The organism is Dysgonomonas sp. UBA7710 (assembly GCF_002482385.1).
GTDB lineage: Bacteria > Bacteroidota > Bacteroidia > Bacteroidales > Dysgonomonadaceae > Dysgonomonas.
This window is the reverse complement of sequence record NZ_DLFW01000002.1, coordinates 1-115343: the sequence shown is the minus strand read 5'-3', so window position 1 is coordinate 115343 and position 115343 is coordinate 1. Positions and strand designations below refer to the sequence as shown.

General features: G+C 40.7%; 85 protein-coding genes and 1 tRNA gene. 60 read left to right on the top strand and 26 right to left on the bottom strand.

The window, feature by feature from the left end:
- Positions 1-179 precede the first annotated feature (179 nt).
- The 20 genes from B3317_RS00785 (at position 180) to asnS (ending at position 25335) form a co-directional block, all read left to right on the top strand.
- On the top strand, positions 180-2432 hold the full coding sequence (locus B3317_RS00785) for a RelA/SpoT family protein (RefSeq protein WP_291107444.1): 2253 nt from the start codon (positions 180-182) through the stop codon (positions 2430-2432).
- 142 nt (positions 2433-2574) lie between these two features.
- Positions 2575-3042, top strand: coding sequence for a ribosome assembly cofactor RimP (rimP, locus tag B3317_RS00780; RefSeq protein ID WP_291107442.1), 468 nt, complete (start codon positions 2575-2577; stop codon positions 3040-3042).
- 5 nt (positions 3043-3047) lie between these two features.
- Positions 3048-4310, top strand: coding sequence for a transcription termination factor NusA (nusA, locus tag B3317_RS00775; protein ID WP_291107439.1), 1263 nt, complete (start codon positions 3048-3050; stop codon positions 4308-4310).
- 123 nt (positions 4311-4433) lie between these two features.
- On the top strand, positions 4434-7334 hold the full coding sequence (gene infB, locus B3317_RS00770) for a translation initiation factor IF-2 (protein WP_291107436.1): 2901 nt from the start codon (positions 4434-4436) through the stop codon (positions 7332-7334).
- A 203-nt stretch (positions 7335-7537) separates the two neighbouring features.
- The gene (locus B3317_RS00765) at positions 7538-8056 is read left to right on the top strand and encodes an OmpH family outer membrane protein (protein WP_291107433.1); all 519 of its coding nucleotides are present in this window, start codon (positions 7538-7540) and stop codon (positions 8054-8056) included.
- Between the two features lie 657 nt (positions 8057-8713).
- A complete protein-coding gene (gene murI / locus B3317_RS00760; RefSeq protein ID WP_291107430.1) occupies positions 8714-9541 on the top strand; it encodes a glutamate racemase in 828 nt (275 codons plus the stop codon).
- A 21-nt stretch (positions 9542-9562) separates the two neighbouring features.
- The gene (dinB, locus tag B3317_RS00755) at positions 9563-10633 is read left to right on the top strand and encodes a DNA polymerase IV (protein WP_291107427.1); all 1071 of its coding nucleotides are present in this window, start codon (positions 9563-9565) and stop codon (positions 10631-10633) included.
- 79 nt (positions 10634-10712) lie between these two features.
- Entirely contained in the window at positions 10713-10928 is a 216-nt protein-coding gene (locus B3317_RS00750) for a hypothetical protein (RefSeq protein ID WP_291107424.1), read from the top strand.
- Complete coding sequence (locus B3317_RS00745; protein ID WP_291107421.1) at positions 10925-11368, top strand: nucleoside deaminase; 444 nt, start codon at positions 10925-10927, stop codon at positions 11366-11368. The genes B3317_RS00750 and B3317_RS00745 overlap by 4 nt, the downstream gene beginning before the upstream one ends.
- A 150-nt stretch (positions 11369-11518) precedes the next feature.
- Positions 11519-12223: a NigD-like protein gene (locus B3317_RS00740; protein WP_291107419.1), complete on the top strand. Its 705-nt coding sequence runs from the start codon at positions 11519-11521 to the stop codon at positions 12221-12223.
- Positions 12224-12490: 267 nt separating this feature from the next.
- Positions 12491-13000: a Fur family transcriptional regulator gene (locus tag B3317_RS00735; protein WP_291107416.1), complete on the top strand. Its 510-nt coding sequence runs from the start codon at positions 12491-12493 to the stop codon at positions 12998-13000.
- Positions 12997-14259 carry an adenylosuccinate synthase gene (locus tag B3317_RS00730; protein ID WP_291107413.1) on the top strand — a complete coding sequence of 421 codons (1263 nt, stop codon included), beginning with the start codon at positions 12997-12999 and terminating at the stop codon, positions 14257-14259. Before B3317_RS00735 ends, B3317_RS00730 begins: the two co-directional genes overlap by 4 nt.
- A gap of 288 nt (positions 14260-14547) precedes the next feature.
- Positions 14548-15231 (top strand): zinc metallopeptidase, encoded by a 684-nt coding sequence (locus B3317_RS00725; RefSeq protein ID WP_414647404.1) that lies wholly within the window; start codon positions 14548-14550, stop codon positions 15229-15231.
- Positions 15232-15371: 140 nt separating this feature from the next.
- Positions 15372-16502 (top strand): metallophosphoesterase, encoded by a 1131-nt coding sequence (locus B3317_RS00720; RefSeq protein ID WP_291107410.1) that lies wholly within the window; start codon positions 15372-15374, stop codon positions 16500-16502.
- Entirely contained in the window at positions 16499-17692 is a 1194-nt protein-coding gene (locus tag B3317_RS00715; RefSeq protein WP_291107407.1) for a metallophosphoesterase, read from the top strand. The genes B3317_RS00720 and B3317_RS00715 overlap by 4 nt, the downstream gene beginning before the upstream one ends.
- Positions 17693-17797: 105 nt before the next feature.
- Positions 17798-19456, top strand: coding sequence for a DNA repair protein RecN (gene recN, locus B3317_RS00710; protein WP_291107404.1), 1659 nt, complete (start codon positions 17798-17800; stop codon positions 19454-19456).
- Between the two features lie 260 nt (positions 19457-19716).
- Complete coding sequence (locus tag B3317_RS00705) at positions 19717-20817, top strand: DegT/DnrJ/EryC1/StrS family aminotransferase (RefSeq protein ID WP_291107401.1); 1101 nt, start codon at positions 19717-19719, stop codon at positions 20815-20817.
- A 282-nt stretch (positions 20818-21099) separates the two neighbouring features.
- Positions 21100-22443 carry an adenylosuccinate lyase gene (gene purB, locus B3317_RS00700; RefSeq protein WP_291107398.1) on the top strand — a complete coding sequence of 448 codons (1344 nt, stop codon included), beginning with the start codon at positions 21100-21102 and terminating at the stop codon, positions 22441-22443.
- Positions 22444-22506: 63 nt separating this feature from the next.
- Positions 22507-23844, top strand: coding sequence for a pseudouridine synthase (locus B3317_RS00695; protein WP_291107395.1), 1338 nt, complete (start codon positions 22507-22509; stop codon positions 23842-23844).
- Positions 23845-23937: 93 nt separating this feature from the next.
- On the top strand, positions 23938-25335 hold the full coding sequence (gene asnS / locus B3317_RS00690; RefSeq protein ID WP_291107392.1) for an asparagine--tRNA ligase: 1398 nt from the start codon (positions 23938-23940) through the stop codon (positions 25333-25335).
- Positions 25336-25441: 106 nt separating this feature from the next.
- On the opposite strand, the gene B3317_RS00685 is transcribed toward asnS, so the two are convergent.
- From B3317_RS00685 to B3317_RS00670, 4 genes are all read right to left on the bottom strand, one after another.
- On the bottom strand, positions 25442-27262 hold the full coding sequence (locus B3317_RS00685) for a hypothetical protein (RefSeq protein ID WP_291107389.1): 1821 nt from the start codon (positions 27260-27262) through the stop codon (positions 25442-25444).
- 34 nt (positions 27263-27296) lie between these two features.
- Positions 27297-30293, bottom strand: coding sequence for a tetratricopeptide repeat protein (locus tag B3317_RS00680; protein ID WP_291107387.1), 2997 nt, complete (start codon positions 30291-30293; stop codon positions 27297-27299).
- On the bottom strand, positions 30290-30811 hold the full coding sequence (locus tag B3317_RS00675; RefSeq protein ID WP_291107384.1) for an NUDIX domain-containing protein: 522 nt from the start codon (positions 30809-30811) through the stop codon (positions 30290-30292). Before B3317_RS00675 ends, B3317_RS00680 begins: the two co-directional genes overlap by 4 nt.
- Positions 30812-30873: 62 nt before the next feature.
- The gene (locus tag B3317_RS00670) at positions 30874-31461 is read right to left on the bottom strand and encodes a DUF3109 family protein (protein WP_291107381.1); all 588 of its coding nucleotides are present in this window, start codon (positions 31459-31461) and stop codon (positions 30874-30876) included.
- Between the two features lie 331 nt (positions 31462-31792).
- Here B3317_RS00670 and B3317_RS00665 point away from each other — a divergent pair.
- Positions 31793-31864, top strand: a tRNA-Arg gene (locus B3317_RS00665).
- Between the two features lie 476 nt (positions 31865-32340).
- Here B3317_RS00665 and B3317_RS00660 read toward each other — a convergent pair.
- Positions 32341-32523 (bottom strand): hypothetical protein, encoded by a 183-nt coding sequence (locus B3317_RS00660; RefSeq protein WP_291107378.1) that lies wholly within the window; start codon positions 32521-32523, stop codon positions 32341-32343.
- 269 nt (positions 32524-32792) lie between these two features.
- Between B3317_RS00660 and B3317_RS00655 the strand changes: the two genes are divergently transcribed.
- From B3317_RS00655 to B3317_RS00640, 4 genes are all read left to right on the top strand, one after another.
- Positions 32793-33401 carry a porin family protein gene (locus B3317_RS00655; protein ID WP_291107375.1) on the top strand — a complete coding sequence of 203 codons (609 nt, stop codon included), beginning with the start codon at positions 32793-32795 and terminating at the stop codon, positions 33399-33401.
- Between the two features lie 3 nt (positions 33402-33404).
- Positions 33405-35846, top strand: a complete 2442-nt coding sequence (gene priA / locus B3317_RS00650; protein WP_291107373.1) for a replication restart helicase PriA — start codon at positions 33405-33407, stop codon at positions 35844-35846.
- A 589-nt stretch (positions 35847-36435) separates the two neighbouring features.
- Positions 36436-38811, top strand: a complete 2376-nt coding sequence (locus tag B3317_RS00645) for a transglycosylase domain-containing protein (protein WP_291107371.1) — start codon at positions 36436-36438, stop codon at positions 38809-38811.
- A gap of 41 nt (positions 38812-38852) precedes the next feature.
- Positions 38853-39257: a DUF2752 domain-containing protein gene (locus tag B3317_RS00640; RefSeq protein ID WP_291107368.1), complete on the top strand. Its 405-nt coding sequence runs from the start codon at positions 38853-38855 to the stop codon at positions 39255-39257.
- A 2-nt stretch (positions 39258-39259) separates the two neighbouring features.
- Here B3317_RS00640 and B3317_RS00635 read toward each other — a convergent pair whose 3' ends face one another.
- The 3 genes from B3317_RS00635 to B3317_RS00625 all read right to left on the bottom strand — a co-directional run bounded on the left by B3317_RS00635 (position 39260) and on the right by B3317_RS00625 (position 41456).
- Complete coding sequence (locus B3317_RS00635; protein WP_291107365.1) at positions 39260-40180, bottom strand: TraB/GumN family protein; 921 nt, start codon at positions 40178-40180, stop codon at positions 39260-39262.
- A 206-nt stretch (positions 40181-40386) separates the two neighbouring features.
- Complete coding sequence (locus tag B3317_RS00630) at positions 40387-40962, bottom strand: hypothetical protein (RefSeq protein WP_291107363.1); 576 nt, start codon at positions 40960-40962, stop codon at positions 40387-40389.
- An 11-nt stretch (positions 40963-40973) separates the two neighbouring features.
- Entirely contained in the window at positions 40974-41456 is a 483-nt protein-coding gene (locus tag B3317_RS00625) for an RNA polymerase sigma factor (protein ID WP_291107360.1), read from the bottom strand.
- Between the two features lie 527 nt (positions 41457-41983).
- On the opposite strand from B3317_RS00625, the gene def (B3317_RS00620) reads away from it, so the two are divergent.
- The 16 genes from def (B3317_RS00620) to B3317_RS00545 all read left to right on the top strand — a co-directional run bounded on the left by def (B3317_RS00620) (position 41984) and on the right by B3317_RS00545 (position 58540).
- Complete coding sequence (gene def / locus B3317_RS00620) at positions 41984-42553, top strand: peptide deformylase (RefSeq protein WP_291107357.1); 570 nt, start codon at positions 41984-41986, stop codon at positions 42551-42553.
- Positions 42554-42953: 400 nt separating this feature from the next.
- A complete protein-coding gene (locus tag B3317_RS00615; RefSeq protein ID WP_291107353.1) occupies positions 42954-43973 on the top strand; it encodes a branched-chain amino acid aminotransferase in 1020 nt (339 codons plus the stop codon).
- A gap of 18 nt (positions 43974-43991) precedes the next feature.
- Positions 43992-44789: an LPS export ABC transporter ATP-binding protein gene (gene lptB, locus B3317_RS00610; protein WP_380000238.1), complete on the top strand. Its 798-nt coding sequence runs from the start codon at positions 43992-43994 to the stop codon at positions 44787-44789.
- A gap of 197 nt (positions 44790-44986) precedes the next feature.
- Complete coding sequence (gene ruvX, locus B3317_RS00605) at positions 44987-45412, top strand: Holliday junction resolvase RuvX (RefSeq protein WP_291107351.1); 426 nt, start codon at positions 44987-44989, stop codon at positions 45410-45412.
- 14 nt (positions 45413-45426) lie between these two features.
- The gene (gene def / locus B3317_RS00600; protein WP_291107349.1) at positions 45427-45990 is read left to right on the top strand and encodes a peptide deformylase; all 564 of its coding nucleotides are present in this window, start codon (positions 45427-45429) and stop codon (positions 45988-45990) included.
- Between the two features lie 18 nt (positions 45991-46008).
- Entirely contained in the window at positions 46009-46821 is an 813-nt protein-coding gene (locus B3317_RS00595) for a polysaccharide biosynthesis/export family protein (RefSeq protein WP_291107346.1), read from the top strand.
- Between the two features lies 1 nt (position 46822).
- Complete coding sequence (locus B3317_RS00590) at positions 46823-47569, top strand: polysaccharide biosynthesis/export family protein (RefSeq protein WP_291107344.1); 747 nt, start codon at positions 46823-46825, stop codon at positions 47567-47569.
- A 116-nt stretch (positions 47570-47685) separates the two neighbouring features.
- Positions 47686-50091 (top strand): exopolysaccharide transport family protein, encoded by a 2406-nt coding sequence (locus B3317_RS00585; RefSeq protein ID WP_291107342.1) that lies wholly within the window; start codon positions 47686-47688, stop codon positions 50089-50091.
- 95 nt (positions 50092-50186) lie between these two features.
- The gene (locus B3317_RS00580; RefSeq protein ID WP_291107340.1) at positions 50187-52241 is read left to right on the top strand and encodes a tetratricopeptide repeat protein; all 2055 of its coding nucleotides are present in this window, start codon (positions 50187-50189) and stop codon (positions 52239-52241) included.
- 716 nt (positions 52242-52957) lie between these two features.
- Complete coding sequence (gene thrS / locus B3317_RS00575) at positions 52958-54910, top strand: threonine--tRNA ligase (RefSeq protein WP_291107338.1); 1953 nt, start codon at positions 52958-52960, stop codon at positions 54908-54910.
- A 72-nt stretch (positions 54911-54982) separates the two neighbouring features.
- On the top strand, positions 54983-55615 hold the full coding sequence (infC, locus tag B3317_RS00570; protein ID WP_291107336.1) for a translation initiation factor IF-3: 633 nt from the start codon (positions 54983-54985) through the stop codon (positions 55613-55615).
- A 55-nt stretch (positions 55616-55670) separates the two neighbouring features.
- A complete protein-coding gene (gene rpmI, locus B3317_RS00565) occupies positions 55671-55868 on the top strand; it encodes a 50S ribosomal protein L35 (RefSeq protein ID WP_006798842.1) in 198 nt (65 codons plus the stop codon).
- A gap of 106 nt (positions 55869-55974) precedes the next feature.
- Complete coding sequence (rplT, locus tag B3317_RS00560) at positions 55975-56319, top strand: 50S ribosomal protein L20 (protein WP_291107332.1); 345 nt, start codon at positions 55975-55977, stop codon at positions 56317-56319.
- A gap of 158 nt (positions 56320-56477) precedes the next feature.
- On the top strand, positions 56478-57143 hold the full coding sequence (locus B3317_RS00555; RefSeq protein ID WP_291107329.1) for a 3-keto-disaccharide hydrolase: 666 nt from the start codon (positions 56478-56480) through the stop codon (positions 57141-57143).
- A gap of 148 nt (positions 57144-57291) precedes the next feature.
- On the top strand, positions 57292-58086 hold the full coding sequence (locus B3317_RS00550) for an AraC family transcriptional regulator (RefSeq protein WP_291107327.1): 795 nt from the start codon (positions 57292-57294) through the stop codon (positions 58084-58086).
- Between the two features lie 85 nt (positions 58087-58171).
- Entirely contained in the window at positions 58172-58540 is a 369-nt protein-coding gene (locus B3317_RS00545; protein WP_291107325.1) for a VOC family protein, read from the top strand.
- A 61-nt stretch (positions 58541-58601) separates the two neighbouring features.
- On the opposite strand, the gene B3317_RS00540 is transcribed toward B3317_RS00545, so the two are convergent.
- Positions 58602-60242 (bottom strand): fumarate hydratase, encoded by a 1641-nt coding sequence (locus B3317_RS00540; protein ID WP_291107323.1) that lies wholly within the window; start codon positions 60240-60242, stop codon positions 58602-58604.
- Positions 60243-60459: 217 nt separating this feature from the next.
- Between B3317_RS00540 and B3317_RS00535 the strand changes: the two genes are divergently transcribed.
- Positions 60460-61626 carry a hypothetical protein gene (locus tag B3317_RS00535; protein ID WP_291107320.1) on the top strand — a complete coding sequence of 389 codons (1167 nt, stop codon included), beginning with the start codon at positions 60460-60462 and terminating at the stop codon, positions 61624-61626.
- 78 nt (positions 61627-61704) lie between these two features.
- On the opposite strand, the gene purN is transcribed toward B3317_RS00535, so the two are convergent.
- The gene (gene purN, locus B3317_RS00530) at positions 61705-62280 is read right to left on the bottom strand and encodes a phosphoribosylglycinamide formyltransferase (RefSeq protein WP_291107317.1); all 576 of its coding nucleotides are present in this window, start codon (positions 62278-62280) and stop codon (positions 61705-61707) included.
- 154 nt (positions 62281-62434) lie between these two features.
- On the opposite strand from purN, the gene B3317_RS00525 reads away from it, so the two are divergent.
- The 3 genes from B3317_RS00525 to rnc are packed head-to-tail and all read left to right on the top strand — an operon-like array spanning position 62435 to position 64792.
- On the top strand, positions 62435-62671 hold the full coding sequence (locus tag B3317_RS00525; RefSeq protein ID WP_006798850.1) for an acyl carrier protein: 237 nt from the start codon (positions 62435-62437) through the stop codon (positions 62669-62671).
- A 21-nt stretch (positions 62672-62692) separates the two neighbouring features.
- Positions 62693-63955, top strand: a complete 1263-nt coding sequence (gene fabF / locus B3317_RS00520) for a beta-ketoacyl-ACP synthase II (RefSeq protein WP_291107314.1) — start codon at positions 62693-62695, stop codon at positions 63953-63955.
- Positions 63956-63964: 9 nt separating this feature from the next.
- Positions 63965-64792, top strand: a complete 828-nt coding sequence (gene rnc / locus B3317_RS00515; RefSeq protein WP_291107311.1) for a ribonuclease III — start codon at positions 63965-63967, stop codon at positions 64790-64792.
- Positions 64793-65520: 728 nt separating this feature from the next.
- Here the strand turns inward: rnc and B3317_RS00510 are convergent.
- The 3 genes from B3317_RS00510 to asnA form a co-directional block, all read right to left on the bottom strand.
- The gene (locus B3317_RS00510; RefSeq protein WP_291107308.1) at positions 65521-66492 is read right to left on the bottom strand and encodes a hypothetical protein; all 972 of its coding nucleotides are present in this window, start codon (positions 66490-66492) and stop codon (positions 65521-65523) included.
- A 413-nt stretch (positions 66493-66905) separates the two neighbouring features.
- Positions 66906-68576: a nucleoside kinase gene (locus B3317_RS00505; RefSeq protein ID WP_291107305.1), complete on the bottom strand. Its 1671-nt coding sequence runs from the start codon at positions 68574-68576 to the stop codon at positions 66906-66908.
- Positions 68577-68731: 155 nt separating this feature from the next.
- The gene (gene asnA, locus B3317_RS00500; protein ID WP_291107302.1) at positions 68732-69769 is read right to left on the bottom strand and encodes an aspartate--ammonia ligase; all 1038 of its coding nucleotides are present in this window, start codon (positions 69767-69769) and stop codon (positions 68732-68734) included.
- Between the two features lie 1257 nt (positions 69770-71026).
- Between asnA and B3317_RS00495 the strand changes: the two genes are divergently transcribed.
- Both B3317_RS00495 and B3317_RS00490 read left to right on the top strand, forming a co-directional pair.
- On the top strand, positions 71027-73264 hold the full coding sequence (locus B3317_RS00495) for a hypothetical protein (protein ID WP_291107299.1): 2238 nt from the start codon (positions 71027-71029) through the stop codon (positions 73262-73264).
- Positions 73248-74042 (top strand): hypothetical protein, encoded by a 795-nt coding sequence (locus B3317_RS00490; RefSeq protein ID WP_291107297.1) that lies wholly within the window; start codon positions 73248-73250, stop codon positions 74040-74042. The genes B3317_RS00495 and B3317_RS00490 overlap by 17 nt, the downstream gene beginning before the upstream one ends.
- 36 nt (positions 74043-74078) lie before the next feature.
- On the opposite strand, the gene B3317_RS00485 is transcribed toward B3317_RS00490, so the two are convergent.
- From B3317_RS00485 to B3317_RS00445, 9 genes are all read right to left on the bottom strand, one after another.
- Positions 74079-74531, bottom strand: a complete 453-nt coding sequence (locus B3317_RS00485; protein ID WP_291107294.1) for a copper resistance protein NlpE — start codon at positions 74529-74531, stop codon at positions 74079-74081.
- 7 nt (positions 74532-74538) lie between these two features.
- Positions 74539-74838 (bottom strand): heavy-metal-associated domain-containing protein, encoded by a 300-nt coding sequence (locus B3317_RS00480; protein WP_291107291.1) that lies wholly within the window; start codon positions 74836-74838, stop codon positions 74539-74541.
- A gap of 135 nt (positions 74839-74973) precedes the next feature.
- The gene (gene gcvP, locus B3317_RS00475) at positions 74974-77826 is read right to left on the bottom strand and encodes an aminomethyl-transferring glycine dehydrogenase (RefSeq protein ID WP_291107288.1); all 2853 of its coding nucleotides are present in this window, start codon (positions 77824-77826) and stop codon (positions 74974-74976) included.
- A 17-nt stretch (positions 77827-77843) separates the two neighbouring features.
- A complete protein-coding gene (locus B3317_RS00470) occupies positions 77844-78485 on the bottom strand; it encodes an MBL fold metallo-hydrolase (RefSeq protein ID WP_291107285.1) in 642 nt (213 codons plus the stop codon).
- A gap of 159 nt (positions 78486-78644) precedes the next feature.
- A complete protein-coding gene (locus tag B3317_RS00465) occupies positions 78645-79295 on the bottom strand; it encodes an NAD(P)-dependent oxidoreductase (protein WP_291107283.1) in 651 nt (216 codons plus the stop codon).
- A 66-nt stretch (positions 79296-79361) separates the two neighbouring features.
- On the bottom strand, positions 79362-79772 hold the full coding sequence (locus B3317_RS00460) for an Rrf2 family transcriptional regulator (RefSeq protein ID WP_291107280.1): 411 nt from the start codon (positions 79770-79772) through the stop codon (positions 79362-79364).
- 70 nt (positions 79773-79842) lie between these two features.
- Positions 79843-80463 carry a 16S rRNA (guanine(527)-N(7))-methyltransferase RsmG gene (rsmG, locus tag B3317_RS00455; protein ID WP_291107276.1) on the bottom strand — a complete coding sequence of 207 codons (621 nt, stop codon included), beginning with the start codon at positions 80461-80463 and terminating at the stop codon, positions 79843-79845.
- A 4-nt stretch (positions 80464-80467) separates the two neighbouring features.
- Positions 80468-81313: a DUF3298 and DUF4163 domain-containing protein gene (locus tag B3317_RS00450; RefSeq protein WP_291107273.1), complete on the bottom strand. Its 846-nt coding sequence runs from the start codon at positions 81311-81313 to the stop codon at positions 80468-80470.
- 244 nt (positions 81314-81557) lie between these two features.
- Complete coding sequence (locus B3317_RS00445; protein ID WP_291107270.1) at positions 81558-82739, bottom strand: vWA domain-containing protein; 1182 nt, start codon at positions 82737-82739, stop codon at positions 81558-81560.
- Between the two features lie 157 nt (positions 82740-82896).
- On the opposite strand from B3317_RS00445, the gene B3317_RS00440 reads away from it, so the two are divergent.
- Both B3317_RS00440 and B3317_RS00435 read left to right on the top strand, forming a co-directional pair.
- Positions 82897-84702 carry a tetratricopeptide repeat-containing sensor histidine kinase gene (locus B3317_RS00440; RefSeq protein WP_291107267.1) on the top strand — a complete coding sequence of 602 codons (1806 nt, stop codon included), beginning with the start codon at positions 82897-82899 and terminating at the stop codon, positions 84700-84702.
- Complete coding sequence (locus B3317_RS00435; protein ID WP_291107264.1) at positions 84699-85457, top strand: LytR/AlgR family response regulator transcription factor; 759 nt, start codon at positions 84699-84701, stop codon at positions 85455-85457. Before B3317_RS00440 ends, B3317_RS00435 begins: the two co-directional genes overlap by 4 nt.
- 26 nt (positions 85458-85483) lie before the next feature.
- On the opposite strand, the gene B3317_RS00430 is transcribed toward B3317_RS00435, so the two are convergent.
- The 3 genes from B3317_RS00430 to B3317_RS00420 all read right to left on the bottom strand — a co-directional run bounded on the left by B3317_RS00430 (position 85484) and on the right by B3317_RS00420 (position 92177).
- Positions 85484-86713, bottom strand: a complete 1230-nt coding sequence (locus B3317_RS00430; RefSeq protein ID WP_291107261.1) for a glycoside hydrolase family 71/99-like protein — start codon at positions 86711-86713, stop codon at positions 85484-85486.
- Between the two features lie 101 nt (positions 86714-86814).
- Positions 86815-89256, bottom strand: a complete 2442-nt coding sequence (locus B3317_RS00425; RefSeq protein ID WP_291107258.1) for a glycoside hydrolase family 95 protein — start codon at positions 89254-89256, stop codon at positions 86815-86817.
- Between the two features lie 344 nt (positions 89257-89600).
- Entirely contained in the window at positions 89601-92177 is a 2577-nt protein-coding gene (locus B3317_RS00420; protein ID WP_291107255.1) for a hypothetical protein, read from the bottom strand.
- Positions 92178-92431: 254 nt separating this feature from the next.
- On the opposite strand from B3317_RS00420, the gene B3317_RS00415 reads away from it, so the two are divergent.
- The 11 genes from B3317_RS00415 (at position 92432) to B3317_RS00365 (ending at position 114586) form a co-directional block, all read left to right on the top strand.
- Complete coding sequence (locus B3317_RS00415; RefSeq protein WP_291107252.1) at positions 92432-94648, top strand: glycoside hydrolase family 3 C-terminal domain-containing protein; 2217 nt, start codon at positions 92432-92434, stop codon at positions 94646-94648.
- 785 nt (positions 94649-95433) lie between these two features.
- On the top strand, positions 95434-98655 hold the full coding sequence (locus B3317_RS00410; RefSeq protein WP_291107249.1) for a SusC/RagA family TonB-linked outer membrane protein: 3222 nt from the start codon (positions 95434-95436) through the stop codon (positions 98653-98655).
- 13 nt (positions 98656-98668) lie between these two features.
- Positions 98669-100627: a RagB/SusD family nutrient uptake outer membrane protein gene (locus B3317_RS00405; protein WP_291107246.1), complete on the top strand. Its 1959-nt coding sequence runs from the start codon at positions 98669-98671 to the stop codon at positions 100625-100627.
- A 27-nt stretch (positions 100628-100654) separates the two neighbouring features.
- Positions 100655-101497 (top strand): DUF3823 domain-containing protein, encoded by an 843-nt coding sequence (locus B3317_RS00400; protein WP_291107243.1) that lies wholly within the window; start codon positions 100655-100657, stop codon positions 101495-101497.
- Between the two features lie 190 nt (positions 101498-101687).
- On the top strand, positions 101688-103949 hold the full coding sequence (locus tag B3317_RS00395; protein WP_291107240.1) for a GH92 family glycosyl hydrolase: 2262 nt from the start codon (positions 101688-101690) through the stop codon (positions 103947-103949).
- A gap of 15 nt (positions 103950-103964) precedes the next feature.
- Positions 103965-105707 (top strand): family 43 glycosylhydrolase, encoded by a 1743-nt coding sequence (locus tag B3317_RS00390; RefSeq protein WP_291107237.1) that lies wholly within the window; start codon positions 103965-103967, stop codon positions 105705-105707.
- Between the two features lie 12 nt (positions 105708-105719).
- The gene (locus B3317_RS00385; RefSeq protein ID WP_291107234.1) at positions 105720-107042 is read left to right on the top strand and encodes a glycosyl hydrolase family 28-related protein; all 1323 of its coding nucleotides are present in this window, start codon (positions 105720-105722) and stop codon (positions 107040-107042) included.
- 9 nt (positions 107043-107051) lie between these two features.
- Positions 107052-109421 (top strand): TIM-barrel domain-containing protein, encoded by a 2370-nt coding sequence (locus tag B3317_RS00380; RefSeq protein ID WP_291107232.1) that lies wholly within the window; start codon positions 107052-107054, stop codon positions 109419-109421.
- Between the two features lie 114 nt (positions 109422-109535).
- Entirely contained in the window at positions 109536-112205 is a 2670-nt protein-coding gene (locus B3317_RS00375) for a glycoside hydrolase family 3 protein (protein ID WP_291107229.1), read from the top strand.
- Positions 112202-113599, top strand: coding sequence for a GDSL-type esterase/lipase family protein (locus B3317_RS00370; protein ID WP_291107226.1), 1398 nt, complete (start codon positions 112202-112204; stop codon positions 113597-113599). The genes B3317_RS00375 and B3317_RS00370 overlap by 4 nt, the downstream gene beginning before the upstream one ends.
- Before the next feature lie 21 nt (positions 113600-113620).
- Positions 113621-114586: a family 43 glycosylhydrolase gene (locus B3317_RS00365; protein ID WP_291107224.1), complete on the top strand. Its 966-nt coding sequence runs from the start codon at positions 113621-113623 to the stop codon at positions 114584-114586.
- Between the two features lie 168 nt (positions 114587-114754).
- Here B3317_RS00365 and B3317_RS00360 read toward each other — a convergent pair whose 3' ends face one another.
- Positions 114755-115207: an RpiB/LacA/LacB family sugar-phosphate isomerase gene (locus B3317_RS00360; protein WP_291107221.1), complete on the bottom strand. Its 453-nt coding sequence runs from the start codon at positions 115205-115207 to the stop codon at positions 114755-114757.
- Positions 115208-115343: the final 136 nt, after the last annotated feature.

Below are 115343 nucleotides of genomic sequence, written 5' to 3'. Positions count from 1 at the left end.
AAAATAATAGTGCCCAAACCAATAACGGGACCCAAGCCAATACAGACAATAAATCACTTACAGCAACGAATATGTAAGTAATTATAGAATAATCTAATGGTTAAATCAATTTTTATTATGATGCGAATAGCTCTTAATTAAAATTGATTTTACTATTTTTGTTTCCTTACTCAAAACTTATGGCAAAAGAGGATACGCATACTCAGGATGATATTTTAATCGAGCAGGAATTCAATGCTCTTATCGACGATTACCTAAAGACCAACCATAGGCGCAAAGTCGAAATTATAACAAAAGCTTTCCTTTTCGCAAAGGAGGCGCATAAAGGCGCGCGCCGTCGTTCCGGGGAACCATATATATTACATCCTATTTCAGTAGCCCGTATCGTCTGCGGCGAAATCGGACTAGGATCAACATCCATCTGCGCGGCATTGCTGCACGATGTAGTAGAGGATACAGAATACACGGTCGAAGACATGAAAGTGCTGTTTGGAGATAAAATAGCACAGATTGTAGATGGACTTACTAAAATATCGAGCGGTATGTTCGGAGAGAATGTTTCAGCTCAGGCTGAGAATTTTCGCAAGCTATTGCTCACTATGTCGGATGATATACGTGTGATACTGGTCAAAATAGCCGACCGTCTCCACAATATGCGTACATTAGGTTCTATGGCTCCTGCCAAACAGTATAAGATTGCGGGAGAGACAATGTATATATACGCTCCGCTGGCCCATCGTTTGGGCCTGTTCGCTATAAAGACAGAACTGGAAGAACTTAGCTTCAAATGGGAAAACCCCGAGGTATATAAAGATATCCAATATAAATTACAGGCAACTTATAAGATCAGGTCAGATGTTTATCAGCATTTTGCCAAACCTGTAGTTGACAAGCTTAACGAGCTCGGCTTTAAATACGAGATAAGGGCCCGCGAAAAGTCGGTTTATTCCATCTGGAACAAAATGCAGGCAAAAGGCGTTCCATTTGAAGAGATATATGATATTTTTGCAGTCCGCATCATCTTCGAAAATGAACCGGGTATAGACGAGAAGAAGCGATGTTGGGATATATATTCAGTCATAACGGACATCTACAAACTCCGCCCCGACAGAATCAGGGATTGGGTAAGCCGCCCAAAAGCAAACGGGTATCAGGCACTCCACCTCACCGTTATGGGTCCTGACGGGCAATGGATAGAAATACAGATACGCAGCCGGCGCATGGACGATATTGCTGAAAAAGGATTCGCCGCGCACTGGAAATATAAAGAAGGAAAAATAGAAGAAGATACGGAGCTGGACAAATGGCTGAAAACCATTAAAGAAATATTGGAAAGCCCGAGTCCCAATGCAATGGACTTCCTTGACACGATAAAATTAAACCTGTACTCACAGGAGATCTTTGTTTTCACTCCAAAAGGAGAAATAAGAACTTTAGCACAGGGGGCAACAGCTCTTGATTTCGCCTACGACCTGCATTCAGATATCGGAGATCATTGTATAGGCGCCAAAGTCAATCATAAACTGGTTCCTCTCAGCGAAAAACTAAATAGCGGGGACCAGGTTGAAATCCTGACGTCGAGATCGCAAGTCCCAAAATACGAATGGCTTGGCCTGGTAACAACAGCCAAAGCCCGTACAAAGATAGAATATGCCCTCAGGAAATATAAAAGAGAAATAGCCAAACAGGGAGAAGAACTTTTACTGAAAACCCTGGAAGGTACAACAGTTGAACTGACACCTGCGATTATAGACCAAATGCTGGACTATTATCAGAAACAGACTAAAGAAGACTTATACTACGCTATCGGCAACAATGACATTTCCCTTCCCCAGAAAATAGAGAAATTATTGACATTGAAGAAGCAAAACTCCGACAATGTTTTGCTCAAATATATGAAACAGGCTTTTCACGCTGTAAAGAAAGCTGATAAGGATAAAGCCGAAAAGCCGCAAGAATACGAGCAAATAAACCCTAAAAAAACATATATCCTCGAAGAAGACTCTTTTAATAAAAATTTCAGGATGCCTACCTGCTGCAACCCTATACCAGGAGACAAAGTATTCGGTTATCTGAATGACGACAATGAGGTAGATGTTCACAGCATACATTGTCCGGTAGGACTGAAACTGAAAGCCAGCCACGGAGACAGGATTGTAAATCTGGAATGGGGCAGTTATACGCAATTTCCTTTTCTTACCTCTATTATTGTTACAGGTATAGACAGGATGGGAATGCTAAATGATATAACCAAGGTTATCACTGCCGGATCATTGAATATCAAAGGAATGAACATTGAGTCTAATGATGGAGTATTCGAAGGACGGATTATTGTTTATGTACATGATGTGAACGATTTACAAACATTATGTTCCCGTATAGCTAAGATAAAAGGTGTAAAAGCAGTAAACAGAAAACAAAGTGGCGCTTAAATATTGCATCCCAGATAAGAAAAGTAAAGATGCTAACTTATTTATTATCAAAATTTGGTATAAAAAATTATTTTCACTACTTTTGTAATCGAAATAGAGGGAGAGGAGGCCGTGGCTTCCTCTTTGTTGTTCTTAAAAGCAAATGATAGATAAAGATTTTATAAAAGATGTAACGGACAAATTTTTACAGGGGACACCGATGTTTCTTGTTGATGTTACCGTCAGGCCCGGCAATATTATTGTTGTAGAAATAGACAGCGATGATAGTATCGGTATTGATGATTGTATTGCGCTCAGTCGTGACATAGAATCCAGATTAGACAGAGATGCCGAAGATTTCGAATTGGAAGTAGGTTCTGCCGGTGTTACATCTCCATTCAAAATCCCCCGTCAATATAAAAAAAATGAAGGTAACGAAGTAGAAGTACTTACAAAAGCAGGACAGAAACTTTCCGGCGTACTTAAAACTTCCGACAACAACGGATTTGTTATCACCATTACAAAAATGGTAAAGCCGGAAGGTGCAAAAAAGAAAGTGGCATTGGAAGAAGATCTTTCATTCACTTATGACGAAGTAAAATATACAAAATATTTAATACGATTTAAATAACTGTTATGGCTAAAAAAGAAGTTATTAGTATGATCGATACTTTTTCAGAATTTAAAGAACTGAAAAATATTGACAGGATGACAATGATAAGCGTTCTTGAAGATTCGTTCCGCAATGTAATAGCAAAACTCTTCGGGTCGAATGACAACTATGATGTTATCATCAATCCCGATAAAGGAGACCTTGAAATATGGCGCAACCGTACAATTGTGGAAGATGATGAGCTTGAAGATGAGAATACTCAGATTTCACTTACGGCTGCAAGAAAAATAGATGAAGATTTTGAAGTGGGCGAGGATGTAACCGACGAAGTTTTCTTCGAAGACTTTGGCCGCCGTGCTATCCTGAACCTGCGCCAGACCCTGACTTCGAAGATACTGGAACTTCAGAAAGAGGGGCTTTATAACCGTTATAAAGAAAAAATCGGGGAAATTGTATCCGGTGAAGTATATCAGATATGGAAAAAAGAGATATTACTTCTCGATGATGAAAAAGAAGAACTCCTTTTACCCAAGACAGAGCAGATACCAAGCGATTTCTTCCGCAAAGGCGAACATGTACGCGCGGTGGTAGAAAGAGTAGATAATAAAAATAATAACCCTAAGATTATTTTATCACGTACATCTCCTGTATTCCTTGAAAGACTGCTTGAGATTGAAGTACCTGAAATAAACGACGGATTGATAACAATAAAGAACATTGCCCGTATACCCGGTGAAAGAGCAAAAGTTGCAGTGGAATCATATGACGACCGCATTGATCCTGTTGGAGCCTGCGTAGGGATGAAGGGTTCGCGTATACATGGTATCGTTCGTGAGTTGCGTAACGAAAATATAGATATTATCAACTATACGCCTAACATGAGTTTATACATCCAGCGTGCCCTTAGCCCGGCTAAGATAACTTCTGTAAAACTGAATGAGGAAGAGAAACGTGCAGAAGTGCTGCTTCGCCCCGAAGAAGTTTCCCTGGCTATCGGAAAAGGAGGGTTCAACATCAAGCTGGCAAGCATGCTCACAGGTTACACCATCGACGTATACCGTGATATTGACGACTTCGACGAAGAAGATATCTATCTGGATGAGTTCCGTGATGAAATTGACGGATGGGTTATCGACCAATTGAAGAAAATCGGCTGTGTTACTGCCAAGAATGTCCTGGCAGCTGACAGGGATAAGCTTATACAAGAAGCAGACCTTGAAGAAGATACAGTGGACGAAATATTAGATATTCTGCGTGCAGAATTTGACGATGAAAGTAAATCCTGATTTGGTTATTCGCTGATTTCTTAATACTTTTGTATTCGGAGCATCCCGGCAAGATTTACCATTCATGCAAATAAGAAGAATATTTACGGGTTCACTGTCCATTTTTTGATTTAAAAAGAGAATATGTCTATAAGATTAATAAAAATATCCAAAGATTTGAATGTAGGAATCAACAGCCTGGTTGAATTCCTGCATAAAAAAGGATTTGATGTAGAATCGAATCCCAATGCAAAAGTTGACGGTGAACAACATGAATTACTTGTGAAAGAATTCGGTAATAATGCTGACCTTGAAGCTCTTCTCCGAAACCGTAAAGAAAGGGAAAAAGAGAGAGAAAGAGAGGTTCAGCCTCCTAAAGAAGTAGAGGATGTTGCTCCTAAAAGACAAGAACCTGAAGAAATTGTAACAGAAGTTCCCGAATCTTTCAAACCACATGTACAAGTTGTGGATAAAATAGATTTGGACGCACTAAACAGACCTAAAAAGACAGAGGTAAAAGAAGAAGTAGTCTCTGAACCGGAAGTAGCCGCCGTTGAGCCTGTTGCTGAAACAAAGGTAGAAACGCCTCTCCCCGAACCTACACCTGAGCCGGAACCGGAACCTGTCGTTAAAAAAGAAGAAGTAAAAGAAGAACCTGTGTTGATAGTAGAAGAAAAAGAAGAAGAGCCGAAAGTTTCCACACCGGTTGTAACACCGCCGGTAGTTGAAGAAGAAAAAGAAGAGGACGATATTTTCAGACTCAACAAAACCACAATCAAATCGAATATTGTGGTTAAAGGTTCCATTGACCTTAGCTCAATCAATGACAAGACGCGCCCTGCCAAGAAAACGAAGGCAGAGAAGAAAAAAGAGCGCCTTGAAAAAGAACAGCAAGATCAGAAAAAGGTAAAAGAAAATACCGTTCGTCTGTTGAAAAAAGAAACCGACGAAGAAGCAAAAAAACGGAAAGCAAGTAGCGATGAAGCAGAAGATGCCGCTAAGAAAAAACGCAACCGTATAAAACGAGGTAAAGTAGATATTGAAAAAGGTGTTCCTCCTCAGGCAGGAGGTGGTGGCCAGCATCATGGTGGCGGCGACCGTACCAAGCATAATCTGCGTAAACCTATCGTTAAGCAGGCTGTGAACGAAGAAGACGTTCAAAAGCAAATAAAAGAAACATTAGCCCGTCTGACCGGAAAAGGTGGAAAAAATAAAGGTGCTAAATACAGAAAAGAAAAGCGTGATGCTTTCTCCCAAAAATACCAGGAAGAACTGGAAATGCAGGAGCAGGAAAGCAAAACTCTTAAAATCACAGAATTCGTAACAGCGAATGATTTGGCAAACATGATGAATGTGCCGGTGGTAAAAGTTATTTCTACCTGTATGAGTATCGGCATCATGGTGTCCATCAATCAGCGTCTGGATGCTGAAACCATCAATATCGTAGCAGAGGAATTCGGATTTAAAACAGAATATGTAAGTGCAGAAGTGGTTGAAGCCATCAACGAAGAGGAAGATAATGCTGAAGATTTGGAACCTCGCGCACCAATCGTCACAGTAATGGGACACGTAGACCACGGTAAGACTTCATTACTCGACACCATCCGTCAGACCAACGTTATCGCCGGCGAAGCAGGTGGAATCACCCAGCATATCGGAGCATACAACGTTAAACTGAAATCGGGACGCCGGATCACATTCCTGGATACTCCCGGACACGAAGCCTTTACGGCGATGCGTGCCCGTGGTGCGAAAGTTACGGATATCGCGATTATCATTGTAGCTGCCGACGATAATGTCATGCCACAGACGGTAGAGGCAATCAATCATGCTTCTGCAGCAGGTGTACCTATTGTTTTTGCGATAAACAAAATAGATAAACCGGGTGCAAACCCTGAAAAGATAAAAGAAACCCTTGCCGGAATGAATTATCTGGTAGAGGACTGGGGTGGAAAATACCAGTCTCAGGATATTTCAGCAAAACAAGGCTTAGGTGTGGACGAATTATTGGAAAAAGTGCTTCTCGAGGCAGAATTACTTGACCTGAAAGCAAATCCTAACAGAAGAGCGACAGGTTCGGTTATAGAATCTTCCCTCGATAAAGGTAGGGGATACCTGTCCACTGTACTTGTCGAAAACGGTACTCTCAAAAAAGGAGATATAGTTCTTGCAGGAACATACTTCGGCCGTGTAAAAGCAATGTTCAATGAACGTAATGCCAGCATAGATACAGCAGCTCCCGCAGCTCCGGCTCTGGTATTAGGATTGAACGGCGCTCCACAAGCCGGGGATATATTCCATGTATTGGAAACAGAACAGGAAGCACGTGAAATTGCAACAAAACGTGAGCAGTTGCAGCGCGAACAAGGTCTCCGTACACAGAAGATACTTACACTCGACGATATAGGACGCCGGATCGCTATCGGAAACTTCCAGCAGTTGAATGTAATCGTTAAAGGTGATGTGGACGGTTCGGTAGAAGCCCTATCAGATTCCCTTATCAGATTATCGACTGAAGAAATACAGGTAAATGTGATCCATAAAGCCGTTGGTCAGATATCCGAATCGGATATTGTACTGGCTGCGGCCTCCGATGCCATTATTATCGGATTCCAGGTGCGTCCGTCACAGGCAGCCCGCAGGGCAGCGGAAAAAGACGGCGTTGAAATTCGCTTGTATTCTATTATATACGATGCTATCGAAGAGGTCAAATCCGCTATGGAAGGTATGCTTTCTCCTGAAATAAAAGAAGTTTTGACCGGATATGTGGAAGTACGCGAAGTGTTCAAGATTACAAAAGTCGGAACAGTTGCAGGATGTATGGTTAAAGAAGGTAAACTTAAAAGAGCCAACAAAATACGACTTATACGCGATGGTATTGTAATCTACTCCGGAGAACTGGGTTCTCTGAAACGTTTCAAAGACGATGTGAAGGAAGTTGCCGCCGGATACGAGTGCGGACTGAACATCCATAATTATAATGATATAAAAATAGGTGACGTAATTGAACCTTTTGAAGAAATAGAGGTAAAGAAAACATTGTAATTAAAAAATATTACATATCTTTGTACTCATTATGAAATAACCTAAGAAAAACCAATTGATAGTTGTTGACAAGCAATCTTGCCTTGAAAGTCGGTGGTACTAACCATGCCACCGAAACACACAACTATCAACAGGTTTAAAGGTTAATCAGTTTCTTCGTCAGATTATATAAGTTGTGTTACTACAAAACAGCAATTATCGTGATGAAAAAAATCATTTTAATATCAATTATTGCCCTTTCACTCCTCTTTGTGGGGAATGCTGTTGCCCAGACTGCGCAACAAATAGCCTTTGTAAATTCAAATGAACTTCTGGAAGCAATACCTGACAAGGTAGCTGCAACAAATACAATCAATGATTTGAATAAAAAGTACAAAGACGAACTGCAAGTAATGCAGAATGATTATAACAAAAAGTATTCCGATTTTATTTCATATCAGAACTCGATGGCAGACAATGTACGTCTTCGCCGTATGCAGGAGTTGTATGAACTGGAACGTCAGATAAACAACTTTATGAAAGTGGCGCAGGATGACATACTGAATCAGGAACAAATGCTAATCGCGCCTCTGCGGAAAAAAGTCAAAGATGCCATCCATCAGGTAGGAATAGAACAGGGTTTTGTCTGCATCTATGATCTTGCAAATCCGGCGATAGCATTCGTTACCCCCGATGCAACGAATGCAACGGATCTGGTAAAGCAAAAACTGGGCGTGAGGTAAAAACATATATACAAAATAATAATAATAAAATGCTTCTGTAAAAAGGAGTATTTTTTTTGTACCTACTGGTTGGATGAGTGATAATATAAATGTATTGAGAAATAGGGCAAATGCACAGAATTAATATTTTCGAAGAAGTTTATCTATGTATATAGCCAATAGCCTTTAGCTGTTAGCTTATAGCTCTTTGAAGTATTGAAATGGCCCCCTAAATCCCCCAAGGGGGATTTACAATGAGGGTAAAAAGTAATAAGTAAAAAAAGTGTTACCTTTGTTACTTTTTAACAGTTATAAGTTACTGCGCCCTGCGGGCAGTTACAAAGTACGGGTTGGCTGGCGCCCTATTTTGTTTCACGCAAAGACGCAAAGTTTTTACATCTTACCATGTTGACTGATGACTGCTAACTGTTGACTGTAAATAATGTTACCTTTGTTACCTTTTCAAAGTAGTAAGTATTGAGTAATAAGAATAAAGGGCTCCTAATTGTTAACTGATGACTGTTTACTGTTAACTGATATGTATATAACTTTCTTAGCTATTGGAGGACAGTCTCTTCCTGATAGCCAAATGGTCATAAGTGACGGGCAAAAGGATTCTTAATTATTCATCATTCATTCTTAATTATTTTTTATCTTTGAATTACTAAATCATTATATATGCTTAAAGCTGGACCTATCGGCGTGTTTGATTCAGGCTACGGAGGATTGACCATCCTTTCTGAAATACAATCGTTAATGCCTGAATACGATTATTGTTATCTCGGGGATAATTCGCGTGCCCCATACGGCTCACGTTCTTTCGATGTTGTATATGAGTTCACGAAACAGGCCGTACTGAGCCTGTTCGATATGGGTTGCAATCTGGTAATACTGGCATGCAATACGGCATCAGCAAAGGCTCTGCGTACAATACAGCAGAAAGACCTGCCTCATATAGATCCGGACAGAAGAGTATTGGGTGTTATACGCCCTACAGCCGAAATTATAGGACCCATAACCAAAAGCAGGCATGTTGGCATTTTAGGTACGACCGGAACCATACAATCCGAATCGTATCCTATTGAAATCAATAAACTTTTCCCGGATATTAAAGTATCAGGTGAAGCGTGCCCCATGTGGGTACCATTGGTTGAAAACAGAGAATATCAAAATGAAGGCGCGGATTATTTCATCAAAAAGAATCTCTCCAATATTCTTTCCAAAGACCCGCAAATAGATACACTTATACTTGGGTGCACTCACTATCCCTTGCTTTTGGATAAAATAAAGTCGTTCCTGCCGGATGGTGTAACAGCCATACCCCAAGGCGAATATATTGCCCGTAGTCTGCAAGATTATCTGTATCGCCATCCCGAAATGGACAAAGTATGCACAAAAGGCGGTGTAACAAAGTATTTCACAACAGAATCCCCTCAAAAATTTTCAGAGGCGGCGACAATATTCTTAAATAAAGATATTGAGGTAAACCGGATCACCCTCGAATAGAAAAACTTTCTACCTTTAAGCATGCGTAAGATAATCCATATCGACATGGATGCCTTCTATGCTTCAATCGAACAACGCGATAATAAAGAGTATAGAGGAAAACCTTTGGCTGTAGGATATTCGGGACCGAGGGGAGTTGTTGCTGCGGCAAGTTACGAAGCCCGGAGGTATGGCGTGCGTTCGGCGATGGCCTCTAAAACCGCATTGAGAAAATGTCCTCAATTGATATTTGTCCCCGCCCGTTTCGATGTCTATAAGTCTGTATCCCGGCAGATAATGGAAATATTCCATGAATACACCGATCTGGTTGAACCCTTGTCTCTCGATGAAGCCTTTTTGGATGTGACAGAGAATCATAAAAATATTCCATCTGCAACACAGATAGCACAGGAAATCAAACAGAAGATATTAGAAACCACCCGGCTAACAGCTTCTGCCGGAGTATCATTCAATAAATTCCTTGCAAAAATAGCTTCAGACCAGAATAAGCCGAATGGATTATTTGTAGTCAAGCCCAAAAACGCCGAACAGTTTGTTGATACATTAGCTATCGAACAATTCTTCGGAGTAGGTAAAGTCACTGCCAAACGAATGCACCAATTAGGTATAAAAAACGGATGGGATCTGAAACAACGTTCTGAAAATGAATTAGTAGCCGTCTTCGGTAAAGCAGGACATATTTATTTCCAAAATGCGAGGGCTGTAGACGACCGCCCGGTAGAATCGCAACGTATAAGAAAATCTATAAGTTCAGAAACTACTTTTGAACACGATATTGATAATCTGGAAGAGTTGTCTACAATCCTGGATGAAGTTGCCCGTGATGCATTTCACGATATTGAAAAAAAAAGATTTAAAGCACGGACAGTAACTTTAAAAATAAAGTATGCTGACTTTAAAATAATTACAAGAAGTAAAACTTTTGCTACAACTATATCGGACTATGATACCTTCTATAAAGCCGGCTTTGAACTCCTGCAAAATGTGGATTTATCACCTAAAGTAAGATTGATAGGACTTGGCCTGAAAAACAATGAAGACGAAATTGGATGGGGCGAGGCTATCCAGTTACGCATCAATTTTGAAGAGTAAAGTTAAACTACATATCCAAATGAGAATATTCTCCCGAAAATCCTTTCACATATTGGGATAAGTCCTTATTTTTGCGGTAATGAAACTAAAAAAGAAAGGGGCACATAGCAACAGAACAAAACATCTTCTTTTTTCACTCAACGAAGAAGAATATGCACTTATCTCCTCTTATATAAAAAAGTATAAGATTGCCAACCGTTCCCGCTGGTGCAGGGAAACTCTTATCGCCCATGTCCTGAAAAATCTGGATCAGGATTACCCTACGCTTTTTGGAGAAAATGAAATGCGCCGATGACTTCTATCCTCAACGACGAACACTATATGGGGCAAGCTCTGAATGAGGCGCAGATTGCTTTCGAAAAGAACGAGGTACCTATCGGTGCTGTTGTCGTTTGTCAGGGACGAATTATTGCCCGGGCACACAACCTGACAGAAACTCTCAATGATGTCACCGCGCATGCTGAAATGCAGGCTATTACAGCTGCAGCAAATTTTCTAGGGGGTAAATATCTTACAAATTGTACATTGTATGTCACGTTAGAACCTTGTCCTATGTGTGCCGGCGGACTTCTCTGGTCACAAATACCTAAAATAGTCTTTGGTGCCAAAGATGAAAAAAAAGGATACTCCCTTTTCTCCCCCAATATACTACACAACAAAACATCTGTAATATCCGGTATTCTGGAGGAAGAATGCGCCTCTCTACTAAAAGAATTCTTCAGGCAAAAAAGATAATCCGGCTTTTTCTTATAACAAAAGGAAATTCTTAACATTTATTTTGACACCTCCATGCAACATGGCACACAAATTGCGCATCTAATATATGTGAGCAATTTTATTAGAATTAATCAACCAATTTTATTAAATAAAAAAATGAGAAAGTATATGAAACTATTTTCAGCACTGATTCTATCTTCTGTCTTAACATTAGGATTCTCTTCATGTCTTGATGACGATGGGTATTCTCTTGGTAATTACTGGGAGGATATAGTGACAGTAAAAAAGATAGATGACAATACTTATTCCTTCGTACGGGATAACGGTGACAAATTGTGGGTTGCTGCTCCCGTAGGTCTTAACCTGAAGCCTAAGTACGACAGGGCAATAATAAACTATACTATTTTATCTGACGCAAAGGATGGTTACGACCATTACATCAGGCTGAACGATTATTACGACGTACTGACCAAAGGCGTTATTTATATAGCACCCGACGATCAGGTAAAACAAGACAGTATAGGGTATGATCCGATCAAAGTATATTCTGTTTGGGAAGGTGGCGGATACCTGAATATCAATTTCGGATACAACACCGGGGAAAAAGAACCCCATATGATTAATATGGTATCGGCAGAACCGGATTTATCGGTAGACAAAGATGTTGTGAAACTAGAGTTCAGGCATAATATAAACGGGGATGAACCATCACGATATCCGGTAAAAGGCTATGCAAGCTTCGATCTTACACCTTACAAAATCGCAGGACGTGACAAAGTTACATTTGAGATAACATCCAAAGATTTTGGTGAAGAAACAAAAACATTCAAAATAGAATACAAATACACAGTGGACGAACCACTGGATGAATAAGCAAATACATACTAACCTGAATATTTATTATAATATTCTTTTTGATTTCCTTTCTAAAAAGAGAGCTCGTGAGAGTTCTCTTTTTAATTTTATACAAGGCTCCCGTTTATTTGGAATGAATCCAAATATCCGGGTCCATACAACGGGCAAAAGATTTTCTTTCCTTACAAAATACAAATTCTGAATAGTTAATAACTTTTTCTTACTCATACTACCTGATATTCTATTAAAAAGATGTATTTTTGTTCATATCAGATTTTTCTATAAATGGATAATTCAAAAGTAAAGGAACAAGTCAAAAGCGAGTTCACGGACTATCTCGGTCTGCACAAACATCGTAAAACCCCGGAAAGATATGCCATCCTTGAGCATATCTATTCTACGAAAGGACATTTTGACATGGATTCTTTGTATAATGCCATGAAGCAATCCAGCTTCAGGGTCAGCCGTGCTACATTATATAACACCATCGAATTGCTGCTGGACTGCGGTCTGGTTGTAAAACATCAGTTTGGAGCTAATGTATCTCAGTACGAGCGGGCATATGGAAATGAAAATCATGACCATCTGATTTGCCTGAGTTGCGGCGAAGTGAAAGAACATAAAAACGGGAATCTCTTTACTCCCACTCAACAAAAAAAGCTGCAACGATTCAAGATCAGCTACTACAGCATGTATATATATGGCATATGCAATAAATGTATGCGGGCAAAAAAAGCAGAAGAGAAAAAGAATAAACTAACAGAAAATAAAAATACACGTATTAAAAAGAAATGAAAGTAGATGTATTGCTAGGTTTGCAATGGGGCGACGAAGGAAAAGGTAAGATCGTGGATGTGCTCACACCCGACTATGAGATTGTAGCCCGTTTTCAGGGTGGGCCAAATGCAGGGCACACACTGGAATTCGAAGGAAAGAAATATGTCCTTCGCTCTGTGCCTTCAGGTATTTTCCAGGGAAACAAAATCAATATCATAGGAAACGGTGTTGTACTTGACCCCGCGTTGTTCAAAGGAGAAATCGAGTCGTTGGAATCATCCGGCCATGACTTAACAAAGCGCCTTCTTATCTCAAAGAAAGCGCACCTCATATTACCAACCCACCGCCTGCTGGACGCTTGCTATGAAGCAGCCAAGGGAGATTCCAAAATAGGCACTACCGGTAAAGGCATCGGACCTACATATACGGATAAAATCAGCCGCAACGGTCTGCGTGTCGGCGATATACTTCACAATTTCGAAGAGAAATACAATACTGCTAAATCTAAGCATCTGAGAATATTACAGCAATATGGACACGATATCAGTGCGCTGGCTGAAATAGAAAAAGAATGGTTTGCAGGTGTGGCGAAACTGAAAGAGTTTACATTTATAGATAGTGAACACTATATCAACAACGCTGTAAAACAAGGAAAGAAAATACTGGCCGAAGGTGCGCAGGGAACAATGCTCGATATAGATTTCGGGTCATATCCATTTGTGACATCGTCCAATACCATATCGGCAGGAGCATGTACAGGACTGGGGATAGCACCACAGTCGGTAGGCGAAGTGTACGGTATATTCAAGGCATACTGTACCCGTGTGGGCAGTGGCCCGTTCCCGACCGAATTATTCGACGCAACAGGAGATAAGCTCCGCGAATTAGGATTTGAGTTCGGTTCTGTAACTGGGCGTCCGCGCCGTTGCGGATGGATAGACCTGGTAGCTTTGCGCTATGCCATTATGATAGATGGTGTTACCCAACTGATAATGATGAAAAGCGATGTACTGGACACATTCGAAACCATCAGAGCGTGTATCGGCTACGAAATAAACGGAGAGAAAGTAACGGATTTCCCTTTCGAAGTAGACGAAAGAATCAAGCCTATCTATGTGGATATGAAAGGATGGCAAACTGATATGACAAAAATGCAAAAGGAGGATGAATTTCCTGCCGGGTTCGAGCATTATATTTCCTTTCTGGAAAAAGAGTTGCAAGTACCTATCAAGATAGTATCGTTAGGACCTGACAGGGAACAGACTATAATAAGGTAATTAAACCCTTTTTAAGAATATAGAATGTGCCAACAAACATTATTGGCACATTTTTTGTTTCATATATCATAATAAGAGTCTGTTTAAATTTTAGCGAAAATTTTCCATACGGCTCTTTAAAATAGATCTTAGCTGAATTTTTTTATAATTATTTTGAGATGTTTTTTTTGATTTTTACTTGCGGATTTAGCGGGCTAAATCAAGAGTAAAAAAGGTGCTCAAAAAGAATATAAAAAGCAGCTATAAAATTTAAACAGACTCTAAGAATATTCACAAAAAGATATAAATATGTATATAGGTTGGATTATATTGATACTGGTTGGGATAGCCAGTTTTGCTGTTTCGCAAATGCTGAAAAGCAAATTTAATAAATACTCTAAAATCCCTTTGACCAACGGGATGACCGGACGTGATGTAGCTGAAAAGATGCTTCACGATAATGGCATATATGACGTCAAAGTAGTTTCCACTCAAGGAATGCTTACCGACCACTATAACCCTGCCAATAAGACTGTAAACCTGAGCGAAGGTGTTTATGCCAGCAACAGTGTAGCCGCCGCCGCGGTAGCCGCCCACGAATGCGGGCATGCTGTACAGCATGCACATGCCTATGGCCCGTTGAAAATGCGCTCGGCTCTGGTACCTGTTGTCAGTTTCGCTTCATCATGGGTGACATGGATAATTCTTGCGGGAATTATTTTCATACAGACATTCCCCACCCTTATCTGGATAGGTATCGGTCTTTTTGCCCTGACTACCATATTCAGTTTTATCACATTGCCTGTGGAGATCAATGCCAGCCAGAGAGCTTTGGCATGGCTCAATACAGCCGGCGTAACCAATATAAACAATCATGACATGGCTAAAGATGCTTTGAAATGGGCTGCTTATACATATGTTATTGCAGCAATAGGATCTTTGGCTACGTTACTTTATTACATTATGATAGCCTTAGGTGGCAGACGTAATTAACTGAAGGAAACAGTATATAAATTAAAAAAGAGTGGTCTTTTCCGGCTACTCTTTTTTTATCATAAATATTTCGCAATAAACAGGATTATATATCTTTGTACATTTCAAAACTATTCTATAAAGTCTGAATGAAACCGATCATGCTCATAATAATCTTCATCATATATCTCTTAGCAAATTTCTACGTCTTCCACCATATATGGATGGCAATGCCCCCGAATACTATCGGACGCATTACCCTCATTTCATTTGGGGTGATAGCAGTTTCCTCCTTTTTTATATCTTTCCTTGCCGGAGACGCGTTGCCTGTATGGATGACATCTTTTTTATACAAGATAGGTACCGCCTGGTTTTTCATCCTCTTGTATTTCCTCATTGTAATGGTCGTAAAGGATTTATTCGGTCTTACCAACCGATTATTTCATTTTATGCCGAGCGACGCGATTACCCGTTATACAAAAGAAAACTGGGTAGGACTGGGCTTTATGGTAGGCTTCATCACCTTACTGATGATTTGCGGATACCTGAAATATCAATGGAAAGTCCGTGTTGAACTGCCTGTACAGATATATAAAACTCCAGGAGATTCTACATCTGTTAAACCCTTGCGAATAGTAGCCATTAGCGACCTGCATCTGGGCTACGGTATAGGCAAAAAGGAATTCGAGGGATGGGTAAATACGATAAATGCTGAGAACCCTGACATTGTACTCATTGCCGGAGATATTATAGATAATAGCGTGCGTCCATTGAATGAAGGCAACTTTGCAGAAAGTTTTCATAAAATAAAAGCTCCTCTGGGAATTTATGCATGCCTGGGAAATCATGAATTTATCAGCGGACTCAAAAACAGTCTCGACTTTTATGAGAAAGCTGGTATCCATCTGCTACGCGATACAGCAGAATTGGTTAATAACAGCTTTTACGTCATCGGGCGCGACGACAGGTCAAACAAATGGCGCAAACCATTGAATGCATTAGTGGACAGCCTCGACAAGTCAAAGCCGCTTATCCTGCTCGACCATCAGCCTTATAATCTCGAAGAAACTGAAGCATATGGCATCGATTTGCAAATATCAGGGCATACCCATCAGGGACAAGTATGGCCTATTTCGGCAATCACCAATGCGATATACGAAAAAGACCATGGCTTTGTAAAAAAAGGGAATGCCAATATATATGTCAGCTCGGGTATCGGTATCTGGGGAGGTAAATTCCGCATCGGCACACAATCCGAATATGTAGTTATAGATTTAAAGACAATGGAATGAGAGTATTTTTTAATGCAATAATTGTACAGATCTTTCTCAGCGCCTATATATATTGGCGTGGCTGGCAGGGATTGCCCGATAAGAAATATATAAAAATTCCTTACGCATCCATCTATATTGCCGAACTGGCAATTTATTTCATGGGATTCTTTACCTCCGGGACAGGTTTGTTACCTTTCGATGCCTTGCACAGTTTTGCATGGATAGGGACTACATGGATGCTTTTCACCATATATATGACTATTTTGCTGTTATTATACGATTTGGTAAAATATATCAATGGCAGGAAAAAAATATTCGCGATAGACCTGAAAGCGAAAAGGCCCCGGTTGATTTACTTCTGTGCCTCTCTCCTATTGGTTTGCAGTGTGATGGGTTATGGCAGTTATCGCTTCCACAATCCGGTCGTAACAGAGATGAATCTGACTGTTGACAAACATTCGCCGAATGTAAAAGACCTTCGTATTGTAGTTGCCACAGATATACATGCCGGATATCTCATTGATAAAAATATCGTATCCATGTATGTGGATAAGATTATGGAGCAGAAACCGGACATTATCCTGCTGGTAGGCGATATCATCGACTATGACGTAAAATCACTGTACGAACAACGGATGGAAACCGAGTTTCTGCGTCTGAAAGCCCCATATGGCGTTTATGCCTCAACGGGGAACCATGAATATATCGACTTGGGTGAGGAAAAAGATGAAAAAATACTTTGGCTGAGTAAATACGCAGGACTTACAGTCTTACGGGATACAACAATATTGATCGCCGATTCGTTCTATCTGGTCGGCCGTGAAGACGACAAGTGCACAACCAGAAAAGAATTACCCGAACTCATGCAGGGTGTAAACAAAGATCTGCCAATCATTGTAATGAACCATGAACCGCACCGCCTGTATGAAGAATCCGATGCCGGAGCAGACATAGCTGTATTCGGGCATACGCACAACGGGCAGTTCTTTCCTGTAAATACGATTATGTCCATATCCTCAGCGATATATAACACCGGCATTATACCCGAACACCTGAAATACAGGTCGATGTACGAGATACCATACGGATACAAGAAAAAAGACAATACGCATATCTATGTATCGTCCGGGCTCGGCCTTGCAGGACCTCAGTTCCGTATAGGCACTATATCCGAGATTGTGGTTTTAAATGTGAGGTTTGAAAAGTGAGAACTAAGGTCTCAAACCTATTTATCACTTTCTTAAGATTTAATACAATAAGCAGTTAGATTGAAATAATATATCCTAAATACTATCTTTTACTTATCTTTAGCTATGCTAAAATCGCTTTATATTAAAAATTATGCACTGATTGACAGTCTCGAGATAGATTTCGAGCCAGGCTTCTCTGTCATTACGGGAGAGACGGGTGCAGGAAAATCAATCATACTGGGAGCCTTATCGCTTATACTCGGGCAAAGAGCCGACATAAAAGCCATTAAACAAGGCGAAAGTAAATGTATTATCGAAGGAGCTTTCGATGTATCAGCCTATGATCTTAAAGACTTTTGTGAAGAGAAAGGCGTTGAATACGACCCGCACAGTTATATACTGCGCCGGGAAATACTTTCCACAGGAAAATCACGCGCTTTTATAAATGATTCACCCGTAGGGCTGAACGACCTGAAAGAACTGGGCAGCCAGCTGATAGACATACATTCGCAGCATCAGAACCTGTTATTATCAGACAGCCGCTTCCAGATGCAGGTAGTAGACGCATTAGCCGGTAACAAGACCTTATTGAAAGAATACCAGCAGGCTTTTCATCAATATAAACAGACAGAAAAGGCTTTGGCAGAACTACGTGATGCTGTAAGAAAGAGCAAAGAAGAAGAAGATTATCTCCGCTTCCAGTATCAGTCGCTACAAGAAGCCGCCCTCACCGAAGGAGAGCAGGAAGAACTGGAAGCCGAACAGGAAACACTAAACCATGCCGAGGATATAAAATCGGGCCTGTATAAGATACATACATTGTTATCAGAGGATGAAAGAGGCATTGTTGCAACTTTGAAAGAAAGCCTGAACACATCTCATTCGCTGACTAAGGTATATCCGAAATCGGAAGAAATTTCCCAACGCTTGGAAACCGCTTATTTAGACCTCAAAGACCTGTCTTCCGAACTGGAACGGTCTGCCAATGATGTAGAATTCAATCCGGAACGACTGGCTTACATCGAATCTCGGCTCGATTTGATTTATTCATTGCAAAAAAAGCATCATGTGTCTCTGGTATTGGGCTTACTGGAATTGTATGATGAACTGGCGCAGAAACTGGAGAAAATAGAATCCTCTGACCAACAGATTGAAATTTTGGAAAAGGAAGTTTCTGAAAAATATGAAAAGATGCTCACTCTGGCAAAAAAACTGAGTGACCAACGTAATGCAATTACAGCTGAACTGGAAAAAGGACTGGTAGAAAAGGTTTCAAATCTGGGGATGCCGAATATCCGTTTCAAATGTGAGATCACAGCCGAAGAACATCCTAACATATACGGAACCGACAAAATACTGTTTCTGTTCTCTGCGAACAAAAATGCACCATTGCAACCTGTTGCCGATGTGGCTTCGGGTGGTGAAATTTCCCGCCTTATGCTTTGTCTCAAGTCTATGATTGCAGGAGCAACAGCCCTGCCGACTATCATATTCGACGAAATAGACACAGGCGTGTCAGGCGAAATAGCCGACAAAATGGGACAGATTATGCTCGACTTCGGAAAAAACATGCAGGTAATCGCTATCAGCCACCTGCCACAGATAGCTGCGAAAGGTAAAACACATTATAAAGTATATAAATCGGACAACGAACTATATACCTCTACTCATATCGCCAGGCTGGATAATACGGAAAGGCTGGAAGAAATAGCGCGGATGTTGAGCGGTTCTACCATAACGGATGCGGCAATACAAAATGCTAAGGTAATGTTGGGGTTTTAGCCCCCAAAATCCCCCAAGGGGGACTTACAGAGAGAGTAAAAGATAAGTAGAATAGACAAAAAGTAACAACGTAGAAGAGTGAAAAAAGTGTTACTTTTGTTACCTTTTTTAAAGTAGTAAGTAATAAGAGAAACGAAGCATATCATTGTTAACTGATTACTGTTAACTGTTCACTGATATGTGTTACCTTTGTTACCTTTTAAAGCCCCTGATTGAGGTAACTTAATTCCCCCTAGGGGGTTAGGGGACTATTAATAAATATGGAAATTCCTTTTCTCAACCTAAAACGGGAAAACGAGCGCTACGCATCCGAAATAAAAGAAGCAGTGTCGCGCGTCACAGACTCAGGCTGGTATATTCTGGGTGAGGAAAAGGCTTGTTTTGAGCAAGAATATGCCACTTATTGCGGAGTGAAGCACTGTATAGGTGTAGGCAATGGACTTGATGCTATCCGCCTGATACTAATGGCTTTTCTGGAACAAGGTGTGATGCGGGAAGGGGATGAAGTAATCCTCCCTGCCAATACGTTCATTGCAACGGCTCTGGCTGTATCTCAGTGCGGGCTTATACCGGTTTTTGCCGATTGTGACATTACAACTTATAATATTTCTCCTGAATCTGTAATAGAAAAGATTACATCCAGGACAAAAGCAATTATAGCCGTCCACTTATACGGGCAAATTGCAGCAATGGATGAACTGAAACAAATAGCAATACAGCACAACCTGAAACTGATAGAAGACGCAGCACAGGCTCACGGAGCGGTATACAATGGTAAAAAGGCCGGAAACCTTTCCGACGCAGCAGCATTCAGTTTTTATCCGGTGAAGAATCTTGGTGCTTTGGGTGATGCAGGAGCTGTGACAACTGACGACGAAGAATTAGCCAGAATTGTCCGTAGCCTATCCAATTATGGATCCGACAGGAAATATATACATGAATGCAAGGGGCTAAATTCCCGCCTCGATGAGATACAGGCTGCAGTATTGTCAGTCAAGCTAAAACATCTGGACAGAGATAATCAAAGGCGGAAAGAAATTGCAGCCTATTATTATGCAAATATTAAGAATGTAAATATTCTATTGCCAGACAATAAAGATAGCCTAAGCCACGTTTTTCATTTATATATAATCCGGACAAACAATCGGGAACGGCTTCAGCTATATTTAAGCGAGAAAGGTATCCAGACACAGATACATTATCCCATAGCAATACATAAACAGCCTGCATACTACGGATGGGAAGAATTAAATTTGCCTGCAGCAGAACAGCTGCAAGATGAAGTATTGAGCCTCCCTCTATATGCATCGTTGACTGATGACGAGTTGTACCGGATAGTGGAAACTCTGAACAACTATTAAAGGGTATAAACCGGGAATCCGGTTTTCTGAGAAAAGCCGATGTGGAATACTTTTATACCTCTGATTTAGCGGAAGAAATGAATAAATATACTGATTTTTAACAACGGTTTTTCATGATGAATCAGAAACTAATTAAAAAAGATGAAAAAATGAATATTTTCCTTTTGTAAAAACACTCACACATATATATTTGTTATATATTTGTATAACAATTATAAGTAAATAGTGATATCGAAAATAAATTTCTAAGTTGATTAAAAACACAAAATTTCTAGCAACGTAATGACATTAACACCCCTAACTTCCATTTCGCCGATAGATGGACGTTATCGTAATAAAACAGAAGAACTAGCTAATTATTTTTCAGAATATGCATTGATTAAATATCGTGTATTAGTAGAGATAGAGTATTTTATCGCACTATGTGAATTACCTCTCCCTCAATTGAAAAATATAGATAAGGCTGTTTTTGGAAAACTGAAAGATATCGTAACCGGTTTTTCAGAAAGTGATGCGACACGTATCAAGGATACTGAGAAAATAACCAATCATGATGTAAAAGCTGTCGAATATTTCATCAAAGAAGAATTTGATAAATTAGGCTTACAGGAATACAAAGAATTTATACATTTTGGCCTCACATCTCAGGATATAAACAATACCTCTATTCCTCTTTCGATAAAGGATGCATTGAATGATGTTTACTATCCGATGCTTGAGGAACTTATCGCTAAACTAAAAAATCAAGCGAACGAATGGGCCAACATAGCCATGCTGGCAAAAACGCATGGACAACCTGCCTCTCCTACCCGTCTGGGCAAAGAAATAATGGTATTTGTGAGCAGGCTTGAAGGCCAGCTGCAACTACTAAAAAGCATTCCTTTATCTGCTAAATTCGGTGGAGCAACAGGGAATTACAATGCACATAATGTAGCTTACCCGTCATATGACTGGAAAGCGTTCGGAAATAAATTCGTATCAGAAAAACTGGGGCTTGTCAGAGAGGAATGGACAACACAAATATCCAACTATGACAATCTGGCTGCAATCTTCGATGCTCTGAAACGAATTGATACTATAATGATCGACTTAAACAGAGATTTCTGGCAGTATATCTCGATGGAATATTTCAAACAAAAAATCAAAGAAGGAGAAATAGGCTCATCGGCTATGCCGCATAAGGTAAACCCGATAGATTTTGAAAATGCAGAAGGAAATCTGGGAATTGCAAATGCCATATTAGAGCATTTGTCTTCTAAGTTACCCGTATCCCGCCTGCAACGCGACCTGACTGATTCTACAGTCTTGCGAAATGTAGGTGTGCCTATGGGACATATTATAATAGCTATACAGAGTACACAGAAAGGTTTGGATAAATTGTTACTAAATAAAGATGCTTTATATAACGATTTGGAAAACTGCTGGGCTGTTGTAGCTGAAGGAATTCAAACAATATTACGTCGTGAGGGATATCCAAAACCTTACGAAGCACTGAAGGCTCTTACCAGAACCAACAGTACAATTACGGCCGAATCAATCGCCGAATTTATTGACGGGCTGAATGTAAGTGAAACCGTGAAAAATGAACTGAGAAAAATTACACCGCATTCTTACACTGGTGTATAAAATGAACTTAACCGTGAGGTTATAAAAGAAGTATTTGTATATTATTTAAACAAAAAGGAAAAAATGGTGACAGACAATGGAAATGATAGAGAAAGCCGGGAGGGCTACTCATCATCAGAAAACAAAGCAAACGGGTCAGAACCTGTGAAAAAGAAACGTGCGCGTGTAGGTGATCTTCGCAAACAAGCCTATGATGTGAATACAGACCGCGACTCCAGGGATCGGAATCCTTATAAAACCGGTGGCGACAGACAAGATCGCCAGGGTAGCTCTTATAACTCAGAAAGACCATCCAGGCCTTCTTATGATAGGAATGAAGGTGGAGAACGCCGTTCATATGGAAATAGTTCGTATGGAAATCAAAACCGCCAGTCCGGAGACAGAGGCGGATATTCCGATAATAGGGGTGGTGGAAACTATTCTGGAAACAGAGGTGGAGGAAACTATTCCGGAAACAGAAGCGGAGGCGGAGGCTATTCCAATAACAGAAGTGGATATTCGGGCGGAGGAGACAACCGTTCATCATACGGCAACCGTGACAACAGAGCTGGAGGTGGCTATGACCGTCGTCCGGCTGGAAATCGCGACAACAGAGGTGGAGCTGGCGGAGGTTACGGTTCTTCTTTCGACGGCGTAAAGAAACTGGTAAAACCGGTTAAGTACAAAGAAAATATCGATCCGAATACACCACTACGATTAAATAAATATCTGGCTAACGCTGGGGTTTGCTCCCGTCGCGAAGCCGACGCTTATATTACATCAGGTGTAGTCAAGGTAAACGGTGAAGTTGTGGACCAACTGGGAGCCAAAGTTACCCGCGGAGACTTGGTAACGTTCCAGGATAAACCCGTACGTCTCGAAAGTAAGGTATATGTTCTTCTGAACAAACCGAAAAATTGTGTAACAACATCAGATGATCCTCAAAACCGTTTGACAGTTATGGATTTGGTAAAAAATGCCTGTCCTGAACGAATCTATCCGGTTGGCCGTCTGGATAGAAATACAACAGGTGTGCTTTTGCTTACTAATGACGGAGACTTGGCATCTAAGTTGATGCATCCGAAATTTAAGAAGAAAAAAATATATCAGGTGACACTTGACCGCGATGTAGCTATCGAAGATATGCAAGCCATTGCCGATGGCGTAGAACTTGATGATGGTGAAATACATGCCGACTCAATCGCATATCAAGCAGAAGATGTACTGAACGTCGTAGGTATCGAAATACACTCGGGACGCAACCGCATTGTACGTCGTATATTTGAAAAGCTTGGCTATCAGGTAATGAAACTGGACCGTGTATATTTTGCCGGTCTGACTAAAAAGAACGTACTTCGTGGCAAATGGCGTTACCTGTCAGAAAAAGAAGTGAACATGCTTCGTATGGGAGCATTTGAATAAATTATAAATTATGAGTCATAAATTATGAATGGAATACATTATCAAGGATTCCGTATCATAATTTATGACTCGTAGCTAGTAACTTGTATAAAAATGGAGAGTATTCGCAGAACAAAGATTGTAGATTTGTTTAAAGACCCTCAATTTGGGTCTGTAGTTGATGTAAAAGGTTGGGTACGTACCATCCGTGGTAATAAATATGTAAACTTTATCCACCTTAACGATGGATCGACAATCCATAATCTGCAGATTGTAGCCGATGTACAGAAGTTTGGTGATGACTTTTTCAAACCTATCACAACCGGCGCCTGTATCCATGTCACAGGTACATTGGTAGAATCGCAAGGAAAGGGACAAAGCGCAGAAATACAAGCCGACACAATTGAAGTGTACGGGACAGCTGACCCTGAAACATATCCTTTGCAAAAAAAAGGACATTCTCTTGAGTTTTTACGTGAGATAGCATATCTGCGCCCACGCACTAATACATTCGGTGCAATATTCCGTATTCGTCACCATATGTCTTATGCTATACACAAGTATTTCAACGACAAGGGATTCTTCTATTTCCACACACCGATAGTAACAGCCTCTGATGCTGAAGGCGCAGGATCAATGTTTCAGGTGACGACCCTGGACTTCAATAATATTCCCCGTACAGAAGGCGGACAGGTAGACTATTCGGAAGATTTCTTCGGTGGCCAGACAAACCTGACTGTATCCGGACAACTTGAAGGTGAACTTGGAGCGATGGCTCTGGGCGCTATTTATACATTTGGTCCTACCTTTCGTGCCGAGAATTCCAATACACCCCGCCATTTGGCTGAGTTTTGGATGATAGAGCCGGAAGTTGCATTCTACGACATCCATGACAACATGGATTTAGCCGAAGACTTCCTGAAATATCTGATTCGCTATGCACTTGAGCATTGTAAGGATGATATCGCATTCCTCAACGAAATGTTCGACAAAGAACTTATCGAACGCCTAAACTTTGTTATAGCTAATGATTTCGTCCGCCTTACTTATACAGAAGGTGTGGAAATATTGGAAAAGAGCGGACATAAATTTGAGTTCCCGGTATATTGGGGTGCAGACCTCCAGTCGGAACACGAACGTTATCTGGTAGAGAAGCATTTCAAGCGTCCTGTTATCCTGACCGATTACCCGAAGGAAATTAAATCGTTCTATATGAAGCAGAATGAGGATGGAAAGACTGTACGTGGTATGGATGTCCTGTTTCCTAAGATCGGGGAAATCATCGGAGGATCAGAACGTGAGGCTGATTATGACAAGCTAGTAAACCGTACTAAGGAATTGAATATGCACACAGATCCAATCTGGTGGTATATGGAAACCCGCAAATTCGGAACAGCACCTCATGCCGGATTCGGGCTGGGATTTGAACGCCTAATCCTATTTATTACAGGTATGGCTAATATCCGTGATGTGATTCCTTTCCCGCGGACACCGAATAACGCTGAATTTTGATATTCAAGATAATAAAATAGAAGAGCAGTAAGATTAATCTTACTGCTCTTCTATTTTATTATTCATACTTATCAATGCTTGTCCAACGGGATGACAGTATATCTAATTAAAATTTAAAGCTTAAACCACCCAATACATTAAATCCTTGCAATGCATAACCATACTGCAACTCATATTTCTGAAACAAAATATTGTTTACTCGAGCATTTACAGATAACCAATCTGTCACCTGATATTCACCTCTGAAATTAAGTTCATTAATATCCTTCATTTTTATAACTTCCTGTACCGGTATCATGTAGCTGCTATATACTGTTTTACGACCACCGGCATATAGATAGTTCAAAGAGAATGTCAGTTTATCAATCGGTTTGATATCAGCGCATAGTTCGGCTGTAAATGTAGGACGTCCCCATGCTTTCTTTTCCGAATACAGGTCTTTATCTATCAATGTCACATTTCCGTTTACATATTTCACATCGTAAAAATAAGCTGTAATCTTAGCGGATAAATCGGTATAAGGAATGAGTTTTGTCTTCAGCAATCCTCCCACATGCCCTGTACCTATATTGGCATATAAAGGCGTTCCTACATTGCCCCACGTGAGTGCATCCGGAATATAAGTACTGGATGATGGATCATATAATGATTGGGCCAAATACAGATGGTCTTTATCCGTCTTTTTATATCCCGCAAATATATCGAATTCGAAACCACTGACAACTCCCGATCTAAAGCCCAGACGCGCGTCGAATAAAGTCTTCGAATATTCTACCCGTGCAATGGGATTTACATACCTGTTCTCCTGCAAAATATCAAGGTAAGTATTGTTATTCACTCCCCCGGTGACCTCTCCGTAGAATGTATTCACATCATTAATATGGATAGCCGCCTTTACATTCGGACTTGCCATAAATTTTGTCTTCGTATCTAGCATTCCACTCACATTTACCCCCAGATCAGCATCCCAGTTACCTCCTTGGAATTTAATGTAAGGAGTGGCCGTGATATTGGTAAAGCCGTGAAAAGCATTCTCTAAAGTTTCACTCTTACCGCTGAACGATTGATTCATAATAAACCCTTTTACTCCGATACTCCGGTCAGAGCCGAATTCTGTATAAAAGTCCGCATCTAAATCCAGCTGACCACCCTTAGGTCCGTCTTCATTCGTATAGATACCATACTTACTTTTAAAATTCTGATAACGCACTCCTCCTTTATACTTCAATATCCCCTGGTTCCTATCACTGGATTTAAGTCCGGCTCCTATACTAAATACATCTACATTCTGGCGTGAATCCAGATCGAACGGATATGCTGCAGGAGATAAAGCTACGGATTCACTTATAAACGGGTTACCATAATAATTATATGAAGTATTATAAAACGATGCATCGAACCACAATACCGAAGGATCGAACATATGCTGATACTTCAGGTTTACTTTACTTGCCGAATATTTTGCTTTCGCTTCATCCATCGTATACAGGTCGGCATTTATATAGTCTACATTTGCGCTGGTTGAACTATGGGTAGCGAATACGTCTAAACGATCCCTGTTCCCATTGACAAGCCTGTATCCGAATGCTCCTTCCAGATTCGAATTATTCCCGGCTCCCAATACCAGATAACCACGTTTCTTACTAAAATCCACTCCTGTGTTTATATCGCTGGGTGCCGCACTGCCCAATTTATTATTAGTCAGAGTTATCTGCGGCACTGTGCTCACAAACTTCAGTTCTTTTGCTTTTATTACAGGTGAATATATAGAAGGCTGTGTATTTACCTTCGATGCATCCTGTAATGTAGGATTATAATCTCGCTCAAGTAACACCTGACGGATCAGAGTCGAATCTTTTTGGGCTGTTGCGGTCAGGCTTACAATACCTAATGCTATGACAAAAACAGATTTATATAATGTTTTCATTGTTCTTCGTTTTTCAATTTTGTACATATTCTTATTATTTCAAAGCTGCCAGACGTGATGAAATCATTTCTGTCAAATCAGTCTCCTGACCCTTATAGTTTGCCTGCAAACTTTCGAGATACTGACGAGCCTGAAATTTATCGCCTTTAGCCACATATACATCCGATAATACTACAATAGCACGGGCCATCCAGTATTCGTGCGGAGTACCTTCTTTCATAAAAGACTGTATCTGCTTTTCGGCTTTGTCGTACGATTTGGCCTGATAGTATATATCAGCCAACAAATATTGGGATTCTGCGCCAAATGCGCTACGTGTATCTTTTGCCACTTCCTGTAAATCCGCAATAGCCTTTTCGGACTGCCCCAGATTCTTCAACGACTGACCTCTGTAGAAGCGGGCTTCGTTAGCTACATTTCCGGACGCTTTATTCTGTAACAACTTATCGGCAGCAGCAACAACATCTTTATCTTTCTTCATGAGGTAGGCACAGCGCAACATACCCAGTTGGGCAACATCTTTATTTTCACTCTTCGAGGCCACCATGTTCAGGTGTTCGTATGCGCCATATGCCGCTTCGTAATTTTTTCTGTCAAACTCGATCCCCGAAGCATATATCAACGCATCATCGATATATTTCGGATTATTACTGTTTATCACTTCTTTAAAATGGCCTAATGCCGAAGTAAAGTCTTTAGCTTCGAATGCCATACTTCCCAGATAGAAATGCGCATCACTCGAAAACACTCCATTAGGATATGTCTGGAGATATTTGTTCAATGCAGTCTTAGACTCGTCTTTACGTCCTTTCATATATACGTTTTCCGCGGCAAGATAGGTTAGTGAATCCTGACGGCTGGCCGATAGGATAGTGCCTTTACCCAGAGAGTTTACATAAGAAGCGTAAGAACTTATATCGTTTATATCTTTATATACGCCTTCCATACTTTCTATAGCTGTGCGGGCCTCTTCCGAATTAGGATAATTATTTACCACTTCTTTATAGGCGGCAATTGACTTCTGCGGATTATTTGTATTGAAATACAACTGTCCTAATTGCACACCTGCCTTCTGTGCCAGATTTGATTTAGGATATTCTTTCAGTAGCTTTTCAAGCACGGAGATTGCTTCCGGTTCTTTATTCAGCATAACCAATGCACGGCTTTTCTCAAATAAAGCATTATCGTAATATTGAGAGTCAGGATATTTTGCCATCATACTATTCAGTGCTGATACCTTTCCGTTATAATTTCGCTGCAAACCAAGCACGAATGCCTTCTGGAATTCGGAATAATCCGCATTTGCCGGATTTACATTGACAGCCTGCGAATAATAGCTTTCGGCATCCGGGAAGTTACGGTTATACAAGTAACAGTCTCCTATACGATTCAAAGCATCCGCATAGTTCGGCGACTGGCGGTTGGTTTCCGCGGATATATATTTCTTGAAATTAGTCAATGCCTTACTGTAATTCTTTTGCTGAAAATCAGTATATGCCAGATTATACAAGGCAAGAGGATAGTTCTGTTGGTTTGTGGATGCCTGAGCGATATAAGAAGAATAATCGCGGGCAGCAGCCGGATAATTACCTTTACGGTAAGCCAGATCACCACGCCAGAAGTAAGCTTCGTTTCGTGCCTCTGCATTATAATTACCCATATTGATCGCAGCGTTCAGGTCGCGCTCGGCGGCATCATATTGTCCGTCAATAGATTCCTGCACACCCAATTGGAAAAGAATCAATTGTTTTGCATCCAGAATCTGCCTGCCCGGAGTCTGTATACTATTGATTGCAGAAAGCGCCGTATTGTAATTCTTTGTAGACAGCAACGTGCTTGCCAATGCTTCGTTCACCTCATCTGTATATTTCGATGACGGATATTCCGTAAGAAAGCGTTGAGAAGCTGTTATAGCCTGTCCGAAAGCCGAGCCTCCTCCACGATTCATCAACATTACATAATTATATAAGGCTTCTTCACTTATTGTTTTATCAAACCGGGTACGTGCAGCAGCATCGAACGCCATAATAGCATTCGGCGTATCATTTACTTTCAGGTATGATTGTCCCAAGAGCATATAACCTGCTTGTCCGAGTAAGTCATCCGTCGAAGCCACATCCCGTTTCAACGCATTTATGGCATTACCATGAGCGCTTGTCTGATAATAGGCTTCTGCCAGTTGATACATATCATCCCGGAAGGTAGAAATCGCACTTTCCAGATATTTCTCATAACTTGCTATCGAGTTCCGGGCATCTCCCTGACGGTAATAACTGTTTCCCAACAGACGATATACTTCCGCAGTATTCGTACTACCCGGATAAGTCGCGATATAATCACGTCCTTCGGCAATGGTTTCGCTCAGATTGCCTTGCAAATATGAAGTCTGAACCAAAAAGAAAGTAGCGCTTTCTTTATATTCTCCCTTGTTTTTCAATTTACGGAAAATCGGGATAGCCTGCTCGTATTCTCCATCCTGAAAATTAGCATATGCCAGATAATAGGATGCAGGCTCAACATACTTACTACTGTTACGGGTAAGCAATCCGAAAAGACGTTTTGCCTCATTCCTGTTCCCGGCCTGTAAGTTGGCATAAGCTGTCCTGTAACTATAGTATTCCTGTTCTTTTACATCCAGGTAATCCATGTCTGCCTGCGAAAGCCAGTACAAGGCTTTTTGCCAGTCTTTTTCCGCAAAGTGAGTAGACCCGATAAAGAAGCATATCTGATTACGATGATATGTCTCCGGATATTTTTCAAGATAATCTTTCAATAGTGTTGCGTCTCCGGCTTTTCCCTGATAATACATGGAGCTGACAATCATATACTCGGCCTCAGGCAGAAGTTTGGCATCTTTCGATTGCTTCATGAACTCCTCCAATGAATTAATACAACCTACATAATTATTATCCAGAAACATCTCTTTACCCTGAGTAAAGAGCCTGCCGGGCAACTCCGTATATACGGATTTCTGCGCATAAGCAAATTGCATACTTAATGCAAGACCTAAAGCTACTAGTAGTTTTTTCATATATTCATTTTTTGTATTTCCTTTATTACTTCCTTTACTGATAACAACCCAAACAATTCGGGGTTCAATTCCGATATCTTTATAAATTCGAGTTTAGCTACATCGTCCTCGGCTTTCAGATTTTCCGTATTCTTCACAAAGCATCTATATACCAGGTCTAAAGTCTGCACCTCGAAACCCGAATATACATATTTATTGGGTATGGAAAACAGGTAACTTACAGTGTCCACATCGAGCCCCGTCTCTTCCTTTACTTCACGCGCCACAGCCTCTTCCCCTGTTTCCTCCATGTCCACAAAACCGCCCGGCAAATCCAACGTACCTTTTACCGGCTCATGCGCCCTTGTAGCCACGAGTAATTCTTTATCTTCATTTATTATAATGGCAATAGTAGACGAACAAGAGTTAAAATAATAGATAAAGCCACAATCTTCGCATCGCTTCGACTTGAAGTTATTTTCTACGAAATGCTTCGAACCGCACTTCGGACAATATTTAAATTGAGATAGAGGATGCATTGTGATTAATTAAGAATTAAGAATTAAGAATGAATAATTAAGAGTTATACACTGTTTACTGCTTACTGTTTACTGCTTACTGACTTCTTATATTCTTCCGCAACCAGAGTAAGTTCATTATACCAGTCTTCACCAAACCGCCGGATAAGAGGCTCTTTCAGAAACTGATAGATCTTCAGACCTTCTTTATTGCCAAGCAGAACGGCTGCCTTACATACCCGCCAACGATGATAATTCACCGCCGTAAAATCTCTGTATTTATCTAAACGGATAGGATATAAATGACAGGAGATCGGTTTGTAGAAGTCTACCCGTCCTTCACGATGAGCCTTTTCTATGGCGCATTTGCAAATTCCTTTCTCGTCATAATAGGTAAATACGCAGTCCTTCCCGTTGACGATGGAAGTTACCATATCGCCATCAGTGTCTTTATATGCCACACCTTGTTGTTTTATTACTTCCTGAGCGGCAGGCGATAAGTCATTCCAAACCTGGGGCAACAGGTTTTCGATAATCTTTACTTCTTCATCTTCAAGAGGCGCGCCGGAATCTCCTTCTACACAACATTCTCCCTTACATACCGATAAATCACACAAAAAATTCTCTTCTATTATATCCGATGCGACTATCGTATCATTAATTTGAAACATTTATCTTTATTTTAAGGTCGCAGACCTATTTACTATTTCGTTAAGTTCAAAAAACAGTCAGTTATATTAATGTAATGTATTGATTAACACTTTTTCGACTTAAGCCTTTCGTTATTGATATTTTTTGATATTTGGCTATAAAGATACGTTTTTGTATCCAATTGCCATATATTCACACCTGTTAATAAAGCTTTATCGTTAAATCCATCTCCAATTATTACGGCTTCACATGATACGTTTTCATTTTAAGAACGTGAAATTATAGAATCTATTTGCCATATGTCGGAAAATCTCTTATTTTTGCATCTGATTTGCAAATAGCAAATGTGTCGGCGCAGTAGTTCAATGGATAGAATAGAAGTTTCCTAAACTTTAGATTCGGGTTCGATTCCCGGCTGTGCTACAAGGAAAGCCAAAAAACCGGCTGATTATCATACAGATAGTCAGCCGGTTTTATTTTAGAGGTAATGATAATAATGAGAGGCGTAAATATTGTAATTTATACTACTTTTATTTAGTTTTCAGGCTCTTCGCCCGGATAAGATCGGACTTATATAATACAACAAAACCGTCCTACCCCCAAGGTAAAGGCGGCTCTATGGAATGAGAACTGCTTTCGCCATGCGATACAACCAGACTGAGTGATATTATTGAGCCGAAGTGAACCTATTTTGATTCATTTTTGCCCGTCAATTTTCCGATATAGAAAATAATGAATCCGATCGCCGATATTACTGCTATTGCGCCAACAATATATAAAAGTATGGCGGAAACAACCTTTACGCCTATAATCAATAAAGTAAGAAACAACAATATCGATATAACACCAACTGATATAAAGAAATATTTTAATACATCCATAATATTTAGTTCGTTAATTTACTCTTCGTCCTTATTTTTCCGGCTATTTTTGTCTTTATCTACATCTTCTCTAAAAGCATGAAGATGTTCCGACTCAGCCCTCTTCTTATCACTGCTCAGTCCGTCAATTTTCTTCATCGGTGCTCCTAACCTTTTATCCAAATAGGAGTTGTCGTTTGAGTTTTCATCATGGTTGGACATAATAAAGTTTTTTAGGGTTAGCAATATACTATTCTGCATAAAGTTAGAACAATACAAAAAATAAAATTGTTTTCACAAATGCTCAAGAGTAATCTACCGCTTAACTTCCAATATAACATATCACTAGATATAAATTAATTCAATATCCATATTATTCGCAAATAAGGAGGAAATCAAAATCCCTTTCTTTTTCCTATATTTGTGCCACAATAAAACTATATATATTCCGGTTTGTTATAGTATATAGATAATTAAAAATGAAATTCATTATGAAAACTAAGTATTTTTTGCCTTTAGGCCTGTTATTACTATTATTTATAACTAGCATCAATCCATCTTCTGCCCAGATAATCAGATATGGACTAAAAGGGGGAATCGATGTTGCAGATCATAAAGTAAACTCTAGTATACTGAACGTAAAAAACCGTGTCGGATTCCAAATCGGAGGAACACTTGAACTAAACGTACCACTAACAGGTTTTGGCGTAGAAACAGGATTAGCCTATGGCAACAAAGGTTATAATGTAGACAGCAACGAAAAACAAGGTGATATATCAAACCTTAGTTATCTGACTGTACCTATCAGCCTGAAGAAAAGATTCTCTATTTTCGGCGTTGCAGGTATATATTTTTCGGCTGGTGTATATGGTAATCTGAAAGTGGGCGGTGGTGAACTGAAAATCGAAGATCAGACATACGACCAAAAAGGATTCCAGACAGGATTTATAGCAGGTGCAGGTGTTAGCTTATTGAGCCATCTCGATCTGGGTATGAACTACCGTTATAAATTCACTGACACCTACGATCAGGAAGCTGCTAAAGATTTTAAAAAGGTAGACAGACAAACCTGGACAGTCAGTCTTGCATACTTATTCTAACGAATGACATTATACGCCGACGTAATATTACCGCTTCCTTTACAGGGATTATACACATACATTATTCCGCCGGAACTGGCCGATACAGTCTACGAAGGCAGCAGGGTAATTGTACAGTTCGGAAAGAAGAAATTTTACACGGCGATAGTTTTCCGCTCATACGAATCGGAAGAAAAACAAACACCGGTCAAAGATATAGTCTCCACTTTGGAGGACTACCCTATAGTAACCCCCTTCCAGTTGAAATTCTGGGAGTGGGTTTCGTTTTATTACATGTGTTCGCTGGGCGATGTCTACCGTGCAGCTTTACCATCAGCCCTGAAACTGGAGAGTGAGACTCACGTCTTTCTCAATCCGGACTTTGAAGCGGCAGAACCTTTGACTCCTAATGAGCAAAAGGTTTTTTACCTGTTGTCGCCGGAAAAGGCATCCACAATTGCCGAAATAGAAAAACGGGCCGGATTAACAAACGCCATTCCTGCCATCAAATCTCTGACAGATAAAGGAGCGGCACATATAAATGAAAACATCCTGAACGCTTATTCCGCGAAAACTCTTTCAGCAGTAAGTCTAACAAGATCATATACCGATGACGAACTCAATGATATACTCAACGGGTTGGGAAAAGCAAAAAAACAACAGCATCTATTGACCGCATTTCTCCATCTGAACGAAAATAACCCGATTGTCACAAAGAAGCAGCTTTTGGAAGATGCCGACGCATCACCCGCCGTACTATCCGAGTTGGTCAAGAAAAAAATACTTGAAGTGTATGATATTGAAATCAGCCGCTTCGATTACGGAGAAACCAACATCGGGTCCGCCTACGAACTGAACAGCCATCAGCAGCAGGCCTACGGGGAAATTATAAAGACATTCGAAGAACAAGACACCACCTTATTGTATGGAGTAACCTCCAGCGGTAAGACCGAAATATATATCCGACTTATCAGGGATGCCATCAGCAAAGGCAAACAGGTATTATACCTGCTACCCGAAATAGCCCTGACAACGCAGATTACCAACCGCCTGAAAACCGTCTTTGGCAATAAGCTAGCCGTCTATCATTCCCGGTTCAACGACAACGAACGGGCCGAAACATGGAACAGGCTACTGAAAGACGGTGAAACGCAGGTCATACTGGGTGCACGTTCTGCCATTTTCCTGCCGTTCACCAACCTCGGACTTATCATCGTAGACGAAGAACACGAAGGCTCTTACAAGCAGCAAGACCCGGCTCCGCGCTACCACGCCCGCAATGCCGCCATTGTATTGGCAAATATGTATAGCGCCAAAGTATTACTCGGTACCGCCACCCCTTCCATAGAGACATATTACAATGCCCTTTCGGGAAGATATGGCCTGGTAAGGCTCACCAAAAGGCATGAGGATATAGAACTCCCTCAGATAGCTGTTGTCAACACCAAGGAACTGAGACGCAAGAAACAGATGAAATCGGTTCTCTCCCCTCCTCTGATAGACAAAGTAAAGGAAGCCTTGGAAAAGAAAGAACAGATTATCCTGTTCCAGAACAGGCGCGGCTTCGCTTCTTTGCTTGAGTGCAAGAACTGTTCATGGACGCCGCGTTGCTCTCATTGCGATGTAAGCCTTACTTACCACAAGGGGCAGCGAATGCTTGTCTGTCACTATTGCGGGTCTACATACCGGGTACCGGATGTCTGCGAGGAATGCAAAACACCGACACTTGAATTCCTGGGCTATGGTACGGAACGTATCGAAGAGGAAGTGAATACTCTTTTCCCGGAAGCGGCTGTTGCACGTATGGATCTGGATACGACACGGGGAAAAAAGTCCTACGAACATATTATTTCCCGATTTGAAGATAACAGGACAAATATTCTGATTGGCACGCAAATGGTATCGAAAGGACTGGATTTCGGCAATGTGTCTGTTGTTGGGATACTGAATGCCGACAACCTGCTGAATTATCCGGACTTCCGCGCTTATGAAAAAGCTTTCCAACTCATTACTCAGGTCAGCGGACGCGCGGGGCGCAAGAATAAGCAGGGGCTTGTCATGCTGCAAACAGCACATCCCTCCCATCCTGTTATCAACTTTGTAAAGCACAACGACTACGAATCGTTCTATCAGGCACAGACAGAAGAACGGAAGTTATTCCGCTATCCTCCTTTTTTCAGACTGGTATCTATCGTTGTAAGAGGACGGGACGAAAAACTCACAGAGAATGCTGCTTCCCAATTTGCCCACGCGTTACGGCAATCGTTCGGCGGACGGATACTCGGCCCCGGAAAACCGCCGGTATCCCGCATTCAGTCGTTATATATCCGGAATATTCTGCTGAAGATAGAAAACAACGCGTCTATACAGAAAGTAAGGGAAACAATCCTCTTTCACCAATCAGCTGTATTCGCCAATACGGAGTTTAAATCCGTTCTCCTCCACTACGATGTAGATCCTGTCTGACAAAGAATAGTCAGCTATTGACAATTCCCTCTCCCCAATAATACTTTTCCGGCCTGCGGGGTAATAATCAATTCATCGACTCTGGTTTTTGTAATAAGAATCAAGCGTTATTTTATTCATATAATTTTATCTATATAATAAAAGCCAATAGCCTTTAGCTGTTAGCTGATAGCTCTTTGACGTATTGATTAAAGCAGTTACGAGTAAAAGAGACACGAGATACAAGTAGACGAGATACGAGTCACAAGCTGTAAACTAATGACTGCTTACCGTTTACTGTTTACTGAAAAAACTGTTACCTTTGTTACCTTTTTTATAGTTACAAGTTACTTCGCCCTGCGGGCAGTTACGAGTTACGAGGAAAAAAAATTAGCTCCACTGACCGTTGGTTCTTAATTCTTAATTCTTAATTCTTAATTGCTTTCCGTGTTACCTTTGTTACCTTTTTGCGCCTTAGCGTCTCTGCATGAAATACTGTTGACTGTTGACTGCTAACTGTTGACTATATATAACCATTTAAGGATTTTTATCTGCAATATTAAAAACGTTTTACTTAAATTTGCAAACTGATTAGATTTAGACCTTTTATATGGATAAGAAAGCAAAATCGAAGAAAAAGAAATTTCTTAGCAAATACACGCCTCAACAAATAGTAAAAAAACTATGGGTAGCTTTCGGCTGCATCATTGCGCTGATTATTATCCTGTTCACCTGTATCGCCACAGGCATCGTCGGTTACATGCCCGATGTGGAAGAATTAGAAAACCCCATAGACAAATATGCTTCCCAGATTTATTCTTCCGACGCCGTATTGCTGGGGACATATTCGCAAGCCAAAAACAACCGCATTTATTCTAATTATAGCGACCTCTCTCCATATCTGGTGCAAGCTCTTGTTGCCACCGAAGATGCCCGGTTCTATTCGCATTCCGGAATCGATGTCTATGCACTGACCCGTGCCGTAGTAAAGACGGTTATTCTACAGCAATCGAGCGGTGGTGGAGGCAGTACCATTACACAACAGTTGGCAAAGCAACTATACTCTCCTCCGGCGGAGAACTGGATGGTGCGTGTGTTTTTGCGCAAACCTATCGAATGGGTTATCGCGGCCAAACTCGAACGTTATTATACAAAAGACGAGATTATAAATCTTTATCTCAACCAGTTCGACTTCCTAAATAATGCTGTGGGAATACAATCGGCAGCACAGGTGTATTTTAACAAAACGCCGAAAGATCTGACAATCGAAGAGGCAGCGACCCTCATCGGCATGTGTAAAAACCCGTCTTACTTCAATCCGAAAAGGCAACCCGAGCGCACAAAAGGCAGACGGGATGTGGTATTGGACCAAATGCGTAAGAACGATTACATTACGCAACAACAATATGATTCATTGAAGCTGATTCCTCTCAAACTGGATTTCAGACGGGTAGATCATAAAGATGGATTAGCCCCTTATTTCAGGGAATATCTGCGTCTGACACTAAATGCTAAAAAACCCGACAGGTCCAATTATGCCTCATGGCAACAGGAACAGTTTACTATAGATTCGCTTAACTGGGAGACAAATCCCTTGTATGGCTGGTGCAGTAAAAACAAAAAGCCGGATGGCAGTACCTACAATCTGGCAACTGACGGACTTAAAATATATGCTACCATAGACTCCCGCATGCAGCAATATGCAGAGGAAGCAATGACCGAGCATATGAGCAAAGAACTGCAACCGGACTTCGATAAAGAAAAGAAAGGCCGCTCTTATGCACCGTATTCCTATTCTGTATCTAAGCAAGTAGATTCGTTACTCTATAGGGCGATGAAGCAAACCGACCGCTACCGGAATATGAAGAAGGCCGGAGCTTCGGAGAAAGAAATATTAGCCGAATTTAAGAAACCGGTAGATATGAAGGTATTCTCGTGGAGAGGAGAAATAGACACAATCATGACTCCATGGGATTCGGTCCGTTATCATAAAGGATTTATGCGAGCCGGGTTCATGGCTATGGATACACATACCGGCTATGTAAAAGCGTATGTGGGTGGTATCGACTACCGTTTCTTCCAATATGATATGGTAAATATGGGACGCCGTCAGGTCGGTTCCACGATAAAACCATATCTGTATGCATTATCTATGCAAGAGGGCGTGACACCTTGCGACCAAATGCAGTATGAGCAGCAAGTCCTGATCGACGAAATGGGACGCCAACATCCGCCAAGAGGAATAAGAACAGCCAAGATCGGGGAAATGGTAACTATAAAATGGGGACTGCAAAACTCCGATAATATGGTAACCGCATACCTGATGAACAGGACTTCTCCTTATGCATTTGCGCGCTTCCTGCGTTCATTCGGGCTTACCGGACATATCGATCCCGTGCCTGCTATGTGTTTGGGAACACCGGAGGTTACTGTAGCCGAAATGGTAGCGGCCTATTCAGCCTTTGCGAACAAAGGAGTAAGAGCTAACCCTGTTTATGTGACACATATAGAAGACCGTTCAGGAAATGTAGTGGCAAACTTCACGGCCAAACTCGACGAAGTGTTCAGTGAGGGCACCTATGTAAAAATGCTGGATATGCTCCGTGGTGTAATCGACGGGGGAACAGGTGGTCGCGTAAGACGCAACTATGGCATTACCGCTCCATTGGGTGGTAAAACCGGGACAACACAGAACAACTCCGATGGCTGGTTTATGGGCTTCAGTCCTAAGCTTTCTGCCGGATGCTGGGTCGGTGGTGAAGACCGTTCCATACATTTCGACCGTACAAGTGACGGACAGGGTGCTGCAATGGCGCTTCCTATATTCGGCTTGTTCATGAAGAAAGTATATGCCAACCCTAAGCTGGGATATAAGCAGACCGACCAGTTCGCTCCCGCCCCGGGATATGGCGTCTGCGACAAAGGAACCGACGAAGATATTCCGGATGCATCGCCAACAGTCGGAATCGATAAGATATTCAAATAATAGGAGACCTTTTCAATTAACAACCAATATGTTCCTAAAACATGGATGACGGAGAGGCATCTGCCGGGAAACATATACATATCCGGCGCTTGCTGGGGATAGCGATATTACTGGTTGCAGGTGGTATTATTTACTATCTGTTCAGCCCCGGGGAATCATCCCTTTTCCCCAAATGTCCGTTCCATACCATCACCGGACTGGACTGCCCGGGATGCGGCTCACAAAGGGCAGTACACCATTTACTCCACTTGCAGATCAAAGACGCATTCACCAGCAATCCTTTACTAATCGTTGCAATCCCCTATATTCTGACATATACCTATCTGGAATATTTGGGGGGCAAGGAGAAGTATCCCCGTGTCAGACAATCACTTTATAGCAGGAAGGCTATATATGCGGTTCTGCTTGTCATTATCCTGTTTTGGATAGGGCGCAATCTCATCTGATATTATTTTACAGGCTCTACTGTATAACCTTTTGCTGCCAATTGATTCAGGATTCCCTCTTCTCCGGCAAGATGCAAAGCGCCCACGGCGATAAGGTTAGAGTTATCTTTCATTATTGCAGGCAGTTTCTCCACCCACTTATTATTCCGGTCTTTATTTATGGCATTCTGCATAGTTTGCGATACTTCACATGGCTCATCCGGGTTATTGAAGGCCAGATTGTACATCCTGGTCAAATCTCCGGCTTTGTAATAAGCATTCAATTTATCCAGTTGATCCTTTGCCAAATCACGAGTTTTGATACTACAAACCAGAGACTCCGCCTGATCTTTTAGCGGCTCGGCTTCAAATAAAGCATAGATCTGATCATCCACCGACTCCAAACCTAAGACCGATTTTCCATTCTCCCTTGCTATCCGTTGCACATAAGAGTCGATAGCTTCATGTGACATAGGGTTGAACTCAGGATAAAGTTTTGTGTAAAGCGTGATGGTATATATCATCGAAATCATTCCCGGCTTGAACTGTCCGAATTGATCCAGACCCGCGCCAATTAAAGATTTCAGCCCCTCATCCAACGCTTGAGCATCTTCGGCAGAAAGCAGTTTGGAATAAGATTCTCCTGCGGGCATCATTGCTGCCGCCTGTACTTTTTGCTGCATAGCAGCCTCATCCGACAACAATAGCTCACCCACAGTCTGTTGCGTATTTGTCATAACATCCCTCAAGCCCTGAATATTATCAACAAAACTCACATGCGTAAGATGATGCGTACCCAGAATATAGGATGGCTTGGAGAGACCGTTCCCGGACACTTTCCAGAGAAGAGCCCCGGTATATTTTTCTCCTGCCTGCGCCGAAACAGTTAAAGACACTGAAAGAAGCAGTATAACTGCGAGAATGGCCGATGTGATAGTTTTCATCTGTAATATATTTATGATTAATTAAGACCAAAGGCCTATTTAACTTATAATCAGACTATAGTTTATAAAAGGTAACAAAGGTAACAACTTTTTGCTATTTTCTTATTGTGCAGCTATCTCATCTGATAATGCACCTGTTATCTGATTTGTATAGATAAAATAAGACAGAGAAATTATAAATATCTTTCGCTGCCGATTTGTACGATTTACTTGTTGTCCTCCTCAAAATCCTGTATTTCCCTGATAGAGTTTTCCATTTTCTTTATATTATTCCAATAGATCATCTTATATATTATTATGGCAACAAACAATCCTATTAATGCTGAAATAACCAATATAATAAGGTGTCTGTAGAAATAATCCGAATCATCTAGTAATTCGAAATAGCCAAACAGTATAAAGAAAAATATAAACCAGACCAAACCTGCTACAAACTCCTTTAATATGACCTTTCTATACCAATAGAAATGACTGGAAATTTCCGTTATGCCCATCTCCGACAAATTAATCCTTCTCAACTTTTTGAATTTATAAACCTGCCACACAAGAAACACAACCACACTAAATAAATAAAATACAATAACAGGCGTGTGGCGAAGAGAGAGTGCAAATATCATCGGAATACATACTATAAGCAATATGATACCTATTTTTTCATATCTAAGAAGGCTATTGAATGCACTCCGGCCTTCATTAGAAATCATCTTTTGTATTTTTTCATTGTCTATGGTAGGCTTTATCTCCGTCTCCTGCCATGTTTTCTTTATATTATCCAAATCCATAATGATTCGTTTTATTCGTTCGACATATCCCTTAGCTTATCCTTTATACGACTTATTTTTGTAGCCACATTGGTTACAGTAAGCCCTGTTATCTCGGCAATCTCTTTATAAGATTTGTCATCGAGATAAAGCAACACCAAAGCCCGTTCTATTTTTCCCAGACGATTTATAAGTTTATATAACTCCTGTATTTCCTCACTATTATCCACCACATCGGGTATATCCATCGATATATCCACATAACTGATATTCTTTTTACTCCTCCGGTAAAAAGAAATACACGTATTCAGGGCAATCCGGTATATCCACGTAGAATATTTACTATCGCCTCTGAAAGACGGAAAGGCTTTCCATAAGTTTAATACCACTTCCTGATATAAATCTCCCAGCGGATGCTCCGTATCGGTATAAAAAGAAGTGACTTTGTAAATGATACCTTCATTCTGGCGTACCATTTCCAAAAACTGCACATCTACATTTGCCGTTTGTTTCATCTATCAGAGATTCATTTCTATTTATATGTCGTCATTTAGTCCGTATCGTCACAAAATAATATACATTTTTCTTATTTCCGTCTATATTTCAAGATATATTGTTTTGTAAATCAGCTAATAGTTAGCAGTAAACAGAAATACAGTTTTTTCCACTTATTACTTCTTACCCTCATTGTAAGTCCCTTTCCGGGGCAGGGTTGTTAAGTTCTCCGCTTTTATTCTGTTATTCTCTGCTGTCATCCTGAGTGGAACGAAGGATCTCCTTCGGTTTAAGAGATGTTTGCCTCGCCTTCGCTTCGGCGATTTTGACTCCGTCGATTTTCAATTCAATTCACTTCGTTCAACATGACAAAGAGGATATAAGAATTCAGAACTTAACAGCAGGGGGCTTTTTCATGTATGCTCTGTATTATTAACTGACATTTTACTATCTTTGTATCAAATCTCAATCAAATAATGCAGTGAAAAAAATTATATATATGCTTCTGATAAGCATTGCCCTTTCTGCGTGTAACTCAATAAAAAATATGACAACAAAAGAAAAAACATTGACTAACAGCCATGACATTGGTACCCCATTCAGAGTACTCCAGACAGACAACATCGACGATTCTCTTTTTTTGAGAAAGAAAAGCATTGATATAGACATAAAAGATATTGCATCTAACAAAGACTGGCAGCATTTTATTCAACGATTAACTCTCACTTTAGCCGTTGAATCAGGTGTGGGAATTGCGGCTCCCCAAGTTGGAGTAGGCCGGAATTTATTTTTATTTACACGAATAGACCGCCCGGATAAAGCTATTCAGGTGGCTATCAATCCGCGTATCGTAAATCATTCCGACGAAATCATCTGTTTTGAAGGAGACGGGTGTCTTTCCGTTCCCGATCTATCGGGAAGTACCAAACGTTATGCATGGATAGATGTAGAGTATTACAATGAAAAAGGAGAACTGATAAAAGAAAGATTGTCGGGACAGTCACGGGGCAGTGATTTCACCGGAATTATCTTTCAGCATGAATTCGACCACCTGCAAGGTATTTTATTTATTGACAGGCTATTCGACGGCGCCGCTAGTCTTCAGAGAAGCAAATAGCAGGAAATATCCGGATACATATCCCAAACTACTTACAGCCCGTCCAAGAAAATACATAACCGACAGTTGCAGGCTTAGAGCCTGTTTAAATTTTACCAAAATATTTTATTATAGATTCTTTTTCGTTCATTTTTAGTCTCTTTTTGGCTGTTTTTTTCATTCTCTCAGTTCAAATAGCCCGCTATTATCACTTCGAGGAAGAAAAAACTATCTCAAAAATAGCTCTAAAAATTTAAACGAATAAAATTTAAACAGGCTCTTAATGAATGATATAAAATACTTTCTTTCATTAAAAGCCAAACTTAATGACTAATTTTTAATCCTTATATCACCGAAAATTGTATTTTTGTGGGAATAAACAATCCTATCAATTATTATTGATGCTAAAACTTTTACTGATATGAATGCTATAGACTGGTCAAATTTGTCTTTCGGATATATGAAGACAGACTACAATGTAAGAAGTTATTACAAAGATGGTAAATGGAGTACACCTGCCGAGACCACATCCGAATCCATTGACATTCATATGGCCGCAACCTGTCTTCATTACGGACAAGAAGCATTCGAAGGACTAAAAGCATTCAGAGGCAAAGATGGTAAAATCCGTATATTCAGAATGCATGACAATGCTTTGCGCATGCAATCTTCGTGTCATGGTATTATGATGGCCGAACTGCCCGTGGAGGTATTTGAAGAAACCGTTCTGAAAGCAGTAAAACTAAATGAACGCTTCGTGCCCCCTTATGGAAGCGGAGCTTCATTATATATCCGTCCTTTATTGATAGGTTTGGGTGCGCAGGTAGGAGTAAAACCTGCCAATGAATATCTTTTCCTTGTGTTTGTAACACCTGTGGGACCTTACTTCAAAGAAGGATTCAAACCTACTCCTGTAGCCATTCTTCGCGGATTTGACCGCGCTGCACCACTGGGTACAGGTACAATAAAAATAGGAGGAAACTACGCTGCCAGCCTTGTGGCCGGAAATAAAGCGCACGAAATGGGCTATTCCGCGGTATTGTACCTGGATGCCAAAGAAAAGAAATATCTGGACGAATGCGGCCCTGCCAATTTCTTCGGAATCAAAAATAATACATACATCACCCCTCTTTCTTCATCTATACTGCCATCCATTACCAACAAAAGCCTGATGCAACTGGCCGAAGACATGGGGATGAAAGTTGAGCGCAGACAAGTACCCGAAGAAGAACTGGCTACATTCGAAGAAGCGGGGCAAGTGGGTACTGCTGCCGTTATAAGCCCGATACTAAGGGTAGACGATATAGACGAAAACAAATCGTATGTAATATCCAAAGACGGAAATGCAGGCCCCGTAAGCACAAGATTATACAATAAACTGAAAGGAATACAACAAGGAGACGAGCCCGACACACACGGCTGGGTTACCATATTGGAGTAAGTATCCTTATCAACAGGCATGGAGGAAATAATAACAGAAGAAACAGCCATTCAGGAAGAACAGCACATGGTGCTGCGTACCGAAAACCTGGTTAAACGATATAAATCGAGAACCGTTGTCAATCACGTTTCTATAGACGTGAAGCAAGGAGAGATTGTAGGTTTGCTCGGCCCTAACGGGGCGGGTAAAACCACTACTTTCTATATGACCGTGGGACTTGTAATGCCGAATGAAGGCAAAATTTTCCTCAACGAACAGGAGATAACAAAATTCCCCGTGTACAAGCGGGCTCAGAACGGAATCGGATACCTGGCGCAGGAAGCTTCTATCTTCCGGAAAATGACGGTAGAAGACAATATACGTTCTATTCTGGAAATGACAAAAACTTCCGCGGCTTACCAAAAAGAAAAACTGGAAAGCCTGATAGAAGAATTCGGACTACAGAAAGTAAGGAAAAATCTGGGAGACAGATTATCCGGAGGTGAACGCCGGCGTTCTGAAATAGCCCGCTGCCTGGCTATAGACCCTAAATTCATCATGCTCGATGAGCCTTTTGCCGGAGTAGACCCGATTGCCGTACAGGATATACAGGAAATCGTAGCCAAGCTCAAATATAAAAACATCGGAATACTTATTACCGACCACAATGTGGACGAAACACTCAGTATTACCGACCGGGCATACCTGCTATTCGAAGGAAAGGTACTGTTTCAGGGAACAGCGGAACAACTGGCGAATAATGAAATCGTAAGGGAAAAATATCTTGGACGCGATTTCGAACTGAAACGCCGTAACTTTGAACATCTGAAAGAGTAATACACCAACCCTTAGAATATTTATTATTACCAAATAACTTTACGAACACAACTGATAGAAAGACAGGATATCACCCCTGATATACAGTCAATCCTATTCTTATTTTTGTTATAAAAAACAAAATAGAGTAGATTCATACTATTTACTTAATTAGATTAGAGATAAATAAAGATTTTTATCTACCTTTGTTTTTTAATATGGGAAGATTTTTGGCTTTAGATTATGGGACAAAGCGAACAGGCATAGCGGTTTCCGATACGCTTAAAATTATTGCTAACGGCTTAACTACTGTTCCTACCCATACTCTGTTCGATTATCTTAAAACCTATTTGGAGAGAGAAAATGTTGAGCGCATCATAGTAGGCTTGCCTAAACAAATGAATAACGAATATTCTGAGAATATGAAGCATATTCGCCCGTTTGTGAAAAAGCTGCAAAATCTTTATCCGGATATCCCTGTTGAAATGTATGACGAACGCTTTACATCAGCCTTAGCTCAAAAAACAATGATTGATGCGGGTCTAAAAAAGAAAGACAGGCAAAACAAAGCTCTTGTAGACGAAATCAGTGCGGTCATTATACTGCAAAGCTATATGGAGAGCCTGCGATTACAAAACAAATGAACAATAAAAAAAATATGATACTACCCATATATCTGTATGGTCATCCGGTGCTAAGGAAGAAAACCAGAGAGATCACATCCGACTATCCCAATCTGAAAGAACTTATCGAAAATATGTTCGAAACCATGTACAATGCTGATGGTATCGGATTAGCCGCCCCCCAGATAGGATTGGATATACGCCTCTTTGTTATAGACCTGGAACCTTTAGCCGAAGATAATCCGGTCTATTCGGGATTTAAAAAGGTCTTTATAAACCCTGTTATTGTGGAAGAAACAGGTGAAACAGTAAAGATGGAAGAAGGTTGCCTCAGTATTCCGGGTATCAATGAAAATGTAGATAGGGAAGAAAAAATCCGCATACAATATCTCGACGAAAATTTTGTTCCCCATGATGAAGTGTACGATGCTTTTTTTGCACGTTGTATCCAGCATGAATACGATCATATAGAAGGAATATTGTTTATAGATAAGATATCGGGCATACGCAAACAATTAATAAAGGGCAAACTGAACAATTTAATGAAAGGGCGTACCAATTGTCATTACAAAGTAAAACCTTCGGATAATAAAAATTGAGAAACCGGATAATAATTTATGAAAAGCCTAACGAAAGCACTTTTAATACTGTTTTGTATTATCTCCAGTCTCAGTTCTTGTGTGACCAACAAGCAAACGGACTTACTGCAGGATATAAAGCTGAATTACCCGCAGTTGATGGTCAAAGCGGAAGAATACAAAGTCATCCCCGGAGATCAGTTGAGCATCATTGTATATGCATGGGACCGTGAAACAGCAAATATGTTTGCGGGTTATAGCCCCCAATCTACATACAGAGGCATGGACGAATCGACTGGTGTAAGCGTAGGCTCCGAAATCAGAAGTCTGGAAAATACGTGGAACATAAGGCCTACAACTGTTTATGCCGACGGTACTATCAACTTTCCCTATGTAGGGAAGATATATGTCCAAGGCCTTACCCTCCTACAAATAAAAACCGCTATCAGCCAAAAACTGAATACCTTTTCGGAAGGAACCATGGCTGATGTAACACTTGCAAACAGGTATTTCAGCGTACTGGGAGAAGCCGGAGCAAACAGGATAACGATGACCAGTACTTCTATGACAATATACCAGGCACTTTCCATAGCCACTAACATCGGCCCTTACGGTGACCGCTCCAAGGTGACCATCATCAGGCAGAATGCGAGCGGATCGCTCACTAAAACATTCGACCTGAGAAGTAAAGATATTATTGACACAGAATTTTATTATATACAGCCAAACGATGTTATATATGTACCTCAGACTAAAGGTAAATTCCTGGGGGCAACCACATCATTTACCGGAGTTTTTGGCATGGTAACAGCTCTAGCCGGCGTTGTAATATTAATACTCAGAATTTTTTAATATGAAATACACATTATATTTTCTGCTACTCTGTATATCCATCTCAGGCATTTTTTCTTCCTGCATATCGAGCGAAGAGATAAACTACCTTCAAGCTATTGACAAGCAGTATCCTTTGCAGGAATTTACAGAATACAAACTGGATGTCGGAGATATGATATCATGTGCTATTTCATCCAGTGACCAAGAATTGGTAAGCACTTTCAATACAGTAATTACCAATAACCAGAATGTATTGAAAACATATACGATCTACGAAGACAGTACTGTTATACTCCCGTTTTTCGGCACGGCCAAAGTTGCCGGACATACCATACAGGAAGCTGAAATCATTATACAAAACCTAATGCAGCAATCTGTAAAAGATGTACAGGTAAAAGTAACCATGGCCAATAATTTTTTCTATATTTACGCCAACGATAAAAGAGGGTCTTATCAGGTATATAAAGACAATATGACTATTTACCAGGCATTGGCTATATCACAACAGACAACCGGCCTGATGGATCTTACCAGAGTGAGTATAGTCCGAAAAGGACCCGATGGGAATACACAGGTAAAAACATTCGACCTGAGGAGTCAGGACGTAATCCAGTCCGAATATTATTATATTAAACCAAACGACGTAATTTATTTCCCTACAAACAAAAATTCATTCTTTGACATCAGTTCGATGAGTTCATTTATTACAACGATGTCTGTACCATTACAGTTCTTATTATATTCAATCATATACAGAGGCTTTTAATAAAGCTGCGGGAAGCACAGGTGTAGAGGAATAAAGACTATAAACATTCAGTTAGCTCCAAAGTTTGACCAAGAACAAACGCACAAACATAAGCGTTATAGAAACAGATAGTTATCATGGATAATAACAATAAAAAAGTAATAGAGTCCGACCCCTATTTCGAGGAAGTAAAAACAAAGACAAATATCTCATTCGATTTTGTGCTTTGGTTTTACCGTATATTGAAATACTGGTATCTTTTTGTTATATCGGTCGCCCTATTTCTTGGCTATGCATATATAAAGAACAAATCGTGGGTACCTGTATTCTACGTTCAGGCCCTGATGATTCTGGAAGATAGGAACACAGCCAGTGTAGTTGCAGGATCTGTTCCGACAGGAACATTATTGCGTAACACAGAAAATCAGCAAATTGTATTAAAATCCTATGGACTGACCCAGCGAACCGTAAAAAGTTTACCGGCTAAAATGCGTATCGAGTATTATATTCAAACCCGTTTCAAATATATCAGCTTATATACCGACACTCCTATCGAAATAGATATGATTGATATCAAGCCTGAAGCATATAATTACTCATATGAAATCAGCTATATAGACCCGGAAAAATGCGAAATCAGCTATAAAGAAAACCCCGAATCGGAGACTAAAATTTCCCTGATAGCCCCATTCGACCAAGAAATTGACTATAAGCTATTTAAAATCAAACTGCATAAGACGCCCAATTTCAGAAAGGATATTGAAGGCGCCTTTAAACCGGATATATCAACATTCAATTTCAGGTTCCTATCCGAAGACCAGTTGATAGGAATGTATAATGGACGGATCAATTCCGAACTCGAAAATAATTCATCCATCTTATCCATCTCTATATCAGGAACCAACCCCGCCAAAGACATAGATTACCTGAATGTATTGCTTAAAGAGTTTGAGAATTACAATCTTGCACTAAAAAATGAACAGGCAGAACTTACTATAGAATTCCTCGACAACCAGTTAAAATTAATCAACGACTCTCTGGATATTTCACGTTTCAAACTTGAAAAATTCCAAAAAGAGACAGGAGTATATGATGTCTCATCCCAATCGTTAAGAATAGCTCTGGACAGCGCTGACAGAGAAAAAGACGCCCTCGCCCTGAAGGAAAAATCAGTATTGCTCCTGACTGAAAAGATGAAGGAAAAAATACTCGGCACCGACGACCTGATGGACCCTGCCAGTATGAATATCCGGAATCCTAAACTAAGCGAATTCGTGACACAGTATAATGAATTGCTACAAAAAGCCCGGAATCTGGGTGCAAAGAATCCATTATATAATAAAACGATCGACGAACTGAACGACCTTAGGGTAAAGATCCTGCAGGAAATACAAGTTTCTCAGATCAATCTTCAAAATCAGAAAGATGCGCTGGTACGAAAGTATGAAGTGCTCCAGTTGAAGATAGACAACCTTCCGCCTCAGGAACGGGATCTGATAAAATTCCAGCGGGAATTCCGGGTAAATGAGATGTACCACCAGTATCTTACCCAAAGACAATATGAAGCCAAGATACAAAAGGCTTCGAACACACCGGACAACTTTATCTGGGAAGCGCCGCGGCAAATGGGAGGAGCCATCAACGGAAGCGAAATAGGTAAGAACTATACATATTACTTTATTATAGGCCTCATTCTTCCATTATGCTTTGTAATACTGAAAGAAGAAGTATTAAATTTCTCAATAACAACGAAAGAAGAATGTGAAAAAATTTCAGGGTTCCCCGTTATCGGTACAATAGAAAACATTTCAAAAAAACTCAGTAACGGAGTAGTTTTGGTCAAGAATTATCCGAAATCGAGTTTTGCCGAATCATTCCGCAATATGCGCGTCCGGATTGAGTACATGGCGCAACGCGAAAACAAAATCACAGTCTTGGTCACCTCGACTGAACCGGCCGATGGTAAAACGTTCATAGCCACAAATATTGCTTCCGTATATCAATTGATGGGCAAGAAAGTTATCATTGTGGACTTAGACCTTCGTCGCCCTTCGGTTGCTAAAACTCTGCTAATAGACTCACAGAAAGGAATCTCGAATTACCTGATAGGACAAGTAACTTTAGACGAAATTATTTACTCCCACCCCGACTATGGATTCGATACTATTCCGGCAGGTACATTGCCTCCAAACCCGAGTGAATTGATAAAAACAGCTAAAACAAAACAAGTATTGGAACATCTGAAGGAAATGTACGATTACGTAATTATCGACTGTAGCCCTGTGGGACTGGTTTCGGATGCATATATACTATCAGAAATAGCAGACACGACATTGTTCGTCGTGCGCCGGGCCAAGACAAATAAATCATTCTTCAAAAGCGTTATCACCCAGTTGAAATACGATGGTGTGGAAGATATCGCGCTCGTCTTCAACGATGTTAAAGGCCGTGAAGGTTATTACGGTACATCCCGCTACTATGGAGACAGGACATATTATCTCAAAAAGAACTCATATTATCACGACGATTATTTCGAAAACTAAAAAATATATTAAAAAGAGAGGCTCTCACAGCCTCTCTTCTTTTTTGTTAATGTATTATTCATATATTTGCTGCTCAATGATTAATACAATCTATCGTGAAGAGATTTTTATTTTCAATACTTGTTCTGATAAACAGCCTGATCGCCGTTTCACAGATTAACACCGACCGTGTAATCTTAATAGGACGCAATTCGCTCTATTTCGAAGATTATGTACTGGCTATACAATACTTCAATCAGGCTATAAAAGCAAAACCATATCTCGCTGAACCTTACTTTTACCGGGCTATTGCAAAATATTACCTCGACGATTACAGGGGTACGGAAGACGATTGTACTCTGGCACTGGAAAGAAATCCCTTCATGTCGAAAGCTTATCAGCTGCGTGCCGATGCCCGCCAGAATCAGAATAATTATGACGGAGCATTGGAAGATTACAAAGTTTCGCTGGAGGTATATCCGAACGATAAGTTTGCATTAATCAACATGGGTATAGTCAATATCCAGAAGAAAGATTACGAAGAAGCTGAAAAATACCTGAACACCCTGCTAAAAACCTATCCGACCTATACACAAGGCTTCCTCACCAGAGGTGCGCTCTATCAGGAAAAGGGGGACACGGTACAGGCTTTCGAGAATTATAATCAGGCTATAAAACTCGACAAATACCTGCCCCAATCCTACTCTATGCGTGGGTTGCTATATTACTATAAAAAGGACTATGACAAAGCATTGGCCGATCTGGACGAAGCTATACGGATAGACCCGCTTCAATCCGGTAATTATATCAACCGGGGACTGATACGGTATTCAAAAAACGACCTGCGCGGAGCGATGTCCGACTACGACAAAGTTATCGACCTCGACCCGAATAATATAATCGCCCGTTTCAACCGGGGATTACTACGTTCACAAGTGGGTGATGACAACCGTGCTATAGCCGATTTTGATGTAGTATTGAAGTTTGAGCCGAATAACTATATAGCATACTTCAACCGCTCCCTGATCAAGAATAACATCGGGGATTACACAGGGTCATTGGAGGATCTGAATGTTGTACTGGCTGAATATCCTGAATTTTACCACGGATTTTATATGCGTTCGGAGATCAAACGCCGTCAAAATGACCTGAAAGGTGCTGAACGCGACTTCAATTATGCACGCAACGAAGAAAGCCGCAAGAACAAAGAAATCCTCGCCGGACAAACCGAAGAAAAATCAGAAAAGGATAAGACAAGGGAGAAATCGGACAAAGATATCGACAAATTCAACCTGCTTGTCGTAGCAGATAAGACAGAAGAAGAAAAAAGCAAGTATAATAATGATACCCGAGGCCGCATACAAAATAAACAGGTCAAACTGGATCTGGAACCTCAGTTTATTGTTTCATATTACGAAAAGCCAAACGATATACGCAGGTTTGTATATTACAGCCGGCTTATCGACAATATAAACAAACGGGCGATACTGCCTAAGAAATTGAGAATCACCAACAGTGAGGCCTCTCTGAACGAGTTCCAGATACAGGAACACTTCAAATCGATAGACGACCTGTCGAAACGCATTGCCGATCAGCCGGCAAATGCCGACCTCTATTTTGCCAGAGCTATGGATTATATGCTCGTTCAGGATTTTACCAACTCTATTGAAGACTTTAATAAGGCAATCAGTCTTGATCCGAAATTTACGTTGGCATACTTCAATCTGGCCGTTGTATATACGAAACAACTCAACCTGAGGGAAAATGTACCTGAATATGAAAAGAAAAGCGATCAAACGGATTTGGCTACCTTGGGCGGAATAAAGAAAGATAATTCATTACCTGCTACAACAACCATCGTGGACCCGGGTAAAATGGAGTATGACCTGATTGTAAAGAATTATAATAAGGTGATAGAACTCAATCCGGAATTTATCTATGCTTATTACAACAGGGCGGGAATACGCTACAAGCAAAACGATTACCGTGCCGCCATACTTGACTACAACGAAGCTCTCAGACGCGATCCTGAGTTTGCCGAAGGGTATTACAACAGGGGATTAAGCCGCTTCCAGGTCAAAGATAAAGACCGTGCGCTCGACGATATGCGTAAAGCCGGGGAAATGGGCGTTGTGGAGGCTTATAGCATCATTAAGCGCATGACGGAATAAATAAAGATACTCCCGATAAATATTCCTCATAGAATTTTATATAGTTCTATGAGGAATATTTATTATTACGATCTTTTAATCTCTTACAAAAATTTTATCTATATAACCAAAGTAGATAGCCTTTAGCTGTTGGCTGATAGTTCTTTGAAATATTGATTAAAGCAGTTACAAGTTTGCCTCGCCTTCGCTTCGGCGAATGTTATTTCTGCGCCCTTCGGGCAGTTACGAGTTACAAGTTGGCTGGCGTTTTGTTTTGTTTCACGCAAAGACGCAAAGGCGCAAAGTTCTACATCTTACGAGTTGTTGACTGATGACTGTAAATACTGTTACCTTTGTTACCTTTTTGGAGAAAGATACGAGAGACAGGTTGTTAACTACTCTCTGACGAGATGCTTCGTTTCCCTCAGCATGACAGACCACGATACTGTTTACTGATAACTGTTTACTGTTAACTGATATATCTGTTACCTTTGTTACCTTTTGCGCCTTAGCGTCTCTGCATGAAATACTGTTGACTGCTAACTGTTTACTGTTTACTGAAAAAGTGTAACCTTTGTTACCTTTTATTTTATAACCAGTTATCAATAGCCGTTTACTGAAAGCATATCTAAATTAAAATAGACAGAATATCAATTCTGTTACAAAAAATGATTATTTTTGCAAGTTCAAAAAAGTAGCTTGTTTGTAGGAGCTGCATAATTAAATAGAAACTAAAAATGATAAAAATTACATTTCCGGATGGTTCCGTGCGAGAATTTGCAAAAGGAACCACATCGATGCAGATAGCAGAAAGCATCAGTTCGCGTCTGGCTCAGGACGTACTTGCAGCCAAAGTCAATGGACAAGTATGGGATTTGACCCGTCCAATAGACGAAAATGCGACGATTGAACTGCTGAAATGGGAAGATGAAGACGGTAAACACGCATACTGGCATTCTTCCGCCCATCTTATGGCCGAAGCCATACAGATACTTTACCCTCATGCCAAATTCGGTATCGGGCCTGCCATCGAAAACGGATTTTATTATGATATAGACTTTGGTGATACTCCCGTAAAAGACGCGGACTTTCCTAAGATAGAAGCAAAGATGATGGAGCTTATCGCCAATAAAGAAGAAATCAAACGTCAGAGTATTTCCAAAGCAGATGCAATAAAGATGTTCGATGCCCGTCACGAAAATTATAAGGTAGAGCTTATAAATGATCTTGAAGACGGCACCATCACAACATATACACAAGGTGTATTCACTGACCTTTGCCGTGGACCACATTTACCTAATACATCTTACATTAAGGCTGTAAAAATCCTTAGTGCGGCAGGTGCATACTGGCGTGGCGACGAAAAGCGCAAACAACTTACCCGTCTCTACGGTATCACTTTCCCTAAAAAGAAAATGCTGGACGAGTATCTGATAATGCTTGAGGAAGCGAAAAAACGCGACCACCGCAAGATCGGGAAAGAACTGGAATTATTCGCTTTTTCCGAGAATGTAGGAAAAGGGCTTCCATTATGGCTTCCACGTGGTACTCAGTTACGTTTGAAACTGGAAGATTTCTTAAAGAAAATCCAGCGTAAATTTGATTACCAGCAGGTAATGACTCCGCATATAGGCAGCAAGATATTGTACGTTACTTCGGGACACTACGAAAAGTACGGTAAGGATTCTTTCCAGCCTATCCATACACCGGAAGAGGGAGAAGAGTTCTTATTGAAACCGATGAACTGTCCTCACCACTGCGAGATTTACAAAATAATTCCACGCTCATACAAAGACCTTCCTTTGCGTCTGGCTGAGTTTGGTACTGTTTACCGTTACGAACAAAGTGGGGAACTTCACGGCTTGACCCGTGTCCGTGGATTTACTCAGGACGATGCGCATATATTCTGTACACCTGAGCAATTGAAAGCTGAATTCCTGAAAGTAATGGACATTGTTTTCATTATCTTTAAGGCGCTTGACTTTGAAAATTTCGAAGCCCAGATATCTTTACGCGACCCTGAAAACCGCGAAAAATATATTGGCAGTGATGAAAACTGGGAAAAAGCAGAGCGGGCTATTATAGAAGCCTGCGAAGAAAAGGGCCTGCCTGCAAAAGTTGAACTTGGCGAAGCGGCCTTCTATGGCCCTAAGCTCGACTTTATGGTAAAAGACGCCTTAGGCCGTCGCTGGCAGTTGGGAACAATCCAGGTTGACTATAATCTCCCAGAACGTTTCGAACTCGAATATACAGGAGCCGACAACCAAAAACACCGCCCGGTGATGATTCACCGTGCACCGTTTGGCTCGATGGAGCGTTTCATTGCAGTGCTTATCGAGCATACTGCGGGTAAATTCCCGTTATGGCTGGCGCCTGACCAGGTAGTAATATTACCTATCAGCGAGAAGTTCAATGATTATGCTCACAAAGTGAACAGCTATTTCAAACAACAGGGAATTAGTTCACAAGTGGATGACCGTAATGAAAAAATAGGACGTAAAATCCGCGATAATGAATTGAAAAGAATCCCTTATTTACTCATTGTAGGCGAGAAAGAAGCAGAAACTGAAGAAGTTTCGGTAAGAAAACAGGGCGAAGGTGATAAAGGTTCGATGAAATTTACTAACTTTGCTGCCCAATTGAATGAAGAAGTAGAGAAAATGATGAATGCATGGGAGCAGCAATCCTAAGTATTCATTGTTTATATTTTTGAAAATTAAATATTTAAATAAAAAAGATAAAGGAATTCTAACAGTTTTTGAATGAGAAACAACAGATTTAATAATCGCAAAGAAGAGTTACACAAAATCAATGGAAATATTCGGGCTCGGGAAGTCCGTTTAGTCGGTGACAATGTAGAACAAGGTGTATACACCATAAACGAAGCCTTACGACTAGCTGATGACCTCGAACTTGATTTGGTTGAAATTTCTCCAACAGCCGATCCCCCTGTTTGTAGAATCACCGATTATCAGAAGTTCCTTTATCAGCAGAAGAAAAAACAGAAAGAAGCTAAAGCCAAGTCTGTAAAAGTTGTGGTAAAAGAGATCCGTTTCGGACCACAAACCGATGACCATGACTTTAACTTTAAGCTCAATCATGCGAAAAACTTCCTTGAAGAAGGAGCAAAAGTGAAAGCTTATGTATTCTTCAAAGGACGTTCGATCCTGTTTAAGGAACAAGGAGAGGTTCTTCTACTCCGTTTTGCTACAGAACTTGAAGATTTAGGAAAAGTAGATCAACTGCCTGCACTTGAAGGTAAAAAGATGATTATGATGCTTTCTCCTAAAAAACAACCTGTAAAAACTCCGGCTCCGGCTAAACTGAAAGACGGTGAAAAAAAGGTTATAGAGAAAAAAGCAGACAAACCAAAAGAAGAGAACAACGAAGAATAAAACGAATACTTTGTATGTATCCGTACTCTATAAATAATTAAATTAATAAACTGAGATGCCAAAAATGAAGACTAATTCCGGTGCCAAAAAGAGGTTCGCCCTTACCGGATCAGGAAAAATCAAAAGAAAACATGCTTTCAAAAGTCACATCCTGACTAAGAAGACGAAAAAACAAAAGAGAAATCTGACTCACTCTTCACTTGTTCACAAAGTAGACGAGAAAGCTGTGAAAAAATTATTAGCTCTTAAATAATCTATTTCGTTTTACAAAAGCAAGTTTTAAAGATTTATTAACCGGATGTATGCACCAAAGAGTTCCAAAACGAAGGGAACCGCTAACATTCAAAACAATGTAAATTATGCCAAGATCAGTCAATCATGTTGCTTCGCGCAACCGCAGAAAAAAAGTATTAAAACTAACAAGAGGTTACTACGGAGCCCGCAAAAATGTATGGACAGTAGCCAAAAACACATGGGAAAAAGGTCTTACCTATGCATTCCGTGACCGTCGTGCTAAAAAACGCAATTTCCGTGCACTGTGGATACAACGTATTAACGCTGCTGCACGCCTTGAAGGATTGTCTTATTCCCGCCTGATGGGAGCCCTTCACAAAAACGGAGTGGAAATCAATCGCAAAGTTCTTGCCGACCTTGCTATGAACCACCCTGAAGCGTTCAAAGCAATTGTAGATAAAGTAAAATAAATCGCTTTACTATATAAGAAAGACCAGACAGAGTTGTCCGGTCTTTTTTTTATTTAATCAGGATAATAATTTCATGAAATTATTATATCAAATTGTTAAAAAATAGATACATTTGTTCACCTTATGATTTATTTGATGTATTACTAAAAACAAATGCCATGAAACGTATCCTTTTAATTTCATCAGTTTTATTAATTTCCTGTTCTTTATCCGTTTTATCAGCTAATAAAAATAAATGGAAACCACTTTTCGGCACTAACCTTTCAGATGCAAATTATAATCCGGAAGTATGGAGCGAAAAAGACGGAATACTCGGCGCAGTAAAAGACGAATCTATCTGGACTACCACCGAGTATGAAAATTTTGAACTCGATCTCGAATTCAAAACAGATGAAGCAACCAATAGCGGAGTCGTTGTTTATTGTACGGATACTAAAAACTGGATACCCAATTCGGTAGAAATACAAATAGCAGACGACCACAGCGAACATTTCAAGAATGCCAAGCCATACGAAAAATGCGGCGCTATCTATGGCCATCTGGGTGCAAGCAAAGATAAAGTAGTGAAGAAGCCGGGAGAATGGAACCGCATGCATATAAAATGCGAAGGACAGCATATCACTGTAACACTTAACGGACAGAAAGTCACAGAGATGGATATGAGCAAATGGACTTCGGGAACAACAAATCCTGATGGAACAAAAATTCCGAGCTGGCTGCCTAAACCATTCGCCGAACTACCGACAAAAGGATTTATCGGATTGCAAGGGAAACATGGGAACTCCTTAATCTGGTTTCGTAATGCAAAAATACGTAGTTTATAATAACGATCAGAATATCTGATTTACATACGAAGAGGGTGATAAATGATTTTATCGCCCTCTTCGGTATACCGATGTCCTTTTTTTACAAGATTGAGAAAAGCTAAGTACTTAACTTTGCATCTACTACATTTTTCATATATTTATCTTAATGGAAACTTTCAGATTCATACAACCGTCACCAATACTGGCCCCGTTTGTTAAACATTACTGGATATTGGAAACAGATGGAATCACTCCCGTTTCGGAACGGGTAATCCCTACGGGATTTATGCAAATGATTTTCCATCGTGGCGACAGAATGAGGCTATCCGACAATAAACTGCAACCTCAGACTTTCATATGCGGGCAGTCAGCAGGTTTTACCGACTTGATTTCTACCGGCAGGGTGAATATGATTGTCGTTGTTTTCCATCCTTTCGGAGTTAAGGCATTCTTCCCGATGCCGATGAGTGAATTTTACGGAATGAATGTATCTCTCGATGACTTGAGCGATAAATCCCTGAGGGAGCTGAAAGATCGTGTTTATAATGAAATGGATAATAGTAACGCAATTGCCCTAATAGAATCTGCGCTTATTTCCCGTCTAAGAATATTCGACAATCACAATTGGAAGCGGATAACGGAAGTAATAAGGGTCATAAACCACAAACATCAGCCCAGTATCGCGTCTTTATCCGGAATAGCCTGTCTTAGTTATAAGCAGTTCAGCCGTATATTTACAGAATATGTAGGAGCCAATCCCAAAGAATTTACACGTATAATACGTTTTCAGAGGGCGTTATATATATTACAGAATACCCCGGATATTAATATCACAGAACTGGCTTTCGATTGCGGGTATTACGACCAGCCTCATCTGATAAAAGAATTTAAAGCTTTTTCCGGTTATACCCCTCCCGAATTCATGTCGGTCTGCACTCCTTACTCCGATTATTTCTCATAGCTGATTGAATGTCCTTTTCTTACAAGATACGGAAAGTCTGATATTCTACTTTTGTAATGTCAATTAACACATTAAATTCAGACTTATGAAAAGATTAGTATCGTTCTTCGAAATTCCTTGCCACAAATTCAGCAGGGCAGTAAGATTTTATGAAACCATATTCGGTATCGAAATGCCAAAGCTTGATTGCGAGAGTGAGAAGATGGCCTTCTTTCCTGACGAAGACGGATTTTCTCCCGGCGCAATTTCATGGGCGGAAGATTTTCTCCCGTCACAAAATGGAGTGCTCATCAGCCTCAACTGTGAAGATATAGCTTCCTCCTTATCTTTAATAGAATCGAATGGAGGAAAAGTTGTTATCCCAAAAACGAAGATAGAGGCAGAAAATCGTGGCTACTTCTGTGTCTTTGCCGATAGTGAGGGAAACCATATCGGATTATATTCCGGCAAATAAGAAAAGTAAGGGCTGAATATTAACATTCAGCCCTTGTTTGTTTTATAATCATATAAATGATTTAGCATGTTGCGCAATTAATCGGCTTCAATTGTTGAAAGAAGTCATTCCCTTTATCATCCACCAGAATGAATGCAGGAAAATCAACGACCTCAATTTTCCAGATAGCCTCCATACCAAGTTCAGGATACTCAAGACACTCCAGGCTTTTGATACTGTTCTGTGCCAGAATAGCCGCCGGACCACCAATACTACCCAAATAGAAGCCTCCATGCTTATGACAGGCATCTGTTACCTGCTGGCTGCGGTTCCCTTTGGCAATCATAATAAGGCTGCCACCTTGCGACTGGAATGAATCTACATAAGAATCCATACGTCCTGCTGTAGTTGGCCCCATAGAGCCGCTGGCATAACCTTTCGGTGTCTTAGCTGGACCTGCATAGTAAATAGGATGGTCTTTGATATATTGAGGCAATCCTTCACCGTTATCAATTCTTTCCTGCAATTTTGCATGCGCAATATCACGCCCTACGATAATTGTACCGGTGAGGGACAAACGGGTTGAAACAGGATATTTAGTCAGTTCTTCCAGAATTTCTTTCATCGGGCGGTTCAAGTCAATCTTTACACCACCGGCTTCACCTGCATTACGTAGTTCTTCCGGAATCAGACGTGCCGGGTTATCTTCCAGTTTTTCCAACCAAACTCCGTCTTTATTGATTTTACCTTTAATATTTCTGTCCGCAGAACAAGATACGCCCATACCTACCGGACAAGAGGCTCCGTGACGAGGCAGACGAATTACACGAATATCGTGGGCAAAGAATTTTCCACCGAATTGTGCTCCAAGACCTAATTCCTGCGCAGCCTTTAACAGCTTTGCTTCCATTTCCAGGTCGCGAAAAGCCTGACCTCCTTCATTTCCGGAAGTAGGTAAATTATCATAATACTTGGTAGAAGCCATTTTCACTGTCTTCAGATTCGTTTCGGCAGATGTGCCACCGATAACAAATGCAATATGATAAGGAGGACAAGCCGCTGTCCCCAACGATTTCATTTTCCCGATGAGGAATGTCTCCAACTTGCCGGGTGTGAGTAATGCTTTTGTCTCCTGATAAAGATAAGTCTTATTGGCAGAACCTCCTCCTTTGGCTACAAACAGAAATTTATACTCGCTACCATTTACAGCATATAAATCTATCTGTGCCGGAAGATTGGTACCTGTATTTATTTCCTTATACATATCCAGAGGTGCATTCTGCGAATAACGAAGGTTATCTTCCGTAAAAGTATTGTACACCCCTTTCGATAAAGCTTCCTCATCACTTCCTCCGGTCCACACATTCTGACCTTTCTTTCCCATTATAATAGCCGTACCTGTATCCTGACAGAACGGAAGTATGCCTTTGGCCGAAATTTCAGAGTTACGCAGGAATGTAAGCGCCACAAATTTATCGTTATCGCTGGCATCGGGATCGGAGAGTATCTTTGCCACCTGCTCCTGATGTTCGGGACGAAGCAAAAATTCCACATTATGGAATGCATGCTGGGCTAATAAAGTAAGTGCTTCGGGTGATACTTTTAAAATTTCCTGACCTTCAAAATTTGCTGTAGAAACGAAGTCTTTCGACAAGAGATAATACTCTGTTGTATCCTTTCCAAGAGGGAAAGTTTCCTGATACTTAAACGGAGGTGTTGCCATGAATTAATATTTTTATAGTTGATTTTATTGTGTACAAAAGTAGCAAATATCTACAACCTTATCAAGGATTACAAGTTTATAAAATAACAAAATGAAATCCTAATTATGCTAATTTTTGTAAGAGTAAAATATCTTTCAAGAAAAACTTGTATATTTGTTGCATATATACTAACTAGGGTTATTATATCAAATACATAAATTACATAAAGAGACACAAATGAGTACAAGCAAATATATAATAATATTAATATCCCTGCTGCTTTTTCCTTTGCTTGCAGACGCTCAGATATACAGGGCTCCTACAAAAAATGAAGCAAAGCAGATAGGGAAAAAAATATATATCATCAGCACAGGTGATACTACGCGAGTAGTAAATACCATTAGTGGCGGGTTGACAGATGAATACTCAAAATTCTTGTTCCGAAAAGACAAAAGTGCAGAGGCCGACTCCATCTTTGGGGAAACAGATCCCACTTACAGTGGTTTAGAGGAGGCCGCTTTAGATGTAGATCGATTATTACGCGAAATAGAAGCAGAAAAGAGGATTAACAGCGAGAGAAATGATGCGTTAGGCTTCCGTCTGGCCAGAGATTACCGGAACCGGAAAAAGAAAGAACAGGCAGCTATAAATATAGCGGACAGCCTGATGAGAAAAGATGCCTCTATTGAGGAATTAACGAATATGTATATCGGATTCAACGGGAAGCCTACCTATTATATTAATGGCCTCGAAGTTCCGTTTTCTGTAACCAACCAACTCTATCCATCGGAGGTTATCAAACGAGAGATGCGGGTTACCGATACCGCATCAGGGAATCCATTCGGTGAGATTTGGTTCCTGGTATCAGAAAAAACACTGAATAGGTTAAAAATCCCTATCGACCTGACAAATGACTACTTATTCAACAATAATGTAGCCACTACGGCAAGCGCTGTCCCCGTAAACAATACAGCTGATACAAAGAGAAAAGCGTCCAAAGCACCGGAACCTGTTATTAGAAGAGAGATTACTGCTGACGGTAAACAAGTGGACCGAGTGGTAAAGACAGAAGAAACAGATATACCTAAAGAAAAAAGTGCTACTGAATCGACAACCCGGATTATCTCCAGGACAGTAAATGACGAAAAAGTAGGCACAGACGAAAGCGCTACCTACATAATAAACAGGCCGGGTATTAAACGGATAGCCAATCCGCCTCAGTCTACTATAAGACAACAGCATTATAATAGTAATAGTACCACTACCACGAATAACAATATACAAAACCAGGATAAAGCGGTCAAAGTTGAAGAAAAGAAACAACAAGGTGATACACCTAAGACCGTTCCGAAAAAATCAGTTCGCAGGATAAAAGAAAGGCTTCAGAATCAGTATAAAGATTAATTAAGATAGGATCTATTTATTATCTTGGAAAATAAAATAATTAAAATAAATTATCATTAAAAATACATACTAGATTGATTATATCTGATGCTTATTTAATAATTTATCTATAATTACAGGAAAGTATGTGTACTCCAGTGCATGTACTTTTTTTGCAACATCTTCATAACTATCAGTTGCAGAAACCGGACATTTTGCCTGAAAAATGATAGTACCTTCGTCATAATTCTCGTTCACATAATGTATTGTAATCCCCGACTCTGTTTCACCCGACTCAACTACCGCTTTATGCACATTATCTCCATACATTCCTTTCCCTCCGAATTTTGGCAGCAAAGCCGGATGTATGTTAATTATCTTATTAGGATATGCCCGCAGGAGGTTTTCCGGTATTTTGAGTAGAAAACCGGCTAATACGATAAAATCGATCTCCTTTTGCAACAGACATTCCAGCACCTTGTCTGTGTGGTAAAAGTCGCTTGCGGAATATGTAACAGACTCTATTCCCAGATTTTTAGCCCGTTGGTGCACATAAGCATCCTCTTTGTTCGAAACAATGAGTTTTATATTTACACCCTCATTATTTGCAAAATATTTTATTATATTTTCGGCATTAGAACCCGAACCAGAGGCGAAAATTGCGATTTTAGTCATTAAGTATAATTTAAGATGCCTGCACACAAACAAAAAAAATGTGCAATTTTAACTATTTTATCCACAAAATATTTGTTTCATATGTATAAAAAACTGTTACTTTGCACCGACAAAATTAGAAATAAAAATTAATTATTAATCAAAACTAGAAATTATGTCAGAAGTAGCATCAAAAGTGAAAGCAATTATTGTTGATAAGTTAGGTGTAGAAGAATCTGAAGTAACAGATACTGCTAGCTTTACAAACGACCTAGGAGCTGACTCACTTGACACAGTAGAATTAATCATGGAATTTGAAAAAGAATTCGGCATTTCTATTCCAGATGATCAGACTGAAAAAATCGCTACAGTAGGAGATGCTGTCTCTTACATTGAAGCAAATGCAAAATAATTTTTTTTCCAATATTTACTTATGGAATTAAAAAGAGTAGTAGTAACAGGTCTAGGCTCGGTATCTCCTCTTGGCAACGATGTAGCCACTACATGGAACAATGCCATCAACGGGGTGAGTGGGGCTGGACCTATTACTCATTTTGACGCGTCAAAATTTAAAACACAATTCGCTTGCGAAGTTAAAGGATATGATCCTTCTGTCTATCTGGACAGGAAAGAAATGCGCAAATGCGATAGATATACATTACTTGCTATAGGTGCTTCCGAAGAAGCTATCGCAGATTCAAAACTTGATTTTTCAAAAGAGAACTGCGACCGTATAGGTGTTATCTTCTCCGCTGGCATTGGTGGTATAAAAACTTTCGAAGAAGAGGTCAGTTATTATGCGAAGAATGAAGAAAACGGACCGAAATTCAATCCTTTCTTTATCCCTAAGATGATTTCGGATATTGCAGCAGGACTTATTTCGATTCGTCATGGTCTACGCGGTCCCAACTACGGAACCGTTTCAGCCTGTGCTTCATCTACCCATAGCGCTATAAACTCTTTCGACATTATCCGTATGGGTAAGGCTGATGTTATTGTAGTGGGTGGTGCCGAAGCTGCTATTACAGCTGCCGGTGTCGGTGGATTTAATGCCATGACTGCATTATCTACACGCAATGATTCGCCTGAAACTGCGTCACGTCCATTTAGCGCCAGCCGCGATGGGTTTATCATGGGAGAAGGTGCTGCATGTCTTATTTTCGAAGAACTGGAACATGCACTTGCCCGTGGAGCTAAAATCTATGCCGAAGTCGTTGGTGGAGGTATGTCTGCGGATGCTTACCACTTAACAGCCTCTCATCCCGAAGGCTTAGGAGCTAAGTTAGTAATGAGAAACGCACTGCAAGATGCCAATATGAATCCTGCTGATATGGATTATATCAATGTGCACGGAACATCCACTCCGGTAGGTGACCCGTCCGAGATAAAAGCCATCAAAGAAGTATTCGGTGAGCATGCATATAATCTGAACATCAGTTCTACAAAGTCAATGACCGGCCACTTATTGGGTGCAGCAGGAGCATTGGAAGCCATGTTCTGTGTATTGGCAGTTCAGAACGATATCGTTCCTCCGACAATAAACTTTACAGAAGGCGATGAAGATCCTGAAATAGATTATAAACTGAACCTTACATTCAACAAAGCTCAAAAGAGAACTGTTAATGTAGCACTTTCCAATACATTTGGTTTTGGCGGACATAATGCATGTGTGATAGTCAAAAAGTTTAAGAAATAGGAAAATAACGTGCTTAAAAAGATATATCGAGGTATAAGGCTTCTTCCCAAAAGAGGGAAGGAGCCTTATGTATCTTTTTGCAAAATACTTGGATTCTATCCATACAACATAACCTTATACGAACAGGCCTTATTGCATAAGTCATCGTCGATAAAGCTGAAAGACGGCAGATGGATCAACAATGAGCGTCTTGAATTCCTCGGCGACGCCATACTGGATGCAATTGTAGCCGATATTGTATTTAAAGAATTCGAATACAAGAAAGAAGGTTTCCTCACCAATATGCGGTCGAAAATCGTTCAACGCGAAACATTAAACAGGCTTGCTTTGGAAATTGGTATAGATAAGTTAATTAAGACATCTACCCGAAACACGACCCCGAATACACACATGTACGGTAATGCACTGGAAGCATTGATTGGTGCCATATATCTTGACCAGGGCTATAGAGCTGCTAAACGATTTGTTTTTGAGCGTCTGATACAGGAACATCTGAATATAGAATCGGTAGCCGAATTAGAGGCCAACTATAAATCCAGACTGATAGAATGGAGTCAAAAGCAAAAGATATCGGTAAGCTTCGATCTTATCGATAGCTTTGTCAACGAAAACAATACTCCTATATTCAAAACAGCAGTAATAATTATGGGAGAACAAGCGGGGCTTGGAACAGGCTATTCAAAAAAAGAATCGCAACAGAAAGCCGCAAAAGAAGCCTATAATAAACTACAACGAAATACTACTTTCCGCAATCATATATTTGAATTATATGAGCAACAGCAACAGTTGCATAACGAGAGGTATGTAAACACTTCTGAAGAAAGAGAAGAAGAATAATTTCGCATTTTAAAATAAAAGAAGGCCACTTTTTTTATGAAGTGGCCTTCTTTTTATACTAAGCTTATTTCACTCTATGAATACCATTAAATTCAGCTTGTTTTATAGTTCAAGCCATTTTATATTGCCAAATAATATTGAATTATACACACATTTTCCACTGCCAATTCCCCATAATCAATACGTGGTATAAACTGGATGACTAATATACTTGCAGTCAACAGAATCTCTGTAATCTCATAAATTAAAACCAGAAGTTAATGTATTCTATAGTTTTGTCTATAGCATTATTGTTTTATAAGGGAGAATTTAGCCAACAATAGTTCTGCACGACGGTATACTGCAACGAACCTTCTCAGGCATGGAAAAGAGCAGATATAAGAAGACAAACAATGCTAATGCAAAACTATTGTTGTCTAAATTCCCCTTATTTATTTCATTATAAAACAATTTCGAAAGAACTTCTAAAGATGAAGGGTCTGTACTTCATCATAAAGATTAGATCAGGAAAAAATCCTCTTTTTGGATATTGTAAGTTCTGTCTCTATATACAGATACTATTTAAATAATATCTATCCCTATATTTGTCTTTAATTCATCTTATTAATTACCAAAATTAAATATTCACGACATATATCCTCAGCATAAATATGAAAATAAAGTGTTTCCATTTGTCAATAAAAGAGGTTTACAAACACCCTTCCTCCTAAAAAATGACAATACCACTATTAAAGTGTAAGATTCTCTATATTTTTCACGTACTCATTTTGTTTATTAAAGAACTCCGAGCGCTGAATCTCATTACTTTGAGATATAAGTGTAGAATATTTCAGCAATGAATCGATCCACATTTTGTGCCTCTTTGAAACCTCTGTATTGTATACAGTAATAGGATCTGTATAAGTCCAGAACTGTGTTCCGGTTTCATTATCATGCCTAAACCAGATACTATTCGATGCAATATTTAAAGTAGAGCAATACAAGTCCGTTTTTACACCATTCTCATCAACCCCTTTTCTGGTATCATTTTCAAGTTTATTGATTACCTTATATAAGTCTTCCTGCAAAAGAAAGAGTTCTTCTTTTGTTATCAGCCTGCGTCTGTAGAAATAAATTATTTCTTTCACTGTAGACAAAATAAAACTAGGGCACAATATGGCAGTAACTTGATTTACCTTAGTTGCCGCATACCGGTATTTTTTATGTACAGTCGAGATTTGAGAAGGGGGTGAGAATTCAGACAAATAAAAATTGAGGGGAACCTCTTGTGTCTTATGAATCCATTTGTAATAATAAAACTTTGACAGATTTTCAAATAACATATAATAAGGAAATGGCAACTGATTTGCCGTAAAGAATATTTCCGACTCTTTACTTTTCTGCATCTTTTTATATATCTCTGCTGCAACATCCACTATTTCCGAGTACACATCTAATGGATCTGCAGATTTAGGAACAGGTAAATCAAAAAAGGCTCTGTTCTTTTGCTCTTGCCCTGCTATTTCATCTAAAGAAAGCCCCAGCTTCAGAGATATGGCAATAACCTCTTCAAAAGTAAAAGGAATCTCATTTCTTATCCGTCTATATGCCGATTCTCTGCTTAGATTCAGTAAATCCATTAGAAACGAAACAAGCTTCTCCCCTTCTGGCAGAGAGTTGTTTATTGACGTAACAAGCATTTCATTTATTATAGTTTTCATAAAAATAGAAGACACCTCAGGCAGGTGGTATAGTTATTAATAAATATTTGTGTATTTGCATTTAACAACAATGCATTTTAGCTTTAAGCAAAAATAGACGATCTAAAATCATTGTCTAAGCACATTTCAGTCAATTTGTCTAGATTTTCAACATATATATGATTCAAAACAAACAAATCACGTCTAAAACAAAATAAAAAAGTACAAAAATAAAAACGAAAAACAAATAATGACACAAAAATATATAAATCAATTTAATATATACACATAAAATGACACAAAAGCAAGAGCACCTTTTAGCAATACATGCAGTATTTATTCTTAACAATGGTATTTCAATAAAGAAGGCCTCCAATACTTTAAATCGGCCACCTTCTCTTTTATCTAATATCTAACTAAGTTTATCTGCCATATCAATATTTAAAGCTACTTCCACCTACAAACTCTCTTAACAAAGATGTTGGCGGCAGTTCCCTGTCATTTATATAATTGAAATATTTCAGGAATTTAAGCAATCTATGCGCCTCTGCATATTCCGGTGCATTATTAGGCACTTGCGACAGAATCGGCTCCGCATAACGGCGTAAAGCCGCAAACTCATACATCATAGCCGAATTAAACATCACATCGGCATTTTCCTGATATGGAAAAATCCATTTATCTTCCCCCTTACGCACACTCGCCCAACGCGATAAAGTATCTATGGCGGAGTAGCTACGATAGCGATAGTCTCGAATCAAGCGGCGCAACAAACGGTTATCTGTTGTAGGTATCCAGTTATGATTATCCAACGAAATTGTAGTTAAAGCCGAAACATACACTTTAAATTTCTGATGGTCGGGAATCCCAATTGTTAAATCCGGATTTAACCCGTGTATCCCTTCTATCACCAATATAGTGTGCTCATCGAGCTTCAGCTTATCTCCTTTATATTCTCTCTGACCTGTAGTAAAGTTGAATGTAGGCAATTCCACCTCTTCGCCTTTGAGTAATTTTTCCAGATCTTCATTAAATTTAGGTATATCCAACGCATATAATGATTCAAAATCATATCCGCCATCTTCATCTAAAGGTGTTTTATCGCGGTTTACAAAATAGTTATCGAGAGAAAGCCCCACAGGCTTTAATAGATTCACCATAAGTTGCACTTCGAGACGCATACGAAATGTAGTTTTTCCTGAAGACGAAGGTCCCGATATAAGTACAACTCTAACCCCGTCTTCGGAGCGGGCTGCAATCTGCTCGGCAATATTGGCAATTGTTTTTTCCTGATAGGCTTCCGACACCTTTATTACACCTGGCATCAGGCCTTCCTGATTGGCTTTATTCATATCGCCAACATTATCCAAACCTATTATATTAAGGAACTTAAGATGCTCTTTATATACATTATACATCTTAGGTTGTTCTATGACAGGCTCAAGTTCAACCGGATTACTCCGGTTAGGTACACGCAGCAGCAAACCGTCATTATACAGGAGCAAGTCATATATATCTATATATCCGGCAGATGGTACAAGGCAACCATAAAAATAGTCGACAGAGTCTCCCAAACGATAGTATTTAGAATACATCTCACCTGAAGTCTCCAGCAAAATGGCTTTATCTTCGAACCCTCTTTCCCTGAACATTTTCACAACCTGCACAGTTTCTTCTTCAACTCCTTCGAAGCGCATATCGGCATCGATGTATTCTTCTATCTTCGCTTTTATAGACTCAATTGCAGCCTGATCTATAACAGAAGACACATTAATAATGCGGCAGAAATAGCCTAGCGAAATAGGATGCTCGATATAAAGCTGTCCCTCCGGAAAAATTTCCGAAACTGCTTTTGCCAGCAAGAAGCACAATGAACGCACATAAGTCCGCATTCCGGAAGGCTCTGTCAGATCAACGAATGTCACTGTCTTATTATGGTAAGCCTGATAGTCCAGCGGTTCTGTCTTATTATTAACTTTCGCATTTACTACCGGAAATTCTGTTTTCAGAGAAAAACCTTTTAATATATCAATCAGGCTTGTTCCTACGGGGAAGTCCTTATAGCTGTCTGTATTTGTGCAGTGAATAGTTACCTTATTTTCCATGTTTTGTCTAGTTGAATAATTAAAATAACGAAGGATGTCTTTAATAAAAAACATCCTTGAATTATAAAGTTAAGAAAAATAATCCACTTACAGCTGCAATCCCGATTCTTTCAGCGTCTGAATAGCGCTTATTTAAATCTTTTTATGAAAAGCCCCTATATCAACGGCATCCCCAGACTTTCAGCCTCCAAACGCATTTTTGCCGGCCATATACCAGCCTGTATTTCACCAATATGCCCTTTACGCAAGTAAAACATACAAAGCCGGGACTGACCTATTCCTCCTCCGATAGACTGAGGTAGTTCACCATTCAGCAAACGTCTGTGAAAATATAATTGTGTACGGTCTTCCTGTCCTGATTTTTTCAATTGTTCAAGCAATACTTCCCTGTTGACGCGAATCCCCATTGAAGAAAGCTCCATTCCCTGACCCAATACCGGATTCCAGACGATAAGATCTCCATTCAGTCCATTAAATCCATTTTCAGATCTGGTAGTCCAGTCGTCATAATCGGGAGCACGTCCATCATGCGGTTCGCCGTTACTCAGTTCTCCTCCAATACCTATAATAAAAACAGCACCATATTTTTCTGCGACTTTATTTTCCCGCTCCTTAGATGAAAGGCCCGGATATTTGTTCAGCAATTCCTCTGCATGGATAAATTTTATCTCACCGGGCAAGATCGGAACTATAGCAGGGAATGCCTCATACACAAGATATTCTGTACGGACCAAGGCGGCATAGATACGACGAACGACTTCCTTTAAAAAATCAAGATTACGATCTTCCGGAGACATTACCATCTCCCAATCCCATTGATCTACATACAGGGAGTGTAAATTGCCTAATTCCTCATCTGCGCGGATAGCATTCATATCCGTATAAATACCATACCCCTCATTTATACCATAATCAGCCAAAGTAAGACGCTTCCATTTTGCCAGTGAATGAACAATCTCTGCCCGTTCATCACCCATATCTTTTATCGGAAAATTAACGGCACGTTCCACACCATTCAGGTCATCATTTATCCCCATTCCCTTTAATACGAATAAAGGAGCGGTAACACGACGCAACCGGAGTTCAGATGATAAATTTTGTTGAAAGAAGTCTTTTATTCGCTTGATACCCATTTCGGTCTGTTGCAAGTCAAGCAAAGCAGTGTACTGTTTTGGTTTTATTAAATAGCTCATTTTTATATTTTGAACGTTTTCGCTGTTAAATAACACACAAAGTTAACTTTTAAATATTAATATGAAAATATTTTCAGATCAATTAATACATTATGATATACCGGATCTAATATCCCAATGAGTAAATATGCCGATGTACCAATGAACTTTTGAGCTATTAACCGTTAGCTTTGACTATCATATAAGATTAAGGCTTGCCACTTGTTAAAAGGTAACACTATTTACAGTGAACAGTTAACAGTCATCAGTTAACAACTTATATCTCGTATCTTGTCTACTTGTAACTATTTCCCAAAAAGTAACAAAGGTAACAGATATTTCAGCTTTTAGCTGATAGCTATTAGCCGTTAGCCGAAGCTATCGCACAAGAGACTTTACAGTCATCAGTCAACAACTGGTAAGATGTAAAAACTTTGCGTCTTTGCGTCTTTGCGTGAAACAAAATAAAATGCGAGCAACTTGTAACTCGTAACTGTCTGCAGGGCGAAGTAACTGGTAACTAGAAAACTTGACAGACTACTTATTTCCTAAAACTTACTATCTGTTAAAAAGGAACAAAGGTAACAATGAAATCAGTTAGCAGTTAACAGTTAACAGTCATCAACTTGTATCTCGTATCCCGTTTACTTGTAACTATTCCCAAAAAGGTAACAAAGGTAACACGGAAAGTAATTAATAATTAAGAATGAAAAATTAATAATTAGCTTATCAGTTCAGCTCGTATCTTGTATCTCGTTCACTCGTAACTTTCTTCAAAAAGTAACAAAGGTAACACTTGTTTCAGTGAACAGTAAACAGTCATCAGTCAACAACTTGTATCTCGTATAATTTTTCGTTCTTCACTTTTCGTTTTTCACTTTTCATTTACTACAATATTTCAAAGAGCTAAAATAATATAGATAAACATTTTCTTTTTTTCTATAGATTTCTATCTTTGTTTTTTAGCGCTTTGTTATAGATACAAATTATAATACACCTCTCCTGCCGCGCGATTCTATATACAACCGCGCGGCAGCGAAGAGATAGCTTTACAATGTAAACAAATACATTTTGTTAATTTTTATTAATACAAAAACAGAAACCTATAATATTCAAAAATTCTACAAAATCACCTTTTATTTTTAATTCTGATAATTTTTATTCATTTGTAAGTTTATGATGAAAAGAAATTAACATTTTCGGAGATATTCGTTGACTTTGGAAATGAATATCTTCCTAAAAAATAAAACATAATAGTAAGACTCAAACTAATTTAGTATGAACAGATCTGCAGAAAATGAATCTCTTGAATATCGAGATAAAATATTAAACAAAATCAATGAACTAATAGAGTTTGGAAAACAAGAAGGAGAACGATTACAGAAAAATAATCTTCAATGCTCAATGGACACCCCGTATGAGTGTCATATGCGTACAACTGATTATAAACGAGTACCGCAACCTATAAAAACAGAGCCAGAAGGTTTAAAAGATTTTGCAAAAAAAATATTTCGTCACTATGATGTGAATCCATCTATTAAAGAATATGGAGACAAGATAACCAACACATACGTAACCGAAAATTTAAATGTAATATCCCAACTAAAAGAGAGCGGAGATATAGTCAATGAAAATGGGGTTAATCTTAAATTTTATTCTGAAATTAAAAACACAATAAAGAAAATTAAGGTCAAAGACAACAGCCTCCACTCTGAGGACAAAACAATATATATAACAGGGATTAGAGGGTCAGGAAAGACTGCCTTTTTTAATTATTTCATAAGCCGTTATGAGTACGAACTCAATGAAGATAATATTATCTCGGTTAGGATAAATGTCATGAAAATATTTGGTCCTGCAACAACCTTGGATGAAGCTATACAATTCAAACTTTGCCGCATACTGTTTACATATTATTGTTCATGGAGTAAAAGCTTCAAGAGACTAAATGGTAGAGATATAAGAAGCGATATAGATCCCATACTACATAAATTATTCAATAAATTCAAAGAACTGGATGTAGTTAATTGTCATAAGTATTTTTGTGATTATAACAGCAAGAAGCTAATATCCATACCCTCTGAGTATTCCAAAATATGTAAAGAATTATTGCAGGAAATGATACAGGAATATAAATTCATAATTATACTCGATAATTTTGACCAGCTTAATCCTAATGATAGGAGTAAAAACGAATATCAAAATAGAAGAGATGAGTTAGATAAAATTGATACAAAACCAATATTTGACCAAAGTTTATTTTTGATAGCTGTTCGTTATAGTACTTATAAAAGGTTAATACCTAGTTCTACACACCCTCCTAAATGTTGGGTTATAGGATCGCCATCTACGTATAGAATGATAAAGAAACGATTAGATTATCATATCAATGTCCAAAATCCGACTGATAAAGAGTCAAACAAGCAGAAAGAAGAATATATTACCCATATTATAAGATTAATTGGCAGTAGTTTCATTCCTGAGTATAAAGAATTATCTTTTGAAGAGGCATGCGAAGAAATAGATTCGATATACGCAGGAAATAAAAGAATAATCCTGAATATTATAGACAAGTTTATAGATTCAATCTTTGGTACTACTGATACGATTCTATCAAATACTTCCTTGGCACGAAATGTTTATAAATATTTCGAATCCTTATTCATAAACCCAGATACAGGTTATTGTAATATTTTTTATGAATATACCTTGAAAAATGATAATACTTTAAAATTCGGAAATATCAATGCTTCTGCACATTACGATAATAGTTATATACCTAATATTTATCGTTTCCCGTCTGTTATAGGAATAAATACTATGGTGTTTACTCCATTTATGAAAATCAGAATACTGCAACTCCTCAATCGCCATAACAATCTTACAACCAGAAAAGTAACTGAAATATTGAATAAAATATTCTCATATGGAAAAGATGCTATAAAACTGGCCTGTGTTGAACTAAGGGAAGATCAAAGCATAATTTTAAGAAATGGAAGATATGAACCGAGTGATGAAGATGATGAAACTATTGAGAATATACCAATGGAAATTACTGATAGAGGAAGAAAGCTTTTAAAAATTTTACCTATCAATGTAAACTTGCTAGCTGTGTGCTTAGAGCATATATTTTTTCCAGAAGACTTTTTAAAAACAGGTATACCTATTGGAAATTACTATTCTGAATTTAATATCGGACCTTCACATTTTATTATTAAGAATATATTTTGTTCTATTCCCAAAATAATAGGTTTATTCATCAATATAGAGCAATCTGAAAAAAATAAATTTGAAAATATACAACAAGAGTTCAAATGTTATTATAATCAAGATGAAGATTTCTCTTTTGCAAAAAAACTCGAAGAGCAGGCACGTGATAGTATTAGTAAAATATTAAAATCATATTTTACCAATCCGGCAGGTAGTAATAGCGAACAGGAACCTATCTATATTAATAGAAGAAGTGAACTTGATTGTCAATTGCAAAAAATGATACCTAATGAACAAATGGACTAAGTTTATTAAAAAAACAAAGGACGAATGGACTGAGTTTGTTGAAAAAACAAAGAAGTTCTTCACATTCTGGTTCTATCTTATATTTGGGATCTTATTCATATTTACAATTATATTCTTTATCATTACTACAATAGAATTTATAAATAAGCATCACTCAGAAGATTTCGATCTTCATAAAGATAGTATAATTAGTTTTTTGGATTTTTTTAATCCGTGTTTGACTTGTGCCGGAGTATGGCTTGCAATGTATTCTGTTTATTATGCATTGAATACATTTAAAGTCCATGACAAAAATAGAAAAATCAATGAAGAAGATAGGATATTAAAACCTTTTATGGAAAAGTTTTTTATTCAGTTAGATAAGATTAAAGATGATAAAGATAATTATAACCTAAAAATGTATTCAATGCTTAATTTTTATGGTAAAATGGTTATCAGACATATTGTTTCTAAAGAGAAAGAGAACGAAATCAAATCAAAAGAGCAATTACAATGTTATTTTAACAAATACATCAAGAAATATATCCCTGCTTTTGAATACTGTGGCTACTATGGACATAAGTGTCGCAAAATAATATGTATGGGTAAAGACTGTAAGGAAAAAGATAGAATAATAATAACATACTTCGATCCCCAAAAACCGGCCCATTCTTTTGATGAATTCGAAAAGATTGCTTATGATTTATTCTGTATATCATTCGAATATACCGATTTTGAAAAAGATATAAAAGAATTGTATACCGAGAAAGTAGAAGAATTCAAAAAGTCCTTTTCATAATCATGAAAAGGACTTTCTTTATGTAAAATCAAAGGATTATTTCTTCAAAATATACAGGTCAGCCATATCTCCGGTTATTTTATTACCTTCCATATCCAACTGTGTCAATGTATTCTCTCCTACGAAATACTGGTTAGGCGCATCTTTCACACCATCCAAAATAATTGTATTACCGGCAGCATTCCAGGTATATTTACCTTTTTCTTCCGATTTACTGTTTTTCTTATTTACATACTCTGTATTTTTAACGTATGTACTGTCAGATAATGTAATAGATACAATCATGCCTTCGCCACTGGCTGTAGGCATTTTACCGGTATATGTCCCCACATAATCCAGCGAATTTTTAGCATTATGCTCGTCTTTTACCTGCTTTGCGATTTCAGAGAATTCATCAACAGAAGCTTTTTCTTCCTGTCCTTTTTGAGTGCCACCACCACAGCTATACATTAATCCCATAGCTGCAATAATGATAAATAATTTTTTCATGTTTCTATTATTTTTTTTGTTCACTATTGTGTATTTTGACCTCATACCCCAATTTTTCAATTGCGGCTTTAAGATTTTCCACTGTTGTCTGAGTTTTTTTGAATTCGATCAGTACTGTTTTATTTTCAAGATCTACTTTCATATCCGTTACTCCTTTTTCGAATGCAATATTCTTTTCAATACGCTTCTGACAATTCTCACAAGTCATCGAAACATCGAATAGGACTGTCTCTTTATCATTCTTCAAAGGTTTTTTATTCTGAGCATCTAGTGTTGTACTTATACCCATCATTAATATAACCGTCATTAAAAACAATTTCAATTTCATAGTTTTACAATTTTGTGTTTATTTTACAATAAACAAATTAATACGATTTTAGTTTAAACTATCTTTATATGTTTACAACAATTCACATCCTAAAGTCCTACTACAATAGATGCCTTATCCCATATCACACAGGCAGGTAATCAGGTTCCTGTCCCCAAAAGCATTATCTACACGGGCTACATTTATCCAGAATTTATTATCCTTCACAAATTGAAGCGGATAAGCAGCCTTTGATCGCGGATAAGCATGTTTCCATTCGTCCGCACATACTTCATATTCAGGATGAGGTGCATTTACCAGCACATTATCTTCTTTGGTATATGTACCGTTTTCCACTTCCTTGATTTCCTCCCATATCTGGTTCATTGTATCTACAAAACGGTTAAGTTCCGCCAGACTTTCACTCTCGGTAGGCTCTATCATCAATGTACCGTGTACAGGGAAAGACAATGTAGGCGCGTGATAACCGTAATCCATCAAGCGCTTGGCAATGTCCGATTCGGTTATACCGGATGTATCTTTCACCTTGCGGCATTCCAGTATCAATTCATGTCCTACCCTGCCCGATGTACCTCTGTAAACGACACCATAGGTATCCTTAAAACATTCGGCCAGATAGTTTGCATTCAGTATAGCTATTTTAGTCGCATGCGTAAGCCCTTCCGCACCCAGCATACGGATGTATCCATAAGTGATAGGCAATATTCCCGCACTACCAAACGGAGCAGAAGCAACAGTATTCACCGTGCTGCCATCCAGCTCAGGATGGTGAGGAAGAAACGGGATCAGGTGCTCAGCCACACAAATAGGACCCTCACCCGGGCCTCCGCCACCATGAGGAATAGCAAATGTTTTGTGGAGATTGAGGTGACATACATCGGCGCCGATAAAGCCCGGATTGGTCAGTCCGACCTGTGCATTCATATTTGCTCCGTCCATGTACACCTGTCCTCCTTTTTCATGGACAACCTTGCACATTTCCTTTATTTCCTTTTCGAAAATACCGTGTGTAGACGGATATGTAATCATGCACCCTGCAAGATTGTCTTTATGCAGATCAGCTTTCGCCTGTAAGTCTTCCAATACTACATTCCCATGTGCATCGCAATCTATGGTAACAGTCTCATATCCGGCCTGTATAGCGGATGCAGGATTGGTGCCGTGAGCCGATGCAGGAATAAGGATAATATTGCGATGCCCCTGTCCGATACTCTCCTGATATTTACGGATTGTCATCAAGCCCGCATATTCTCCGGCTGCACCCGAATTAGGTTGAAAACTAACGCCTGCAAAACCTGTTATTTCTTTGAGGTATTCACCCAGTTCTTCTATCAATTCGTTATATCCCTGAGTCTGCGACTGAGGTGCAAACGGATGGATATTCTGGAACCCGCCCAATGAAAGAGGGAGCAGTTCTGATGCAGCATTCAGCTTCATGGTGCATGAACCAAGCGAAATCATAGAATGGGCAAGTGATATATCTTTTCTGTCGAGGCGTTTAATATAACGCATCAACTCCGTTTCGGTATGATATGAATTAAATACTTCGTGCTGTAAGTATTCACTTTTACGGAGGAAATCATCTTTAATAATCCGTTTTTCGGGAAGATCATCAATCATAAATACCTCCATGCGTCCGGCTGCAAGGGAAAACACAGCCAAAAGTTCATGGGCTTTATATTCCGTGATAGTCTCATCTATACTGATGCCTACTTCTCCACCCTCATAATAACGCAGATTGATATCGCGCATTTCAGCATATTCACGTAAAGAATATTGAGAGACACCACTGGCCAGACCTATTTTTAATGTATCGAAATACTGCTCGTTAAGGACAGTATAGCCCAGTTCTTTCAGTTCATCTGCTATCAATGCTGTTGCCGAGTGAATCCGTTTTGCAATCTCCTTCAAGCCTTTAGGCCCGTGATATACGGCATAGAAACCGGCCATAGTAGCCAACAATGCCTGAGCCGTACAAATATTTGAGGTTGCTTTCTCCCGCTTGATATGCTGTTCGCGGGTTTGCAATGCCATACGATACGCCGACTTACCATAAGCGTCTTTCGATACACCGATGATACGTCCGGGCACATTCCGTTTGTTTTCTTCTTTTGTTGCGAAGAATCCGGCTGAAGGCCCCCCATAAAACATCGGAATACCAAACCGCTGGCTGCTTCCGAATGCTATGTCTGCACCCCATTCTCCCGGAGGGACCAACAGGGTCAATGCCATCAGATCGGTAGCTACAGCGACTTTACATCCTGCTGCATGCACTTTTTCAGTAAAAGCTGTATAATCTTCGACACTACCGTTCGAATTCGGGTATTGGATAATAGCGCCAAAAAATTCACTGTTAATATCAAATACCTTATAATCGCCAACTACGACCTCTATACCTTGCGGCACGGCACGGGTATTGATTACAGCGAGTGTTTGCGGGAATATATTTTTATCAACAAACAATTTGTTTGCTCCGTTTTTCACCTGATCGCGGCTGCGCAGGGCATGCATCATTGCAGCGGCTTCCGCTCCGGCTGTAGCTTCATCAAGCAGGGAACAGTTCGATAAAGGAAGACCTGTCAACTCGCTCACCATTGTCTGGAAGTTCATTAAAGCTTCGAGACGGCCTTGCGATATTTCCGCCTGGTATGGTGTATAAGATGTGTACCAAACAGGATTTTCGAATACATTACGGAAGATAGGTGCGGGACATACCGTATCGTACCATCCCATCCCTATATACGAAGCGCATATACGGTTTTTCGAGGCCATCAATGCCATTTCTTCGGCATATTCGTGTTCACTGAGAGCCTCCGGCAAATTCAATGCACTTTGCAGCCGGATATTCTGAGGAATCGTCTGGTCTATCAGCTCATCAAGGGATTTCACCCCGATTTTAGCCAACATTATTTTCTCTTCTTCTGCATTGATGCCAATATGGCGATGTTGGAATCTTTCGCTTTTCATGTGCTTTCCGTTCTGTTTTATTGTAAATAAAAATTACTTTTAATTTCTTCCCCTATTGTAGTTAACGGCCCGTGGCCTGAATATATGACTGTTTCTTTAGGCAGTGTGAGCAGTTTGCTCTTTATACCGGCAATAAGCTGTCCATGGCTTCCTCCGGCAAGGTCGGTACGCCCTACGCTTCCCCTGAACAATACATCTCCGACAAAAGCACAGCCTGCATCCTGATTATAGAAAATGATGCTGCCCGGCGAATGTCCCGGTATTTCCAGAACTATAAATCTCTGATTACCGAATGTCACCACATCGTTTTCATTCAGATACTTGCTAATCCGGGGGATTTCAGCACTTTCATTCTTAAAGCCGAACATTTGCAATTGGGCCGGCAATTGCTCCAGAAGAAATTCATCTCCTTTGTTTGCCTCTGTTTCCAGATGAAACTGTTCGTATATAAAATTATTTCCGAATATATGGTCGAAATGCAGATGAGTATTCAAGAGGTGCTTCACCACCAGATCGTTATCGAGGATGAAATTCAGCAAGAGCGCCTTCTCATCCGGGAAGAAACAACCCGGATCGATGATGACACACTCCTTCGTTTCATCATATGCCACATATGTATTTTCGCTAATCGGGTTAAATTCAAATATTTTTACGTTCATAGATTTTACAAATGACTTTCTGTTAAAAAACAGCCTAAAGATAAAACTTTTTTCGTTTCGAAACTAGCCATTTAAGCTTATATCTTATGTTATAAATATACAAAAAGGCAGTATTCACATTTGAAATACTGCCTATACCGTATAGATTCTATATATCAATTAATATCCGGCTGTAAAGCGTTGGCGGGAGAATTTATGATTCTCAATTTCATCAACAACAGCTACTGCAAGGTCTTCGACAGACAATACCGATTCGCCATCCTTATCAAATACAGGCTCATCCGTTCCCAGCCTGTATTTACCTGTTCTTCCGGTCTTAATACCCGGATGCATATTGATAGCAGGTGAAAACATTGTCCAATCGAGCTCTTTTTCTTTTTTCAGCACATTCAGGTAATCCCTTGCCGCAGTTGCTCCGGGCTTAATATTTTCGGGGAAGTCTGCTCCATCCACTATTTGCTGCCCATCTATGTACAAGCTACCGGCCCCGCCTATCATCACATATCGTTTTATTCCGGCTTCCTTTACTGCTTGCCGGATAGCTTCCGATCCTTTCATGAAATCATTATAAATATCCGGATTCGACCATCCGGGATTAAAAGCGCTCAGGACAACATCATTTCCCTTCAATACCGCGGCTAATGCTTTTACGTCTGTTACATCTGCTGCAACCGCCTTTGGCTGACCATCCTTTACCGGAATCTTATCCACGGAACGGGCCAATGCTGTCACTTCAAAACCTCTGTTTACCAACTCTTGTAATAAATGCGAGCCAACAAACCCTGTTGCTCCTATTAATGCTACTTTCATATTGTTTTATTTTTAAATGTTACCTTTTTCTGTATCTATATTTATTACAGTTTTGCGTAAAAAAAATCATTCGAATTTCTTCTTGAAATCGGCCAGTGTCTGGCCCGAAAGTTTTGCGATTATAAAATCTTCCGCTTCCATATTCAAATCGTGCAAATGCTCATTAATCTGTTTTCCTACCGGACATTTCGGATTCGGAGATGCTAATGAATTACCTAATGCTGTCCGGGAACTGACTATTCTATATATATCGGAAAGAAGGATCTTGTCTGCCGGCTTTGCCAGCATACTACCGCCGTTCTTACCTTCTTTACTTACAACAAACCCATGCCTGCGAAGGTTCGATAATTCTTTTCTTACCAACACAGGATTGATATTCATACTTCCTGCCAGATAATCGGAAGAAATCCATTCATCCAAACTCGTTGCCAGAAGTACTAATATATGTATTGATATTGAAAACTTACGATCGCTCATACTGTAATATTTATAATTACAGTACAAAGGTAGATATATTTTTCTCTTAGCAAAAAGAATTAACAATTATTTAAATAAGAACGTAAACGATTTTCTTGGTCTTGAAATATTCTTCTTCGAAGAACATAGATAAGTCATCTGCTTCGGCTGTCTTCTTAAAAGGCTTCAGTTCGCCCTCAAGATTCCCTCCTTTAAGGCAAATCAACCCGTTTGGCAGAGCATTGTGCTGTTCTTTCGAAATATTCTTCTTTATAATCTTTACCAGATCGGGTAACGGCATTACTGCGCGGCTTATTACAAAATCAAATTTTTCTTTTACTTCTTCGGCACGACAATGGCGGAACTGAACATTTTTCAATCCGATGGCTGTAGCCACTTCGGTCGCCACCCTGATCTTTTTACCGATACTATCTACCAGCAGGAACTTACATTTCGGAAACAATATGGCCAGTGGTACTCCGGGAAATCCCCCGCCCGTACCTACGTCCATAAGCTGCGTCCGATCAGTAAACTGTATAAGCTTCGCTATGGCAAGTGAATGCAGGACATGATGTGTATACAGATTTTCTATATCCTTACGCGAAATTACATTTATCTTTGAATTCCAGTCAACATATAAATCATAAAGAGCTGCGAATTGTGCCTTTTGCTCTTCGCTGATATCCGGAAAATACTTGAGAATTATTTCCATATCATTATTTCCCGGCAAAAATTGATATTGGTGAATTATCTCTCAGCAAGTCCCTGATTTCATTATAGGGAAGGGATACACGGATTTCCCCAAGAGATGGAGCCGAATATTCTCCCGGATTGAAAATATAAGTCAAACCATTATTATCTGCAAGGAAATTTTCATTCGATGTCAGGTCTTCAATCCCCCAGTAACCGAACTCGAGAAGGTCTTCTGGCTTCTGTACTTTATTTTGAGCTACTATTTTCCTTATCAAAATAGCATTCAGCAATTTCCTGTATTCGGGCAAGAATATATCCTGTTCACTCAATATATTTCCGGTCTTTAAATCTATCACAATATTGCGGTAAGCAGTAGAAGAGTTTGCCCCGCCTTTATAATCCATCGACGATATCTGATACGACAATATATCGTCCATATCGAATATCACTTTTGTTTCCAATGTTTTATAATATGAAAAATAATCCTCGGTGTCGCCTGATTCCTGCCAGTCGGGAAACTGCTCTTTGGCATCAGTCTTATATTTTTCCACATAATCTTCCACATATTTATTGATGGCATCCTGTGGCTTCATTTGCTCATATTTTTCATCTTCCATCAGCGCAAAATTCAATTCCTTCTGTACCGTAGCCAAAATTTTCTCATCAGCAAACTTCACGGGGAAAATATATGTGATCTTTAACGAACATGACGGTTTTGTAGAATCGTTATCCAAATGATATATCTTGGAAACCGATATGGAATCGTAAGATATCGCATTCGGTGTATTTATCTTTTTCTCTGTTTTACAGGATATAAAAACAGAAAGAGATAATACAAATAAGCCTATAGATGTAAATATGATTTTCATATATGCTATTATTTAACAATACAAATATACGACAAAATGGAAGAATGCCGACTTTTAGCTAACATTTTTACATTTGGATTCCCCCTTTATACTTAAAGATAAAGTAAGCTACTTCCTGTAAATCCAGTCAGTAGCCTACTTAACATAAAAACAAAAAACTCTCGATTTTGTTTATTACTCCTGTCTATTAGTCAGATATAAACATGAAAGCAAATATCTGTTTTGGGACAAGATTAGAAAGCATTTATTTACTAATTGCATATCCTTTCTGGTTGGCAAAAGCAAGGATGGATTCATTGATTGCCTTACCAAGGTCGTCACCGGAATCTTCATTTTTTAATTGCTTGTCTATATAGTCCCGGCGTTTTTTTGCCAGTTCGCTTATTTCTTTCTGAATGGCGGCTCTTTCAGCTTCTTTTCCGGCAATAACCTTTTGTATTTCGGTCTTCGACTTGTTCTGCAATTCTTCCGGCAGATCAGACCGCCTTATATTATTCAGGGCGTCTTTGTCTTCTTTAACCCTATCTACCAGATCCCAGCTGCTATTCTTATAAACGCTTGCCGATTTACTTACCGCACGTTCTGCCATATTCGACCTCGATATGGATTTCGCATTTACATCCTGAACGGCCTGCATCCCTTTCCGTGCAAATCCATCGTGTCCATATCCCAAATAAGTCGCGTTCAGACGGTCGTTACATGCGCTTATCCTGTCATCGTAAGGAGTATCATAATAGCGTACTCTCGCATTGTGGTCGATATTGAAAAACTTTCCTTTTCCCCTTATAGCAGCATCGCGCCACATGCCCTGAACGCCTGAGCTATGATTGCCGCAATGTATTGTATTCACAAATATATCCTTACCCAAAGCGCGGTCTATAGCAGACTTGTAAGAAATACGCCCTTGAGTGAAAGGTTCGTTACCCGCAATATAAATAAGCTTCATATCCGATGTGTTCCTTCCCCAATCCAGTACTTCTACTGCTTTATTTATTACTGCTCCGCAATATTCGTCTCCTCCGTACGTGGTCAGTGCGAATAGCTTTTGGGAAATCAGATCGAGATCGGTAGTCAGAGGTGTCACCTGGCGGATGTAATCATTCGTGTGTATGCCGTCATTACCATATTCATACAAAGCAATTTCTATGCGGGGAACTTTCCCTTCAAACCGCAGTGTGGTAAGTGTATTCACTATGTTCCACAAACGAGACTTGGCCTGTTCAATCAGTCCGTCCATACTGCTCGACGTATCGAGAAGAATAGCAACCTGTATTTTCGTCCCCTTGTTCATTTCATTATCAGTTGCAGATACAGACAATTCAGAATTCTGTTCCTTTCCTCTATTTTCAGCTGTTGCTGCGGAGCAACCGACTGTCATTGCGACAAAAGCGAATAACATTGAGCTTAAGTGTACAAACTTTTTCATATCATTGTGTTTTAATTGGTTTCGTTGCTCAAATGTATTACGTTAAGAATTAACAATCGGGGCAAAATGGGTGAACGGTCATTTTGAATTGGTGAATTATAAGGTATAAATGTTTTAAAAGTATTTACTTTACAATCTCAATCAAACACAACAGCTTATGCATATCAGATATATACTTATACTCTTTCTTATCCTGATTTCATCACCGGATTGGGCGCAGCAGCCGAAGAGCGCATCCAAGCAATCCAGAGAGAATATACGGATACAGGAGGTTTCCAAAGCTATAGAAGAAGGCAAGTCCAATATGGAAGTGGCCGAAAGCTATGAGAAGCTGGCAAGGGAGCTTTCAGGAAAGGGTGAATATGCCAAAGCTGAAGACTATCTGACCAGGGCCAAACGAATATATCAGATTCGCGGGGAAAAAGAGAAACTGGCTATTGTGGAACGGGAGCTGGCTAAAGTACAGGAAGCCCAGAACAAAATAAATGATGCCTTCTATAACTTCAGTAGCGCCCAATCCAATACTTCTAATAAGAAGATGCAAAAGATCAATGCCAACGACATGCAGCGTGTGGCCAATTACAACAATCCGGCTGTACAATCCGGATATATACAACAGAATATACTGCTGGCCGAAGAACTGGACAGCAAGGAAGATAAAGTCCTTGCCTACCGGCAAATGGCACAGGTAAACAAAGATATGAACAACGCGCCCGAAGCAATCAGAAACCTCGAGAAAGCTTTGGTCACAGTCCAGGACCAGCCGGAAGCATCCATGCAGATACGACAGGATATAGCCAGCACCTATGCCTCCGACAACCAGATAGGAAAAGCAATAGAGATAAACAAGGATCTGGTTGCGGAAGCCAAAGAAACGAACAATCCTAAAGCCGAGATCAAGCAACTGCAAGCCCTGTCGGAAAATTACCTCGAGGCCAATAAGCTAGCCGAGGGTGTATCCGCCTTGCAACAGGCATACAACCTCGCCATAGATAACGGACAGACTATAGAAGCTAAAAACAGCCTTGAGTTGCTTGTAGAACAATATCGGAAAATGCGCCAACCCCAGAAAGCTCTCGATGCTTATTCCGACTTCATGAAGAAGCTCGAAGGCCTTGTAAAGAACGACAGTACACTGCTAGACGAAAGATTCTTTCACGTACAGGAGGAGAAAATACTCCGGCTGGAAAAAGAACGGGCGCTAAAAGATGAACTGATATCCAGAACCAATAGGTTCAATTATATACTACTCATAGCCATTGTACTGATACTTATCTCACTCGTCTTTATAGCCAAAGCTCTCTATTCCATCAAGAAGAAGAATAAGCGGATAGCCCTGCAATCGCTGCGCAGGGAAATGAACCCCCACTTCATTTTCAACAGCCTCAATAGTGTGAACCAGTTCATAGCGCAAAATAACGAACTGGAAGCCAACAAATACCTGTCTTCCTACTCCAAGTTGATGCGCAATATCATGGAAACCTCAAACAAGGACTTTATTCCGCTGGCTACCGAAATGGAACAGATGAAAGAGTACCTCGACCTGGAATACATGCGCTTTCACGACAAGTTTACCTATAAGATGGAAATAGACAATTCGCTGGATGCCGATTCCCTGTTCATTCCCAATATGCTGATACAGCCGCAGCTGGAAAATGCCATCTGGCACGGGTTACGTTACAAGGACAGTACGGGACTGCTTACATTGAATGTAAAGCCCGACGGTAATCATCTGAAAGTCGTCATCGAAGACAACGGCATCGGACTCACAAAAAGCAAGGAGCTAAAAACCAAGCACCAAAAAGAACACCGGTCGCGCGGACTGAATAATACACAGGAACGAATCAACCTGCTGAACAGCCTGTACAACACCGATATATCAATTTCCATTACTGAGAAGGAAGGAAAGGAAAGCGGAGTGATAGTCAGACTATTATTTCCCTTAATGAACAAGAACCTATGAACACACTGCAAAGAATAAAGAGCGTAATAGTAGAGGATGAACCCGCCGCACGGGAAGCCCTGAAAAACTATCTGGCAAAATACTGTCCGCAAATAGAGGTTATAGGCGAAGCACATAATTGCAAGGATGCCATACCCCTTCTTCACAATCTGGAACCGCAACTCGTATTCCTCGATGTGGAAATGCCGTTCGGTAACGCCTTCGATGTACTGGAAGGCTGTAAAGACCTCTACTTTGAGACGATATTCGTCACGGCTTTTTCCGAATACTCTTTGCGGGCATTGAACCAAAGCGCGGCATACTATCTCCTGAAACCCGTAAGCATCGAGGAACTGATATTAGCCGTGAATAAAGTTCAGCAGCACATCATTAATAAGGAAGTCTTCAACCGCAACAAAATACTGGTAGAGAACTTCCGCGAAACCAAGCCGGAAAAACAGCAGGTCATACTCCCTACTCTCGAAGGCTTCGAAGTGGTGAAGATGGAGGATATCATCCGCCTGCAAGGCAACGGCAACTTCACCGATATCTACCTGAAAGATAAGAGTAAGAAAATGGTTTGCCGGTTCCTCAAGCATTTCAGCGAGATACTACCCTACCCTTTCATCCGCATCCATAAGTCACACATCGTAAACTTCAACTTTGTAAAATCATATCACAAAAATTCCGGTGGATATGTGACTCTGGAAGATGGCACGGAGATTGAAATATCATCCAGCTATAAGGAAGATTTTCTCAGGTTCTTTAAAGCATAGATCCGGAGCCTGTTTAATCAAACCTACTACCGGAAATCCCTTTTCGGCATAGGGATACTCAATGGCTTCTGTCTTTTCAGCATTTTAGACGCTTCCCCCGTAAGCCAGAGATAATGATCGGAAGGCATTCCGTCCATCCCTACGAACTTAGCTATATCACTTACCGGAGGATTGTCGCTGCATTTGAATATTGCCGTCCCTTCATTTACCTCATCGAACATAGCCGCATAGATCATACCGGCACCTGCATTGATAGCAGTAGATATCTGCTGCCAATAGAAACGTCCCCCTTGACGCGGTATGGAACCGGAGGGCTTTATATCATCCGGAAATTCAAAGCGGCTGAGATTATGCCAACTGAATCCCGGGGTCACACAAGGTACATAATCTATATTGTTATTTTTACACCACTCCATATCACCGATTATCAGGTCGCGGAAACGGTCCATATCGTTATGCAAAAGCGGCGTAAAGCGCTGGACAGTCCAAGGCAGAACGATATCGGCCTGTTTGATTATTGTGTGCAAATAGGGGTCCGGGATACAATCGGCAGTCAGTTCGCGCCAAAACGTCGGTACACCCAACATAATACTGCAACCTCCATATTCCGGATCATTTTTCAGGAAGTCGATGAAGCGTTCTATGCCTATATTACGAATATTATAAGGCCTGTCGGGAAACCCGATACCCCAGATAGCCACAAGAGGCTTCCCGTTGAAAAATAAATATGTCTGATTTCCTTTCTGGTTTGTCACCCTTATGGAATCTACAAGGTACTTCCAGTCTTCTATCAGGCTGGAACAATCTTCTCCCGATCTTTTCAATCCCGACAAGTCGTACATAACAGCTATCGCACGCTGATATTCAGATGCAGCCTCAAACGCGTTTCTGATTACCGCGGTCGGTGCTTCCCTTCTGGCCTTTGCCTGAGCAGAGCCAAAGAAGCGTTGCATAAACACACCGTCTACGCCATATTCCTGCATCCATTTGAAATGCAAATCTATTGTGCTTTTGTCCGTAGAACTGAAAAAGCGGGCTGTGGAACCATCCGCGTGCTTCAATCCCGTAGGATATGTCTTTTCATACTCGCTCACATCCGGCCACATGTCTATACGGACTTGTTTTTCATCGGGATACATCACTCCATCGGCCGGAGCCCTGAACCATCCCTGATAACCTGCCATAATCAGGCCTTTATAGCTTGGATACTGTGTTTTAGCAGAGTGCTTGTTTGTCTGAGCTGTAATCTTATTCATAAAAAGACAGGATAAGATTATCACAGACAGAATAATTCGCTGATTCATTATATTTTAGTTTTATATATTAAATAATTATTTTAATTTTAATGATTTAGTCCTTATTTCATACCTCTCTTAAATGTATATACCTGCCCCTGCCGCGTATCCACGTCATACTCGTATATCTTATACAGCAACGGATACTGAGTATTTATCTCTTTGGAGACCAGAGGTTCCTTTATTTGTGCAGTTCCGTACAGCGGATTTCGATTTACTCCCTTAGCCTCTGACAGTCCCGCACCTGTCAATGGCACGTAAGAACGCAGGCGCATATTCCCTCCCAATTTAGATAATACCGAGACAGTCAGAAGTTCCCCGTTATCCCACTCCATAGAAACTTCGAAACCGCCGCGAGCCATCAGCCCTTTCACTGCGCCCTTTTTCCATGCATCAGGCAGGGCAGGAAGCAGATGGAGCGCTCCATCGTGGCTTTGCAATAACATTTCGGCCACTCCGGCAGTGAACCCGAAATTACCGTCGATCTGGAAAGGCGGGTGCGCGTCGAACAGGTTCGGATATGTACGCCCGTCGTTATTCCCCGGTTCTACAAGCGATAACATATTGGATATAATCTTATATGTATGGTTTCCATCCAGGAGGCGTGCCCAGAAGTTTATCTTCCAGCCTATCGACCACCCCGTAGCCATATCGCCACGGTAAAGCAACGAATTCTTTGCTGCCTGAAACAATGCAGGATGCGAATAAGGAGATATCTGGTTGCTCGGATACAGCCCATACAGATGCGACACATGGCGATGGTCGTTCTTTGGGTCGTCCACGTCGTCGAGCCACTCCTGTAACTGGTTGTATTTCCCTATCTGCATAGGGGCAAGACGCGAAATCATATCTTCCAGTCTTCTTTCATATACATTATCGGCCAGTTGCAAAGCCTTGGATGCGTTCAATGCATCACTCAGTACATCAAATACTATCTGGTTGTCCATCGTGGAACCGGCCGTGATGCTTGTACCCGTCCCCGGAGGGCCTTGTTCGGGCGAAGTGGAAGGAGCCGATACCATCCATTTATATTTCGGATGCTCTACAAGAAAATCCAGAAAGAAATCAGCAGCACCTTTCAGTACGGGATATACATCCCTCAGAAACACCTTATCGCCCGTATATAGGTAGTGCTGCCACATATGCCGGCTAAGCCATGCCCCGCCGTTGGGCCACATCCCGTAAAAGGCCCCGTCCACTGGTCCGGTCGTACGCCAGATGTCCGTATTGTGATGCGTAACCCATCCGTTGGCATTGTACATTACCCTCGCCGTCTCTTTACCTGTTTCGGCTATTTCTTTCACCATTGCGAACAACGGGAAATGTGTTTCGCTAAGATTGGTCACCTCGGCAGGCCAGTAATTCATCTCCGTATTGATATTGATAGTGTACTTACTATCCCAGGGCGGTACTAGCTGATCGTTCCATATGCCCTGCAATGTCGAAGGCTGACCGCCCGGTTGTGACGAACTGATGAGCAAATAGCGTCCAAACTGGAAAAGCAGTGTAACAAGGTTCTGGTCTTTACCATCCTTAAAGTTGCGTACACGGCTATCGGTTTCGTCGTTCATCCTTTCGGAAGTTCCCAAATCCAACTCAACCCGGTTAAACTGATTCTGATAATACTTTATATGGTCGTTCAGCGCAGTCTGATACGGTTTGGCCAGCGCGGACCTCAATATTGTTTCTGCTTTTCTGGTCTCGTTACCGCTTACATTCTTATAGTCTATAAAATTGGTGGCGATGGATATGTATATTGTCGCTGTATTCGCATTTTTCACAACGATATTATCTTTTCCTACTTTTACCGTTCCGCCCTCCGTCTTTATTTCGGTCTGGTTTTCGAACCTTACCACTCCTTTTATACCTTCATGGTCTGAACCTGTACCTTTCAGCACCAGCCTGTTGCCCTTTGCTAATACAGAATAGCCTTTCACCGGAGAATCGTATGACGCGGAGAAGTTAATGCTATTCGCCTTATCTGCCATAATATGCATAATAATCACATTATCGGTAAACGAACTGAATACTTCACGGATATATGTTACACCATCCACAGCGTACCGGGTAGTTGCTACCGCCGTTCTTAGATCCAGATTGCGTGAGTAATCGGAGAAATTATCATGCCCGGTAAAGTCCAGATACAAGTTTCCGATTGTCTGATACGGCATGCCATTGTGAGGTGTCCTCATCGTTTTGTCCAGTAATGCCTCTGCCTGCTTTTCCTTCCCTGTGAAAATAAGATTCCTTACTTCATCCAACGAACCCAGTAAAGCGGGACTGTCGTTCCGGTGCGGCCCTCCGGCCCACATTGTTTCTTCGTTCAATTGCAGACGTTCACGGGCCGGGCCGCCAAAAGCCATAGCTCCCAACCGCGAGTTCCCTAAAGGCAAGGCTTCCACCCATTCTTTTGCAGGACGTTTATACTGTAGTTTGATATCACCGGCATGAACGGTAAGTATGCTCAGGGCGAAAAACACGAATAATCCGAATCTCTTTCTCATGGTGTTATTTTAAGTATTGGTTATTTCCCGGGACAAAATAAAGCCAGGGGTATTAACAGGAGAGTTAAAAACGTATTAATATAATATTAAAATAAAACCTAGTATTTTATTTAGAGCAAAACTTGACAAAGTTGACATTTTTTACGCATTTTCTATTCTGTCAATTTTCTCCCTCACTGCTGATCGCTATTTTATAAAAACTTGACAAATCTGACACTTTTTTTCAGTTTTTCAGATATCTCTATTTTAACTATCAGTAATATCAAAGACCTATCAGCCAACCGCTAAAAGCTGTCAGCTAACATATAGATAAAATTATTTTCAATTAAAAAGGAAAAGGAGACTCAATCTTCGATATTTTTCCGGCTTATCACATCGGTAAGGGAATACTTATATTTCGAACCCAGCAGATTATAGTATTCTTTACAGAAATTATCATAAATACTTTTTGCAATTCCTTTTTTACCCGAATTGAACAATATGGAGCATTTGAGGTATAATGCCTCCTCATTTATATAATCGTGGAGGAACAACGTATCGGCAATCTTTAGCTTCAGGTCGTCTGTCAGCTTATAATAATTGCTCTGCGAAAGTTCGGTCAATATATCTATTGTCATGTTGGAGAAATCACTTTTGAATCCGTCTACCCAGTCAGCTTCCGTATTTGGCAACAACACACCCCGAAGTAATAATTCGAGCAGCCTGTCTATATCCGTCTGATCGGGAGAAGCATTTTCTTTTATTATACCAAATAACCGGATGGCCTCTGTATAATCACACACAATACCTTCATTCAATTTTATACTCCAAAATCCGTTTTGGTTTATAATCTCCACATTCCCTACATTTTCAAGTATCGTCCGTAACTTGCTGAGATAGACATTTCTGTTGTTTTTCGCAGATTCTTCATTTTTATCGAACCACAATAATTGTATCAGCTTCTTGCCCGATATACCTTTACTGTCCTTCTCTGTACTAAGTATCAGCAATACGAGCAAGTATTTCAGCATCGGTGTAAAGTGACCGGTTATATTCCGACCATCCTTATCCGTTATCAAGAAACCTCCCAGAAAACAAACCGACTGTCTGGAGAAATCATAATACCGGACTTCCGTCTCCTTCACTTTTACCTCAGTAACCGAAGGAATTGCAAGGCTCCGGGGCGAAGCCATCAACCTTTTACCGGTTTTTTTTCTAAAAAGCGTCCTCTTAATCAGAAAATATACCGTAAGAGCAATTACACATAGAAGCCCCAAAGTTATTATTACAATCTTCCATATAGACAGTGACGGTACTGCCTCCGCCGTTGGTTGAGTAACTTGTATCTCGCTTAAAGCTATCGGAGGGTAATTAAGCGAATAGATCGCGACTTCGGCAGACTTATCTGTTTTTATTTTATTTATCAATACATAAAATTTATTATCCTTCTTCGAATGATACAAATTCATATATAAATAGTGGGCTGTGAGATCTTCATGTATGGGAAAAGACATTAATTCAAAACCCGGATGATCTTTCTTCAGTCTCATCAATGTCCCACCGTTCTGGTTTGTAAATACATAGAAACAATCTTCTTTCTCATCATAAATCATATTCTCACCGGGAAGGAATTCCAACTCGGGTGCAGGAGTCTCCATCTCCCACAGTTTATTTGTCTGCTCTGTCAGGAGATTGACCGAATAAAAGTCGTAATAATTACGGGGAGACAACTCCTGCCGTCCTGTTTTATTACCCCATCCCCCATAGATATACAAAGTATTGTTTACGATAACGGTTGAAGAAGAATGGCGGGGGGAAATATCAGGCAAACTGGATTTTTTTATAGATTTCCGGCTTGGGTTTAAACGGAGTAACTCATTGTTATATTTATAAAAGCCATAACCCCCAAAAGATACTAATGAAGAATCGGACGGAGAAAAAGAAACTGAATTATTCCAGTAGGCATGTTCCAGAAGCGATTTTGTATTGTTTTCCCACGACTCTGAAACCGGATTGAATACGGATACTATATTTTCGTCGAGATTATAGGATAATAGCTTATTCGAAACAGGATTGTAGAATAACTGATTAGGGGCATTGGCTGCAATTATTCCGCTTTTGACAGCAATTATATCCTCTTTCCTTTGATTGGCATCGAAAGTGATAAGCTCTTTAGAATCGGGAGAAGCAATATAAATTATACCCTGATTCGGATTGAATGCAAACAGGGAATTCTCTTTTATATGCTTCGAATAGATTTTTTCCCATGTTGCATAAATATCTATTATCCAGCGCGGATTTTTTGCTAATGCCGGCACCTGGCTTACAGAGTCGGGACTCTGCCTCTCGTCGTGTTTTTCCAATTTCCAGTGTCTCTGTAGATTTTTACCGTTGAATATCTTTACATCCCTGATATTCACTGATGCTATATCATACAACGTATATCCGTCGAAAGGACATAAACCAAAAGAGACTTTTACCTCATTAGCACGTGATATCTGGTAAGGAACAGATAATTTAGTTTCCCCATATAATACAGTGATTTCATTTTTCTCTGATGATAATGTTATACTTACCGGTAACCATTCGCCGCAGATTATTTCTTTTGAAATCATGTAAACAGACTCATTTACCACCAGCATCGGATATCGCTTATCTCCTTCACCTACTGTAAATAACAAGTCTATATTTTCTTTCTTATCGGTAATCATCCTGAATACAACCCCAAACACATTGTCTTTACGCACACTCATATCGAATGTCATGGTTGTTTCGCTATGCAACCTGATCGGCTGGTTATTCTCAAGTATCAAAGATGTCTTTTCCTGGTCATTGGACGGAAATGACTTTATGTATAAACCATAATCTATACTATCGGGTTGTGCAGCATTAGTTAATACTGACAAAGAGACTAATAAAATAGTAGAGAACAGTTTTTTCATTTAGATTTTTTGTAGAAGATAAATTGCACTTTTAAGAGCTACAACAGAAGCTAACGATTGTAAAAATAATCTATTTCTTTTTTTATTCCAACTAAAAGATTTTAGTTTTCCGATAAATAAGCTATTTTTATTGTCATTCTTTTAAAATATAGAAGATTAATCGTATTTTAACCGATACATTAATGTTTGATTTCAGCTTTTATTAATGCCTTTTGTGTTATTTTGTATTTATAAATTTCCTAAAAATATTTATCATGAAAACTAAGAATCTCTTATTTCTCATTTTTCTCACATTTTCGGGCTCTGTATTATTTGCTCAGCCATATCCCTTCCGGGATACAAAACTATCTACAGACAAACGGGTATCTGATTTAGTTTCCCGTCTGACTTTAGAAGAAAAGGTATTGCAAATGCTCAATAATACCCCCGCCATAGAAAGGTTAAATATCCCGGCTTATAATTGGTGGAATGAATGCCTGCATGGTATTGGGCGCACAGAATATAAAGTCACTGTTTTTCCCCAGGCAATAGGAATGGCTGCTGCATGGGATACCAAGTTGCTTAAAGATGTGGCAAATGCTATTTCCGACGAAGGGCGCGCAATATATAATGATGCTTCGGCAAAAGGCAATTACTCTATATACCATGGTCTGACATATTGGACCCCCAATGTAAATATATTCCGTGATCCTCGTTGGGGCCGCGGACAGGAAACATATGGAGAAGACCCTTACCTGACAGGGGCTTTGGGTAAATCATTTGTCGCAGGCTTGCAAGGTGACGACCCCAACTATCTTAAAGCTGCCGCCTGCGCAAAACATTATGCTGTACACAGCGGCCCGGAGAATACACGCCACACATTTAACACATTTGTGACCACATTCGATTTATGGGACACGTACCTTCCTGCATTCCGTGATTTGGTTGTAGATGCCAAAGTAGCAGGTGTGATGTGCGCATATAATGCTTTTAGCGGAGAACCATGTTGCAGCAATAACCTCCTGATGCAGGAAATATTAAGAGATAAATGGGGCTTTACAGGATATGTGACATCCGACTGCGGCGCTATCGACGATTTCTACCGTTATCATAAGACTCATCCCGATGCTAAACACGCCGCTGCCGATGCAGTATATAGCGGAACTGATATCGATTGTGGCAATGAAGCATATAAAGCCCTTGTGGATGCCGTCAAAACAGGACTTATTACAGAAGAACAAATAGATATATCTTTAAAGCGCCTATTCGAAATACGTTTCAGGCTCGGGATGTTCGATCCTGTAGAAGATGTAAAATTTTCGAAAATACCACTTTCTGTACTGGAATCACAAACTCATAAGGATTTAGCTCTTAAAATAACCAGAGAATCAATCGTATTATTAAAGAATGAGAATAACTTCCTGCCGCTAAGCAAGAAGTTGAAAAAAGTAGCTGTCATCGGCCCTAATGCAGATAACGAAGTATCAGTGCTGGGTAATTACAATGGCTTCCCGACTCAGATAATGACTCCTTACAAAGCCATTAAGAACAAACTGAAAAATGCGGAAGTGATTCACGAAAAGGGTATTGACTTTGTAAAACCATCGGAAAACAGCAAAGAAGAAATCACAGCTTTAGCCAAACGTTTGAAAGGAATGGACGTAGTCATATTTGCCGGAGGTATATCTCCGGAACTGGAAGGTGAAGAAATGCCTGTCAATATAGAAGGATTTACGGGAGGAGACCGTACCAGTATAAAACTGCCGAAAATACAGACTGAACTGATGCAGGCTTTAAAAGCCGAAGGAATACCGGCCGTCTTTGTTATGATGACCGGAAGTGCAATCGCCACCGAATGGGAATCGCAAAACGTACCCGCAATATTAAATGCATGGTATGGCGGACAGGATGCGGGAACAGCCATTGCGGATGTCCTTTTCGGGGATTATAACCCTTCGGGAAAATTACCTGTAACATTCTATACAAAGGATAGCGACCTGCCTGCATTCAATTCTTATGAAATGAAGAACAGAACCTATCGTTATTTTGACGGAAAAGTACTTTATCCATTCGGCTATGGATTAAGTTATACCAAGTTTGAATACTCCCCGATACAAACGCCTGCAAGTATAAAAACAGGTGAAAATCTGGAAGTTTCCGTTACTGTAAAAAACACAGGAAAAACAGATGGGGAAGAAGTAGTCCAACTCTATATATCCCACGACAATAACGGTACAAACAAACAATTACCGCTATATGCCCTGAAGAGTTTCAAAAGGATTTCCCTGAAGGCGGGAGAAAGTAAGAGCGTAACTTTCAAACTGTCGCCAAGAGAAATGGCCCTGTCAGACGAAGATGGAATACTGAAAATAACTAAGGGAAAAAGCAAACTATATATCGGAGGTACTTCTCCTTCAAAAACAAGTGCGGAAAAATTACCTCTTGTAGAAACACAGTTTGAGATAACAGGAAATGATTATATCGTTGATTAAAAGATCGATCTATTCGTAGAGAATCTTTTTTGCAGACACAATTGGGGTGGATAAACAATCGGCTAGGACGAAAAGTTATCCACCCTTATTATATCACTTCTTCAAATTATACTATCCAACACGCAAAGATCCATAAACGTAACATTTTATCATATCTTTATCATCCGTACCTTTTTTATCATTAACCAAAGAAAGGACATCCGCAATACCAGACCTTAACTATTTTACACGTATTAATTTATCAATAAACTTCCATGAAATACCGTGTCCGGTTTAATCACTATTTCTCACTATTTAATTTACTTCCGGATACAAAAGCATTAGTTATGCTCCCGAATTAATGAAACCCTTATGAATAAAAGGTTTAAAAGCCTGAATTATAGAAATTTTAATGATTTTGTTAATGTTTTTTTTATAAAAACATTAATATGTATCATATAAATTCGCCAAAACTTAAATGCTGTTAAATCTAATTTATAAATATGAAAAGGAAACCCATGAATTCATCCTGAACCTGAAATGAGCATTGCTGAAAAATAAAGAATCCGTTTCTATAATGACAATACCTATAAAAGTGTAAAGCAACCTGAATCAATTCTAAAAAAACAAACTGTTTCCGACAAGTAATATTCCCGATGTATTCAACTTAAAGAACCCATTATAACGATTCTATATATTAAAAAACATTTACACATTTCATCGATCTGTATTAGTCACTATATGTTTATACATTCTGATAAAGCACTATTTGTATTATTTAATTACTCTCCATTTAATAAAGTATTATGGAAAATCACAAACAAAAAATTAAAATTAGAAAAGGGGATATCATGTGCGTTACGCAACGCTATGCTTTCCTTATGTTTTTGTTTCTGGCAATGCCTATACTGGCATTCTCGCAAACAAGAACTGTTCGTGGTACTGTTACCGATACACAAGGTGAAGCAATCCCCGGTGCATCTGTAACCGTCAATGGAACCCAGAGAGGAACATTGACAAATGTAGACGGTAGTTTCAGTATCGAAGCCTCTGCTAATGATAAACTGACCGTTTCGTTTATCGGATATATCAAAAAGGAAATCCCTGTGGGTAGTAATACCGATATTTCCGTACAACTGGAAGAGGATAACAGACAGCTGGAAGAGGTTGTAGTTACCGGATATGCCGCACAAAAGAAAGCGACCCTGACAGGTGCCGTATCTACGGTAAGCAACAAAGAACTTACGGTCACCAAAAACGAAAACGTAGTGAATATGCTGACCGGAAAGGTGCCCGGGGTACGTATTACACAACGGTCGTCCCAGCCCGGCGCGTATAACACCGTTATCGACATCCGTGGTATGAACGATGTAACAAACGGCGTTCGGAGCACCCCCCTATTCGTTGTGGACGGAATAACCCGCGACCAGGACTATTTTTCCCGTATGAGCGCTGAAGAAATCGAATCTGTCACTGTTCTTAAAGACGCAGCTGCAGCCGTTTACGGCTTACGTGCGGCCAACGGGGTTATCCTGATTACTACAAAAAAAGGTACGGCCCAGAACGGAAAAGTGGACATCACTTATTCGGGAAGCTATACCTTACAGCAAATGATCTATATTCCGAAAGGGGTATCTGCTGTAGACTGGTTTACGTTACGCAATGAACAACAGTGGCAGAATTTCGGGAATAACTATCTGAATCGCATGTCCGCACGCCACGGAGAAGAAGAAATACAGCCTTGGTTAGACGGTACCAGACAGAGCTACGACTGGATGGGTGCCATCTTCAAAGACCTTACTCCGCAAACGGAACATACTCTCAGCATCGACGGAGGAAATGACCGGATACGCTTTTTCACGAATTTAGGTTACAGCAAGCAGGACGGTAATTACAAGAGCGGTTCTTTATGGGCCGATAAATGGAACTTCCGTACCAATATAGACGCGAAAATAACGAATCGCCTCAGCGCCGGTGTGCAGATAGGCGCTATCCTGACCAACACTCACGAACCAAATACCGGTTTATGGGCGGTCTATAAAAACGCTTGGCTAACCCAGCCTAACGCTTCCTTTTATGCCAACGATAATCCGGAATACCTGAATGGGAACAGCACTTATATCAACGATGGCGACAACCTGCTGGCATCCACCAATTCCGATTATTCAGGCTACAGGTTAAATAAATCGCGGCGCCTGAACGGAACCCTGACATTGACCTACGAGATACCGGGTATTAAAGGCCTATCGGCGCAGACATCATACGACTACGCCATGTCCTTGCCCGATAATACTTCGTACCAACATGCCTATTATTTGTACGACTACGGACAGGATGGAAAATACACACCAATGCAAAAAAACGCCGCCGACGGCAAATCCCGGATAACTCGTTCGGCAAATTTCAATTACGACACGGATATGCAGCTCAAATTGCTTTACAACAACAAATTCGGGTTGCATAGCGTCAACGGAGTTGTGGTCTTTGAAGAAGCGTTCTCTAATTGGGATGGTTTTCAGGCGCAACGCAACCTGTCGGTTAATTCGGAATATCTTTTCGCAGGAGATGCCGAAGGGCAACAAGCCACTTCAAGTGGATTAGGAGATCGCTTGAACCAAGCCTTCATCGGACAGTTCAACTACGATTATGCCGGCAAATACCTAGCGGATTTCCGTTTCCGCTACGACGGTTCATCCCGCTATCCGGAAGGCTCACGCTGGGGTTTCTTCCCATCCGTTTCGCTCGGATGGCGTATCAGTGAGGAAGGATTTATCAAAAACAAGTGGAGCTTCATTAACAATCTGAAGATAAGAGCTTCCTATGGTGTAATGGGAGACGATGCCGCCGCTAAAAACTACCCCCAGAACTATATCGGATACGACCTTACTCAAACGCGCGGATGGGTATTCGGCGACTCGTTCATGACCAGCGTTAAACCGGGAGCCCTTCCGAATCCGAATCTGACTTGGTATAAAGTCAAAATGGCGGACATCGGATTGGATTTCGATATTTTTAACTCATTACTGAGCGGGAGTTTCGATATTTTCCGCCGCGACCGTTCCGGATTACTTGCTGCCAATACCGCCGTAATACCGGGCACAGTGGGTGCGAACCTACCTGATATTAACCTAAACGACGACCGCAATTTCGGGTGGGAAATAGAACTGACGCACCGTAACCGTATCAGGACAGTCGATTATTTTGTTTCGGGACAAATTTCCGCAACCCGGAGTATGCGTACCAAATGGTCGGAAACACCTGCCAGTAACTCTTTCGATTACTGGAGAAACCGTACCGACGGGCGTTATAACGATATATATTGGGAAAACGAATCAGGAAGCATGTTCACGAATGTGCAGGATATACTCAATTTCTCACAATATCCTATGGCTCAGGGATCAACACCGGGCGACTGGTCGATTGTGGACTGGAACGGAGACGGTATCATCGACGACAGCGACAAACACCCTATAGCTACCAAAGGGTTGGCATCAGTAAATTTCGGGCTGTCGATGGGAGCAAGCTGGAACAATCTCGACCTGAGTGCCAATTTCCAGGGAGCTTACGGCATTTACCAACAACTCTCGGAAGTGTTTACCGAAGCCTTGCCTTTCGGCGGTAGAAATACCATGGAATGGTTTATGGACCGATGGCGTCCGGCCAACGTCAATGCCGATTATTTCAATCCGAATACAGAATGGATCTCAGGTTATTACCCGGTTACCGGCCACGACGGGCGCCGCACAGGCACAAACGGCATGAGGGATGCATCATACATACGCCTGAAAACCCTGGAACTGGGCTACACTATACCGGCAAAAATATTGGCAAAAGCAGGCATGAGAAATCTGAGAGTCTATTTCAACGTCTACAACCTACTGACAATAAGCAAACTAAAAGGAATAGACCCTGAACGCCCGAGTAGTGTGGAAAATATTGGGGCCACACTGGGTAGTGCCGGATATGCCGATATGTATGCTTATCCGAACAACAGGACTTATACCATTGGAGCAAGTATTAAATTCTAAACAACCGAGCATCATGAAAATAAAGAAAATATTATTTACAGCTTTAATAGGCTTTCTTGTCACTTCCTGTTACGACCTGACCCTGGAGCCTAAGGGAGTTATGGGAGAAAGCGAATTATTCGGCAGCGAAGCCGGGGCGAAAATGTTCTTCGCGGGGCAGTATACCTTTTTGCCAATAGAAGAGTTCCTCTATATGGCCCGGAACGAAGATACTCCTTATCGTAAGGGTAACGGAAACGATCCTTGGGGCACCTGGGAGGCGATGAAAAATAACTTGCAGAATATGAGCGGCGAATTCGTCAACTCCTGGATGCAGATAAATAATGACGGGGCCGATTATTGGCCTTACGACTATATCCGCGAGTTGAACTCCTTCATTACGGCTTTTCCGAACTATAAAGCAAATTTTTCAACCGAACAAACATATAATAATTTATTGGGCGAGGCGCATTTCCTGCGTGCTTTCTATTATTTCGGGATGGCGAAACGTTACGGAGGAGTACCTATTATTAAAGAAGCACAAAACCCTGATGATGATCCTCAAACGTTGGCCGTACCCCGCAATACTGAATACGATACATGGAAATTTATCCACGACGATTTGCAGTTTGCCATAGATAATATGTCGGGACCCGGGACTGACGGCACAACCCGAGCCAATAAATACGTTGCCGCAGCGCTGATGTCGCGTACCATGCTGTATGCCGGAACCATAGCCAAATATTCGCAATATCTTGGTTACCAGAACGAGGCCGCTTACCAGCAAGGATTTGTCGGTATCGATCCGTCGAAAGCTTCCGAATTTTTCCAGTACTCATACGATGCAGGCAAGATTGTGGAACAGGGGCCGTATGCCTTGTATACAGCCAAATATCCGGATAAAGCAGCTAATTTCGCATCATTATTCCTGGACCCGGCTTCTACCGAGAATATTTTTATCAAGTCATACACGATGGACGCCCACGACGGCGAGCCTCAGAAGACCTTCCTTATACCGCACTCATGGGATGCGGGGATGTCGCCTACGCCGTCTATGTCGAGCTTTGTAGGCAGCCAGAGTTATCCTGCCCTGGATTTGATGCGTATGTATGATTTTCCGGAAATCGTTAACCCGGATGGTACACCGAAACGTTTCGCCAAACGCGGCGATATCCGCGATGGCATGGAACCACGTATGCGCGGCTGCATGTTTTTCAACGGCGATGAACTGCGCGGACAGACATTCGAAATCGGGCGTGGCCTATACAAAACCTTCACATGGAAAGCTACCGACGTGAAGGACGGCAACGACACCGAAGCGCCTAACATGAATGGCAACCGTGTGGTAAGTAACTGGGGCGATAGAAGTCAAATGTATGAAGGAATCTACATTATCCCAAAACATGGGACGCGCAATAACGAAGGCGGTGAAAACAATTGCCTTACCGGCGCATTTGTGCGTAAATATGTAAATCCGGATATGCCGGTGGATAAGGTTAGAGAACATGCCAGCGTACAACCGTGGATTGTATTACGCTTAGGCGAAATCTACCTGAATACGGCGGAAGCATGTTATGAGCTAGGTAAAAAAACAGAAGCTTTCGATTACATCCAAAAGATACGCGACCGCGCAGGCTGTAAAGATATACGCCCTTACAAGGCCAGTCCAGCTGATCTGAGCTCGACATACGGTTATCCGATTGATGAGAACCTGCAGTTTATCCGCGACGAACGCTATCGCGAATTGTGGGGTGAAAACCAACGCTGGTGGGACCTCCGTCGCTGGAGGGTGGCCGACCGGGTTTATGACCGATGGACACCAAGGATTCTTTCCTGCTACTACATAATAAACGAAGATAAATATATCTACCTGAACGAACGTGAAATGGGTAACAGGACATGGACGGCCGAAAAGAAGTGCTACTATCAGGGAATTCCTCAGGGTGAAATCAATAAGAACAGTAATCTGTTACCTCAGAATCCACTCCGTTAATTTAATAATCGATAATTTGAATAAAATATGAAAAAGATATTATATTTATTTGGAATAGCCCTTTGGGGTCTGTCTTCCTGTACATCTATCGACAACTGGGATGAGCCCGATTGTACTTTCTATGGTACGGTAATCGATTCCTACACCGGAGAGCCGTTACTCGCATCCCAAAACGACTGGCAAATCCGTATTTGGGAAAGAAGTTGGACAGGACAGGAAGGCGGTGCTACCGACAAACAAGATCTGCGGATCAAACAAGACGGTACATACCAGAATACCAAATTGTTTGCGGGGACTTACGATATGCTTCCTTATGACGGGCCTTTCTGGCCTGTGGACACTGTGAAAAACGTGAAGCTGTCAAGCTCTACGAGACAGGATTTTACCGTTACGCCATATTTGCAGATCATTGATTTTGAAACAGAAGTGGGAACCTGGGATTTTGGTACACAAGAGGTTCCTAACATTCAGCCGTCACTGACCATGTACTTCAGGATAAAAGCTCCGCGCAGAGATGGGCTTCCGAATATTCGCGATATACAGGGCTTCATTAGCCGTACTATATTCTGTGGAAATGGGACAGACAGCCGCATCGACATCGCCGAATACAGGGATCATGTTGATGATAACCCCGCTACCGCATTCGATGAGAGAGGAACCAAGGGCAGAATCGCGACGAACAGGAGTTGGGCCGACGCCTGCAAATGGTTGGACCCGGCTTGGGTAGACAGTGATACCAGTCCGCGCATCAGAATCGGACCGCTTCCGGTTAAATCCGAATATACCTATCATGTACGTGCCGGAGCAAGTACAAACGTCGGAAGCAATAGATTTAACTATTCTCCGATTACGGTGGTTACAATTCCATAGTAATTCTCAATTTGAAAAAACTTGAATAAAGTGTCAACAAAGGATTTATTAATCCGGAATATAAAAATTCCGGATTAATAAGTCTAATTATAATTTATCCGGATATTAATGCAAAATTAATCCTTTTGTTAGTTGGGATAAGTTTCCTTCGTTTTTGTAAAAATAATACCAACTTAATAAATTACTAATTATGAAGATCAGTAATATCTGTTTATTTATCTGTATCCTTATTTTATCAGCTTGTACATCAATAAACAATGATAGTACAAACAAGCAGCCGGTCGACTATGTAAACCCTTACATGGGGAATATCAGCCACTTGCTTGTACCCACCTATCCTACCATCCACCTGCCAAACAGCATGCTCAGGGTATATCCCGAACGGGCCGATTTCACGGGTGATGTAATCAACGGACTGCCATTGATTGTAACCAGCCACAGAGGACGTTCGGCATTCAACCTTAGCCCTTATCAGGGCTCCGAAGAAAATATAAAACCTGTCATTGCATATAGTTACGACAGGGAAAAACTGGCTCCATACCACTACGAGGTAGATCTGGACGACCAGCAAACGCATATTCAATATGCACCTTCACATCAATCAGCCATTTATCAGATTGATTATACTCAAACTGACTCGCCTGTTTACCTGATACTTAATTCCAAAGACGGAGAAATCAAAGTAGATGGAAATACAGTTAGCGGATATCAAAAACTTGAAAACAATACAAATGTCTATATATATCTGGAAACAGAGCAGACCCCTATACAATCCGGCACATGGAAAGATAACGCAATCGATGAGAGCCGGAAACAAGCTCAGGGCAAGAATTCTTTTGTCGTTTTATATTACGGCGACAAGGCGCAAACTATAAACCTTCGCTATGGTATTTCATTTATCAGCGAAGAACAGGCAAAGAACAACCTGCAAAGGGAACAAAAAGATTATAACGTAAAACAACTCGCCGACAAAGGCCGCGCGATTTGGAATGAGGTTTTAGGTAAAATTAAGGTGAATGGAAGCAACGATACAGAGAAAACCGTATTCTATACATCTCTGTATCGTTGTTATGAACGTCCGGTTTGCATCAGTGAAGACGGACACTATTTCAGTGCTTTCGACGGAAAGGTACACGAAGACGGAGGCAAACCATTCTATACCGACGACTGGATCTGGGATACTTACAGGGCTACCCATCCTTTGCGCATACTCATCGAGGCAGAAACAGAAGTAAACATCATCAATTCATACCTGCTGATGGCCCAACAGATGGGTGACAACTGGATGCCTACATTCCCCGAAATCACCGGAGATTCGCGCCGGATGAATTCGAATCATGCCGTAGCTACTGTTATAGACGGTTATACTAAAGGGCTGAAAGGCTTCGACCTTGAAAAAGCATATATCGCCTGTAAAAAAGGTATAGAAGAAAAAACTCTAATTCCGTGGTCGGGTGCGCCTGCCGGATGGCTCGACGAATTCTATAAAGAACATGGCTATATTCCAGCCTTATATTCGGGAGAGAAGGAAACTGTAGAGAACGTAAATTCGTTCGAGAAGCGCCAGCCTATCGCCGTCACTCTCGGTACGTCTTACGACCAATGGTGTCTCTCTCAAATAGCTAAAGCATTGGGCAAAACGGAAGAAGCCGACTACTACCTGAAATGTTCTTATAATTACAGAAACGTTTATAATGCCGAAACAGGATTCTTCCATCCTAAGGATAAAAACGGAAAATTCATCGAACCGTTCGATTACCGCTATTCGGGAGGAATGGGTGCACGTGATTATTATGGGGAAAATAATGGCTGGGTTTACCGCTGGGATGTTCCTCACAATGTAGCCGACCTTATCAGCCTGATGGGCGGAAACGACCAATTTATCGCTAATCTGAATCGTACATTCGTAGAACCGCTGGGTAAAGGCAAGCCTGAATTTTACGGACAACTTCCCGACCATACAGGCAATGTAGGACAATTCTCGATGGCAAACGAGCCGAGCCTTCATATCCCATATTTATATAACTATGCCGGACAGCCATGGAAGACGCAAAAACGTATTCATACATTGCTGAAACAATGGTTCCGCAATGACCTGATGGGCGTACCCGGAGATGAAGACGGCGGTGGTACTTCTGCTTTTGTCGTATTCTCTATGATGGGCTTCTATCCCGTAACCCCGGGAATGCCTGTGTATAATATAGGTAGTCCGTTTTTTGCAAATGCTAAGATGACAATGAGTAACGGTAAAGTATTCGAAATAGAAGCTCAGAACTATTCCGACGATAATAAATACATCCAGTCGGCAACATTAAATGGAAAAGACTGGAATAAACCTTGGTTCAGCCATTCGGATATAGAAAACGGAGGTAAACTTATACTTGTCATGGGTAATAAACCGAACCGGGATTGGGGAACTAATGACGTCCCACCTTCTGCCGGAAAATTATAATTAAATTATAAAAGCATGTATAAAATACATTCATACATATTATTTTTTTTAGGTTTATTCATTCTTTACAGTCCTTTTTCTAAAAGTCAGACTAATAGTGGAAACAGGCAAATAATAGCTAATCCCCTTAATCTGAATTATCGATTCCAGTTCGATGATCCAACACGGAGGGAAGCTGCCGACCCTGTCATAGAATACTTTAAGGGAAAGTACTATTTATTCGCCTCTAAGTCGGGGGGATACTGGAGTTCCCCCGATTTAAGCGAATGGACTTATATTCCGTGTAAATCTATTGAAACCATTGAAGGCTACGCACCCACCGTTCTTGTGCACAACGATGCGCTGTATTATCTGGGTTCAGGTACTCCTAAAATATTCAGTACTACCAATCCCGAAGAAGACAACTGGGTAGATACAGGCAGTCAGTTTAATCACGGAATGACTGATCCTGCTTTTTACAAGGACGATGACGGAAAGGTCTATCTTTACTGGGGATGCTCCGATGTAGATCCTATAATGGGTGTCCGGGTTGACCCTGACAACGGGTTTAAGGAAATAGGTGAAGCAGTCGTACTCATCAGGCATAACGGTGATAAATACGGATGGGAAGTACCGGGAGTAAATAATGAAGAAGCCCGTACCGGATGGAATGAAGGCCCTTGTATTATCAAACACAAGGGTAAATACTACCTGCAATATGCTGCGCCGGGGACACAATACCGCATTTATGGCGATGGATTATATATATCCGATAATCCTCTGGGCCCGTACACTTATGTAGAAAGCAGCCCTTTCTCTTTCAAACCCGGAGGATTTATCGGCGGTGCAGGACACGGCCATACATTCAGGGACAAATACGGAAATTACTGGCATGTGGCTACCATGACTATCTCGGTAAGGCATATGTTTGAACGAAGAATCGGATTATTCCCTGCTTATATGTCGCCTGACGATGTATTACATTCCCATACCGTGCTCTCCGACTATCCTTTCTATATTCCCGGTAGGAAAATAGATATGGAAAAAAATGACTGCTCCATGTCATGGAATATATTATCCTATGGCAAAACAATTACGGCATCTTCGTCCCTGACAGGATACGAACCGACAAAAGCAAATGATGAGAAAATAGAAACATGGTGGGCTGCTGCTTCGGGTAAACCGGGTGAATGGCTACAAACCGACTTGGGCAAGCCGATGACTGTAAATGCTATTCAGATAAACTTTGCAGATCATAACTTCACGATGCGAGCTCCGGAAACATATTCCTACCAGTATATCATAGAGTGCTCAGCAGATGGCGCCGACTGGGAAACAATCGTCGACAGAACTTCCAACAATAAGGATATGGCACATGAACTTATTCTCCTCGATAGCCCACAGAAAACAAGATATATCCGCATAAAAAACACAAAAAACGTACCCGGAAATTTCTCATTATACGATCTCAGGATATTTGGAAACGGACAGGGAAAGCTACCGGAAAAAACTCCTGATATCCGCGTTGAAAGAGATGCCGTAGATAAGAGAATAATAAGACTGAATTGGGACAAAACCGCTGATACAAACGGTTATATCCTCCGATGGGGAGTAAAAAAAGACCAGTTAAGAAATGCAGCAATGATATATTCCGATAATTTCTTTGAAGGACGTTTCTTCAATCGAGATTCGGAGTATTATTTCTCCATGGACTCATTTAATGAGAATGGTATTAATAAAGGAAAGAAGATATATAATACAAAAAATAAAGTTCAATAAATTCTATTTATTATGAAAAAAATAATATTTACACTGCTCTTCATCTTTGGTACAACAAGCATGTCGGCACAGGGATTAAGTAAAAAACAACAGGATGCGGACATCAAGCCTTATCCGGAATCCGTTGATGTTGTTTCTGTTAAGGATTTCGGAGCAAAAGCGGATGGAGTCACAGATGACACGGACGCTATCCAAAAAGCAATGAACTCTTTCGGTAAAAGAGGAGGGACTGTTTATTTGCCTAATGGCACGTATCTGATCGCCGGATCGCTGAATATTCCGCAAGCCGTTACCTTAAAGGGTTCGATAGAATCGGTACCATCGCATAATGGTATCCGCAACGCCGGACTGCCAAAACCGGGTGATGACGGCACAACGCTGCTTATCACCGGCAACAAGGGCAAAGACATAGAAGCCACACCTGCCATAACGATCAATACAAACAGTACCCTGCGAGGTGTTGTGATGTACTGGCCGTCGCAAGACCCTGATAAGATACCTGATGCTTATCCGTGGGGGGTAGCTATGAAAGGTAAAAATCCGGCTCTTCTCGATGTGGAAATGCTCAATCCTTATAATGCTATCGACGCATCGCATAACGAACGCGCCCTTATACGCAATATCAGCGGGCAGCCGCTCCGCAGAGGTATATATGTAGATGCCATCTATGACATAGGCCGTATTGAGAATGTACACTGGAATCCATGGTGGAGTATGAAACCGACGCTTTACAACTGGCAAAGGGAGCATGGTGAGGCTTTCATTTTCGAGCGCACCGACTGGCATTATGTAATAAATACTTTCTGTTTCGGGTATAATATAGGATATAAATTCGGGGCTAGTCAGGGCAGCACAGGTTCATGTAACGGGAACTTCCTCGGAATAGGAGCCGATGCCTGCCATACATCTGTAAAAGTAGAACAGAGCGCAGCTTACGGAATACTTATCACTAACGGGGAATTTGTTGCCCTGAATGGCGATGACCCTACAATGGTGGAAGTAACCGCAGCTAATCATGGAAATGTACGTTTTGTAAACAGCGCATTCTGGGGCCCATGCAATCAGATTGCTAAAGTTAACGGAGAAGGAACCGTAGGTTTCTCCGACTGTATTTTCGTACAATGGGACAGAAACAAGGAGAACAGAAGTGCAATACAGGTAAACGGTGGTTCCATCGTAGTACGTGGATGCGACTTTATGCACGACAGTCCGCAGATTACTATCAGTAAAGACGTACAGCGCGCTATTGTCAGTGAAAATACCATTAAGGGGAAAGTCCGCATAAACAATAATGCAAAGAATACCTATATAACTGGAAATCTAGGTACGGAATAACAACAGGACATGAAGAATTTTATTATAATCCTTATGTTGATGGCTTTGTCTACGCTATTGAGTGCACAAAGCTATCAGCAAACATCTCAAGGTGTAAAAGCTGAAGTCGGCCAGACTACGATTGAGTTACAATTCTATAGTCCTGAGATTGTCAGGGTTTTGAAATATCCTAAAACCGAGAAGATTAATAAAAAGAGTCTTTCAGTAATAAAGATACCGGAAAAGACAGCTTTTAAAACAGACAGGTTTAATAATGTAATTACCCTTTCATCTTCTGAAATAATTGTTACCCTCAACCTGACAACAGGGGATGTACAATTCAATGGATTGGACACCCGTCCGTTCATTGCTGAAAAAAGCTCTTCCTCTCTCTTTACGGACAAACAGTACAAAAGCGGGAAGACCTGTGAGATTCAACAAACCTTCCTGCTGGACAAGCAGGAAGCCATATACGGACTGGGACAACACCAGCAAGGATATATGAATCAGAGAGGAAAAAGCGTACGCCTGCGTCAGATGAATACGGAGATTGCTGTTCCTATTATCCACTCGGTAAAAGAATATGCTGTATTCTGGGATAATTATTCAGAAACCGAATATAAAGACTCCTTCGATGGGATGTCATTAACATCGGTCTCGGGCAAGTGCATCGATTATTACTTTATGTATGGGAAAGATGCGGACGGCACTATCGCCCGGATACGTGACCTTACAGGGCAGGTGCCTATGTTCCCGCTCTGGACGTATGGATTCTGGCAGAGCCGCGAGCGTTATACCTCTCAGGATGAACTGGTAGGCACTGTCAGGAAATACCGCGAACTGGGAGTTCCTCTCGATGGCATCATACAGGACTGGCAATACTGGAGTACCGATAACACGCATTGGAACGCTGTCGAATTCGGAAATCCGGCCTTCCCCAACCCAAAGCAAATGGTGGAGGATATACACGGTCTGAATGCACATGTGGCTATATCGGTATGGCCGTCTTTCGGTCCGAATACCGCTATTCACAAAGATTTGAAAAAAAAGAAACTATTGCTGAACTTCGATACTTACCCCCACAACAATGGGGTAAGAGTATATGATGCATTCAACCCCGAAGCCCGAAAAATATACTGGGATTACATGAACAAAAACATCTTCTCGTTAGGTATGGATGCTTGGTGGCTCGATGCCACGGAGCCGGAGGATAATATCAACGGGGAAACTCTCGACGGAGCTACTTATCTGGGAACTTACAGAGACATCTCCAATGCTTTCCCCATCGTTTCTGTCGGAGGCGTTTACGATAACCAGCGAAAAGTAACTGCGGATAAGCGTGTGTATATTTTCACCCGCTCGGCTTTTGCCGGGCAGCAACGTTATGGTGCAAATTCCTGGTCGGGAGATATCGATTCCAGATGGAGCACCCTGCGTAAACAGATTCCGGCAGGATTAAACTTTTCTCTTTGTGGCATTCCTTACTGGAATACCGATATAGGCGGTTTCTGGGCAGGCAGGGCATATCCCGAAGGAATTAAAGATATCGCTTTCCACGAACTATATGTACGCTGGCTGCAATTCGGTACATTTACTCCGATGATGCGTTCGCATGGAACAAACACCCCGCGGGAAATCTATCAGTTCGGAAAAAGAGGAGACTGGGCCTTCGATGTACAGGAAAAGTATATCAATATGCGTTATAGTCTGATGCCTTATATGTATTCGACAGGACATGACATTACAAATAATTCGGGCTCGATGATGCGCGCTTTGATGATGGATTTTGCAAAGGATCCGAAAGTATATGACATAGACAACCAGTTTATGTTTGGAAAATCTATCCTCGTAACACCTGTAACCGACTCTATGTATGTAAACCGTACACGGGACGGCAGGACGGTCGCCGACTTCAGCGCGGCAAAAATACAAAAAGTGTACCTGCCGAAAGGTGCTGACTGGTATGACTTCTGGACAGGAGAGAAAATCAAAGGAGGACAGGAGATAAGCAAAGCCGCTCCTATCGACATTATTCCTTTATATATAAAGGCCGGCACAATTCTGCCTTGGGGGCCAAAAGTGCAATATGCAGAAGAGAAGAACTGGGATAACCTCAATATTTTCATATATCCGGGCGCTGACACCGAATTTGTTTTATATGAAGACGAAAACAATAATTACAATTATGAGAAAGGTATTTATTCCACAATCAAAATGAAGTGGGACGATACAAACCAAACCCTTAACATAGGTGCAAGACAAGGAGAATTTCCGGGTATGTTATCTAAACGGACTTTCAGAATTACCCTTTTGCCTGCCGGGAAAAGCATCTGGTCTTTACCGGACAAGGCAGATCACCTTATTGTATTCGATGGAAAAGAAATTAACGTTAAAATGTAGTATTAATGCGTAATTAAGCGTGTCTTAATGTTCCTGTTAAGGTTATTTTAATGGAGTAGAAATACTTTTGATTCAGGAAAAATCAACTAAATAGCCTTGATTAAAATTATACCCATGAGAAAGATAAATTACATCTGTGTCGCAGTTTTTCTGCTGCTCCTCAGTGCAGGATGTTCAGACACGCCACGTTACAAAAATGCAAACGCGCCGGTAGAAGAAAGGGTAAACGACCTGCTCTCCCGGATGACATTAGAGGAGAAGGCCGCCCAGCTGGATATGCTTTCAGCGAATGATATACTCGATGGCCCCGATAAGCTTAATGAGGCGCAAGCTATACATTTCATAGATTCCATGTGCATAGGTTCCATTCACGATTTTTATCCTAAAACGGCTGCAATTGCCAATGCAGTGCAAAAACGCGCGATAGAGAATTCCCGTCTGGGAATCCCCGTTATATTTATAGAAGAAGCATTGCATGGCTATCAGGGCGAAGGAGCGACTACATTCCCCACCCCGATAGGTAATTCTTCCTCATGGGATACCATATTGGTAAATAATATAGGCAAAGCCATTGCCGCTGAGGCCCGGGCACATGGCGTACATTTCATACTGGGACCTAATCTGGATCTGGCCCGCGATATCCGTTGGGGACGTACCGAAGAAACATTCGGGGAAGACCCTTACCTTTCGTCACGTTACGCTGTCAGTCTGATAAAAGGAATGCAGGGCAACAGCCTGAAAGATAATAATACCGTTGTTGCCGAACCGAAGCACTTTGCCATACACGGTATCCCCGAAGGGGGAGTAAATACTTCACCTGTCTTTATCGGTGAACGCGAAGCCCGTTCCACACATCTCTATGTATTCGAGAAAGCCGTTACCGAAGCAAAGGCGAAAGGGATTATGGCAGCCTATCACGAAAGAGATGGTGTACCGGCTATTGCCGACCCGTGGCTACTAAAAGACATATTGCGTGACGAATGGAAATTTGACGGATTCGTCGTATCAGACCTAGGTGCGATAGCCAAGCAATATAAAGACCACCATACTGCCGCGTCGGGTGAAGAAGCGATTGTAAATGCGCTCTCTGCAGGGCTGGATATGCAGTTTTATGATTATCCCCACGATGTATTTCAGAATACAGTCGTGCAGGTTGTGAAAGAAGGTAAACTATCGGAAAAAGATTTGGACAGGGCGGTAGGTAGTATATTGAGGGTAAAATTCGAACTCGGACTCTTCGATAATCCATATACTGATGAATCTTTAATAGCAAAAGTATTCCATAGTGAAGAGCACCGGAAATTAGCCCTTGAAGCTGCCCGGAAATCAATCGTATTACTGGGAAATAAAGGCAAAGTATTACCTTTAAAAAAGGACATTAAATCCATCGCCCTTGTCGGTAATCTGGCCAATGTATCTTCGTTAGGAGGTTACTCTCCCGCCGGGGCAAAAGGTGTAACAATATATCAGGCCTTGAAAAAAAGATTCGGCGATAATGTAAAGATCAACTTTGTAAACAGTGATATATCGGAACGCTTCTCAAATATCCCTTTAACGGCTCTGAATCCGAAATCGACTCCCGATAAGAACGGGCTGGATATGGAGTTCTTCAACAATGTCGACTTTAAAGGCTCGCCGGTCTATACGTCTACCGGTGATAACCTGTCTGTTTACTGGCACAATCTGAGTCCCGCTCCCGGTGTGAACTCTGATAATTTCTCCGTACGCTGGAGCGGAACTATCACAGCCCCCGTATCAGGCGAATACGAATTCCAGCTGAATGCCGATGATTATGCACGTGTATCCATAAACAATGAACTCCTTATCGATTGCTGGGGAAATACCAAGCGAAAACAGACAGGCAGTAAGACAATAAGGATGACAGCCGGAAAACCTGTTCCCATTACACTGGAATATGCCGAGATAGAAGATATTGCTTACATCAATCTGAAATGGAGAATGACACAACTCACATCTTCATCTTTGTACAGGGATGTAGCAAATGCTGCTGCCGCTTCCGATGTTACAATAGTTGTAATCGGCGAAACAAACGACGAAGTAGGTGAAAGCCGTGACAGGCAAAACCTATACCCTCATCAAGCCGATCTGGATATTCTCAAAACAGCGAAACAGACCAATAAACCTGTTGTAACAGTAATGCTTACAGGCCGCCCGCTTGTGCTTACGGAAATAGCTGCAAATTCGAATGCCCTTCTTCAGGCATGGTATCCGGGTGAAGCCGGAGGAGATGCTGTGACCGATGTTCTTTGGGGTGACTATAACCCTTCGGGTAAATTATCCATCAGCTTCCCGAAAGAACAAGGCTCGTTACCTATATATTATTCAAAGAAACCATCTGCCAGCCGCAGATATGTAGACGGGAACGGAGATCCACTATATGAATTCGGGTATGGGCTCAGCTATACCAATTTCACCTACTCGGCTCTAAGCATACAACCCGAAAATCCGAAGACGACTGATAATATCACGGTCTCTATCAACCTGAGAAATACAGGAAATATGGATGGGACAGAGATAGTACAGTTATATATAAACGATAAGGTAAGCAGTGTCACTACTCCTGTAAAACTATTGAAGGGCTTCGCTAATGTATTCCTGAAAGCGGGGGAAAGCAAAGAGGTAAAAATCGTATTGACTCCCGAACACCTGTCTTTGATTAATATGGAGATGAAACGTGTAGTAGAACCCGGGGAATTTGAAATAATGGTCGGAAGTTCATCCAGCGACATACATCTTACCCAGAATATAGCCGTAACAAAATGAAATATATTATTAGTCTCTTATTCTGTTTGTTAACAGTAGCTTCTGTTCATGCACAAAAAAGAATTGCATGTGTGGGAGCCAGTATTACCGAAGGTGCGCGTACAACCGACCCGAAGAAGGATTCGTATCCTGCACAATTGGGTAGTTTACTTGGTAATGAATATAAAGTTCTCAATTTCGGGCTTGGAAGCCGCACAATGTTACGTAAAGGGGACTTCCCTTACTGGGAAACCGAACAATATAAACAAGCGCTCGCCAGTAATCCTGATATCGTATTCATCGATTTGGGAGGAAATGATGCCAAAGTTCAGAATCGTATCTATATGAATGAAATGGAAGAGGATTGTATCGATATGATAAAGTCTTTCAGGCAACTGCCGTCTAATCCGCGGGTTATACTGATGCTTCCTTTTGTTTCGTTCGAACCTGATACGATGCAGATATGGGATGCCGTGATTGTGAATAAGATAATTCCGGGCCTCCGCAGGGCAGTCTATAAAGAAGGCATTGAAGTATTGGATATGCATCCCTTACTTATTAACAGGAAGGATTTAATGCCTGATAATATTCATCCTGACAATGAAGGTGCTGCTATCATTGCCCGCAGATTATTCGAACAGGTAACTCTAAAGACAGACAAAGAATTTGATATACTGAGGAATATCAAAGCACCCTATACTACTTCCGATTTCAGCGGATATATATGTGCCGACTTCAAATTAAGAGGACATGAATGCAAAGTGGTAAAGCCCAAAGAAGCCGCACCGGGCAAACCATGGATTTGGCGCACACGCTTCTGGGCACACGAACCTCAGACAGACATAGCCTTGCTCGAAAGAGGATTCCATCTGGTCTATTGTGATGTAGCCGAACTGATGGGAAATAAGGAAGCATTATCCATCTGGTCTGATTTTTATAAGATACTGACCAAAGCGGGATTATCTAAAAAGAGCACAATGGAAGGAATGAGCCGCGGAGCTATGTACTCATTCTGCTGGGCAGCAGCCAATCCCGACAAGATAAGCTGTGTATATGTAGATAATCCTTTGCTCGATTGCCGCTATCTGGCCGACAGGGAAGGCGACTTGGGGGAAATGACAAGAGATTTTATGGCTGCATACGGGCTGAAAACGAAAGATGATATCCGCAATTTCAAAGGTAGCCCTACAGATAAGGTAAAGGAAATAGTAAAAGGGAAATATCCCATACTGATACTCTGTGCCGATCAGGATGAAGCGGTCTCGCCTACCCAGACACTTTTCTTCGAAGAGAAGATCAAGGCCCTGGGTGGTAATATTACCGTAATGATGAAGAAGGGGTTTAAGCATCATCCGCATAGTTTTCCTAATCCTGCGCCGATAGTAGACTTTATACTTAGAGCAACATACAAATAACAATATAATCAAGTTAAGAAAATGAAAAGAACTCTTTTTGCCTTGTGCATCCTCGCATTCACACTGCTACCAACCAATGTTTCCTGTCAGAAAAATCCGTTTATACAACACATGTACACAGCCGATCCGTCTGCACGTGTATGGGCCGACGGCCGCCTGTATGTATATGCATCACATGATATTGCACCCCCGAGAGGTTGCGACCTGATGGACCAGTACCATGTATTCTCTACCGACGATATGGTAAACTGGGTAGACCATGGCGAAATACTCCGTTCAAGCCAGGTACCCTGGGGTAGACCCGAAGGCGGATTTATGTGGGCTCCCGATTGCGTCTACAGGAACGGGACGTATTACTTCTACTTTCCGCATCCGAGCGAATCGAACTGGAACAAAAGCTGGAAAATAGGCGTAGCTACAAGTAAGCACCCGGCAAAAGACTTCGTAGTACAAGGATATGTGAAAGGAATGGAAGCTCATATCGACCCTAATGTATTTATCGATGACGACGGACAGGCTTATATCTATCAGGGAGGTGGAGGCGTTTGTCTTGCAGGTAAACTGAAAGACAATATGATGGAGGTAGACGGAAAACTGCAAAAGATGGAAGGTTTGTATGATTTCCATGAAGCCGCCTGGGTACATAAACGCAATGGCATCTACTACTTGTCATACTCTGATAATCACGATGAAAACTGGAATGACGGAGTAAAAGGTGATAACAGGATGCGTTACGCGATCAGTAAGAGTCCTCTCGGTCCATGGGAACATAAAGGTATCTACATGGAACCCACCAACAGTTATACTAATCACGGCTCGATTGTGGAATACAAAGGACAATGGTATTCGTTCTATCATGACAGTTCGCTCTCCCTTAAAAATGGCGAATTTAACGACTGGCTTCGTTCCATTTGCGTAGATAAGCTATACTATAACGAAGACGGAACAATCCGGATGGTGAAGCAGACAAAAGAGGACTGGAAATAACATTTGGCGTTTAACATTATATTAAATCGCTATGAAAAACACTTTCTCCCTTATTTGTTTTACATCCCACTCATTCTCTTGTACATACACAGGAATCTCACTATCTGTCAGGAATTAGCATACTAAATAGGAGAAGGCAGGATTGTCAATAATCCTGTCTTTTCCTGTTCAGCCATTAATCTTATCAATCCTGCCCTGATGCCTTCCACCTTCGAAGTCGGTATTGAAGAAGACTTCAATCATATCATAGGCCTCTTTCTGAGATACAAATCTGCCGGGCAGAGTCAGCACATTGGCATCGTTATGCATCCTGACCAGCCTTGCGATCTCCGTATTCCAGCAAAGGGCGCTTCTTACATGCCTGTGATGGTTCAAAGCCATGTTGATACCGTTGCCCGTCCCGCAGATGGCGATGCCCTTGTCACACTCGCCGCTGTCGATGGCCTCTCCCAGCCTATGGCCGAAGTCGGGATAATCGACACTATCCGTACCATAGGTACCGAAATCGGTATAAGGAATGCCCTGTTCCCTGAACAGGCTGATGATATATTCTTTCACCGGGTAGCCGGCATGGTCACTGGCCAGTCCGACGGGTTTTGAGGGGATGGGAAATAAGCTCATTTATTCTAAGGTGCTAATTATATAATGTGCCAATGTGCCAATGGCATGAAGACTCTGGAGTCCCATTGGCACATTGGCATATCGGCTTATTAATTCATTATTTCAGGTACTCCTTCACCTGGTTATATACATTCTC

Bases quoted from the DNA above. Each gene is read 5' to 3' on its own strand.
- B3317_RS00785 (WP_291107444.1), top strand. From the start codon at position 180: ATGGCAAAAGAGGATACGCATACTCAGGATGATATTTTAATCGAGCAG.
- rimP (WP_291107442.1), top strand. From the start codon at position 2,575: ATGATAGATAAAGATTTTATAAAAGATGTAACGGACAAATTTTTACAG.
- nusA (WP_291107439.1), top strand. From the start codon at position 3,048: ATGGCTAAAAAAGAAGTTATTAGTATGATCGATACTTTTTCAGAATTT.
- infB (WP_291107436.1), top strand. From the start codon at position 4,434: ATGTCTATAAGATTAATAAAAATATCCAAAGATTTGAATGTAGGAATC.
- B3317_RS00765 (WP_291107433.1), top strand. From the start codon at position 7,538: ATGAAAAAAATCATTTTAATATCAATTATTGCCCTTTCACTCCTCTTT.
- murI (WP_291107430.1), top strand. From the start codon at position 8,714: ATGCTTAAAGCTGGACCTATCGGCGTGTTTGATTCAGGCTACGGAGGA.
- dinB (WP_291107427.1), top strand. From the start codon at position 9,563: ATGCGTAAGATAATCCATATCGACATGGATGCCTTCTATGCTTCAATC.
- B3317_RS00750 (WP_291107424.1), top strand. From the start codon at position 10,713: ATGAAACTAAAAAAGAAAGGGGCACATAGCAACAGAACAAAACATCTT.
- B3317_RS00745 (WP_291107421.1), top strand. From the start codon at position 10,925: ATGACTTCTATCCTCAACGACGAACACTATATGGGGCAAGCTCTGAAT.
- B3317_RS00740 (WP_291107419.1), top strand. From the start codon at position 11,519: ATGAAACTATTTTCAGCACTGATTCTATCTTCTGTCTTAACATTAGGA.
- B3317_RS00735 (WP_291107416.1), top strand. From the start codon at position 12,491: ATGGATAATTCAAAAGTAAAGGAACAAGTCAAAAGCGAGTTCACGGAC.
- B3317_RS00730 (WP_291107413.1), top strand. From the start codon at position 12,997: ATGAAAGTAGATGTATTGCTAGGTTTGCAATGGGGCGACGAAGGAAAA.
- B3317_RS00725 (WP_414647404.1), top strand. From the start codon at position 14,548: ATGTATATAGGTTGGATTATATTGATACTGGTTGGGATAGCCAGTTTT.
- B3317_RS00720 (WP_291107410.1), top strand. From the start codon at position 15,372: ATGCTCATAATAATCTTCATCATATATCTCTTAGCAAATTTCTACGTC.
- B3317_RS00715 (WP_291107407.1), top strand. From the start codon at position 16,499: ATGAGAGTATTTTTTAATGCAATAATTGTACAGATCTTTCTCAGCGCC.
- recN (WP_291107404.1), top strand. From the start codon at position 17,798: ATGCTAAAATCGCTTTATATTAAAAATTATGCACTGATTGACAGTCTC.
- B3317_RS00705 (WP_291107401.1), top strand. From the start codon at position 19,717: ATGGAAATTCCTTTTCTCAACCTAAAACGGGAAAACGAGCGCTACGCA.
- purB (WP_291107398.1), top strand. From the start codon at position 21,100: ATGACATTAACACCCCTAACTTCCATTTCGCCGATAGATGGACGTTAT.
- B3317_RS00695 (WP_291107395.1), top strand. From the start codon at position 22,507: ATGGTGACAGACAATGGAAATGATAGAGAAAGCCGGGAGGGCTACTCA.
- asnS (WP_291107392.1), top strand. From the start codon at position 23,938: ATGGAGAGTATTCGCAGAACAAAGATTGTAGATTTGTTTAAAGACCCT.
- B3317_RS00685 (WP_291107389.1), bottom strand. From the start codon at position 27,262: ATGAAAACATTATATAAATCTGTTTTTGTCATAGCATTAGGTATTGTA.
- B3317_RS00680 (WP_291107387.1), bottom strand. From the start codon at position 30,293: ATGAAAAAACTACTAGTAGCTTTAGGTCTTGCATTAAGTATGCAATTT.
- B3317_RS00675 (WP_291107384.1), bottom strand. From the start codon at position 30,811: ATGCATCCTCTATCTCAATTTAAATATTGTCCGAAGTGCGGTTCGAAG.
- B3317_RS00670 (WP_291107381.1), bottom strand. From the start codon at position 31,461: ATGTTTCAAATTAATGATACGATAGTCGCATCGGATATAATAGAAGAG.
- B3317_RS00660 (WP_291107378.1), bottom strand. From the start codon at position 32,523: ATGTCCAACCATGATGAAAACTCAAACGACAACTCCTATTTGGATAAA.
- B3317_RS00655 (WP_291107375.1), top strand. From the start codon at position 32,793: ATGAAAACTAAGTATTTTTTGCCTTTAGGCCTGTTATTACTATTATTT.
- priA (WP_291107373.1), top strand. From the start codon at position 33,405: ATGACATTATACGCCGACGTAATATTACCGCTTCCTTTACAGGGATTA.
- B3317_RS00645 (WP_291107371.1), top strand. From the start codon at position 36,436: ATGGATAAGAAAGCAAAATCGAAGAAAAAGAAATTTCTTAGCAAATAC.
- B3317_RS00640 (WP_291107368.1), top strand. From the start codon at position 38,853: ATGGATGACGGAGAGGCATCTGCCGGGAAACATATACATATCCGGCGC.
- B3317_RS00635 (WP_291107365.1), bottom strand. From the start codon at position 40,180: ATGAAAACTATCACATCGGCCATTCTCGCAGTTATACTGCTTCTTTCA.
- B3317_RS00630 (WP_291107363.1), bottom strand. From the start codon at position 40,962: ATGGATTTGGATAATATAAAGAAAACATGGCAGGAGACGGAGATAAAG.
- B3317_RS00625 (WP_291107360.1), bottom strand. From the start codon at position 41,456: ATGAAACAAACGGCAAATGTAGATGTGCAGTTTTTGGAAATGGTACGC.
- def (WP_291107357.1), top strand. From the start codon at position 41,984: ATGACAACAAAAGAAAAAACATTGACTAACAGCCATGACATTGGTACC.
- B3317_RS00615 (WP_291107353.1), top strand. From the start codon at position 42,954: ATGAATGCTATAGACTGGTCAAATTTGTCTTTCGGATATATGAAGACA.
- lptB (WP_380000238.1), top strand. From the start codon at position 43,992: ATGGAGGAAATAATAACAGAAGAAACAGCCATTCAGGAAGAACAGCAC.
- ruvX (WP_291107351.1), top strand. From the start codon at position 44,987: ATGGGAAGATTTTTGGCTTTAGATTATGGGACAAAGCGAACAGGCATA.
- def (WP_291107349.1), top strand. From the start codon at position 45,427: ATGATACTACCCATATATCTGTATGGTCATCCGGTGCTAAGGAAGAAA.
- B3317_RS00595 (WP_291107346.1), top strand. From the start codon at position 46,009: ATGAAAAGCCTAACGAAAGCACTTTTAATACTGTTTTGTATTATCTCC.
- B3317_RS00590 (WP_291107344.1), top strand. From the start codon at position 46,823: ATGAAATACACATTATATTTTCTGCTACTCTGTATATCCATCTCAGGC.
- B3317_RS00585 (WP_291107342.1), top strand. From the start codon at position 47,686: ATGGATAATAACAATAAAAAAGTAATAGAGTCCGACCCCTATTTCGAG.
- thrS (WP_291107338.1), top strand. From the start codon at position 52,958: ATGATAAAAATTACATTTCCGGATGGTTCCGTGCGAGAATTTGCAAAA.
- infC (WP_291107336.1), top strand. From the start codon at position 54,983: ATGAGAAACAACAGATTTAATAATCGCAAAGAAGAGTTACACAAAATC.
- rpmI (WP_006798842.1), top strand. From the start codon at position 55,671: ATGCCAAAAATGAAGACTAATTCCGGTGCCAAAAAGAGGTTCGCCCTT.
- rplT (WP_291107332.1), top strand. From the start codon at position 55,975: ATGCCAAGATCAGTCAATCATGTTGCTTCGCGCAACCGCAGAAAAAAA.
- B3317_RS00555 (WP_291107329.1), top strand. From the start codon at position 56,478: ATGAAACGTATCCTTTTAATTTCATCAGTTTTATTAATTTCCTGTTCT.
- B3317_RS00550 (WP_291107327.1), top strand. From the start codon at position 57,292: ATGGAAACTTTCAGATTCATACAACCGTCACCAATACTGGCCCCGTTT.
- B3317_RS00545 (WP_291107325.1), top strand. From the start codon at position 58,172: ATGAAAAGATTAGTATCGTTCTTCGAAATTCCTTGCCACAAATTCAGC.
- B3317_RS00540 (WP_291107323.1), bottom strand. From the start codon at position 60,242: ATGGCAACACCTCCGTTTAAGTATCAGGAAACTTTCCCTCTTGGAAAG.
- B3317_RS00535 (WP_291107320.1), top strand. From the start codon at position 60,460: ATGAGTACAAGCAAATATATAATAATATTAATATCCCTGCTGCTTTTT.
- purN (WP_291107317.1), bottom strand. From the start codon at position 62,280: ATGACTAAAATCGCAATTTTCGCCTCTGGTTCGGGTTCTAATGCCGAA.
- B3317_RS00525 (WP_006798850.1), top strand. From the start codon at position 62,435: ATGTCAGAAGTAGCATCAAAAGTGAAAGCAATTATTGTTGATAAGTTA.
- fabF (WP_291107314.1), top strand. From the start codon at position 62,693: ATGGAATTAAAAAGAGTAGTAGTAACAGGTCTAGGCTCGGTATCTCCT.
- B3317_RS00510 (WP_291107308.1), bottom strand. From the start codon at position 66,492: ATGAAAACTATAATAAATGAAATGCTTGTTACGTCAATAAACAACTCT.
- B3317_RS00505 (WP_291107305.1), bottom strand. From the start codon at position 68,576: ATGGAAAATAAGGTAACTATTCACTGCACAAATACAGACAGCTATAAG.
- asnA (WP_291107302.1), bottom strand. From the start codon at position 69,769: ATGAGCTATTTAATAAAACCAAAACAGTACACTGCTTTGCTTGACTTG.
- B3317_RS00495 (WP_291107299.1), top strand. From the start codon at position 71,027: ATGAACAGATCTGCAGAAAATGAATCTCTTGAATATCGAGATAAAATA.
- B3317_RS00490 (WP_291107297.1), top strand. From the start codon at position 73,248: ATGAACAAATGGACTAAGTTTATTAAAAAAACAAAGGACGAATGGACT.
- B3317_RS00485 (WP_291107294.1), bottom strand. From the start codon at position 74,531: ATGAAAAAATTATTTATCATTATTGCAGCTATGGGATTAATGTATAGC.
- B3317_RS00480 (WP_291107291.1), bottom strand. From the start codon at position 74,838: ATGACGGTTATATTAATGATGGGTATAAGTACAACACTAGATGCTCAG.
- gcvP (WP_291107288.1), bottom strand. From the start codon at position 77,826: ATGAAAAGCGAAAGATTCCAACATCGCCATATTGGCATCAATGCAGAA.
- B3317_RS00470 (WP_291107285.1), bottom strand. From the start codon at position 78,485: ATGAACGTAAAAATATTTGAATTTAACCCGATTAGCGAAAATACATAT.
- B3317_RS00465 (WP_291107283.1), bottom strand. From the start codon at position 79,295: ATGAAAGTAGCATTAATAGGAGCAACAGGGTTTGTTGGCTCGCATTTA.
- B3317_RS00460 (WP_291107280.1), bottom strand. From the start codon at position 79,772: ATGAGCGATCGTAAGTTTTCAATATCAATACATATATTAGTACTTCTG.
- rsmG (WP_291107276.1), bottom strand. From the start codon at position 80,463: ATGGAAATAATTCTCAAGTATTTTCCGGATATCAGCGAAGAGCAAAAG.
- B3317_RS00450 (WP_291107273.1), bottom strand. From the start codon at position 81,313: ATGAAAATCATATTTACATCTATAGGCTTATTTGTATTATCTCTTTCT.
- B3317_RS00445 (WP_291107270.1), bottom strand. From the start codon at position 82,739: ATGAAAAAGTTTGTACACTTAAGCTCAATGTTATTCGCTTTTGTCGCA.
- B3317_RS00440 (WP_291107267.1), top strand. From the start codon at position 82,897: ATGCATATCAGATATATACTTATACTCTTTCTTATCCTGATTTCATCA.
- B3317_RS00435 (WP_291107264.1), top strand. From the start codon at position 84,699: ATGAACACACTGCAAAGAATAAAGAGCGTAATAGTAGAGGATGAACCC.
- B3317_RS00430 (WP_291107261.1), bottom strand. From the start codon at position 86,713: ATGAATAAGATTACAGCTCAGACAAACAAGCACTCTGCTAAAACACAG.
- B3317_RS00425 (WP_291107258.1), bottom strand. From the start codon at position 89,256: ATGAGAAAGAGATTCGGATTATTCGTGTTTTTCGCCCTGAGCATACTT.
- B3317_RS00420 (WP_291107255.1), bottom strand. From the start codon at position 92,177: ATGAAAAAACTGTTCTCTACTATTTTATTAGTCTCTTTGTCAGTATTA.
- B3317_RS00415 (WP_291107252.1), top strand. From the start codon at position 92,432: ATGAAAACTAAGAATCTCTTATTTCTCATTTTTCTCACATTTTCGGGC.
- B3317_RS00410 (WP_291107249.1), top strand. From the start codon at position 95,434: ATGGAAAATCACAAACAAAAAATTAAAATTAGAAAAGGGGATATCATG.
- B3317_RS00405 (WP_291107246.1), top strand. From the start codon at position 98,669: ATGAAAATAAAGAAAATATTATTTACAGCTTTAATAGGCTTTCTTGTC.
- B3317_RS00400 (WP_291107243.1), top strand. From the start codon at position 100,655: ATGAAAAAGATATTATATTTATTTGGAATAGCCCTTTGGGGTCTGTCT.
- B3317_RS00395 (WP_291107240.1), top strand. From the start codon at position 101,688: ATGAAGATCAGTAATATCTGTTTATTTATCTGTATCCTTATTTTATCA.
- B3317_RS00390 (WP_291107237.1), top strand. From the start codon at position 103,965: ATGTATAAAATACATTCATACATATTATTTTTTTTAGGTTTATTCATT.
- B3317_RS00385 (WP_291107234.1), top strand. From the start codon at position 105,720: ATGAAAAAAATAATATTTACACTGCTCTTCATCTTTGGTACAACAAGC.
- B3317_RS00380 (WP_291107232.1), top strand. From the start codon at position 107,052: ATGAAGAATTTTATTATAATCCTTATGTTGATGGCTTTGTCTACGCTA.
- B3317_RS00375 (WP_291107229.1), top strand. From the start codon at position 109,536: ATGAGAAAGATAAATTACATCTGTGTCGCAGTTTTTCTGCTGCTCCTC.
- B3317_RS00370 (WP_291107226.1), top strand. From the start codon at position 112,202: ATGAAATATATTATTAGTCTCTTATTCTGTTTGTTAACAGTAGCTTCT.
- B3317_RS00365 (WP_291107224.1), top strand. From the start codon at position 113,621: ATGAAAAGAACTCTTTTTGCCTTGTGCATCCTCGCATTCACACTGCTA.
- B3317_RS00360 (WP_291107221.1), bottom strand. From the start codon at position 115,207: ATGAGCTTATTTCCCATCCCCTCAAAACCCGTCGGACTGGCCAGTGAC.